Source organism: Stenotrophomonas sp. HITSZ_GD, from assembly GCF_029543105.1.
In the GTDB taxonomy this organism is placed as follows: Bacteria; Pseudomonadota; Gammaproteobacteria; order Xanthomonadales; family Xanthomonadaceae; genus Stenotrophomonas_A.
Genome location: NZ_JARQXB010000008.1, coordinates 1 through 115,343 on the forward strand (window position 1 = coordinate 1; position 115,343 = coordinate 115,343).

Annotated in this window: 91 protein-coding genes and 3 pseudogenes (1 of these 94 running past the window's edge); 66 read left to right on the top strand and 28 right to left on the bottom strand. The window is 68.8% G+C overall.

Going from position 1 to position 115,343, the window contains the following annotated elements; all coding sequences use genetic code 11:
* The 3 genes and pseudogenes from P6166_RS09595 to P6166_RS09605 form a co-directional block, all read right to left on the bottom strand.
* Window positions 1-189 (bottom strand): annotated as a pseudogene (locus P6166_RS09595) (copper resistance protein B); the annotation flags it as partial.
* Window positions 186-1,940, bottom strand: coding sequence for a copper resistance system multicopper oxidase (locus P6166_RS09600; protein WP_277764245.1), 1,755 nt, complete (start codon window positions 1,938-1,940; stop codon window positions 186-188). The gene P6166_RS09600 and the pseudogene P6166_RS09595, both read right to left, overlap by 4 nt.
* A 102-nt stretch (window positions 1,941-2,042) precedes the next feature.
* A complete protein-coding gene (locus P6166_RS09605; protein WP_277764246.1) occupies window positions 2,043-2,435 on the bottom strand; it encodes a CopL family metal-binding regulatory protein in 393 nt (130 codons plus the stop codon).
* A gap of 107 nt (window positions 2,436-2,542) precedes the next feature.
* Here P6166_RS09605 and P6166_RS09610 point away from each other — a divergent pair, with 107 nt between their 5' ends.
* Together P6166_RS09610 and P6166_RS09615 are read left to right on the top strand one after the other, a co-directional pair.
* Window positions 2,543-3,649, top strand: a complete 1,107-nt coding sequence (locus P6166_RS09610) for a PLP-dependent cysteine synthase family protein (RefSeq protein WP_277764247.1) — start codon at window positions 2,543-2,545, stop codon at window positions 3,647-3,649.
* Window positions 3,650-3,695: 46 nt separating this feature from the next.
* A complete protein-coding gene (locus P6166_RS09615) occupies window positions 3,696-5,720 on the top strand; it encodes a M3 family metallopeptidase (RefSeq protein ID WP_277764248.1) in 2,025 nt (674 codons plus the stop codon).
* Between the two features lie 41 nt (window positions 5,721-5,761).
* Here the strand turns inward: P6166_RS09615 and fabB are convergent, their stop codons facing one another.
* Both fabB and fabA read right to left on the bottom strand, forming a co-directional pair.
* The gene (gene fabB, locus P6166_RS09620; protein ID WP_277764249.1) at window positions 5,762-6,973 is read right to left on the bottom strand and encodes a beta-ketoacyl-ACP synthase I; all 1,212 of its coding nucleotides are present in this window, start codon (window positions 6,971-6,973) and stop codon (window positions 5,762-5,764) included.
* 2 nt (window positions 6,974-6,975) lie between these two features.
* Window positions 6,976-7,491 carry a 3-hydroxyacyl-[acyl-carrier-protein] dehydratase FabA gene (fabA, locus tag P6166_RS09625; protein ID WP_277764250.1) on the bottom strand — a complete coding sequence of 172 codons (516 nt, stop codon included), beginning with the start codon at window positions 7,489-7,491 and terminating at the stop codon, window positions 6,976-6,978.
* A gap of 214 nt (window positions 7,492-7,705) precedes the next feature.
* Between fabA and dinB the strand changes: the two genes are divergently transcribed.
* On the top strand, window positions 7,706-8,788 hold the full coding sequence (gene dinB / locus P6166_RS09630) for a DNA polymerase IV (RefSeq protein ID WP_277764251.1): 1,083 nt from the start codon (window positions 7,706-7,708) through the stop codon (window positions 8,786-8,788).
* Between the two features lie 38 nt (window positions 8,789-8,826).
* Complete coding sequence (gene gph, locus P6166_RS09635; protein ID WP_277764252.1) at window positions 8,827-9,489, top strand: phosphoglycolate phosphatase; 663 nt, start codon at window positions 8,827-8,829, stop codon at window positions 9,487-9,489.
* A gap of 6 nt (window positions 9,490-9,495) precedes the next feature.
* Here the strand turns inward: gph and P6166_RS09640 are convergent, their stop codons facing one another.
* Together P6166_RS09640 and P6166_RS09645 are read right to left on the bottom strand one after the other, a co-directional pair.
* Window positions 9,496-9,873, bottom strand: a complete 378-nt coding sequence (locus P6166_RS09640; protein WP_277764253.1) for a TfoX/Sxy family protein — start codon at window positions 9,871-9,873, stop codon at window positions 9,496-9,498.
* Window positions 9,870-10,352 carry a GAF domain-containing protein gene (locus P6166_RS09645; protein WP_277764254.1) on the bottom strand — a complete coding sequence of 161 codons (483 nt, stop codon included), beginning with the start codon at window positions 10,350-10,352 and terminating at the stop codon, window positions 9,870-9,872. Before P6166_RS09645 ends, P6166_RS09640 begins: the two co-directional genes overlap by 4 nt.
* 87 nt (window positions 10,353-10,439) lie before the next feature.
* Here P6166_RS09645 and bioD point away from each other — a divergent pair, with 87 nt between their 5' ends.
* Window positions 10,440-11,117, top strand: coding sequence for a dethiobiotin synthase (gene bioD / locus P6166_RS09650; RefSeq protein ID WP_277764255.1), 678 nt, complete (start codon window positions 10,440-10,442; stop codon window positions 11,115-11,117).
* Between the two features lie 93 nt (window positions 11,118-11,210).
* Here bioD and P6166_RS09655 read toward each other — a convergent pair whose 3' ends face one another.
* Both P6166_RS09655 and queD read right to left on the bottom strand, forming a co-directional pair.
* On the bottom strand, window positions 11,211-11,600 hold the full coding sequence (locus P6166_RS09655) for a phasin family protein (protein WP_277764256.1): 390 nt from the start codon (window positions 11,598-11,600) through the stop codon (window positions 11,211-11,213).
* 157 nt (window positions 11,601-11,757) lie between these two features.
* Window positions 11,758-12,120 (bottom strand): 6-carboxytetrahydropterin synthase QueD, encoded by a 363-nt coding sequence (queD, locus tag P6166_RS09660; RefSeq protein WP_277764257.1) that lies wholly within the window; start codon window positions 12,118-12,120, stop codon window positions 11,758-11,760.
* A 140-nt stretch (window positions 12,121-12,260) separates the two neighbouring features.
* Between queD and P6166_RS09665 the strand changes: the two genes are divergently transcribed.
* The 3 genes from P6166_RS09665 to P6166_RS09675 all read left to right on the top strand — a co-directional run bounded on the left by P6166_RS09665 (window position 12,261) and on the right by P6166_RS09675 (window position 16,121).
* Window positions 12,261-13,055, top strand: a complete 795-nt coding sequence (locus tag P6166_RS09665) for a DUF4198 domain-containing protein (protein WP_277764258.1) — start codon at window positions 12,261-12,263, stop codon at window positions 13,053-13,055.
* A gap of 25 nt (window positions 13,056-13,080) precedes the next feature.
* Window positions 13,081-13,575 (top strand): EF-hand domain-containing protein, encoded by a 495-nt coding sequence (locus P6166_RS09670; protein ID WP_277764259.1) that lies wholly within the window; start codon window positions 13,081-13,083, stop codon window positions 13,573-13,575.
* A 182-nt stretch (window positions 13,576-13,757) separates the two neighbouring features.
* Window positions 13,758-16,121 carry a TonB-dependent hemoglobin/transferrin/lactoferrin family receptor gene (locus P6166_RS09675; RefSeq protein ID WP_277764260.1) on the top strand — a complete coding sequence of 788 codons (2,364 nt, stop codon included), beginning with the start codon at window positions 13,758-13,760 and terminating at the stop codon, window positions 16,119-16,121.
* 171 nt (window positions 16,122-16,292) lie between these two features.
* Here P6166_RS09675 and P6166_RS09680 read toward each other — a convergent pair.
* Window positions 16,293-17,582: pseudogene (locus P6166_RS09680) on the bottom strand (DEAD/DEAH box helicase); the annotation flags it as partial.
* Between the two features lie 365 nt (window positions 17,583-17,947).
* On the opposite strand from P6166_RS09680, the gene P6166_RS09685 reads away from it, so the two are divergent.
* Together P6166_RS09685 and maiA are read left to right on the top strand one after the other, a co-directional pair.
* Window positions 17,948-18,937, top strand: coding sequence for a fumarylacetoacetate hydrolase family protein (locus tag P6166_RS09685; protein WP_277764261.1), 990 nt, complete (start codon window positions 17,948-17,950; stop codon window positions 18,935-18,937).
* 16 nt (window positions 18,938-18,953) lie between these two features.
* Window positions 18,954-19,610 carry a maleylacetoacetate isomerase gene (maiA, locus tag P6166_RS09690; protein WP_277764262.1) on the top strand — a complete coding sequence of 219 codons (657 nt, stop codon included), beginning with the start codon at window positions 18,954-18,956 and terminating at the stop codon, window positions 19,608-19,610.
* Window positions 19,611-19,647: 37 nt separating this feature from the next.
* Here the strand turns inward: maiA and P6166_RS09695 are convergent, their stop codons facing one another.
* On the bottom strand, window positions 19,648-20,781 hold the full coding sequence (locus P6166_RS09695; protein ID WP_277764263.1) for a PilT/PilU family type 4a pilus ATPase: 1,134 nt from the start codon (window positions 20,779-20,781) through the stop codon (window positions 19,648-19,650).
* Between the two features lie 97 nt (window positions 20,782-20,878).
* Between P6166_RS09695 and P6166_RS09700 the strand changes: the two genes are divergently transcribed.
* The 15 genes from P6166_RS09700 to P6166_RS09770 all read left to right on the top strand — a co-directional run bounded on the left by P6166_RS09700 (window position 20,879) and on the right by P6166_RS09770 (window position 39,201).
* A complete protein-coding gene (locus P6166_RS09700) occupies window positions 20,879-21,259 on the top strand; it encodes a DUF4398 domain-containing protein (protein ID WP_277764264.1) in 381 nt (126 codons plus the stop codon).
* Window positions 21,259-22,146 carry a hypothetical protein gene (locus P6166_RS09705; protein WP_277764265.1) on the top strand — a complete coding sequence of 296 codons (888 nt, stop codon included), beginning with the start codon at window positions 21,259-21,261 and terminating at the stop codon, window positions 22,144-22,146. The genes P6166_RS09700 and P6166_RS09705 overlap by 1 nt, the downstream gene beginning before the upstream one ends.
* A gap of 335 nt (window positions 22,147-22,481) precedes the next feature.
* Complete coding sequence (locus P6166_RS09710) at window positions 22,482-22,700, top strand: YdcH family protein (protein ID WP_057646317.1); 219 nt, start codon at window positions 22,482-22,484, stop codon at window positions 22,698-22,700.
* Between the two features lie 183 nt (window positions 22,701-22,883).
* Window positions 22,884-24,254 carry a pyridoxal-phosphate dependent enzyme gene (locus tag P6166_RS09715; RefSeq protein WP_277764266.1) on the top strand — a complete coding sequence of 457 codons (1,371 nt, stop codon included), beginning with the start codon at window positions 22,884-22,886 and terminating at the stop codon, window positions 24,252-24,254.
* An 80-nt stretch (window positions 24,255-24,334) separates the two neighbouring features.
* Window positions 24,335-25,531: a cystathionine gamma-synthase gene (locus tag P6166_RS09720; protein ID WP_277764267.1), complete on the top strand. Its 1,197-nt coding sequence runs from the start codon at window positions 24,335-24,337 to the stop codon at window positions 25,529-25,531.
* Window positions 25,532-25,550: 19 nt separating this feature from the next.
* On the top strand, window positions 25,551-26,882 hold the full coding sequence (locus tag P6166_RS09725; protein WP_277764268.1) for a glycosyltransferase: 1,332 nt from the start codon (window positions 25,551-25,553) through the stop codon (window positions 26,880-26,882).
* Window positions 26,883-26,889: 7 nt separating this feature from the next.
* A complete protein-coding gene (locus P6166_RS09730) occupies window positions 26,890-27,675 on the top strand; it encodes an ABC transporter permease (protein ID WP_277764269.1) in 786 nt (261 codons plus the stop codon).
* The gene (locus P6166_RS09735) at window positions 27,672-28,901 is read left to right on the top strand and encodes an ABC transporter ATP-binding protein (RefSeq protein ID WP_277764270.1); all 1,230 of its coding nucleotides are present in this window, start codon (window positions 27,672-27,674) and stop codon (window positions 28,899-28,901) included. The genes P6166_RS09730 and P6166_RS09735 overlap by 4 nt, the downstream gene beginning before the upstream one ends.
* A 50-nt stretch (window positions 28,902-28,951) precedes the next feature.
* On the top strand, window positions 28,952-30,373 hold the full coding sequence (locus P6166_RS09740) for a class I SAM-dependent methyltransferase (RefSeq protein ID WP_277764271.1): 1,422 nt from the start codon (window positions 28,952-28,954) through the stop codon (window positions 30,371-30,373).
* Complete coding sequence (locus P6166_RS09745) at window positions 30,370-31,281, top strand: GDP-mannose 4,6-dehydratase (protein WP_277764272.1); 912 nt, start codon at window positions 30,370-30,372, stop codon at window positions 31,279-31,281. Before P6166_RS09740 ends, P6166_RS09745 begins: the two co-directional genes overlap by 4 nt.
* Window positions 31,274-32,251, top strand: a complete 978-nt coding sequence (gene gmd / locus P6166_RS09750) for a GDP-mannose 4,6-dehydratase (protein ID WP_277764273.1) — start codon at window positions 31,274-31,276, stop codon at window positions 32,249-32,251. Before P6166_RS09745 ends, gmd begins: the two co-directional genes overlap by 8 nt.
* 28 nt (window positions 32,252-32,279) lie before the next feature.
* Window positions 32,280-34,553, top strand: coding sequence for a glycosyltransferase family 39 protein (locus tag P6166_RS09755; protein ID WP_277764274.1), 2,274 nt, complete (start codon window positions 32,280-32,282; stop codon window positions 34,551-34,553).
* 1 nt (window position 34,554) lies between these two features.
* Window positions 34,555-37,617 carry a glycosyltransferase gene (locus P6166_RS09760; protein WP_277764275.1) on the top strand — a complete coding sequence of 1,021 codons (3,063 nt, stop codon included), beginning with the start codon at window positions 34,555-34,557 and terminating at the stop codon, window positions 37,615-37,617.
* A gap of 20 nt (window positions 37,618-37,637) precedes the next feature.
* The gene (locus P6166_RS09765; protein WP_277764276.1) at window positions 37,638-38,162 is read left to right on the top strand and encodes a hypothetical protein; all 525 of its coding nucleotides are present in this window, start codon (window positions 37,638-37,640) and stop codon (window positions 38,160-38,162) included.
* 40 nt (window positions 38,163-38,202) lie between these two features.
* A complete protein-coding gene (locus P6166_RS09770; RefSeq protein WP_277764373.1) occupies window positions 38,203-39,201 on the top strand; it encodes a glycosyltransferase in 999 nt (332 codons plus the stop codon).
* A gap of 54 nt (window positions 39,202-39,255) precedes the next feature.
* Here P6166_RS09770 and P6166_RS09775 read toward each other — a convergent pair whose 3' ends face one another.
* Both P6166_RS09775 and P6166_RS09780 read right to left on the bottom strand, forming a co-directional pair.
* Window positions 39,256-40,197 carry an electron transfer flavoprotein subunit alpha/FixB family protein gene (locus tag P6166_RS09775; RefSeq protein WP_277764277.1) on the bottom strand — a complete coding sequence of 314 codons (942 nt, stop codon included), beginning with the start codon at window positions 40,195-40,197 and terminating at the stop codon, window positions 39,256-39,258.
* On the bottom strand, window positions 40,197-40,943 hold the full coding sequence (locus P6166_RS09780; RefSeq protein ID WP_277764278.1) for an electron transfer flavoprotein subunit beta/FixA family protein: 747 nt from the start codon (window positions 40,941-40,943) through the stop codon (window positions 40,197-40,199). The genes P6166_RS09775 and P6166_RS09780 overlap by 1 nt, the downstream gene beginning before the upstream one ends.
* A 324-nt stretch (window positions 40,944-41,267) precedes the next feature.
* Between P6166_RS09780 and P6166_RS09785 the strand changes: the two genes are divergently transcribed.
* The 5 genes from P6166_RS09785 (at window position 41,268) to rfbD (ending at window position 45,521) form a co-directional block, all read left to right on the top strand.
* Window positions 41,268-41,996 carry a class I SAM-dependent methyltransferase gene (locus P6166_RS09785; protein WP_277764279.1) on the top strand — a complete coding sequence of 243 codons (729 nt, stop codon included), beginning with the start codon at window positions 41,268-41,270 and terminating at the stop codon, window positions 41,994-41,996.
* 103 nt (window positions 41,997-42,099) lie between these two features.
* Window positions 42,100-43,155 carry a dTDP-glucose 4,6-dehydratase gene (gene rfbB / locus P6166_RS09790; RefSeq protein ID WP_277764280.1) on the top strand — a complete coding sequence of 352 codons (1,056 nt, stop codon included), beginning with the start codon at window positions 42,100-42,102 and terminating at the stop codon, window positions 43,153-43,155.
* 16 nt (window positions 43,156-43,171) lie between these two features.
* Window positions 43,172-44,059 carry a glucose-1-phosphate thymidylyltransferase RfbA gene (gene rfbA, locus P6166_RS09795; RefSeq protein WP_277764281.1) on the top strand — a complete coding sequence of 296 codons (888 nt, stop codon included), beginning with the start codon at window positions 43,172-43,174 and terminating at the stop codon, window positions 44,057-44,059.
* Complete coding sequence (gene rfbC, locus P6166_RS09800) at window positions 44,056-44,613, top strand: dTDP-4-dehydrorhamnose 3,5-epimerase (protein WP_277764282.1); 558 nt, start codon at window positions 44,056-44,058, stop codon at window positions 44,611-44,613. Before rfbA ends, rfbC begins: the two co-directional genes overlap by 4 nt.
* Window positions 44,610-45,521 carry a dTDP-4-dehydrorhamnose reductase gene (rfbD, locus tag P6166_RS09805; protein ID WP_277764283.1) on the top strand — a complete coding sequence of 304 codons (912 nt, stop codon included), beginning with the start codon at window positions 44,610-44,612 and terminating at the stop codon, window positions 45,519-45,521. The genes rfbC and rfbD overlap by 4 nt, the downstream gene beginning before the upstream one ends.
* Window positions 45,522-45,666: 145 nt before the next feature.
* Here rfbD and P6166_RS09810 read toward each other — a convergent pair whose 3' ends face one another.
* Together P6166_RS09810 and P6166_RS09815 are read right to left on the bottom strand one after the other, a co-directional pair.
* The gene (locus P6166_RS09810) at window positions 45,667-47,070 is read right to left on the bottom strand and encodes a mannose-1-phosphate guanylyltransferase/mannose-6-phosphate isomerase (protein ID WP_277764284.1); all 1,404 of its coding nucleotides are present in this window, start codon (window positions 47,068-47,070) and stop codon (window positions 45,667-45,669) included.
* Window positions 47,071-47,090: 20 nt separating this feature from the next.
* Window positions 47,091-48,440: a phosphomannomutase gene (locus P6166_RS09815; protein WP_277764285.1), complete on the bottom strand. Its 1,350-nt coding sequence runs from the start codon at window positions 48,438-48,440 to the stop codon at window positions 47,091-47,093.
* A 146-nt stretch (window positions 48,441-48,586) separates the two neighbouring features.
* Between P6166_RS09815 and P6166_RS09820 the strand changes: the two genes are divergently transcribed.
* Window positions 48,587-49,318 (top strand): CoA transferase subunit A, encoded by a 732-nt coding sequence (locus tag P6166_RS09820; RefSeq protein WP_277764286.1) that lies wholly within the window; start codon window positions 48,587-48,589, stop codon window positions 49,316-49,318.
* Window positions 49,318-49,947: a CoA transferase subunit B gene (locus P6166_RS09825; RefSeq protein WP_277764287.1), complete on the top strand. Its 630-nt coding sequence runs from the start codon at window positions 49,318-49,320 to the stop codon at window positions 49,945-49,947. Before P6166_RS09820 ends, P6166_RS09825 begins: the two co-directional genes overlap by 1 nt.
* Before the next feature lie 23 nt (window positions 49,948-49,970).
* On the opposite strand, the gene P6166_RS09830 is transcribed toward P6166_RS09825, so the two are convergent.
* Together P6166_RS09830 and P6166_RS09835 are read right to left on the bottom strand one after the other, a co-directional pair.
* Window positions 49,971-52,043 carry a glycoside hydrolase family 99-like domain-containing protein gene (locus P6166_RS09830; protein WP_277764288.1) on the bottom strand — a complete coding sequence of 691 codons (2,073 nt, stop codon included), beginning with the start codon at window positions 52,041-52,043 and terminating at the stop codon, window positions 49,971-49,973.
* Entirely contained in the window at window positions 52,043-53,692 is a 1,650-nt protein-coding gene (locus tag P6166_RS09835; protein WP_277764289.1) for an electron transfer flavoprotein-ubiquinone oxidoreductase, read from the bottom strand. Before P6166_RS09835 ends, P6166_RS09830 begins: the two co-directional genes overlap by 1 nt.
* A gap of 114 nt (window positions 53,693-53,806) precedes the next feature.
* On the opposite strand from P6166_RS09835, the gene P6166_RS09840 reads away from it, so the two are divergent.
* On the top strand, window positions 53,807-54,388 hold the full coding sequence (locus P6166_RS09840) for an alpha-ketoglutarate-dependent dioxygenase AlkB (RefSeq protein WP_277764290.1): 582 nt from the start codon (window positions 53,807-53,809) through the stop codon (window positions 54,386-54,388).
* A gap of 121 nt (window positions 54,389-54,509) precedes the next feature.
* Here the strand turns inward: P6166_RS09840 and P6166_RS09845 are convergent, their stop codons facing one another.
* The 4 genes from P6166_RS09845 to P6166_RS09860 are packed head-to-tail and all read right to left on the bottom strand — an operon-like array spanning window position 54,510 to window position 58,018.
* The gene (locus P6166_RS09845; protein ID WP_277764291.1) at window positions 54,510-55,148 is read right to left on the bottom strand and encodes an ABC-type transport auxiliary lipoprotein family protein; all 639 of its coding nucleotides are present in this window, start codon (window positions 55,146-55,148) and stop codon (window positions 54,510-54,512) included.
* Window positions 55,145-56,071 (bottom strand): MlaD family protein, encoded by a 927-nt coding sequence (locus P6166_RS09850; RefSeq protein ID WP_277764292.1) that lies wholly within the window; start codon window positions 56,069-56,071, stop codon window positions 55,145-55,147. Before P6166_RS09850 ends, P6166_RS09845 begins: the two co-directional genes overlap by 4 nt.
* Before the next feature lies 1 nt (window position 56,072).
* The gene (locus P6166_RS09855; protein WP_277764293.1) at window positions 56,073-56,897 is read right to left on the bottom strand and encodes an ABC transporter ATP-binding protein; all 825 of its coding nucleotides are present in this window, start codon (window positions 56,895-56,897) and stop codon (window positions 56,073-56,075) included.
* Window positions 56,897-58,018 carry an MlaE family lipid ABC transporter permease subunit gene (locus P6166_RS09860; RefSeq protein WP_277764374.1) on the bottom strand — a complete coding sequence of 374 codons (1,122 nt, stop codon included), beginning with the start codon at window positions 58,016-58,018 and terminating at the stop codon, window positions 56,897-56,899. The genes P6166_RS09855 and P6166_RS09860 overlap by 1 nt, the downstream gene beginning before the upstream one ends.
* A 159-nt stretch (window positions 58,019-58,177) precedes the next feature.
* Between P6166_RS09860 and P6166_RS09865 the strand changes: the two genes are divergently transcribed.
* Window positions 58,178-59,437, top strand: a complete 1,260-nt coding sequence (locus P6166_RS09865) for a threonine/serine exporter family protein (protein WP_277764294.1) — start codon at window positions 58,178-58,180, stop codon at window positions 59,435-59,437.
* 66 nt (window positions 59,438-59,503) lie between these two features.
* Here the strand turns inward: P6166_RS09865 and P6166_RS09870 are convergent.
* The 3 genes and pseudogenes from P6166_RS09870 to P6166_RS09880 form a co-directional block, all read right to left on the bottom strand.
* Window positions 59,504-59,875 (bottom strand): annotated as a pseudogene (locus tag P6166_RS09870) (H-NS histone family protein); the annotation flags it as partial.
* 174 nt (window positions 59,876-60,049) lie between these two features.
* Window positions 60,050-61,747, bottom strand: a complete 1,698-nt coding sequence (locus P6166_RS09875; protein ID WP_277764295.1) for a proline--tRNA ligase — start codon at window positions 61,745-61,747, stop codon at window positions 60,050-60,052.
* Between the two features lie 99 nt (window positions 61,748-61,846).
* Window positions 61,847-62,227, bottom strand: coding sequence for a DUF4124 domain-containing protein (locus tag P6166_RS09880; RefSeq protein WP_277764296.1), 381 nt, complete (start codon window positions 62,225-62,227; stop codon window positions 61,847-61,849).
* Between the two features lie 156 nt (window positions 62,228-62,383).
* Between P6166_RS09880 and pssA the strand changes: the two genes are divergently transcribed.
* From pssA to rimI, 3 genes are read left to right on the top strand one after another with little or no spacing between them, the layout of a single operon-like run.
* Window positions 62,384-63,160, top strand: a complete 777-nt coding sequence (gene pssA / locus P6166_RS09885; protein WP_277764297.1) for a CDP-diacylglycerol--serine O-phosphatidyltransferase — start codon at window positions 62,384-62,386, stop codon at window positions 63,158-63,160.
* Window positions 63,157-63,597 carry an alanine acetyltransferase gene (locus P6166_RS09890; protein WP_277764298.1) on the top strand — a complete coding sequence of 147 codons (441 nt, stop codon included), beginning with the start codon at window positions 63,157-63,159 and terminating at the stop codon, window positions 63,595-63,597. The genes pssA and P6166_RS09890 overlap by 4 nt, the downstream gene beginning before the upstream one ends.
* Window positions 63,594-64,076 (top strand): ribosomal protein S18-alanine N-acetyltransferase, encoded by a 483-nt coding sequence (rimI, locus tag P6166_RS09895; RefSeq protein ID WP_277764299.1) that lies wholly within the window; start codon window positions 63,594-63,596, stop codon window positions 64,074-64,076. The genes P6166_RS09890 and rimI overlap by 4 nt, the downstream gene beginning before the upstream one ends.
* 61 nt (window positions 64,077-64,137) lie before the next feature.
* Here the strand turns inward: rimI and P6166_RS09900 are convergent, their stop codons facing one another.
* The 3 genes from P6166_RS09900 to P6166_RS09910 all read right to left on the bottom strand — a co-directional run bounded on the left by P6166_RS09900 (window position 64,138) and on the right by P6166_RS09910 (window position 69,003).
* A complete protein-coding gene (locus tag P6166_RS09900; RefSeq protein WP_277764300.1) occupies window positions 64,138-66,963 on the bottom strand; it encodes a valine--tRNA ligase in 2,826 nt (941 codons plus the stop codon).
* A 59-nt stretch (window positions 66,964-67,022) separates the two neighbouring features.
* Window positions 67,023-67,448, bottom strand: coding sequence for a DNA polymerase III subunit chi (locus tag P6166_RS09905; protein ID WP_277764301.1), 426 nt, complete (start codon window positions 67,446-67,448; stop codon window positions 67,023-67,025).
* Window positions 67,449-67,521: 73 nt separating this feature from the next.
* Entirely contained in the window at window positions 67,522-69,003 is a 1,482-nt protein-coding gene (locus tag P6166_RS09910; protein ID WP_277764302.1) for a leucyl aminopeptidase, read from the bottom strand.
* 107 nt (window positions 69,004-69,110) lie between these two features.
* On the opposite strand from P6166_RS09910, the gene lptF reads away from it, so the two are divergent.
* On the top strand, window positions 69,111-70,196 hold the full coding sequence (gene lptF / locus P6166_RS09915; RefSeq protein ID WP_277764303.1) for an LPS export ABC transporter permease LptF: 1,086 nt from the start codon (window positions 69,111-69,113) through the stop codon (window positions 70,194-70,196).
* Entirely contained in the window at window positions 70,193-71,299 is a 1,107-nt protein-coding gene (lptG, locus tag P6166_RS09920; protein WP_277764304.1) for an LPS export ABC transporter permease LptG, read from the top strand. The genes lptF and lptG overlap by 4 nt, the downstream gene beginning before the upstream one ends.
* 25 nt (window positions 71,300-71,324) lie before the next feature.
* Here the strand turns inward: lptG and P6166_RS09925 are convergent, their stop codons facing one another.
* Window positions 71,325-71,816, bottom strand: coding sequence for an RDD family protein (locus tag P6166_RS09925; RefSeq protein WP_277764305.1), 492 nt, complete (start codon window positions 71,814-71,816; stop codon window positions 71,325-71,327).
* Between the two features lie 69 nt (window positions 71,817-71,885).
* Between P6166_RS09925 and xerD the strand changes: the two genes are divergently transcribed.
* The 27 genes from xerD to P6166_RS10060 form a co-directional block, all read left to right on the top strand.
* Window positions 71,886-72,860, top strand: coding sequence for a site-specific tyrosine recombinase XerD (gene xerD / locus P6166_RS09930; RefSeq protein WP_277764306.1), 975 nt, complete (start codon window positions 71,886-71,888; stop codon window positions 72,858-72,860).
* A 70-nt stretch (window positions 72,861-72,930) separates the two neighbouring features.
* Complete coding sequence (locus P6166_RS09935; RefSeq protein WP_277764307.1) at window positions 72,931-73,731, top strand: DsbC family protein; 801 nt, start codon at window positions 72,931-72,933, stop codon at window positions 73,729-73,731.
* 230 nt (window positions 73,732-73,961) lie between these two features.
* Window positions 73,962-77,846, top strand: a complete 3,885-nt coding sequence (gene purL, locus P6166_RS09940) for a phosphoribosylformylglycinamidine synthase (protein ID WP_277764308.1) — start codon at window positions 73,962-73,964, stop codon at window positions 77,844-77,846.
* Window positions 77,847-78,283: 437 nt separating this feature from the next.
* Complete coding sequence (locus P6166_RS09945) at window positions 78,284-84,982, top strand: ESPR-type extended signal peptide-containing protein (RefSeq protein ID WP_277764309.1); 6,699 nt, start codon at window positions 78,284-78,286, stop codon at window positions 84,980-84,982.
* Between the two features lie 154 nt (window positions 84,983-85,136).
* Window positions 85,137-86,978 carry a S8 family peptidase gene (locus tag P6166_RS09950; RefSeq protein ID WP_277764310.1) on the top strand — a complete coding sequence of 614 codons (1,842 nt, stop codon included), beginning with the start codon at window positions 85,137-85,139 and terminating at the stop codon, window positions 86,976-86,978.
* Between the two features lie 187 nt (window positions 86,979-87,165).
* A complete protein-coding gene (locus tag P6166_RS09955; RefSeq protein ID WP_277764311.1) occupies window positions 87,166-88,845 on the top strand; it encodes a YadA-like family protein in 1,680 nt (559 codons plus the stop codon).
* A 47-nt stretch (window positions 88,846-88,892) separates the two neighbouring features.
* A complete protein-coding gene (locus P6166_RS09960) occupies window positions 88,893-90,683 on the top strand; it encodes a S8 family serine peptidase (RefSeq protein ID WP_277764312.1) in 1,791 nt (596 codons plus the stop codon).
* A 111-nt stretch (window positions 90,684-90,794) separates the two neighbouring features.
* Window positions 90,795-92,483, top strand: a complete 1,689-nt coding sequence (gene gspE / locus P6166_RS09965; protein ID WP_277764375.1) for a type II secretion system ATPase GspE — start codon at window positions 90,795-90,797, stop codon at window positions 92,481-92,483.
* 52 nt (window positions 92,484-92,535) lie between these two features.
* On the top strand, window positions 92,536-93,753 hold the full coding sequence (locus P6166_RS09970; RefSeq protein WP_277764313.1) for a type II secretion system F family protein: 1,218 nt from the start codon (window positions 92,536-92,538) through the stop codon (window positions 93,751-93,753).
* Between the two features lie 93 nt (window positions 93,754-93,846).
* Window positions 93,847-94,281, top strand: a complete 435-nt coding sequence (gspG, locus tag P6166_RS09975) for a type II secretion system major pseudopilin GspG (RefSeq protein ID WP_277764314.1) — start codon at window positions 93,847-93,849, stop codon at window positions 94,279-94,281.
* 6 nt (window positions 94,282-94,287) lie between these two features.
* Entirely contained in the window at window positions 94,288-94,764 is a 477-nt protein-coding gene (locus P6166_RS09980) for a GspH/FimT family pseudopilin (protein ID WP_277764315.1), read from the top strand.
* Window positions 94,761-95,180, top strand: coding sequence for a prepilin-type N-terminal cleavage/methylation domain-containing protein (locus P6166_RS09985; RefSeq protein ID WP_277764316.1), 420 nt, complete (start codon window positions 94,761-94,763; stop codon window positions 95,178-95,180). Before P6166_RS09980 ends, P6166_RS09985 begins: the two co-directional genes overlap by 4 nt.
* The gene (locus P6166_RS09990) at window positions 95,177-95,812 is read left to right on the top strand and encodes a type II secretion system protein J (RefSeq protein WP_277764317.1); all 636 of its coding nucleotides are present in this window, start codon (window positions 95,177-95,179) and stop codon (window positions 95,810-95,812) included. Before P6166_RS09985 ends, P6166_RS09990 begins: the two co-directional genes overlap by 4 nt.
* On the top strand, window positions 95,809-96,669 hold the full coding sequence (locus P6166_RS09995) for a type II secretion system protein GspK (RefSeq protein ID WP_277764318.1): 861 nt from the start codon (window positions 95,809-95,811) through the stop codon (window positions 96,667-96,669). The genes P6166_RS09990 and P6166_RS09995 overlap by 4 nt, the downstream gene beginning before the upstream one ends.
* Window positions 96,666-97,790, top strand: a complete 1,125-nt coding sequence (locus P6166_RS10000) for a PilN domain-containing protein (protein ID WP_277764319.1) — start codon at window positions 96,666-96,668, stop codon at window positions 97,788-97,790. The genes P6166_RS09995 and P6166_RS10000 overlap by 4 nt, the downstream gene beginning before the upstream one ends.
* Complete coding sequence (gene gspM / locus P6166_RS10005) at window positions 97,787-98,401, top strand: type II secretion system protein GspM (RefSeq protein WP_277764320.1); 615 nt, start codon at window positions 97,787-97,789, stop codon at window positions 98,399-98,401. The genes P6166_RS10000 and gspM overlap by 4 nt, the downstream gene beginning before the upstream one ends.
* The gene (locus P6166_RS10010; protein WP_277764321.1) at window positions 98,391-99,176 is read left to right on the top strand and encodes a general secretion pathway protein GspN; all 786 of its coding nucleotides are present in this window, start codon (window positions 98,391-98,393) and stop codon (window positions 99,174-99,176) included. Before gspM ends, P6166_RS10010 begins: the two co-directional genes overlap by 11 nt.
* Before the next feature lie 9 nt (window positions 99,177-99,185).
* Window positions 99,186-101,390, top strand: coding sequence for a type II secretion system secretin GspD (gspD, locus tag P6166_RS10015; RefSeq protein ID WP_277764322.1), 2,205 nt, complete (start codon window positions 99,186-99,188; stop codon window positions 101,388-101,390).
* Entirely contained in the window at window positions 101,387-102,244 is an 858-nt protein-coding gene (locus P6166_RS10020) for a glycosyltransferase (RefSeq protein WP_277764323.1), read from the top strand. Before gspD ends, P6166_RS10020 begins: the two co-directional genes overlap by 4 nt.
* Window positions 102,241-103,083: a glycosyltransferase family 2 protein gene (locus tag P6166_RS10025; RefSeq protein WP_277764324.1), complete on the top strand. Its 843-nt coding sequence runs from the start codon at window positions 102,241-102,243 to the stop codon at window positions 103,081-103,083. Before P6166_RS10020 ends, P6166_RS10025 begins: the two co-directional genes overlap by 4 nt.
* Before the next feature lie 51 nt (window positions 103,084-103,134).
* Window positions 103,135-104,319, top strand: a complete 1,185-nt coding sequence (gene pncB / locus P6166_RS10030) for a nicotinate phosphoribosyltransferase (RefSeq protein WP_277764325.1) — start codon at window positions 103,135-103,137, stop codon at window positions 104,317-104,319.
* Between the two features lie 185 nt (window positions 104,320-104,504).
* Entirely contained in the window at window positions 104,505-104,960 is a 456-nt protein-coding gene (locus tag P6166_RS10035) for a hypothetical protein (RefSeq protein WP_277764326.1), read from the top strand.
* Window positions 104,961-104,988: 28 nt separating this feature from the next.
* Complete coding sequence (locus P6166_RS10040; RefSeq protein ID WP_277764327.1) at window positions 104,989-105,405, top strand: hypothetical protein; 417 nt, start codon at window positions 104,989-104,991, stop codon at window positions 105,403-105,405.
* 82 nt (window positions 105,406-105,487) lie between these two features.
* Window positions 105,488-107,632 (top strand): UDP-forming cellulose synthase catalytic subunit, encoded by a 2,145-nt coding sequence (gene bcsA, locus P6166_RS10045; RefSeq protein WP_277764328.1) that lies wholly within the window; start codon window positions 105,488-105,490, stop codon window positions 107,630-107,632.
* Between the two features lie 47 nt (window positions 107,633-107,679).
* Window positions 107,680-110,016, top strand: coding sequence for a cellulose biosynthesis cyclic di-GMP-binding regulatory protein BcsB (gene bcsB / locus P6166_RS10050; RefSeq protein ID WP_277764329.1), 2,337 nt, complete (start codon window positions 107,680-107,682; stop codon window positions 110,014-110,016).
* Complete coding sequence (gene bcsZ, locus P6166_RS10055) at window positions 110,013-111,203, top strand: cellulose synthase complex periplasmic endoglucanase BcsZ (RefSeq protein ID WP_345781870.1); 1,191 nt, start codon at window positions 110,013-110,015, stop codon at window positions 111,201-111,203. The genes bcsB and bcsZ overlap by 4 nt, the downstream gene beginning before the upstream one ends.
* Window positions 111,185-115,343, top strand: partial view of a cellulose synthase subunit BcsC-related outer membrane protein gene (locus P6166_RS10060; RefSeq protein ID WP_277764330.1) — the 5' portion only. Its footprint extends 380 nt past the window's final position; the window shows 4,159 of its 4,539 coding nt (coding positions 1-4,159); the start codon lies at window positions 111,185-111,187; its stop codon lies off the right edge, out of view. The genes bcsZ and P6166_RS10060 overlap by 19 nt, the downstream gene beginning before the upstream one ends.

The following is a 115,343-nucleotide window of genomic DNA, read 5'->3' on the forward strand; positions in this document are numbered from 1 at the left end:
CGAGTGGTCCATCTGCGAGTGGTCCATCTGCGAGTGGTCCATCTGCGAGTGGTCCATCTGCGAGTGGTCCATCTGCGGCGTGTCGTCGGCCTTGGCCGACGACGCCTGCCGCGCGGCGGCAGGATCCTGCGCCGCCGCCAGCGGCGCGGCCAGGGCAAGCCAGCAGGCCAGGGAAAGGCGCGCGCTCATGCGTCCACCCGCACTTCCCGCATCATGCCGGCTTCCATGTGGTACATCAGGTGGCAGTGGTAGGCCCAGCGGCCCAGCGCGTCGGCGCGCACGCGGTAACTTCGGCGCGTGCCGGGCGGCATGTCGATGGTGTGCTTGCGTACCTGGAACTGCCCGCCGGCGTCCTCCAGGTCGCTCCACAGGCCGTGCAGGTGGATGGGGTGCTGCATCATCGTGTCGTTGACCAGCACGATGCGCAGGCGCTCACCGTAGTTCAGCCGCAGCGGTTGGGAAGAGGCAAACGGCACGCCGTCGAACGACCAGGCGAAGCGCTCCATGTGGCCGGTGAGGTGCAACTGGATCTCGCGCCCCGGCTCGCGCCCGTCCGGGTCCTCGAAGGCGCTGTGCAGGTCGGCGTAGCGCAGCACGCGGCGGCCGTTGTCGCGCAGGCCGATGCCCGGGTCGTCCAGGCGCGGGGACGTGGCATCGCTGCGCATGTCCACCAGTGGATTGCCGTGCTCGCTGGCCGGATGCGCATTCGCCGATGGCATCGCGTGGTCATGCGACATCCCCGGCATGTCCATGCCCATCGCCGCGCCGCAGCCGCCCTCCATGCCCTTGTGCGCGCCACCGCCCATGTCGTGGCCCATGTCGGCCATGCTGAGCAGGGGCCGCCGGTCCAGCGCGGGCACGGGTGCTTCCAGGCCGTGCCGCACGGCCAGCGTGGCGCGCGCATGGCCGGTGCGGCCCATGTCCTGGGCGAATACGGTGAAGGCGTCCTGCCCGGTCGGCTCGACGATCACGTCGAAGGTCTCCGCCGGCGCGATGCGGAACTCGTCCACGGTCACCGGGTGCACGTACTGCCCATCGGCGGCCACGACCGTGAGCTTGAGACCCGGGATGCGCACGTCGAAGTAGGTCATCGCCGCGCCGTTGATGAAGCGCAGCAGCACCTTCTCGCCGGTACGGAACAACCCGGTCCAGTTGCCCGCCGGGGCGGTGCCGTTGACCAGGTAGGTGTAGGTATGGGCGTTGATGTCCGACAGGTCGCTCGGCGTCATCCGCATGCGGCCCCACATGCCGCGGTCGGCCAGCGTGGCGGCCAGGCCGTCTTGGCGCGCGTCGCGGAAGAAGTCGCCCACCGTGCGCTGGTAGGTGTTGTCGTGCATCGGCATCTGCTTCATGCGCCGGTACAGCGCCGCCGGATCGAGGTCCGTCCAGTCCGAAAGCAGGATCACGTGCTCGCGGTCGTGCCGGTAAGGCGGCGGTTCCAGCGGGTCGATGACGAGCGCGCCATAGAGCCCGGACTGCTCCTGGAACATCGAATGGCTGTGGTACCAGTAGGTGCCCGACTGGCGCAGCGTGAAGCGGTACTGGTAGGCCTCGCCGGGCGCGATGCCGTCGAAGCTCATGCCGGGCACGCCGTCCATGTTGGCCGGCAGCAGCAAGCCATGCCAGTGGATCGAGGTGGGCGCATCGGCCAGCGTGTTGGCGACGCGGATGTTCACCGTGTCGCCCTCGCGCCAGCGCAGCGTGGGCGCCGGCAGGCTGCCGTTGACGGTGATGGCCGAGCGCGCGCGGCCGGTGAAATCGACCGGGGCGCGGCCGATCGCCAGCTGCAGGTGGTCGCCGCGCAGCTCGGGCATGGCGGGCAGCTGCGCCGCGCGGGCGGGCAGGCGCCACAGGCCGGCACCGACGGCGACGCCGCCCAGTGCCAGGCCTTGGACGAAGCGGCGCCGGCTGAGCGCGCCGCGGAAGGAATCGTGGGTCATGAAGGCTCCAGGCGCGGCCAGGAGAGGCCGCGCGATCTGCGGAATTCGTCGGACGGCCGCGAGCGGCCACGGACAACGGGCGGCCTGGGCCGCCGGAGCGCTTCAGGCGATGGGAGGTCGGACGGGCTGGTAAGGCCGCGGCAGGCCACGGTCCTGCGCGGGCGGGTCGAGCAGGCGGGCCGCGGTGGGCGGCGAGAGCGCCAGCGGGGCGAACAGGCTGATCGACGTGCCGCAGTGCTGCAGGCAGTCGCAGCCGGCCTGCGCGCAGCAGCCGGCATCGTGCCCGCCGTGGCCTTTGGCTTTCGCCATGTCCATGTGACCGGCGTCATGCGGCATGGCCGCCCCGGCATCCATCGCCATGCCGTCATGGCAGCCGGCCGCGGTGGCCTGGGGCACTGCCGCCGGCAGGCCGCCGAGCCTGGGCGCGGCCCACGCACCGCCGGCCGTATTGGCCAGCAGGGTCAGGCACAGCAGCAGGCGGAGCAGCAGCGGCATGGCGTTGCGAAAGCGAAGATGAAGGCCAAGGATAGCACTCCGCCGGCGGCGGCCTTGGCGCGGGAGGCCCGGCGTAGAATTGGATTTTTCCAACGTCTTCGCCAGCCATGTCGCAACGTGCGTGGGTCAATGCGGCCATCCACAAGATCGAGGCGGATTTCAACCGCTCCGCCGATACCCATCTGATCCCGTTGGCGTTGCCCGGCTTCCCGGGCATCGACGTGTACTTCAAGGACGAGTCCAGCCATCCCACCGGCAGCCTGAAGCACCGCCTGGCGCGCTCGCTGTTCCTCTACGCGCTGGCCAACGGCTGGTTGCGCGAGGGGCGGCCGGTGATCGAGGCCTCCAGCGGCTCGACGGCGGTCTCGGAGGCCTATTTCGCGCGCCTGCTGGGCCTGCCGTTCATCGCGGTGATCCCGGCGGCGACCTCGCCGGAGAAGATCGCCGCGATCGAATTCCATGGCGGCCGCTGCCACCTGGTCGAGCGTGCGTGCGATCTCAACGGGGCTTCCGAACAGCTGGCCCGGGGGACCGGCGGCCACTTCATGGACCAGTTCACTTACGCCGAGCGCGCCACCGACTGGCGTGCGAACAACAACATCGCCGAGTCGATCTTCAAGCAGATGGCCGAGGAGCCGCACCCGGTGCCGGCATGGATCGTGTGCAGTCCGGGCACCGGCGGCACCGCCGCCACCCTCGGCCGCTACGTGCGCTACCGGCGGCACGACACCCGCATCCTGTGCGTGGACCCGGAGGTTTCGGTGTTCTTCGACGGCTATTGCGGCGCCCTGGCCGGCGACGCGCAGGCGCGCCACCTGCAGATCACCGGCGGCTCGCGCATCGAGGGGATCGGCCGCCCGCGCGTGGAGGCCAGTTTCATCGCCAGCTGCGTGGACGGCATGGTGAAGGTGCCCGACGACCTCAGCCTGGCGGCGATGCGCTACGTGAGCGCGCGGCTGGGCCGGCGCGTGGGCGGTTCGACCGGCACCAACTTCGTGGGCGTGTTGCGGATCGCCGAGCAGATGCGGCGCGAAGGGCGGGGTGGCTCCATCGTCACCATCCTGTGCGATGCGGGCGAGCGCTACGCGCACAGCTACTACAACCCGGCCTGGTACCCGGAGCGCGGCATCGATGTCGACGCCAGCGATGCGCTGATCGCCGCGGCGGTCGCCGGGCACGGGCTGCCGGATCTGCCTTGCGCCTGGCTCGAATGACCGCCATATCGTCGTAACCCGTGTACGTCTTCCGCCTGGAGTCACCATGAACAATCCGCTGCTCGATTTCTCCGGCCTGCCGCGCTTCGACGCCATCGCGCCCGAGCATGTCGCGCCCGCCATCGACCAGTTGCTAGCCGAGGCCGAAGCGGCGGTGAAGCACGCCGAGCAGGTATCGCCAGTCACGTGGGAAAGCTTTGTCGTGCCACTGGACGACGCCACCGAGCGCCTGTGGCGCGCGTGGGGCCAGGTGGGCCACCTGCAGGCGGTGGTGAATACCCCCGCGCTGCGCGAGGCCTACAACGCGAACCTGCCGAAGGTCTCGCGCTTCGGCAGCGCGCTGGGGCAGAACCTGGCGCTGTATGCGCAGTACAAGCAATTGGCGGTCGCGCCCGAAGCGGCGAGCTACGACGAGGCGCGCCGCAAGGTCATCGACAACGCGCTGCGCGATTTCCGCCTGGGCGGCGCCGAGCTGGACGACGCCGGCAAGCAGCGCTTCTCGGCCATCCAGGAAGCGCTGTCGGCGTTGTCGGCCAAGTTCTCCCAGAACGTGCTGGATGCCACCGACGCGTGGTCGCTCTATGTCGAGGAAGAATCGCGCTTGGCCGGCCTGCCTGCCGAAGTGCGTGCCGCCGCGCGCGCGGCAGCCGAGAAGGACGGGCGCGCCGGTTGGAAGCTGACCCTGCAGATGCCGTGCTACCTGCCGGTGCAGGCTTACGCCGACGATCGTGAGCTGCGCGCCACGCTATACCGCGCCAACGCCGAGCGCGCGTCCGAATTCGGCGATGGCGCGCTGGACAACAGCGCGCACATCGACCGCATCCTCGCCCTACGTGGCGAACTGGCCGCGCTGCTGGGCTTTACCAACTACGCCGAATACTCCATCGCCACCAAGATGGCGCAGGATCCGGCCGAGGTACTCGGTTTCCTGCGTGACCTGGCGGGTCGCGCGCTGCCGCACGCGCGGCGCGATCGCCAGGAACTGGAGGAATTCGCGCGCGACGAACTTGGCCTGGACGCACTGGAGGCGTGGGACCTGGGCTATGCCAGCGAGAAGCTCAAGCAGGCGCGTTACAGCTTCTCCGAGCAGGAAGTGAAGGCCTACTTCACCGAACCCAAGGTGTTGGCCGGCCTGTTCGACCTCATCCAGGCGCTGTACGGCCTGCGCGTGGAACCCGACAGCGCGCCGGTGTGGCACCCGGATGTGCGCTTCTTCCGGCTGGTGGATGCGCAAGGCAGCCTCGTAGGCCAGTTCTATCTGGACTTGTACGCGCGCGAAGGCAAGCGCGGCGGCGCATGGATGGACGACTGCCGCAACCGCCGCGACCGCGCCACGGGTACGCAGACGCCCTTGGTCTACCTGGTGTGCAACTTCGGCCGCGGTACGGACGGCCAGCCGGCCACGTTCCGCCACAACGAGGTCACCACGCTGTTCCACGAAATGGGGCACGGCCTGCACCAGCTGCTGACGCGGGTCGGCGAGCTTGGCGTGGCCGGCATCAATGGCGTGGAATGGGACGCGGTGGAGCTGCCCAGCCAGTTCATGGAGAACTTCTGCTGGGAATGGCCGCGGGTGGAAGCGATGACCGCGCACGTGGAAACCGGCGCGCCCCTGCCGCGCAACCTGTTCGAACGCATGCTGGCCGCGCGCAATTTCCAGAGCGGCATGTTCACCGTGCGTCAGCTGGAGTTCGCGCTGTTCGACATGCAGCTGCACAGCGCCTACGACCCGGCGCAGGACAGCGTGCTGCAATTGCTGGAGCGCGTGCGCGACGAGGTGGCGGTGAACCGCCCGCCGGCCTGGAACCGCTTCCCGCACCAGTTCAGCCATATCTTCGCGGGCGGCTACGCGGCGGGCTATTACAGCTACAAGTGGGCCGAGGTGCTCAGCGCCGATGCCTATGCCGCGTTCGAGGAAGCGCCGGAACAAGTCGCGCTGACCGGCGCGCGTTTCCGCGACGAGGTGCTTTCGCGCGGGGGCAGCCGCAGCGCGGCGGAAAACTTCCGCGCGTTCCGCGGCCGCGCGCCGCAGATCGACGCGCTGCTGCGCCATAGCGGCATGGGCGGCTGATGTGAGGCACGCGGGGCGGCATCACGCTGCCCCGCGTGGGTTCAGGACGGACGCCCGAACACCAGTGCGGCGTTGGTGCCGCCGAAGCCGAAGCTGTTGGACATCACGGTATCCAGCGTGGCCTGGCGCGTCTGGCGCAGGATCGGGAAGCCCTCCACGCGCGGGTCCAGCGCGTCGATGTGCGCCGAACCGGCCATGAAACCGTCGCGCAGCATCAGCAGCGAATAGATCGCCTCGTGCACGCTGGCCGCGCCGAGCGAATGGCCCGACAACGCCTTGGTCGAGGACAGCGGCGGCACCTCCTCTCCGAATACCTCGCGCACGGCGTTCAACTCGGTGACATCGCCCAACGGCGTGGAGGTGCCGTGGGTGTTCAGGTAATCGATGCGGCGATCCAGGCCTTCCATCGCCATGCGCATGCAGCGCACCGCGCCTTCGCCGGACGGGGCGACCATGTCGGCGCCGTCGGAGGTGACGCCATAGCCGAGCAGTTCGGCGTGGATGCGCGCGCCGCGCTTGACCGCGTGGTCGTAGTCTTCCAGCACCAGCATGCCGCCGCCGGAGCCGATGACGAAGCCGTCGCGCTCGGCGTCGTAGGGCCGCGAGGCGACCTGCGGGCGGTCGTTGTAGCCGGTGGACAGCGCGCCCATCGCGTCGAACATCACGCTCATGGTCCAGTGCAGTTCCTCGCCGCCGCCGGCGAAAACGATGTCCTGCGCGCCGTGGCGAATCAGGTCGGCGCCGGCGCCGATGCAATGCGCGGAGGTCGCGCACGCGGCGGAGATCGAATAGCTCAGGCCGCGGATCTTGAACGCGGTGGCCAGCGAGGCCGAGACCGCCGAGCACATCGTGCGCGGCACCATGTACGGGCCGACCTTGCGCACGCCGCGCGCGCGCAGGATGTCGGCCGTCTCCACCTGCCACTGGCTGGAGCCTCCGCCGGACCCGGCGATCAGGCCGGTGCGCAGGTCGCTCACCTGGGCCTCGTCCAGGCCGGCATCGGCGATCGCGTCGCGCATGGCCAGGTAGGCGTAGGCGGAGGCGTCGCCCATGAAGCGCTTGAGCTTGCGGTCGATCAGCGCATCGAGGTCCAGCTCGACCTTGCCGCCCACCTGGCTGCGCAGGCCGGCCTCGGCGTGGTCGGGCAGGTACTGCAGGCCCGAACGGCCTTCGCGCAGCGCGCTCGACACGGTGTCCAGGTCGTTGCCCAGGCAACTGGTGATGCCCATGCCGGTGATGACGACGCGACGCATGCTCAGAAGCCCTCGGTGGAAGTGAACAGGCCCACGCGCAGGTCCTTGGCGGTGTAGATCTCGCGACCGTCAACCAGCATGCGCGCATCGCTTTGCGCCATCACCAGCTTGCGGTTGATCACGCGGGCGATATCGATCTCGTAACGCACGAGCTTGGCGTTGGGCAGTACCTGGCCGGTGAACTTCACCTCGCCCACGCCGAGCGCGCGGCCACGGCCGGGCGCGCCCAGCCAGGTGAGGAAGAAACCGGTGAGCTGCCACATCGCGTCCAGGCCGAGGCAGCCGGGCATCACCGGGTCGCCGATGAAATGGCAGCCGAAGAACCACAGGTCCGGGCGGATATCCAGTTCGGCCACGACCTGGCCCTTGCCGTACGCACCGCCTTCCTCGGCGATGTGGACGATGCGGTCGAACATCAGCATCGGGTCGTTGGGCAGGCGGCCGGCGTTGGCGCCGAACAGTTCGCCACGCGCGCTGGCCAGCAGCTGGTCGCGCGTATAGGCAGATTCGCGGGTCATGCGGAAGCTCTCGAGAAAAACGCGCCCGGCGGCGCGAAAGTGCGCCAGCCTGCACGAGCGCATTGCAGCAAAGCAAACGCTTTTTTCCGTACGCAAGCGTAGTGTTTTGCGGCCATCGCGGGCAAAGCTTTGCGCCGCTTGGCGTGCGACGGATCAGCGCACGGCGGCTGGATTATCATGGCAGGGCAACGTTCGCCGCCGTAGGGTTCCCTGGATGCGCAAGATCATTCACGTCGACATGGATGCGTTCTACGCGTCCGTGGAACAGCGTGACGATCCGTCGCTGCGTGGCCGGCCGGTGGTGGTGGCGTGGAAGGGCGCGCGGTCGGTGGTGTGCGCGGCCTCCTACGAGGCGCGCAAGTTCGGCGTGCGCTCGGCGATGCCGGCGCTGCGGGCCGAGCGGCTCTGCCCGGACGCGGTGTTCGTGCCGCCGGATTTCACCCGCTACAAGGCGGTATCGCGGCAGGTGCGCGAGATTTTCCATCGCCAGACCGACCTGGTCGAGCCGCTTTCGCTGGACGAGGCCTACCTGGACGTCACCGAGGCCAAGAGCGGGATGCGCATCGCCACCGAGATCGCGCGGCAGGTGCGTGCGCAGATCCGCGAGGAGACGCAGCTCACCGCATCGGCCGGCATCGCGCCGAACAAGTTCCTGGCCAAGATCGCCTCGGATTGGCGCAAGCCCGATGGCCAGTTCGTGGTGCCGCCGTCCAAGGTCGAAGCGTTTCTCACGCCGTTGCCGGTGAACCGCATTCCCGGTGTGGGCAAGGTGATGGAGAGCAAGCTCACCGCGCTCGGCATCCACACCGTGGGCGATTTGCGCGTGCGGCCGCTGGAGGAGCTGCAGGCGCATTTCGGCAGCTTCGGGCAGGGCCTGTACAACCGCGCACGGGGGATCGACGAACGCCCGGTGGAGCCCCACCAGGAAGTGCAGCAGGTCTCTTCGGAGGACACCTTCGCCGAGGACCTGCCGCTGGAAGCGCTGGCGCCGGAGATCGCGCGCCTCGCCGAGCGCACCTGGGCGGCGATCGAGCGCACCGGCCGCCTCGGCCGAACGGTGGTGCTGAAGCTCAAGACCTCGCAGTTCCGCATTCTCACCCGCAGCCTCACCCCCGAACGCCCGCCGGCCTCGGCGCAGGAACTGGTGGAGATCGCGCAGGCGCTGGTGCAGCGCGTGCAACTGCCGGACAGCACGCGCTATCGGCTGGTCGGCGTGGGCGTATCCGGTTTCGCCGGGCAGGAGGAGGACGTGGTGCAAGGCGACCTGTTCGCCGGCGAGACGCTGGGCGAGCGCTGAGCCTCGCTTACACTGTGGCGCCCGACATCGCGCGCGCCATGAGCTATCCGTTTCCGCTGGTGATCTTCGATCTCGATGGCACGCTCGTGGACAGCCTGTCCGACATCGCCGAAGCCCTCAACCTCACGCTGGCCGATCTATCGCTGCCGCAGGTCGACGAGGCCACCGTACGCGGCTGGATCGGCGAGGGCGTGCGCAGCCTGGTGGCCAGCGCGCTGCAGGCTGCGCATGCACCGCGGCCGCTGGACGAGGTGATGCCGGGCTTCATGCGCCACTACGGCGAATGCCTGCTGCACCATCCGCGCCTGTTTCCGGGCGTGGCGCCCACGCTGGAAGGCTTGCGCGCGCGCGGCGCGACGCTGGCGATCTGCACCAACAAGCCGTCGCGTTTCGTGGTGCCGCTGCTGGAGCATCTCGGCATTGCCGGGCACTTCGCGGCGGTGCTGGGCGGGGATTCGTTGCCCGAGCGCAAGCCCGATCCCACGCCGCTGCTGCATCTTTGCGCGCAGTTCGGGCAAGCGCCCGCGCAGGCGCTGATGGTGGGCGATTCAGCGGTGGATGCGGCCGCGGCGAATGCCGCGCAGGTGCCGCTGGCCCTGGTGCGCTACGGCTACCTGCGTGGGCTGGACCCGGCGCACTCGGGCGCGCGCTGGGTGATGGACGACATGCGCGAGCTGCTGGACATCGACACGGCCGCCTGAGGCCGATCAGTCTTCTTCCGCCGGCGCGTCGTCGTCGGTCTCGTCGTCCGCGGGCGCTGAAGCCTCGTCATCGCCATAGCGCGTGGTCGAGACCGGCCCGCCCACCGGTGTGCCGCGCTGGGGCGGCAGCTGGGCGCTGGCGTGTTCGAGCTCGCTCAGCAGTTGGTGGCGCCGCGCCTCCGGGATGTCCTGCCAGTGGCTGCCGACCAGCGCACCTTCCAGCGAATAGAGCAGGTTGAGGCTGGGCTTGAATCCGGCCCGGCGAACCTTGAGGAACGCGCCGACCGCGCCGACCGCCTGCAGATCCTCGACGCTGCGCAGCCCGACCTGGCGCAGCCACGCCGCGCTCTTCGGGCCGATGTTGCGCAGCCGTTCGGTGCTCACGCCAGGCTGTCCACGAACACCTGGGCGATGGCTTCCAGGCCGCGCTGGTCTTCCTCGTCGAAGCGCGCCAGTTCGGGGCTGTCGAGGTCCAGCACGCCGATCAGCGTGTCGCCCTTGACCAGCGGCACCACCAGCTCCGAGCGCGAGGCCGAATCGCAGGCGATATGGCCCGGGAAGGCGTCCACGTCCTCGATGCGCTGGGTCTGGCGGGTGCGCGCGGCGGCACCGCACACGCCCTTGTCCAGCGGGATGCGCACGCAGGCCGGCAGGCCCTGGAACGGGCCGACCACCAGTTCCTGGCCGTCATAGAGGTAGAAGCCGGCCCAGTTGAGGCTCGGCAAGGAATTGAAGATCAGCGCCGCCAGGTTGGCGGCGTTGGCGATGCGGTCGCGCTCGCCGTGTACCAGGGCCTGCGCCTGGGCCTTGAGCTGCGCGTACTGTTCCGGCCTGCTGCCGGTGAGCGTGGAGGAGGTGAACATGGCGGCCAGTCTAGCAGCGCCCACCGGGGCCACTGACGCCAGCGCCGGGACGGCTTATCCTGCCGGCCCCCGAGCCGGACCCCGCGCATGTTTCCTTTCCCCGCCTTCTTCGTCACCGGCACCGACACCGGCATCGGCAAGACCGTGGCCAGCAGCAGCCTGTTGCATGCGCTGCGCGGGCAGGGGCTGCGCGCGGTGGGCATGAAACCGCTGGCCAGTGGCTGCGAGGCCACCCCGGACGGCTGGCGCAACGAGGACGCGCTGACGCTGCAGACCGCCAGCGCGCCGCGGCCGGACTACGCACTGGTCAATCCGTACGCCTTGCCGGAACCGCTGGCGCCGGAGATCGCCGCGGCCGAAGCCGGCGTCACCATCGAACTGCCGCCGCTGCAGGCCGCCTACGACCAGCTGCGCGCGATGGCCGACGTGGTGGTGGTCGAAGGTGTGGGCGGCTGGGCCGCGCCGCTCAGCGCCACGCTCGATCAGGCGGACCTCGCGCGCGTATTCGATCTGCCGGTGGTGCTGGTGGTAGGCATGCGCCTGGGTTGCCTCAACCATGCACGGCTGAGCGCGGCAGCCATCGCGGCGGACGGGCTGCGCTGCGTGGGCTGGATCGCCAACGAGGTGGACCCCCAGATGGCGCGCCGAGACGAGAACTTCGCCCTGTTGCAAGCGCGTTTGCCGATGCCGTGCTGGGGCCGCATCCCGTATCGGCCGGATGCCGACCCGGCGGTGCTGGCTTCGCACCTGCGCGTGCCGGGCTGAGCGGGCGCCGGAAAAGAAAAAGGCCCGACAGAGGGAGGGATCTGTCGGGCCTGTTTGCGTGGGGGGAGGGACCCACGCAAATACAGAAAACTTTTACTTGCGGCGTGCGTTGCGCGGGGGCGCGACGTTCGCCTGGAACTGTTCGTTGGCCGACTCGAACTGGCTGCGTGCCAGCTGGCCGATGGCCTCGGAAGCCTTCAGGCTCAGGCCGACCGCTTCCTGATTCGCCGTGGCCAGGCGCTCCAGGTTGTCGCGGGCGATCTGCAGGCCCTTCGGCCACAGCGACTGCACGCTGCCCAGGTCACTCACGTCGGCGAACTGGCCAAGGAAGTCGGCCGTCGCGTTGACGTTCTTCTCCAGCGTCTTCAACTGCAACCCGAACACGCTTTCGGCGTTTTCGAGCGCCAACCGGTTGGCGCGCGATGCGGCGGCGGCGAACTGGTGGGTGTACTGACTGAAGCTGCTGTCGAACTGAGCGGACATCGCGGATTCCAGTGGAGCTGCGGTACCGTGTTGCGATGCAGCATAGCGCGTTTCTGCTGCGATGCAACAACTTTTTTCGAGGCGAGCGAATTTCCCGGGGTGAGCCCGCAAAATCAACGACTTGGGGGTTGGCCGGGCCGGCAAGGCGGCCGGCGGTTCAGGCCTTCGGGCCGCGGTATCGGCAACCGGACGTGCAGGTCTCGTGGATCACGACCTCGCGCAGGGCGGGCAGGGTCGGTTTGAGCTGTTCCCATATCCAGATCGCCAGCCGCTCGCTGGTCGGGTTCTCCAGCCCTTCGATGTCGTTGAGGTAATGGTGATCCAGGCGGTCGTAGATCGGCTGGAAGGCGGCTTTGACGTCGCCGAAGTCCATGATCCAGCCGGTGTCCGCGCCCGGCTCGCCGCCGACATGCAGTTCGATGCGGAACGAATGGCCATGCAGCCGCGCACACTTGTGGCCCGGCGGGACGTTGGGCAGCCGGTGCGCCGCCTCGACCATGAAGACTTTGAAGATTTCCATCCGTGCATTGTGGACGCGCGGCGGCGGCGCGTCATCGGCCAGCCTCTTGATGAGAACCGCTCGCATTCATACAATGCGCCGGTCAGCCAGCAGGAAGCACATCCGGCCAGCGATCCATCCACGTTCCAGGGGATCGCGCCATGAAATGCCCGCTTCTCGCCGCCGTGCTGGCCGTCGTGGCCTGGCCGGCCGCCGCCCATATGCCGTATCTCGCGCCCGCCACTTTCCAGGTGCAGGCGGGCGGCACTGTCACTCTCGATGCCGCTTTCGCCGAAGCCTTCTTCGTGCCGGAGGCAGCCTTCGACGATAGCCATTTCAGCATCCTCGGCCCGGACGGCCGCGAGACGGCGCCTGAGCGCGTCGTGCCGCTGCATACCCGCGTGGTGGTCGAGCATGCCCTGCCGCAGGATGCGAAGGGCACCTATCGTTTCAGTACCGGCGAACGCCTGGGCGCGGTGTTCCGCACCTGGGAGATCGATGGGCGCAAGGTCTCCTCGCGCGACGCGAACGCGCCGGTGCCTGCCGGCGCGAAGGTGACCTCGCACTTCCAGTCGCGCATCCGCGCCGAAACCTACCTGACGGTGGGCGCGCCGGATCGCGGCGCGCTGCGACCCTACGGGCACGGCCTGGAACTGGTGGCGGTGACCCATCCCAGCGATCTCTACGCGAACGAGCCAATCGAATTCGAGCTGCAGTTCGACGGCAAACCGCTGGCCGACACCGCGGTGCAGCTCAGCGAAGCGGTGTGGTCTTCCGACCGCCAGGCACGCGAGGTCGAACTGCGCAGCGATGCACAGGGCCGCGTGCGCTGGGCACATCCCGCCAGCGGTATCTGGCTGGCGCTGGCGCGTCATCGCAGCGCCGCGCCTGCCGGTGCCGCCGCGCCCGAATACAGCAACAGCTACAGCCTCGTCTTCCACGTGCTCAACCCTTGAGCCCGTCCAACCGCTGGAGAATTCCATGAAGAAGCATTCCCTCGTCGTCCTCGGCCTGCTGCTGGCGCCGGCCATGTCGCTGGCCGCCAACACCGAGACCGTGGACCAGAAGGTCCAGGACAAGGTCGGTGGCCACGGCGAAGACCCCGCCGCGTTCGTGGCCGAGCACGACCTCGACGGTGACGGCAAGGTCGATGCTGCCGAGTTCGAGAAGTTTCGCCGCGCGCGCTTCGCAGAGACCGATACCAACGGCGATGGCGTGTTGAGCCGCGACGAATACGTCGGCGAATTCGAGCGCCGCTTGAAGCATGCGCAGGGCCAGACGAACGCGCGTCAGATGAAGCAGGCCGACGTGCGGTTCAACGTCCTGGACAAGGACAAGGACGGCAAGATGACCTGGGACGAGTACGCCGCTTCCGGCGAGCGCCTGTTCAAGCGTGCCGATCGCAATGGCGATGGCGTGGTCGACGCGCGCGACAACCAGGCGCCGGATCCGGAAGGGGCCGCTTCCGGCAAGTAAGGTCTGCCTCGCGGGCGCGGGGAGCGTCCGCCAGGTGCGCCGCGCCGAGCGCGCGGCCTGCGTGCCGGGTTCGTGCCGGTGCGTCCTCCATTCGAGCAACGCGTCCCCAGCGGGACTTCGCAGCCAACCACGCCGCACCCCACGCGGCGCCGTACCTCCTTTACTCACTGCGGAGTTCCGTCATGAACCACCCCCGATGCCAGCTCGCGCTGGCGATTGCCCTATGCCTGCCGATCGGCACGGCCCTGGCTGCCGAGGCCGCCGCGCCAAGCACCACGCTCGATCCGGTCGAAGTGCGCGAAACCCGCGCCAAGTCCGATACGCAGAACGTCACCACCTTGTCGTCCAAGGAACTGCGTGCCCAAGGCGCCCAGGGCATGGAGGACGTGATCCGCTACGTGCCCGGCGTCGAAATGGTCGACCTGGGTCGCGCGGGCTTCAACGGCTTCAACATCCGGGGCCTGGAAGCGGACCGCGTGGCGATGACCCTGGATGGGCTGAGCTTTCCGCAGAGCATGGACCCGGGCAGCTACCAACCCTATGAGTTCTTCCGTTCCGGCCGGGGCAGCGTGGATCTGGAATCGGTGAAGGCGGTGGAGATCATCAAGGGGGCGGACGCCATCACCGCCGGCAGCGGAGCGCTCAGCGGCGCGGTGATGTTTACCACCAAGGATCCAGCCGACCTCCTCAAGGCCCACGGCAACGACAGCTACGGTTCGATCAAGTACGGCTATACCGGCGCCAACGACGAGAACATGGGTTCGTTGACCTTCGCCAACCGGACCGGCAAGTTCGAGTCGCTGCTGGTCTACACCCGCCGCGACGGGCACGAGACCGAATCCTGGTACGACACCACCCTCGTGCAGGACGGGCCGGATCGCCGCACGCCCGATCCGGTGGATCGCGAGAGCGACAACCTGCTGGCGAAGATCAACTTCCTCGCCACCGCGCACCAGACCCTGGGCGTGGTGTACGAACGCGCGCGCGGCACCAACGACGTCGACAACTGGTCGCGCAGCGACGGCGTCGGGGCGTACTACCGGCGCACGGCGCAGGACCGCAACGACCGTGACCGCTATGGCCTGAATTACACCTGGCAGGCGAACGTCGCGATGTTCGACAGCCTGGAGGCCACCGTGGACCACCAGAAGAGCTACATCCAGGGCCAGACGAACATCGACGTCGCCAGCGGCACGACCGGCGGCACCCGTTGCTCGGCGGTCACCCTGTGCGCTCGTCAGGAGCATCGCTGGGATACCCAGAAGCTGGACCGGGCCGCGCTGGATCTCGCCAAGCAGTTCGACATCGGGCGCGTGCACCACGACATGGTCTACGGCGCCGCCTGGCAGGAAGGCGAGATCCACTGGAACTCGGTCGATTCGCGTTGGGACAACAGTGGCCGCCTGGTCAGCCGCGATACCGATCCCTCCCTCTGGCCGGACACCCGGCAGACCGACTGGACCGCGTATGTGCGGGACAAGGTGCGCCTGCTCGATGACCGGCTGACCTTCACCGGCGGCGTGCGCTATGACCGCTACAAGTACGTGCCGCGCACCCGCGCGACCGCCAACGGCGATTCCGGCTACGAGGACGCGGGCGGCAGTGTCGGCATCTCCCGGTTCTCCTCGCCAACCTGGAACCTGGGCAGCGAGTTCAAGTTCACCGACGCGCAATCGGTCTGGGCGCAGGCCGGGCGCGGCTTCCGCGCGCCGAGCGTCAACGACATGTACGGCACGTCCTCGACCACGGAAGTCACCCGCGTCTCCGATGGCGCCACGGTGACCGTGCCCGACGGCAAGAGCAACCCTGACCTGGAGGCCGAGCGCAGCCTCAACCTGGAAATCGGCTGGCGCTACCAGGGCGAGCGCTTGCGGCTGGGCGTGTCGGCATTCCGCGACAAGTACAGCGACTTCATCGATACCGCGACCTTCACCGCGGACGAAGGCGTGCTGTACAGCACCACGGTGCGCGGCGTCACCACGATCACCAACGGCTACAGCTACCTCATGCCGATCAACCGCGGCGAGGTCACGGTGAAAGGCGTGGAGGCCGAGGGCCTGTGGCTGCTGGCCGACGACTGGCTGGCCCGCCTGGCGTACTCGTACAACGAGGGCAAGGACAACGACGGCGAGCCGCTGGGCAGCATCAGCCCTGCCAAGACCGTGGCCGGCGTGAGCTACAACGCGCCGTCGCGACGCTGGAGCGTGACCGCCAACGTCACCCACCAGGCCCGCAAGGACCCGGACGACTACGGCACCAGCGTGACCAATTCCAGCTATGGCGCCGAGGTGGTCCCGGCGTACGCCTACAAGGCGCGCGCGTACACGCTGCTGGACGTGTTCGGCAGTTACGACCTGAGCACGCGCCTGCATCTCACCGCTGGCGTCTACAACGTATTCGACAAGGAGTACTACCTGTGGAACCGCGTGCGGACGGCTGGCGCCGGCACCGCGGTGTTCGCGGGCAACACCAGCCCGGAAGGCATCGGCCGCTGGTCGCAGCCTGGGCGCAACGTGCGCTTCACCCTGAGCTTCGACTTCCTCTGACGCGGCGCTGGGCTTGCGGGTCCTAAAACGAAGACGGCGCGCGGAGGGATCCGCGCGCCGTCTTCTTGTCGCTTTACCGCGTGGGGCTACTCAGCGCGGGGCATTGCCCGGGCCGCGACCACCGCCACCGCCGCCGCCACCGCGACGCCGACGGCCCTGCGGCTTGGCCGCACCCGGCTGCTTGGCGCCGGCATGCGCGTGGCCTTGCGGACGACCGCCATCGCCATGCGGGCGACGCGCGCCCTGGTGCTTGCGCGGCGGGCGCTGGCCGGCCGGTTGCTCGGCCTTGCCCGGGGCGCTGTTGCCCCAGCGGATCGGCACCTGCGGCTCGAAGCCCGGCACGTCGCGGATGTCCATGTCGCGGTTGAGCAGGCGCACGATCTGGCGCAGGTACTTCGCATCTTCCTGCGCGACCAGCGAGATCGCCTCGCCGCTGGCGCCGTTGCGGCCGGTGCGGCCGATGCGGTGCACGTAGTCCTCGGCGACCATCGGCAGGTCGAAGTTGATCACCCGCGGCAGCTGGTCGATGTCGATACCGCGCGCGGCGATGTCGGTGGCCACCAGCACGGTGACGCGGCCGGCCTTGAAGTCGCCCAGCGCGCGCAGGCGCTGGCCCTGGCTCTTGTTGCCGTGGATCGCCGCGGTCTTGATGCCCGACTTCTCCAGGAACGTGGCCAGCTTGTCGCTGCCGTGCTTGGTCTTGGCGAACACCAGCGTCTGCACGCGGCTGTCCTGCGCCAGCAGGCTCAGCAGCAGCTCGCGCTTGCGCGCGGTGTCGACCGGGTGCACGCGGTGGGCGATGGTCTCGGCCACGGTGTTGCGCGGGGTCACCATCACCTCGCGCGGGTGGCGCATGAACTCCATCGCCAGCTGCTTGATCGGCTCGGCGAAGGTGGCCGAGAACAGCAGCGTCTGGCGGTTCTGCCGCGGCAGCTTGGCCAGGATGCGCTTGATCGAGGGCAGGAAGCCCATGTCGAGCATGCGGTCGGCCTCGTCCAGCACCAGCACCTCGATGCCGGAGAGGTCCACGCTGCGGCGCTCCAGGTGGTCGATCAGGCGGCCCGGGCAGGCCACCAGCAGGTCCACGCCGCGGCGCAGCGCGTCGAGCTGGTTGCCCATGCCCACGCCGCCGTAGATCACGGCGCTGGGGATGCGCTGGTACTTGCCGTAGCCGCGCAGGCTGTCGTGCACCTGGGTGGCCAGCTCGCGGGTGGGGGTGAGAATCAGCGCGCGCGGCTTGCGCGGGCCGTTCACCGCCTGCGGGGTGGTGGCCAGGTACTGCAGGACGGGCAGGCCGAACGCGGCGGTCTTGCCGGTACCGGTCTGCGCGCCGGCTAGCAGGTCATGACCTTCGAGCACCAGCGGGATGGCTTCGCGCTGGATGGGGGTGGGGGTCTCGTAGCCTTCTTCGGCGAGCGCGCGCAGCAGGAAGGGCGCAAGGCCCAGGGTTTCAAACGACATGGGATTCTCCGGAAAATACTCGCCCACGTGGCCGGACGGCCAGCAAGGGCTGAGGGGCGACTCGGAGCGTTCCCGTGTAACCGCGCTGCGAGAAGAGGGGACGACCAAGCGCGGGTTGCGCATGACCGGTATGCAAGGCGAACGGCGTCGGATGGGGCGGGCGGACCGGGCGAACCCGATGGCGCCGGCGATCCCTGAGGGAAACGGACGGCCGCTGGCAGACCCGTTCAGTTTACGCGAAATCCGCCCGCCGTCCCAGCCGCAGCCGGATCGCCTGTTCAGGAACCGAACGCGCTAGTCCGTTGCAGATGTAACCAAAGCCTGCCCGGCCTACAATCGGCGTCCCAGCCGTGAGCGGATGCACCATGAAGCTAGGTTCCCTGAAGGAAGGCGGCCGCGACGGCACGCTGATCGTCGTCTCCCGCGACCTGACCCGCGGCGTGCGCGCCACCGGCATCGCGCCAACGCTGCAGCGCGCGCTGGAAGACTGGAGCCACGTCGCGCCGCGCCTGAACGCCCTGTACGAATCGCTGGAAGACGGCAGCGCCGACGGCCAGTTCGACCTGGACACGGCCGCGCTGGCCGCGCCGTTGCCGCGCGCCTACGAATTCGTGGACGGCAGTGCCTACCTGCCGCACGTGGAGCGCGTGCGCCGCGCGCGCAATGCGGAGGTGCCGGAGAGCTTCTACACCGATCCGCTGATGTACCAGGCCACCAGTGCCGGCTTCTACGGCCCGCGCGATGCGGTGAAGGTGGCCAGCGAGGACTACGGCATCGACCTGGAAGCCGAACTGGTGGTGGTCACCGACGACGTGCCGATGGCGGTGGATGCCGCGCAGGCGGCCGACCACATCCAGTTGATCGGCCTGGTCAACGACGTCTCGCTGCGCCATCTCATTCCCAACGAACTCGCCAAGGGTTTCGGCTTCCTGCAATCCAAGCCGCGCTCGGCGCTCTCGCCCGTGTTCGTCACGCCGGACGAACTGGGCCCGGCATGGCGGGACAACAAGGTGCACCTGCCGCTGGTGACCCACATCAACGGCGAATGGTTCGGCGCGCCGGAAGCCGGCGAGGACATGCAGTTCGATTTCGCCCAGCTGGTCGCGCATGCGGCCAAGACCCGCCCCCTGGGCGCGGGGACGATTGTCGGCTCCGGCACCATCGCCAACCAGGACACCTCGCGCGGCGCGTCGTGCTTCGCCGAGCAGCGCGTGGTGGAGACGCTGCGCGACGGCAAGCCCAGCACGCCGTTCATGCAGTTCGGCGACACGGTGCGGATCGAGATGTTCGACCGCCAGGGCAACAGCATCTTCGGCGCGATCGAGCAGCGCATTGAAGCGCAGGCCAAGCCCTGAGCAAGGGAGGACCGGGATGAGTCAGGCCCTGCAGCTGTATACCTACTGGCGTTCCAGCGCGGCTTACCGCGTGCGCATCGGCCTGAATCTCAAAGGCTTGGCGCACGACCTGCTGCCGGTGCACCTGGTGCGCGACGGCGGGCAGCAGCACGCGGCCGAGTACGTCGCGCTCAACCCGCAGCACCTGGTGCCGACGCTGCGCCACGGCGACCAGGTGCTCACGCAGTCCATGGCGATCCTGGAATATCTGGACGAGGTGTTTCCCGATACGCCGTTGCTGCCCGCCCCGGCACTGGCGCGCGCCCGGGTGCGCGCGCTGGCGCAGGTGGTGGGCTGCGACATCCATCCGCTCAACAACCTGCGGGTGATGCAGTATCTGGAGCGGACCGTCGAAGCGGAGGCGGCGCGCCGCGAAGAATGGACGCGCCACTGGATGCGCGAAGGCTTCGCCGCGCTGGAGACCCTGCTGGCCGGCCACCCGGATACCGGCGATTTCTGCCACGGCGACACGCCCGGCCTGGCCGATTGCTGCCTGGTGCCGCAGCTCTACAACGCGCACCGTTTCGGCGTGGACCTTGCCCCGTACCCGACCTTGCGACGAATCGAGCAGGCCTGCCTGGCGCTGCCGGCCTTCGACCGCGCGCGTCCCGAGCGGCAGCCGGACGCCCAATGAATCACGGCGCCGTTGCCGGCGCCGTGCTGGGTTCCTGTCAGGTGAAGCCGTGGCTGATCCTGGGGGAGGACGCCGCCTCGTAATCCGCGTAGGGATCGTGTTCGCCCGAGGCGCCCTCGGACAGGCGGAACTTCAGCGCCAGGCCGTCGCGCGAATCGGCGGCGCGCAGCGCCTCCTCCTGCTCGATCGTGCCGTTCTTGGCCATGCGGAACAGGCACTGGTCGAAGGTCTCCATGCCTTCCTCCAGCGACTCTTCCATCGCCTGCTTGATCTCGTGGACCTGGCCGCGGCGCAGCAGGTCGCGGATCATCGGCGTGTTGAGCAGCACCTCGGTCGCCGGCAGGCGGCGGCCGTCGGCGCCCTTCACCAGGCGCTGGGAGATCACCGCGCGCAGGTTCAGCGCCAGGTTCATCAGCACGTTCTTGTGCGCGCTTTCCGGGAAGAAGTTCAGGATGCGCTCGATGGTCTGGTCGGCGTTGTTGGAGTGCAGCGTCGCCAGGCAAAGGTGGCCGGTCTCGGCGAAGGCGATCGCCGCTTCCATCGTTTCGGCGTCCAGGATCTCGCCGATCAGGATCACGTCCGGCGCCTCGCGCATCGCGTTCTTCAGCGCGTTGTGGAAGGCGTGGGTATCCAGGCCGACCTCGCGCTGGTTCACGATCGACATCTTGTGCTTGTGCAGGTACTCGATCGGGTCCTCGATGGTGAGGATGTGCCCGGTCGTGGTGCTGTTGCGGTGGTCGATCATCGAGGCCAGCGAGGTCGACTTGCCCGAGCCGGTCGAGCCCACCACCAGCACCAGGCCGCGCGGCGTCATGATGACGTCCTTGAGCACCTGCGGCAGGTTGAGCTCCTCGATGCTCGGGATCTTGCTGCGGATGGCGCGGATCACCATGCCCACCTCGCCGCGCTGCTTGAACACGTTGACGCGGAAGCGCCCGGCGTCGGGCAGGGCGATGGCCATGTTCAACTCCAGGTCGCGCTCGAACTGCGGGACCTGCCCCTCATCCATCAGGGAATAGGCGATCTTCTTGACCATGCCGGGCGGCAGGCCGGTGTTGCCGAGTGGATAGAGCTTCCCCTCGATCTTGATGTAGACCGGCGCCCCGGTGGTCAAAAACATGTCCGAGGCGTTTTTTTCGGTCATCAGCTTAAGGAAATAGCCGATATCCATGCGCAATGCTTCCCCAACGATCGGCGGCGTCCCGTTGCAAGCGCGCCGCAGGCTTCCGACAATGGCCGCGCTACGATCCCAACGCAACGGCACCCCAATGACGGCTAGCTTCGCACAAATACGTCGATCGCTGTATGTGATCGCCTTTGCATTCGCGCCTCTTTCCCCGGCCCTGGCCCAGGTGGCACCGGAACTGTCCGAGGCCGAGCAGGCGGTGCAGCGGGCGACCCAGGCCGACGCGGACCAGTACGCCCCGGACCTGATCAGCCTGGCGCGCCAGGAGCTGATGCAAGCCCAGCAGGCCGCCCTGGACCGCGGCCAGCGCAAGCAGTTGCCGGCCCTGGCCAAGCGCGCGGCGGTCGACGCCGACCTGGCCCGCGCCCGCAGCGAGGAGGCCGTGGCCACCGCGCAGCTGGCACAGCGCAAGGCCGAGGTGTCGCAGTTGCAGAACACCCTGGGCACCGGGGAGGGGCGTTGATGAAACTGCGCAACCGAACCTTCGTGCTGGCGCTGTTGCTCGCCGTCACCGGCACCGCCTTGGCCAAGGAAGACCTGCCGCAGGTGGTGGCGCTGCGCCAGCGCCTGGCCGCGCTGCAGGCCGACCCGCAGTCGGCGGACATCGCCCGCTACGAGCGCCTGCAGGCCGAACAGGCCATCAGTGCGGTGGCCGAGGCCAAGCGCAAGGAGCAGGACCAGGCCCTCTACATCGCCGACCGCCGGGTGGAGATTGCCGAGATCAGCGTGCGCACCACCCAGGCCCGGCGCGAGCTGGAGCGGCTGGACGGCACCCGCAACGAGCTGCTGATCGAGGCCAGCCGGCGCGACGCGGCCCGGGCCCGCCAGGAAGCTGAGCAGCTGCGCGTGCAGGCGCAGATTCAGGCCGAGGAGAGCGACCGCCTGCGCCAGGCCGCAGAGCAGGAGACCCTGGCGCGCCAGGACGCCGAGGCCGCCCTGACCAGCGTGGCCGGCAAGCAGACCGCGCGGCTCAACGCTGCCCAGCAGAAGGCCGCCCAACTGGCCCGCGAGGAGGCCGAGCTGATGGCCGGCAGCAAGCTGCCGGCCTCCCGTTTCGAGGCCCGCGGCGAGGTCTTCACGCTGGCCGGCGATGCCTACGGCGGCAAGGCGGACCTGTCCGCCGGCGCGCAGGGCCAGGCCAAGGCCCTGGCGGAGTACCTCAACATCGGCAAGAAGGGGCGGGTGTCGATCATCGCCTACGGGGCCGATGCCGCCTCGGCCAAGCAGCGCGGTGAGGCCCTGCGCCAGGCGCTGGTGGCGGCTGGCGTGAGCGCCAACCGCTTCCAGGTGAGCGCCGGCAAGGGGGCGCCGACCAAGGCCCGCGCGGCCGAGGTGGTGGTCGCGCCCTGAGGCGTATCTGATTGTTTATGAACGAAATTCAGGGCCGCCGCGAGCGGCCCTGATTTTTTCCGTAATGAATGCGCCGGCCCCTTCCGAAACTGTGCGCGCGGCTATTGCCGGGGGCGGGGGACAGGCGTAGGGTCGAATACCCAGGTGGCATGTCGTCGCCTGGATCCGTGGAGGACGATCCGGTGGAACAGCGGCCCGAACCGAGCGTTGGCGTCCCGAAGCCCCAGGGCTCGGTCGTTACCGCCGATCGCGCCGGCTCGCCGTCCGATTCAGCGCCCCGTGCCGGGTCCGGCCGGGGCGTTCTTGTTTTTACGGAAACCGTAGGAGGCCAAGCCATGTTCGAAGGGCAACCGCAGAGCCAAATCGATGCACTGATGAAGGCGGATCCCGAATTCAAGCAGCTCTATCAGCGACACAAGCTGCTGGACAAGAAATGCATGGATGCCGAACTCGGCGTTTTGCCGATCGACGATATGACCCTCGGCCAAATGAAGCGCGAAAAGCTGCTCGCCAAGGAAAAACTCACCCGGATCTATGACCGGATGACGCACTGACCCTCTCCCCGTAACCGGAACCGCTCACCGTCGCGGGCGGTGGCAGCCCTCCTCGTCGGGCTCGCCACCGTCCGCGTCGCCTTTTCTGGCCCCGGGCGACGCAATCTGAACGCCCCACTAAGCATTTCGACGGCCTTCCGTCGATAATGCACGGTCAGCCCACGGGCATAACCAGAAGAAGCGATGGCCATCCACTCCTCGGTCCTGGAACTGATCGGCGAGACCCCGATCGTCAAGGCGCAGCGCCTGGACACCGGCGTCTGCGAGCTCTACCTCAAGCTGGAGAGCGCCAACCCCGGCGGTTCGATCAAGGACCGCATCGGCCTGTCGATGATCGAGGCGGCCGAGAAGCGCGGCGAGCTCAAGCCCGGCGCCACCCTGGTGGAAGGCACCGCCGGCAACACCGGCCTGGGCCTGGCCCTGGTCGCCCAGCAGAAGGGCTACCGCTTGATCCTGGTGGTGCCGGACAAGATGAGCCGGGAAAAGATCTTCAACCTCAAGGCAATGGGCGCCGAAGTGCGGCTGACGCGCTCGGACGTCGCCAAGGGCCACCCCGAGTATTACCAGGACCTGGCGGCGAAGATCGCCGCCGACACCCCGGGCGCGTATTTCATCAACCAGTTCGGCAACCCGGATAACCCGGCCGCGCACGAGTTCGGCACCGGACCGGAGATCCTGCGGCAGATGGACGGCCAGCTGGACGCAGTGGTCTTCGGCTGCGGCAGCTCGGGCACGATGACGGGCCTGTCGCGCGCCTTCGCCCAGCATTCGCCGCAGACCGAGTTGGTGCTGGCCGACCCGGTCGGCTCGATCCTGGCCGAATACATCAACGAGGGCCGGCTCAACGACAAGTCGGGAAGCTGGCTGGTGGAGGGCATCGGCGAGGACTTCCTGCCGTCGATCTCCGATTTCAGCCGGGTCAAGAAGGCGTACGCCATCACCGACGCGGAGAGCTTCCACACCGCCCGCGAACTGCTGGCCAAGGAGGGCGTGCTGGGCGGTTCCTCCACCGGCACGCTGCTGGCGGCGGCGCTGAAGTACTGCAAGGAGCAGACCACGCCGAAGAAGGTGCTGGTGCTGGTGTGCGACACGGGCAACAAGTACCTGTCCAAGATGTACAACGACTACTGGATGCTGGACAACGGCTTCCTGGAGCGTCCGCAGCACGGCGACCTGCGCGACCTGATCCTGCGCCCCTATAGCCAGCGCGACACCGTGGTAGTGGGCCCGCGCGACCTGCTGACCACCGCCTACCAGCGGATGAAGCTGTACGACGTCTCGCAGCTGCCGGTGATCGACGAGGGCGAACTGGTCGGCATCGTCGACGAGAGCGACGTGCTGCTGCATGTCTATGGCGACGAGGCGCGGTTCCGCGACCCGGTGGCCACGGCGATGGTCAGCAAGCTCGACCGGCTGGACGTGAAGTCCCCGATCGAGGCCCTGCTGCCGGTGTTCGACCGCGGGCAGGTGGCCATCGTGATGGACGGCAAACAGTTCCTGGGGCTGATCACGCGGATCGATTTGTTGAATTATTTGCGGCGGCGAGTGCAGTAATGTGATTGGAATCACTAATTCGGCGTATGCGCCGGATTTGTAAAGCTTTTGCTAAACTCCCGCACCCTTTTGGAGTAGTCATGTCGGATCGCACCTCCCGCCAGCCCGATGCCCACGGCACGCTGGCTCTTGCAACCCTCGCCATCCATGGCGGCCAGGCGCCGGATCCGAGCACTGGCGCGGTGATGCCGCCGATCTACGCGACTTCGACCTATGCGCAGTCCAGCCCGGGCGAGCACCAGGGGTTTGAATACTCCCGTACGCACAATCCCACGCGCTTTGCTTATGAGCGCTGCGTGGCTGCACTGGAAGGCGGCACGCGCGGTTTCGCGTTCGCCTCGGGCATGGCGGCGACCTCCACGGTGATCGAGCTGCTGGACAGTGGCGACCACGTGGTGGCGATGGACGACCTGTACGGCGGCAGCTACCGCCTGTTCGAGCGCGTGCGCAAGCGCAGCGCGGGATTGGACTTCAGCTTCGTGGACCTGACCGACGTGACCGCGCTGGAAGCGGCGATCACGCCCAAGACGAAGATGGTGTGGATCGAGACGCCGACCAACCCGATGCTGAAGATCGTCGACATTGCCGCCGTGGCGGCAGTGGCGCGCAAGCACGGGCTGATCGTGGTGGTGGACAACACCTTTGCCTCGCCGATGTTGCAGCGGCCGTTGGCGCTGGGCGCGGACATCGTGGTGCATTCGGCCACTAAGTATCTCAATGGCCATTCGGACATGGTGGGTGGCATGGCGGTCGTCGGCGACAACGATGACCTGGCCGAGCGCATGGCGTTCCTGCAGAACTCCATCGGTGGAGTGCAGGGTCCGTTCGACAGCTTCCTGGCGCTGCGCGGGCTCAAGACACTGCCGCTGCGCATGCGCGCGCATTGTGATAACGCGATGGCCCTGGCGCAGTGGCTGGAACAGCATCCGGCGGTGGAAAAGGTGATTTACCCGGGCTTGCCTTCGCATCCGCAGCACGCATTGGCGAAGCGGCAGATGTCCGGATTCGGCGGCATCGTCTCGATCGTCCTGAAGGGCGGGTTCGAGGCCGCCAAGCGGCTGTGCGAGCGCACCGAGCTGTTCACGCTGGCCGAATCGCTGGGCGGCGTGGAAAGCCTGGTGAACCATCCGGCGGTGATGACGCATGCGTCGATCCCGGTGGAGCGCCGCGCGCAGCTGGGTATCAGCGATTCGCTGGTGCGGTTAAGTGTGGGCGTGGAGGCGGTGGAGGACCTTCAAGCGGATCTGGATCGGGCGCTGCGCAGAGCAGGGCTTTGAAGGCGCCTCACGACAGGCCATGAATCAGCCCCAACACCATGGGCGAACGACTTCCGGCTGGAGCGTTCTGTCCCTCCTTCCTGGCGCATTGCGCCGGTGGCTTTCCCGTTGGCGCTCGCAGCGCTTCAGCCGGAGATTCCGCTTTCAGCAGACGGACGCCTGGAACATGGCGGTACCGGGGCGGTCCTGGCAGGCCAGTGCCGAGCCTTCCGGGCCGGGCCTGAACCTATTTGGCTACCTGCGCGGAGAATTCGGTCTCGCGGAAGCCGCCCGCGCTTATGCGCGGGCAGCACTACAAGGTGGAATTCCTGTCTCGCTGAAAGACGTGGACATCGCCACACCGCATTCCAACCGCGACGAGCGTGCCCTGACGCATCTTGCCTCAGCGCCCTTGCCGCACCTGGTGGATGCGGTATTCGTCAATCCCGACAACTTTTCCCAAGCCATTGCGGAGCCGGTTGAGCGCCTGCATGAGCACGCCTATCGGGTTGGCTTCTGGTTCTGGGAATTGCCGCAGATGCCGCCGGCGTGGAGCCAGACGCTCGCGCAGGTCGATGAGGTATGGGTCGCCAGCCAATATGTGGCCGATGCGTTCCGAGGGCGGACGAACCGGCCGGTGATCCGAATCCCCTATCCGCTCTATTCTCCGCAGGCCAGTGCGCTGGCGCGTGCGGATTTCGGGTTGCCGCAGACGGCCTTCGTGTTCCTGGTGAGCTTCGATTTCAATTCATCGATCGAACGAAAGAACCCCGGTGGTGCCATCCTGGCATTTCGCGAGGCCTTCCCGCCAGAAAGGGACGACGTGCGGATGTTGGTGAAGTCGAGCCACGGCCACCGCAATGCTGCGGGGCTGGCATCGCTCCTCGCGCTGGCGGGAGGGGATGCTCGTATTCTCATCCGCGACGACGTGCTGCCCGCGCCTCATTTGCATGCGCTGCAGGCTTGCTGTGATGCCTACGTCTCCTTGCATCGTGCCGAGGGGCTCGGGCTCGGCATGGCCGAGTGCATGAGCATGGGCAAGCCGGTGGTCGCCACCGGGTGGTCCGGAAACCTCGAATTTATGTCGCGCGAGACCAGCATGCTGGTGGACTACCGCCTCGTCCCCGTGCCTGATGCCGAGTATCCGTTTGCGGAAGGCCAGCATTGGGCCGAACCGGACTTGGCACATGCTGCCCGTCTGATGCGCCGCCTGGCCGATGACCATGCCACTGCATCGGCATTGGGGGCTGCGGCAGCGCGGCATGTGGCCGACGTACTGTCGCCCGGGCTTGCGGCGGCCGCCATGGCCGAACGCTTGCAATACATCATGAGCGAAAACCGGGACGGCAAGTCGTCCCCGCAGGAGCAATAGCGTGAGAATGCTGCAGTCGATCTGGGCATATCGGTATTTCATCTTCACCTCGATCAAGAACGAGCTGAAAGCGCGGTTCTTGCGCAGCAAGCTCGGCGCCGTCTGGATGATCATCCACCCGCTCATGCAGGTACTGATCTATGCGGTGATATTGTCCGAGGTCCTCTCGGCGAAGCTCCAGGGCGTCACCAGCAAGTATGGCTACGCGCTGTACCTGCTGGCGGGGATGCTGTTTTGGACGTTGTTCTCGGAGACGGTCGGCAAATGTGTCACGTTGTTCGTCGACAACGGAAACCTGATGCGCAAGATTGCCTTCCCGCGGATATGCCTGCCGATCATCGCCGCGGGCACGGCGCTGGTGAACAATCTGTTGCTAGCGGCGGCGATTTTCGGCGTGTTCGCAGTGCTTGGCCATTTTCCCGGCGCTCAAGTCGTGTGGCTTCCCATGTTGATGCTCCTGACCCTGCTACTCGCGATGAGTGTGGGCATCTTCCTGGGTGTTCTGAACGTCTTCATGCGTGACATCGGGCAGATCGTGCCAGTGGTGTTGAATGCGTTGTTCTGGCTGACGCCTATCGTCTACAGCCTCAACGCGTTGCCCGAACGGTTTCAGCGCTGGTTCGGGCTCAATCCGCTGTATTCGCTGGTGACCAGTTATCAGTCGGTACTGGTGTACGGCAATCCACCGCTCTGGGCCGACCTGGGTCGGTTGCTGCTGGCGGCCTTGGTGATGTCGGTGATGGCGATGATCGTGTTCCGCCGCTCCAGCGCCGAAATGGTGGACGCACTATGACCACGCGACTGGTAGTCAGGGGAGTAGGAAAGCGCTTCGTCCGCTGGCGCAGCGAACTGCTGCGTGTGCTGGCATGGTTCGGCATTCCCTTTAAGCCCACAGAAGAGCACTGGGTGTTGCGGGATATCAATTTCTCCGTGCGGTCGGGCGAGAGCGTGGGTATCGTCGGCCAGAACGGAGCGGGCAAGAGCACACTCCTGAAGCTCATTACCGGTACCTCGCGTCCGACGGTCGGCAGCATCTCGCAGGTGGGCAGCGTCTCGGCCATTCTCGAGCTTGGGATGGGCTTTAATCCTGACCTAACCGGTCGCCAGAACGTGTTCCATGCCGCAGGCTTGATGGGTCATTCCCAGCAGGCTATCGCCGAGGTCATGGACGACATCGAAGCGTTCGCCGAGATTGGCGACTACTTCGATGCGCCCGTGCGTACGTACTCCAGCGGCATGCAGATGCGCGTGGCTTTCAGTGTCGCTACCGCGTTCCAACCGGATCTGCTGATCGTCGACGAAGCACTCTCGGTAGGCGATGCATACTTCGTGCATAAGTGTTTCGACCGTATCCGTGCGTATCGTGAGGCTGGTACCAGTCTGCTGTTCGTGTCGCACGACCCGGGCGCGGTGCAGGCGCTGTGTGATCGCGCCATCCTGATCGATGGCGGCAGGGTGGTCCTGGATTCGGATCCCAAGCAGGTCATCGATTACTACAACGCGTTGATTGCCAGGAAAGAGAAGGGCGAAATCGCGGTGGAAGAGGGAGCCGACCGCCAATCGAAGGTGGAGTCCGGCACCCAGGAAGCGGTCATCGACGAGATCCACCTGCTCGATGCCGATGGACGGCCCACCGAGTACATCGAAGCGGGCAGGCCGGTTACGCTTCGGGCTAGGGCGAGCATTCGTGCGCCCCTCGAGCGGCTGGTTTTCGGCTATATGTTGCGCGACCGCCTCGGACAGGTGATCTTCGGCACCAACACCTACCATACCGAGCAGGTACTGGAGGGCCTTGACGCAGGGCAGGTCGTGGTCTTCGACGCCAAATTCCTGGCTAATCTGGGACCCGGCACCTACTCGGTGTCGGTTGCCCTGACCGATGCACAGGACCACCTGGGCAGGAACTACCAGTGGAAGGACACCGCGCTGGTGTTCTCCGTGGCCAATGTGGATCATCCGTATTTCATTGGGTGCAATTGGATGGCCCCGACGATCACCGCGTCGGCTACCTCGCACTGATCGCGTCTCGGCGCTGATCCCGTTATCCGTCTTGTCAGGAGTTTTTCCAAATGTCCGATGAAGGTCTACTCTCAGCTTCCGAGGTCATGCGCCGCGTCCGGTTCCGGCTTGGCGTCGATTCCGGCGCGCGCCCGGCGGGCGAGCCGGGCCGTCAACTGCAGCAGGTCGAGCCGAACTCGCTCATCCTGGCTGAGCGACCTTCGCTGAATTTCGAGCAGAAGCGGGAATATGTCCTAGGCGACCTGGTGCGCTTCGACGACGTCGAGTTCATCGACCATGCGTATCGCGCCTTGCTACTGCGCGAGCCCGACGAGCATGCGCGTTCCTACCTGCGCGACCTTCGCCAGGGCAAGATGAGCAAGGTGGAGATCCTGGGCGAAATCCGTTTCTCGGCCGAAGGCATGGCGCGTTCCGTGCACGTGGACGGCCTGCTCATCCCGTACAAGTTGCGCCGCCTGCGCAAGGTGCCGGTCGTGGGCAATGGCCTGGCCTGGCTACTGGGGTCGCTTCGCCAGGCGACGCTGATGGATCGCATGGATTCACACGTGGGCGCATTGGGCGGCTCCGTCTTTTTCCTGCGCAGAGACCTTTCCAAGCTAGCGCGCGAACAGGGTGCGCAGATCGCATCCTTGGAGCGTGCGATGGACGCCCACGCCAGCGTCTCGGACGTGGAGGTGATGCGCGAGTCCATTCGCGAACTTGCTGGCGAAATCGCCGCGCAGCGTGCCTCCATCGAGCGCAAGGAGCGGTCCAAGCCGCGTGCTTCGGCAGTGGCGGCGAGCCTGGATCAGCTTTATTCGGATTTCGAGGCGCAGTTCCGCGGATCGAAAGAGGAGATCGCCGCTCGTCTGCGCCCTTATCTCAAGTTTGTGTCCGACGTGGGCGCAGGCGGATCAAACGCGCCGGTCCTCGATATCGGTTGCGGCCGCGGCGAATGGCTTCAGCTGCTGCGCGAGGAAGGATACAAGGCATCGGGCGTGGACATGAACGCCATCTTCGTCACTGACTGCCGCCAGGCCGGCCTGACGGTGCAGCTCATGGATGGGCTGGAGAAACTCCGTTCGCTTCCCGACGCGAGCCTGGGCATGGTGAGCATGTTCCACGTGGTCGAGCACCTGCCGTTCGACCTGATGATCGAGTTCTTCGACGAAGTGCTGCGCGTCCTGGTGCCGGGCGGTGGTTTCCTGGTGGAAACGCCCAATCCGGAAAATGCACTGGTCGCGCAGTGGTCCTTCTACATGGATCCTACGCACCGCAATCCGCTGCCGCCCGAGATGCTGCGCTGGATGGTGCAGTCGCGTGGTTTCTCGCAGTCCGATATCCATCGTCTTTTCGATGCGCGACCGACGCTGCCGATCGAGGAGGTAGCAGAGGAGATTCCCGGCTCCGGCACGATCAACGCTCTGGTGGCGCCGTGGCGTGCTGCCTTCGATTACGCTGTCATGGCGCGCAAGCCGGTCGTCGCACATTGAAGAGTTCGCTGCTAGTCACCGGACTCGGCGGCTTTGTCGGCAGTCATGTCGCCGACGCCGTCGCTGCCGGCGTTTTTGGTGACACCGAGTTGCTGCGAATGCCCGAAGGGCTGGATCTGCGCGACCCGATCGCGACTGTCCAGGCACTGGGTGGCCGGGTGCCTGACAAGGTCTTGCACCTGGCAGGCCAGAGCTTTGTGCCGCGCGCGATCGAGGCGCCCGCAGAGACCTATGCCGTTAATGTGCTGGGTACCATCAACCTGGTGCAGGCGTTGACGAAGCAGGGGTTCAAGGGGCGCTTGTTGTACGTGAGCTCCGGTGATGTCTACGGTCGCGTAGACGAGCACACCCTGCCGGTACGGCCGGATACCCCTGTCAGCCCCATGAACCCGTATGCCGCGAGCAAGATTGCCGCCGAGGACTACTGCCAGCAGGAATGGCGGCGTGCCGGTCTGCAGGCAATGATCGCCAGGCCGTTCAACCACATCGGGCCACGCCAGGATTCGCGCTTCGTGGTGGCATCCTTCGCACAACAACTCGTACAGATCTCCCGCGGCGAACGCGAGCCTGTGCTGCACGTAGGGGACATCGACACCACGCGAGACTTCACCGACGTGCGGGACGTGGTACGTGCCTACGCCGCACTGCTGGAAGCCGGGCAGCCAGGGCAACGCTATGTGGTGGCATCGGGCGTGGAGCGATCGCCCCGGCAGCTGCTGCAACAGATGATGGCGATCATGAGGCTCGAGGTCCGGATTGAGCAGGACCCGACCCGCATGCGCGCGACGGAACAACGGCGAATGGTGGCCGACGCTAGTGACACGACGCGCGCGTGTGGCTGGCGGCCGCAGATCTCCATCGACACCACCCTTGAAGACATTTTGAGAACGGTAAGTACCCATGACTAGTGCTAAGAGTGCGTTGATCACCGGTGTGACGGGCCAGGACGGCGCCTATCTCGCCAAGCTTCTGCTGGAGAAAGGGTATGCCGTCAGCGGGCTGCTCGCACGTCGGAGTACTGACACGTTGTGGCGCCTTCGCGAGTTGGGAATCGCCGATGACGTTCAATTGGTGGATGGTGACGTAGCCGACCTGGCTTCGTTGATCCGCGCGATCCGTCACTCGAAAGCAGATGAGATTTACAACTTGGCTGCGCAGAGCTTCGTGGGAACGTCTTGGCAGCAGCCGGTGCTCACCGCACAGGTGGATGGCGTGGGCGTGATCAACATCCTGGAAGCGGTGCGGCTGGCAAGCCCGGAGTCGCGCTTCTACCAGGCGTCCACGAGCGAGATGTTTGGCTTGATCCAGGCTGAGAAGCAGGACGAGAAGACCCCTTTCTACCCCCGCAGCCCGTATGGCGTAGCCAAGCTGATGGGGCACTGGGCGACGGTGAACTACCGGGAAAGCTTCGGCATGCATGCTTCCAGCGGGATCCTGTTCAACCACGAGTCGCCGCTGCGAGGCATCGAATTTGTCACCCGCAAGGTCACCGACGGCGTTGCTCGCATCAAGCTGGGCAAGGTCAAGAAGCTTGCGCTTGGGAATATCGATGCAAAGCGCGACTGGGGTTTCGCCGGCGACTACGTCAAGGCAATGTGGCTGATGCTGCAGCAGCCGGAGGGCGATGACTACGTGATCGCCACGGGTGTCACGACCACTGTGCGAGACATGTGCGAGTTGGCCTTCGGCCATGTGGGCCTGGACTACCGCGACCATGTCGAAGTCGATCCGCGCTACATGCGCCCTGCCGAGGTGGATGTGCTGCTCGGCAATGCGGCCAAGGCTAATAACAAGCTTGGCTGGTACCCGGAGACATCGTTGAAGGAATTGATCTCCATGATGGTGGAGGCTGACCTGCGACGCGTTTCAAAGGAATAAGCATGGACGTGCCGGGGGGGGCGAAGCATTGAAGAACGACACGTTGCCAATGAGCCGCAATGAGCCAAAGGCGGGTGCGCAAGCACTCCTCCTGGCCGCGCTGTGGACGATCTTGGCGCTGCTCGCCTATCTAGGCCTGCGGCACCTGAACATGGATCCGCGGCGTGGCGATATCGTGCGCCTGGATAACGTGCAGATGCAGGGCTTCGAGGAGGAAGGCGGCCAGTTGCGCAGCGTAGGTGCCATGCCTGCAGCTTTCCATCTCATCGAGGGCGACGCGGCTTTCACCAGCGAGGACTATTACGTCTTCTCGTTGGAGGCGGATACCGTGCCGGGCGCGCCCGCGCAGCTGGTCGTGGATCTGTATGGGAGCGATTACGACAGTCCTGCGCAGGAACGGCAATTCCTGCTCACCCCGGGGCAGCACGATCTGCGCGTGGCCGGCCGATTCAATACCGGCCGCGCGCCCGCGCGCGCGGCTTTCCGGGTGTTCTATTCCGGTCCGCCGGGACTGGCATTAAGCGACGTGCGCATCGCACACCTGCCGGCGTGGCGCGTCTACCTGGAACGCCTCCTCGGGTTGACGCTGGCGGGCGCTGCGGTCCTGTTGTCGTGGCGCCTCTCGGTATGGCTCCTGGGCAAGGGCGGGGAGGCGGGTGGCGTTCAAGGCAGCAGCCTGTTGCTCGCGGCGGCTGTCGTCGGATGCCTGCGCTTCGTGTTCCAGGCCGGGTTGCCCTACTGGTCTGGCGACGAATATCTGTACAAGTCGATCGCCTCCGGCATCTGGCATGCGGGTCGGTCGGGCATCCCAAGTTCGAGCCAGGTGTTGCACGACACCAATCTACCCAACCTGCTGTACGGGTACTGGATAGCGCCGGCATTCGCCTTTGGAGAGGACTTCTACCTCGCAATCCGTGCAATCAACGCCGCGACGATGGCGCTTGGCGTGATTCCGCTCTATTTCATCGCGCAGCGGTTGATGCCGGCGCGCCGCGCATTGGCGGCGGCGGTGCTAGGGCTCGCGCTGCCTTCGCTGTTCCTCGGCTCTTTCGCCGTTACCGAGGCACTGTACTTCCCGCTGTTCCTGTTCGCCTGCCATGCGCTGTTGCGCATGATGGAGCCGCCCGTCTCGTGGCGCGTACTGGGGCTGTTCGGCCTGTGTGTCGGCGTGCTGCTCAACGTGCGGCTGAATGCCATCATCCTTATTCCTGCCGTTGTCGCCTGCACGCTCATCTCGCAGCGCCGGACATGGCGCGATTGGCTGTTCAGGCCCGCATGGGCGACCTCGCTAGTGGTGGCCGGGGTCAGCTACCTGTTGCTCAAGCACCTTTTGACCAACCCGGACGCGGACGGCTTGGGCTTCTACGAGAATCGCTCCGGCGGTTGGGCTAGCACTGCCATTCGAATGGCCCTGCAAGGACCGCTGGGCACGGTGAAGCTCCTGCTGGGCCATTTCACCTTGCTGGCGCTGCCATTTGCGCCAGCCATCGCGTTCGTGCTGGCGCTTCCGTGGATGCGCATGGAGGATGAGGATGCCGGGCGGCGACGCAACGTGGCCATCGCCCTGCTGCTGGTCGTTGCGTTGTCCGTGGCCATGGCGGTGGCCTTCACGCTGGGCGTTGCACCACAGGACATAGGGGGGCTGGGCCGCTGGCATAGTCGTTACTACTTCGCTGCGCTGCCGCTGCTGGTTGTACTGACTTTCACCGGCGTAGAGGGATGGTCGTGGACGCGTGGTGCCCGCATCGCGTACGTGGGCAATTTCTTTGCCCTGATGCTGTCCGCCGTGCTGTTCGTCGTGGTGTTCAAGCTGGCGGCCGACCCGTGGTTCGGTTCCACCGTCGATAGCATGGAGGCGCATTGGTACAAGGTGGCCGCATGGCTGTTCCCTTGGTTCCTGCTGGCCATGTTTGTAGCGGGCGGGCTGGTACTGGCCGGGCGCCGGGCTCCCGCAATTGCGCTCCTGCTGGGGTGGTTGGCGGTAGCCAACTTGGCCACTTTTCGCGTGCTATCAACCGGGCCAGGGTCGGATGATCCGCAATGCGGCAAGCTTGCTTACCAATTGGTTGCGCGCGCACCGGGGTCGGTCGCGGCGGTGGTCAGCGGCCGGGAAAGCCTGGTTGATAACCTGTTCTGGCTCCCCTACCTGCCGCGCGAAGCGCGATTCGTGGAGGCGGGCAGCCAAATAGATGTGTCCGCCCTGCCGGGCGACGACTACATCCTGTCGGACCCCCAGGTCACTATCACCGGTGCCGAGCTGATCGAGCACACGGGCAACTGCCGAATCTATAGAGCGAACTGAAATGACTGACCTCAAGGAAATGCCGCCGCACTCCTCGCGGGATCGCCAGGTCTCGGTGATCGTGCTGACATGGAACGGTTTGGAATACACCAAGCCTTGCCTGGACAGCGTCTTGGCCCACACCGACACCCAGCTGACCGAGATCGTCGTGGTGGACAACGGCAGCACAGACGGCACCGTTGAATATCTCAAGCAGCTGCCGGGTATCGCGACTGTTTTCAATAATGCCAACCTGGGCTTCGTTAAGGGCAACAACGCGGCGCTAAAGCTCATTGCGCCGGATCGGGACGTGATCCTGCTCAACAACGACACCGAGATAGACGACCCCCTGTGGATCGAGAAGCTGCAGCGAACCGCTTATTCGGGAGATGACGTCGGCGTGGTCGGTTGCCGCATCAAGCGGCTGGACGGCGAAGATTTCCAGCACGCCGGCACGTACATTCCGGACCGCACTTATTGGGGCCAGCAGTTCGGCAGCGGCGAGAAGGACATCAACCAGTATCCCTACGATCGGGACGTGGAAGGCGTGGTGTTCGCCTGCGTATATATCCGCCGCGAGCTCATGGACAAGATCGGCTTCCTGGACGAGGATTTCTTTTCCTACTACGAGGATTCGGATTACTGCCTGAAGGCGCGGCAGGCCGGATACCGCGTGGTCAATTGCGGCTCGCTGACCGTCAGGCACCGCGAGCATGGCTCGACTTCCGCCAACAAGGTGAGTCACAGCGAGATGTTCCTTAAGTCGCAGGAAACATTCCTGCGCAAATGGAAACAGACGCTCGACGCCCGCTATCCGTACAAGCTGCACCTGCATTCCACATTTTTCAACCCGGTCGGCTACGCGATGACCGCGCGGCAAATTGCGCTGGGGTTGGACGCCCACGGTGTGTCGGTCTCCTACGAGTACTTGTACGGCGAAGGCACGGTATATCCTGTTGATGAGCCTCGTGATCGCAGTACCGGGGTCTATGCCTTGGAAGTGATCAAACAGCGTCGCGAACCCGACGCATCGGTGCCGCGTCTCATCTACGGGCAGGCCGATGCCTTCTCCACCGTGAAAACCGATTCCTATCGGATCGGCTACACGATGCTGGAGACCACCGGCGTGCCGAAGGAATGGGTTGATGGATGTAACAAGCTCGACGAGCTTTGGGTGCCTACACCGTTCAACGAATGGACGTTCCGCCGCTCCGGCGTCAAGGTGCCGATCACCATCATGCCGCTGGGGCTGGTGGACACGAATTACTTCAACCCCGAGATAAAGGGCGCGCCCATCCCGGAGGTATTCACGTTCCTGTCGATCTTCGAATGGGGCGAGCGCAAGTCGCCGGAGACGCTGTTGCGCGCTTTCAACCGTGCGTTCCGTGCCACCGACCCGGTCGTGCTGATCTGCAAGTACTCCAATCGTGACCCCGGTGTGAATCCTTCCGCGATCGTGGCCGGTCTGGGGCTGGATCCGGAGGGCGGGCGGATCATCTACTCGGAGAACGAGAGCACGCCCTATTACCAGGTGGCGCAGCTATACCGTTCCGCCGACTGCTTCGTGCTTCCCACGCGGGGCGAAGGGTGGGGCATGCCGATCCTGGAGGCGATGGCCTGCGGGACGCCAGCGATTGCCAGCTACTGGAGTGCGCAGCAGGCTTTCTTGGACGAGGACAACAGTTACCCGCTGCAGGTGTCCCTGACGCCGGCGGAAGCCAAATGCCCGTACTACCTGGGTTTCGAGTGGGCGCTACCAGACGAGCAGCACCTGGTGAACCTATTGCGCCATGTTTACGCGAACCAGGAAGAGGCCGCCGCGAAGGGCAAGCAGGCCGCGCAAGACGTCGCGCAGTATTGGTCACTCGACAAGAGCACAGACCGCATGGCCGCCCGCGTGGCCGAGCTACAGGGCGATACTTCGCGCGTCAAGCGTCGTTCGCGTCCCCGCAAGCGAATCGGCATTGACTGTAGCCGGGCCATCGGCAGTGAAGTCTCTGGCGTGGGCGGCTATGCCGCGACCCTGGTCAAAGGCTTGTCGCAGTGGCAGGCAGAGCACGGCCGAGATTTCGATTTCCTGTTGTTCCCGGGCTTTGGTAGCTTCACCCACCCGGCCTATCGTCCTGAAGGGGGCTCGCCGTTCCAGGTCGCTCGCGGCACCGGCATGACCACGTACCGCGGACCGTTGCCTGCGTTCGGCCATGCCGATACCTACGTGCCCGGGCTGGACTTGGTGTACTGCACCGCCAATGCGTTCCCGCGCACCATCGACGGGCCCAGTCTGATGGTCGTGCATGACACGACGTTCCTCTCGCATCCGCAGTTCCACACCCGCGAAAACATCGATCTGTGCGAAAGCAATTTCAAGCACGCTATCGATGCGGACAGTCATTTCGTCGCGGTATCGGAGAATTCGCGGAACGATCTGATCCGCCACTATGGCGTACAGCCAGATCGCGTGGTCACTATCCACAACGGCATCGACGGTTCAGTGTTCAGGCCCGCCTCGGAAGTTTTCCAGCACAGCGTGCGCCAGCGCTACGAACTGCCGGAAAAGTACTTCCTGTTTGTCGGCTCGCTGGAGCCGCGTAAGAATCTCAAGACGTTGTTGCGTGCCGTGCAGGAGTGGCACGGGGAAGAAGCGTTGGTGGTGGTGGGTGCCTCGGGCTGGCTTAACGACGAGCTGCGGAAGTCGATGGCCTCGGCGGGTAGCCGGGTCAAGGTGCTGGGCTATGTCCCGCGCGCGGACCTGCCATCGCTCTACGCCATGGCCACTGCGTTCGTGTATCCGTCGCTGTACGAGGGCTTCGGCCTGCCCGTAGTCGAGGCGATGGCCTGCGCTACGCCGGTCATCACATCCAACAACAGCTCGCTGGGAGAAATTGCCTCCGACGCCGCCCTCCTGCTGCAAGATCCACTTGACGCCACGGAAATGGGCAACGCGTTGCGCCGCCTTTCGGAGGACGCCGCGCTGCGGAGTTCGCTGCGTGCAGCGGGCCTGGCGCGGGCATCCAGATTCAGCCTCCAGGAACAGGTACGCAAGCATGTCGAGTTGTTTGCCCGACTGGTCGGAGGTGCCCAGTGAAGCGGATTTGCCTGAGTGCCATGCTGGGAGCACTTCTGCTCGGCGGCTGCAGTGATCCGCAGCAGCCACCAAGCATGGGAGGAGCGCCTGCCCCCTCTGAAGCGCGTCGGCTCGCCGAATCGTCTGACGCAGCCATTACCCAGCCGCCGGCGTGGGTGGCAGCGGCGCATCCTTCTGAGCTGCTGGAATGCTACGTCGATGTCGTGGAAGGTGCCGAGCGAACTCCGGGGGGCTGGCAGGTGGCAGCGCATACCGCGCTGCTTTCGGGATGGTCTGTGAAGCTCGACCAGAAGCAGCAGCCGCCAGCCCTCCTTTTGCTGCAAGGACCGAACACATACGTCTTCAAGGCGGTGCGTTCGCAACGTGACGATGTCACGCAGGCCGAACAGTTCCGCGTGATAGCCCCGGCGGATCCGGGCGTGGCCGTCCCATTGTGGCTGGAAGGCGTCGTACCGGGTACGTATCGTATGTCGCTGGTCGTGGGCGAGGCTGCCGAAGCGCTGCGCTGCGACCTGGGCGAGGCCAACCAGTTGCTGGTGCGTTGAGGGCGGGGAAATCGTGCCGGATCATGATGAGGGGAAGGAAATGGGCAATTTAGGCACTGGAGGCGAAAGCCAGGTGATCGCCGTCGTGATCCCGAGCTATCGTGTGGTGCGGCATATCCAGGAGGTATTGGCGGCGGTGGGGCCCGAGGTCGCGCTAATCTACTGTGTGGACGATGCCTGCCCGGAGCACAGCGGCGACTTCATCGAAGCCCACGTCACCGACCCACGCGTGCGCGTGCTGCGCCATGAAAAGAACCAGGGCGTCGGCGGTGCGGTGATGACCGGGTACCGTCAAGCGATCCGTGATGGCGCGGCGGTGGTGGTGAAGATCGACGGCGACGGCCAGATGGATCCCTCGCTGCTCCCTCATTTCGTGGGGCCGATCCTGCGCGGCGAGGCCGATTACACCAAGGGCAACCGTTTCTGGGATCTGCGCAACATCGGTCAGATGCCGCCTCTGCGCAGACTGGGCAATCTCGGCCTGAGCTTCATGGCCAAGGCCTCGACCGGCTATTGGGATATCTTCGACCCTACTAACGGTTATACCGCGATCAGCGCCCCCGTGGCCAGCCACCTGCCGATGTCACAGATCAGCCACCGTTATTTCTTCGAGACGGACATGCTGTTCCGCTTGAATGCGATGCGGGCCGTGGTCGTGGACGTGCCGATGGACGCAAAGTATGGCGACGAAGAGAGCGGACTGAAGATTTCCAGGATCTTCTCGGAATTCTTTACAAAGCATGCCAAGAATCTCGGCAAGCGAATCATCTACAACTACTTCCTTCGCGACCTGTCCATCGCCTCCATCGAGCTGGTGGCGGCGATCGGCCTGCTCGGCATCGGTTTCGTGTTCGGTGCCTGGCACTGGTGGGCTTCACTGCAGCGCAACGTGCTCACCCCCTTGGGCACCATCATGATCGCCACCATCCTGCTTGTGTCCGGCCTGCAGTTCCTGCTGGCTTTCCTGGGGTATGACATTGCGAGCGTACCCAAGCGCGTATTGCATCGCTCGTTGCCAGCGCGGCGCAATCCCAGCTGATAGGCAGGCGCAAAGAAAAAGGGGCGTCATGATGACGCCCCTTGCTGGACGGCGTTAACCCACCGCCTTCTCAAGCTCCGGCAGGAGCGTAAAGAGATCCCCCACCAACCCGATATCGGCGATCTCGAAGATCGGCGCATCCGCATCCTTGTTGATCGCCACGATCGTCCCGGCGTCCTTGATGCCGGTCAGGTGCTGGATCGCGCCGCTGATGCCTACCGCCACATACAGCTCGGGGGCGATGATCTTGCCGGTCTGGCCCACCTGCAGCTCGTTGGGCACGTAGCCGGCGTCCACTGCCGCGCGGGACGCGCCGACGGCTGCGCCCAGCTTGTCGGCCAGCTGGTAGATGACCCGGAAGTTCTCCTCCGAGCCGACGCCGCGGCCGCCGGAGACGACGCGCTTGGCGCTCTGCAGGTCGGGGCGGTCGGATTTGCCGGCGGCCAGGCCCACGAAGCGGGTGTGGGCGGGCAGGGTGGCATCGGCCTGCACGGCCTCGATGGACGCGCTGCCGCCCTTGGCCGCTTCCGGCCAGGACGCCGTGCGCACCGTGGCGACCACGGTCTGGTCGGCCGGCGCTTCCACGGTGATGATCGCGTTGCCGGCGTAGATCGGGCGCTGGAACGTATGCGTGCCTTCGACCGCCATCAGGTCGGAGACCTGGTTGACGCCCAGCAGGGCGGCCACGACGGGCATCAGGTCCTTGCCGAAGGTGGTCGAGGGGCCGAAAACGTGGCTGTAACCGGAGGCCAGCTTCGCGATTTGCGGGGCAAGCACCTGCGCCAGTGCATGCTCGTTGGCCGGATTGGCCACGGTCAGCACCCGTGCCACGCCGGCAATCTGCGCGGCCTGGGCAGCGATGCCGGCCGGGTCGGCGGCCAGCACCACGACGTCGATGGATTCGGCCTGCAGGGCCTGCGCGGCGCTGACGGTCTTGGCGGTGGCGGCATTGAGCTGCCCACCCAGGTGTTCGGCGACGATGAGTACCTGGGCCATTACAGCAACCCCTTCTGCTTGAGTGCGGCCACCAGTTCGGCGGCATCCTTCACCATGACGCCGCGGCTGCGCTTGGCCGGCGGGGCGTAACGGGTGGTCTTCAGGCTGTCGTTGGCTTCCACGCCGAGGTCGCCGAAGGCGATCGTCTCCAGCGGCTTGCTCTTGGCCTTCATGATGTCCGGCAGCTTGATGAAGCGCGGCTCGTTTAGGCGCAGGTCGGTGGTGACGACGGCCGGCAGGTCCACTTCCAGCGTCTCCAGGCCGGCGTCGACTTCGCGGGTCACCGTGGCCTTGCCGTCGGCAACGACCAGCTTGGAAGCAAAGGTCGCCTGCGGGCGGCCCCACAGCGTGGCCAGCATCTGGCCCGTCTGGTTGGCGTCATCGTCGATCGCCTGCTTGCCGAGGATCACCAACTGCGGCTGCTCCTTCTCGACCAGCTTGAGCAGGGCGCGCGCGGCGGTGAGCGGCTGCACGGCGGCATCGGTGACGACGTGGATGGCGCGGTTGGCGCCCATGGCCAGGCCATTGCGCAGGTGCGCGGCGGCGTCGGCCGGGGCGAGCGTTGCGACGACGACTTCGGTCGCAATGCCGGCATCGCGCAGGCGCAGCGCTTCTTCCATGGCGATTTCATCGAACGGGTTGGGCGAAAGCTTGACGCCGTCCGTGACCACGCCGGAGCCGTCCGGCTTGACCTGGATGCGGACGTTGTAGTCCACCACGCGCTTGTAGGCGACGAGGATTTTCATCTTGTACGAGATCCTTCAGCTGGTGCGGGAAGGCCCGGCCGCGGCGGCTGGCGCGGGGCAGTGGGGTCGATTCTAGCCCGCAATGGCTTTCCATGCGATGGCGTATGGAGTGGGTGACGACGTCACCACCAAAATGGGTACTATCGGCTACAGCGCTTGGAATTCGATCAACGGACGAGAGATACCCCCATGGCAGATGTATGCCCGGTGTGTGGCAGTACGCTCCAACCCGCCCTGACTTCTTGGCACTTCGAGTGCGCGGGCTGCAGTTATGAAGGTAGCAATCTGGAGCCCAAGATTCTGGAGCAAGCCGTGGGGGGGGACTTGGACGAGGCCGAGCGCGAAAGTGGGCTATCGGCGTTGCGCAAATCCAATTTCCAGCTGCTGGCCGAGCGTCTGGAGAAGCTGATGGCGGGGCGTCCCGCCGGGCGTCTGCTGGATGTCGGCTCCGCGCACGGCTGGTTCCTCGACGCCACGTCAGGCCGACTGGAAGGCTTGGGACTGGAGCCTGACGTGGCGGTGGCTGACGCGGCGCGTCGGCGTGGCGTGCCTGTCCGCAGCGGGTTTTTCCCGGATGCATTGGCCGCTGACGAGCGTTTCGACGTCATCTCCTTCAACGACGTGCTCGAGCACATCCCGGACATCAACAAGACCCTGGATGCCTGCCGGGAACGGTTACAGCCGGGTGGTTTGCTGGTGATCAACGCGCCAAGCCGGCGTGGCGTGCTCTACCGTATATCGCGGGTCATGCAACGCTTCGGCGTGGCCGGCCCCTTCGAGCGCCTGTGGCAGCGCGGTTTTCCATCGCCCCACGTCCATTACCTGGATACGCGCGTGATCGAAGCGCTTGCCGGGCGCCACGGCTTCCGCCTGGAAGACAGGATGTCCCTGCCTTCCATGAAGGTGCAGGGGCTTTACTCGCGCATCCGTTACGCCAAGGACGTGCCAGTCGCGAAGGCAATGGCCATGACGGCGGCTTTGGGCGTGGCCTATCCGGTGCTCGCCGTACTTCCGCCGGATATCGAGGTTTGGTTCCTGCGCAAGTCCGGGTGAACAAGGCCGCGCCCTGCCCGGGCTAGACGTACCGTGTACGGGGAAATGACGATATTCTGCGCAGTTGATCTGGGCGGCACGGCGCCGCGAGGAGAACTAAAGCGTGGGAACCTGGCTTATAACCGGTGGCGCGGGCTTCATCGGCGGTAACTTCGTCCGCGAAGCGGTGGCCCGTGGCGTGAAGGTGGTCAATCTCGACCTGCTTACCTACGCCGGCAACCTGAACACACTCGCGTCGCTGGAGGGGGATCCGAACCACGTGTTCGTGCGGGGTGATATCGGCGACCGCGACCTGGTGTCGCGCCTGCTGGCCGAGCACCAGCCCGACGCGGTGGTGAACTTCGCCGCCGAGAGCCACGTGGACCGCTCCATCGATGGCCCGGGCGCCTTCGTGCAGACCAACGTGGTGGGGACCCTGGCCCTGCTGGAGGCCAGCCGCGACTACTGGAAAGCCCTGCCGAAAGGCCGGCGCGAGGCGTTCCGCTTCTTGCACGTGTCCACCGACGAGGTGTACGGCACGCTGGGGGAGACCGGCAAGTTCTCCGAGACCACGCCTTATGCGCCGAATTCGCCGTACTCCGCCTCGAAGGCCGCCTCGGACCACCTGGTTCGCGCTTTCCACCACACCTTTGGCCTCCCGGTACTGACCACCAACTGCTCCAACAACTACGGTCCGTACCACTTCCCCGAGAAGCTCATCCCGCTGGTCATCGCCAAGGCATTGGCCGGCGAGCCGCTGCCGGTCTACGGAGACGGCAAGCAGGTGCGCGACTGGCTGTTTGTCAGCGACCACTGCGAGGCCATCCGCACCGTGCTGGCGAAGGGACGTGTGGGCGAGACGTATAACGTCGGCGGCAATGCCGAACGGCAGAACATCGAGGTGGTGCAGGCGATCTGTGCGCTGCTCGACGAGCGCCGTCCGCGTGCCGATGGCCAGCCGCGCGAAAGCCAGATCACCTACGTCGCCGACCGTCCCGGCCACGACCGCCGGTACGCGATCGACGCGTCGAAGCTGAAGAACGAACTGGGCTGGGAGCCGAAGCACACCTTCGAGCAGGGCATCGCATTTACCGTCGACTGGTACCTGGACAACCAGGACTGGGTGCGCGGGGTGCTCGACGGCAGCTACCGCCTCGAACGCATCGGCACGGCCGCCTGATTACGGAGCGATCCACATGAGCAAACGCAAGGGCATTATCCTGGCAGGTGGTTCCGGCACGCGGCTGTATCCGATCACCAAGGGCGTCAGCAAGCAGCTGCTGCCGGTGTACGACAAGCCGATGATCTACTACCCGCTCAGCGTGCTGATGCTGGCGGGCATCCGCGACGTGCTGATCATCAACACGCCGCACGAGCAGGCGCTGTTCCAGAACCTGCTGGGCGATGGTTCGCAGTGGGGCATGAACATTCAGTACGCGGTGCAGCCGAGTCCGGACGGGCTGGCGCAGGCCTATCTGATTGGCCGTGATTTCGTCGACGGCCAGCCGAGCTGCCTGGTGCTGGGGGACAACATTTTTCATGGGCACGGGTTGACTGAGACGCTCAAGCGCGCCGATGCGCGCGAGCACGGTGCCACCGTGTTCGGCTATTACGTCAACGACCCGGAGCGCTATGGCGTGGCCGAGTTCGACAGCTCGGGCAAGGTTATTGGCATCGAGGAGAAACCGGCCGAGCCGCGCTCGCATTACGCGGTGACCGGGCTGTATTTCTACGATGGTCGGGCCGCGGATTACGCGAGGGACCTGAAGCCCTCGCCGCGTAGCGAGCTGGAGATCACGGACCTCAACCGCTGTTATCTCGATGACGGATCATTGCATCTCGAACCCCTGGGTCGCGGCTACGCGTGGCTGGATACGGGCACGCACCAGTCGTTGCATGAAGCCGCCAATTTCATCGAAACCATCCAGGCACGGCAGGGGCTGCAGGTCTGTTGTCCCGAAGAAATCGCCTTTGGCAACGGCTGGATCGATGTCGCGCAATTGGAGCAGCTGGCCGCACCACTATCAAAGAACGCCTACGGCAAATACCTGCATGACCTGGCGCGACGAGGGAAAATATTTTGAAGCTGATTGAGACGAGCTTGCCCGGTTGCGTAGTCGTCGAACCGAAAGTTCATGGTGACGACCGCGGATTCTTCTTCGAGGCCTGGAACGCCGAACGCTATGACCAGGCGGGCCTGGGCATGCGCTTCGTGCAAAGCAACGTCTCCTCGTCGAGCCGGGGCGTGCTGCGTGGCCTGCACTATCAGTGGCCGCGCCCCCAGGGCAAGCTTGTCAGCGTGCTCGAGGGCGAGGTATACGACGTGGCGGTCGACATCCGGCGTGGATCACCCCACTTCGGAAAATGGACCGCCGTCGTGCTTAGCAGCGAGAACCGTCGGCAGTTCTGGATTCCCGAAGGCTTCGCCCACGGTTTCGCTGTCCTGTCGGAGCGTGCGGTGTTCAACTACCTGTGCACCGATGTCTACGTGCACGAGTTTGATGCATCGGTACGGTGGGATGACGCAACCATTGGCGTGGATTGGCCGATCACGGAGCCACTGCTCTCGGCCAAGGACTCGCAGGCGCCTTTCCTGGAACAGATCGACCCGCTGCGGCTGCCGGTCTACACGCCATGACCACCTTGGTGCTGGGCGCCAAGGGGCAGGTTGGCAGGCTGCTTCCCGGCGCCTTGTCCGCGTTGGGTCCCGTGGTCGCCGCCACGCGCGATGGACAGCTTGCCGACGGCAGTGCGTGCGAGGTGGCGGACTTCTCCGATCCGTCGTCGCTGACACGACTGCTGTCACGCCTGCGTCCGCAGCGTGTCGTCAACGCTGCCGCGTACACCGCGGTCGATCGGGCTGAACAGGAGCCGCAGGCGGCTTTCCTGGTCAATGCGAGTGGCCCCGAGGCCATCGCGGCGTGGTGCGCGAAAGCCGAGGTTCCCTTCGTTCACTACTCGACGGACTATGTCTTCGATGGAAACGGGCAGGTGCCATATCGCCCGGAAGACCCCACCGGGCCGCTGGGTGTTTACGGCGAGAGCAAACTTGCCGGTGAACAAGCCATTCGTGCCGCGGGCGGCCCGCACGTCATCCTGCGAACCGCTTGGGTCTTTGCCGCGCAGGGCCACAACTTCCTGCGCACGATGCTTCGACTGGCCGCCGATCGTGACGAACTGCGCGTGGTGGGCGACCAGATCGGTACGCCGACCTCCGCCGACCTGATTGCCGATGTCACCGCGAGGATCCTGGCGCACGAAACCCCGCGCGCGGGCGTTTGGCATCTGACGGCAAGCGGGCAAACCAGCTGGCATGGTTTCGCCGAGATGCTGTTGCACCGTGCCGGCGACATGGGGCTGATTGCGCGGGTGCCTCGGGTGGTGCCGATCACCACTGCGGACTATCCGACGCCTGCGCGGCGTCCCGCCTACTCGTGCCTGGACTGCAGCAGCCTGCGTGCCGACTTTGGCGTCGAGTTGCCACCGTGGCAGCAGGGCGTCGAGCAAGTATTGGCGCAACTCGTGGCCGCCACGGATCAGCCATAACGGCCGGTAGGCTTGTGTAGCCTACGATGCAATCGGCCGAGGTTGCCCCCAGTCGTTACGCTGCATCCAGCAAGCTGCCTGTCCTCCGGCCATTCGCGGTCAGCACACGACCGGGAGATGATCCCGGTCGTGTGCGCAGTGCGGATCAAGCCCGCCCGTACGTATCCTCGAACCGCACAATGTCATCCTCGCCGAGGTAGCTGCCGGACTGCACCTCGATCAGCTCCAGCGGCAGCTTGCCGGGGTTGCGCAGCCGGTGCGTCACGCCCAGCGGGATGTAGGTGCTCTGGTTCTCGGTGAGCAGCAGCACATCCTCGCCGCGGGTCACCTCGGCGGTGCCGCTGACCACGATCCAGTGCTCGGCACGGTGGTGGTGCATCTGCAGGCTCAGCGTGGCACCCGGCTTGACCGTGATGCGCTTGACCTGGAAACGCTGGCCATTGTCGATCGAGTCGTACGCACCCCACGGGCGGTAGACCTTGCGGTGCCAGGTGGCCTCGGAGCGCTTGTCCTGCTTGATGCGCGCCACGACCTCCTTGACCTCCTGCATGCGCTCGCCCCTGCCGACCAGCACGGCGTCGGCGGTTTCCACGACCACGACATCATCCAGCCCCACCAGCGCGATCAGGCGATCACCATAGGCGTAGGTGTTGCGGCAATCGATGGCAATCACATCGCCGTGGTGCGCGTTGCCGTCCGGGTCCTGCTCGGACACGTCGCGCAACGCGGTCCACGAGCCCACGTCGCTCCAACCCGCATCCAGCGGCAGCACGGCCGCGTCCTGGGTCTTTTCCATCACCGCGTAGTCGATCGAATCCGACGGCACGAGCTTGAAGGTCTCCTTGTCGAGACGGACGAAGTCCGAATCGCGCTTGGCACCCTCCCAGGCCTTGCGGGTGGCTTCGAGGATGGCCGGGTTGAGCTTGCCCAGTTCCTCCAGGTAACGCGAAGCCTTGAACAGGAACATGCCACTGTTCCAGAAATACTCGCCGGACGCGACGTAGCCTTGTGCGGTGACCAGGTCGGGCTTCTCGACGAAGCGCTCGACCGGACGGGTGCCGCTCTCCGAAGCGGCCTTGATGTAGCCGTAGCCGGTTTCCGGTGCCGACGGCACGATACCGAAGGTCACCAGCTTGCCTTCGCGCGCCGCCTTGGCAGCTTCCAGCACGGCGTCCTGGAAGGCTTTCTCGTCATTGATGACATGGTCCGAGGGCAACACCAGCAGCAGCGCGTCACCGCCTTCGCGGGTTGCTTCCAGCGCCGCCACGGCAATGGCCGGGGCGGTGTTGCGGCCGATCGGCTCGAGCATGATTGCCTGCGGCGTCGCGCCGACCTGCTGCAGCTGTTCGGCAGCGACGAAACGATGCTCTTCGTTGGCAATGATCAGCGGCGCGCGGCCGGCGATGGGCGCCACGCGATGCCAGGTCGCCTGGAGCATGGTGTACTCGCCGGTGAGCGGCAGGAACTGCTTGGGATAGCTCTCGCGCGAGAGCGGCCACAGCCGCGTGCCGGAGCCGCCGGAAAGGATGACGGGAAGGATATCGTTCATGGCAGGTCCTAGGCGGTAAGTCAGGATTCGAGGAGGCGGGAGATTTCATCGGTGCGGGCCTGCATCAACGCCGCGTCACCCCTGGCTTCCACATTCAGCCGCAGCAGTGGCTCGGTATTTGAGCTGCGCAGGTTGAAGCGCCAGTCGCCGAAATCCGCGCTCACGCCGTCGGTATGCTCCAGCGTCGGCGACAGCGGCGCGAAGTGCGCCAGCACGCGGGCCACCGAGGCCTTGGCATCGGCCACCTTGAAGTTGATCTCGCCGCTGCACGGGAAGGCCGCCATGCGGTCCTCCACCAGCTCGGCCAGCGACTGGCCCGACTGCGAGACCAGGTCGGCGATCAGCAGCCACGGAATCATCCCCGAGTCCGCATAGGCGAACTCGCGGAAGTAATGATGCGCGCTCATCTCGCCGCCGTAGACGGCATTCTCCGAGCGCATCTTCTCCTTGATGAAGGCATGGCCGCTCTTGCACAGCACTGGCACACCACCGGCGGCCTCCACCATTTCCACGGTGTTCCAGGTCAGCCGCGGATCGTGGACGATCTTGCCGCCCGGCTGCTTGCGCAGGATGGCCTGGGCCAGCAGCCCCACCAGGTAGTAGCCCTCGATGAAGCGGCCGTTCTCGTCGAAGAAGAAGCAGCGGTCGAAATCGCCGTCCCACGCAATGCCGAAGTCCGCCCCATGCGTGCGTACCGCTTCGGCGGTGGCGGCGCGGTTCTCCGGCAGCAGCGGGTTGGGAATGCCGTTGGGGAAATTGCCGTCCGGCTCATGGAACACGCGCACGAACTCGAACGGCAGGTGCGGCGCGAGCAGGTCGACGATCGCGCCGGCGCCGCCGTTGCCGGCATTGACCACCAGCTTGAGCGGCTTGAGCGCGTCGCGGTCGATGTAGCTCAGCAGGTGCTGGATGTAGGCGGACTTGTCCGGCTCGCTGCGAACGCCAGCCGTGGCCGGCGACGGGGTGGACGTATCGGCCTCCACCGCGTCGGAGATCGCGAACAGGCCGGTATCGGAACTGATCGGCTTGGCGTTCTCGCGCACCAGCTTCATGCCGTTGTAGTCCATCGGGTTATGGCTGGCGGTGACCATCACGCCACCCGCTGCGCCGCGGTGGTCGGTCTGGAAGTAGACCTCCTCGGTGCCGCACTGGCCAATGTCGATGACCTCGCGGCCGGCGCTACGCAGGCCGGCGGCGACCGCCGCGCTCAGGCCCGGGCTGGTCAGGCGGATGTCGTGGCCCACCACGACCGGGCCGGCACCCGCCAGCTGCTCCGCCAATGCCACGCCGATCCGGCGGGCCATGTCCTCGTTGAGTTCGTCCGGTACACGGCCACGGATGTCGTAGGCCTTGAAGGCGGGTAGCGTCATGGGGGAGGGAACCTCGCTGCGGGGGACTCCAGAGTTTAGCGGGAGGCCTGCGGGTTTGGCTCGTCCTTTGCAAGCCGCACTGCGGCGGGACAGGCCGGAGTCAGTCGCTAGAATGGGCACCCACATCAACACGTGAGGCGCGGTGGATGAGCAGGTCCGGCACGATGGGCACGCAGGGCAAGCGGTACGCGGACGCGGCGGAGGCCCTGCGCGGCGTAGTGGCCGACGGCCAGACCCTGGCGGTGGGCGGGTTCGGCCTGTGCGGCATTCCCGAAGCGCTGATCGCCGCGCTGCGTGACAGTGGCGTGAAGAACCTCACCGTCATTTCCAACAACGCCGGCGTGGATGGTTTCGGCCTGGGCTTGCTGCTGGAGACCCGGCAGATCCGCAAGATGATTTCGTCCTACGTGGGCGAGAACAAGGAGTTCGAGCGGCAGTACCTGTCCGGCGAACTGGAGCTGGAGTTCAACCCGCAGGGCACGCTGGCCGAGCGCCTGCGGGCCGGCGGTGCGGGTATCCCGGCCTTCTATACCGCCACCGGGTACGGCACGGTCGTGGCCGAGGGCAAGGAAACGCGCGCGTTCGACGGCAAGCAATATGTGATGGAGACCGCGCTTCGCGCCGACGTCGCGTTGGTGAAGGCGTGGAAGGCCGATGCCGCGGGCAACCTGGTGTTTCGCAAGACCGCGCGCAACTTCAATCCAGCCTGCGCGATGGCGGGGCAGCTGTGCATCGCCGAGGTCGAGGAACTGGTGGAGGTCGGCCAGATCGACCCGGACCAGGTACACCTGCCGGGCATCTATGTCGACCGCATCGTGGTGAACGCGCATCCGGAGAAGCGCATCGAGCAGCGCACCGTGCGCAAGGAGACCCCCTGATGGCCTGGACCCGCGACGAAATGGCCGCGCGCGCCGCGCGCGAGCTGAGCGATGGCGCCTACGTCAACCTCGGCATCGGCCTGCCCACGCTGGTGGCCAACCACATTCCCGAAGGCGTGGACGTGTGGCTGCAATCGGAGAACGGCCTGCTCGGCATCGGCCCGTTCCCGACCGAGGAAGAGATCGACGCCGACCTGATCAACGCCGGCAAGCAGACCGTGACGGCGCGCCCGGGGGCGAGCTACTTCGGCAGCCACGATTCCTTCGCGATGATCCGCGGCGGGCATATCGACCTGGCCATCCTCGGCGCGATGCAGGTCACCGACAAGGGCGACATCGCCAACTGGATGGTGCCCGGCAAGATGGTCAAGGGCATGGGCGGGGCGATGGACCTGGTGGCCGGGGTCAAGCGCGTGGTCGTGCTGATGGAGCACGTCGCGAAGGACGGCAGCCACAAGATCCTGCCGCAGTGCGACCTGCCGCTGACCGGCGTGGGCGTGGTGGACCGCATCATCACCGACCTGGCGGTGTTCGATGTCACGCCGCAGGGGCTGAAGCTGGTCGAGGCGGCCGAGGGCGTCGGCGACGACGAACTGAAGCAGAAGACCGGCGTGGCGTTTTCGCGTTGAGGCGCCCGCGCGGTTCGGCTTGCTCAGCCGCGCCGCGCATAACGGTAGGTGCCGGCAGCTGGCTCCGGCTGGCCCACGGCGCCTGCCGCGCTCACGACGCGGTAGCCACTGGCGCTCGCACCCAACGAGAACAAACGCTCGATCGCGTGGGCCAGCGTTCCATCGACCTGTCCTGCCTCGGCTTCGAACTCGCTTGCGTACGGATGCAGATCCAGCAAGGGCCGTAGTGCCTCCAGGCGTGCCCAGAACATGCTGCCGCTGGCAAATGTCGCCTGCGCGACATCGGGGACGTCGATGCCGATTCTGGCCGCCAGTGCGCGTACGCGGCGCTCGTTGGCGCCCCAGTAGAACCCGAGGGGTTGGATATGGCCCTCGGGTGCGACCAGGCCCAGCCTCGAGTCATTTGCAAAACCCGACATGATCGCGCTCGCTCGCTCGGGCGCCAGCAAGGCTCCCACCATCTCGCGTCGCCAGTCGTCTCCGTCCTGGCGATGAAGCGATCGCTTGGTGTGCAGTTTTAGGACGAGCGAAACGCCTTCGTTGAGCAGGCGGTCCGCAACGCGCAGGAAAGGCAGTACATCGCGTCCGCGGTTTTCGAACACGCAAACTTCGCCCTGCATCCCGCGCGCCTGCAGGCAGTCGTGCACTGCTTTGGCTTTGTCTTCCGTCGTGGTAATGACCAAGCGGTGCGAGAACGCCGCGGAATGTAGCTGCATCAGCAACTCGTTCAAGACGTCCGGATAAAAGGCATGAATCACTACGCAGGGTGCGGAGCTGCCGCTGACCCGTGCATGCAGTGCATTGCGCGTCGCCTCCAGCCACGCGTATCCCAGGCGCATGTCCGGCTCCAGCACGGCGCCTTCGGCCCACTCGTTCCAGGCGTTGATGAAGACCAGTCGCTGCGCCGGCGGAACCGGCGCCAGACGCTCATGGATCGTGCGTTGCAGCCACTCGCCATAGCCCCGCGGCGAGGCATGCAGCAACACACGTCCCTTGCCGGAACGACGGGGCTCGTTGTCCCAGCCCGGGTTCACTCCAGGGTAAAGCCGGTAGGCCGGCAGCGGCCGCTGCGACGCCTCGCGTGCCAGTTCGCGCCAGTCGAGCACATCGCCGGCGAAATCCGGGTTGATCAACGTCTGCGCCGCGGTTACCGAAGGCGGACTGCTCATGTTCGGCGGGAACTCGACCGCTGCATCGAAGCCAATATCGCGTGGATCCGGCCGTTCGAAGCCCTGCACATAGGCAAGATGGATTTCGCCGATCCCGTTCGCGCTGCACCATTCGCGCCAGCGTTTCGCAGTGGCGGCAGGGTCGGGCATCAGGCTGGGGCGATACACCAGCAGCATCGGCCTTCCGTCCACGCGCAGCGCGCGACGGTCGCGCAGATACGGCGCCACGTGCGCAATGAACGCCAGGTCATCTTCGGCGCTGTGTTGTTGCGCCATCAGCACATCGTGGTCGCGGCCATCCCAGCGTCGGGCCCAGTTCTCGTTGGCCCAGCACAGGCAGAAGGGCAGGTCGATTCCATCGTCGGCCAGCCACTGCTGTAGCGGTTGTTCCAGCAGCGTCTGCCCTGCGAACCAGTAGTAGTAAAAGCAGAACGCGCCGATCCCGTATTCGCGTGCAAGACGTGCCTGTTCGCGCATCACGCCGATATCGCGAAGATCGTAGAAGCCCAGGTCCGCCGGCAGCCGCGGCTGCGCATGGCCCTCGAACTGCGGCAGCGCGCGGGTGACATTACGCCACTCGGTGAAGCCCTTGCCCCACCAGCGGTCGTTCTCGGGAATCGGATGGAACTGCGGCAGGTAGAAGGCGACCAGCGTGGCCGGCAGCGTGGCCGGCAACGCTTCCTGCCGATAGGGCACATGGCCGATGGCAGCCTCGTCGGCGCGCATCAGCGGCCGATGCGCGCCATCGCCTGCCGCAGGCGCCTTGCCCTTCGGCGGAGGCGGCGCCCACGCCGCACCGCGCGAGAGGAAGCGCGCGCGCCAGCGATCGCGCGTGGCGTCATCCAGCGGCAGCGCGCGGAACGCGGTGCGCAGTGCCCGGTACAGCACGTGGCGGAGAGCCTCGCCGGGCGGACGCGCCGGGCTCATCACAGGTTCTGGTAATTCGGGCCCGAACCGCCTTCCGGCGTCACCCAGTTGATGATCTCGTACGGGTCCTTGATGTCGCAGGTCTTGCAGTGCACGCAGTTGGCCGCGTTGATCTGCAGCCGCTTGCCGGTGGCCGTGGTGGCGTCGGCGACGATCTCGTACACGCCGGCCGGGCAGAAGCGCGTGCACGGGTTGTCGTACTCCTGCGCGCAGCGGGTGACGCAGATATTCGGGTCCAGCACGTGCAGGTGCACCGGCTGGTCCTCGTCGTGCTCGGTGGCGGCGAAGTACACGGCTTGCAGGCGGTCGCGCGGCGCCAGCTCGCGTTGCACGTAATCCCGCTTGGGCTCCTCGTGTTCGCCCACCTTGTCCAGCGAACACCAGTCCGGCTTGTTCTTCAGCGTCCACGGCGAATGCCCGCCGGTGAGGGTTTCCCAGGCAGCGTTGGCCAGGCCGAACCACAATCCCTTCTTGAAGCCGGGCTTGATGTTGCGCACCTGCTTGAGCTCGGCCATCGCATCGGAGGCGCGCAGCTTGGCGTCGAAGCCTTCCGGTGCCAGTTGCGAGGCGGCCAGGTGCTCGGCGGCGAGCATGCCGCTGCGGATCGCCTGGTGCGTGCCCTTGATCTTCGGCACGTTGAGCAGGCCGGCGGTGTCGCCGATCAGCAACGCGCCGGGCATTTCCACCTTCGGCAGCGACTGCCAGCCGCCGGTCACGATCGCGCGCGCGCCCGCCGACAGGATGTTGCCGCCTTCCAGCAGCGGCTTCACCGTGGGGTGGTTCTTCCACTGCTGGAACGCCTCCCACGGCTTGTATTCGGGGTCGCGGTAATCCAGCCCGCTCACGTAGCCCAGCGCGATCTGGTTGTTTTCCAGGTGGTACAGGAAGCTGCCGCCATAAGTGTCCGGGTCCGCCGGCCAGCCGAGCGTGTGCACGATCTTGCCCGGCGTCACGCGCCCTTCCGGCACCTGCCACAGCTCCTTGATGCCGATGGAGTAGCTCTGCGGCTCGCTGTCCGCATCCAGGCCGAAGCGCTTGATCAGTCGCTTGGTCAGGTGGCCGCGCGCGCCCTCGGCCAGCACGGTCACCTTGGCGTGGATGTCGATGCCCGGGGTGAAGCCGGGCTTGTGCGAACCGTCCTTGGCCACGCCCATGTCGCCGATGCGCACGCCGACGACCCGGCCGGTCTCGTCGTGCAGCGTCTCGGCGGCGGCGAAGCCGGGATAGATCTCCACGCCCAGCGCTTCGGCCTGCGGCGCCAGCCAGGCGCACATCGCGCCCAGGCTGACGATGAAGTTGCCGTGGTTGCGCATGCCCGGCGGCACGACGGGGAACTTGCGCCCGCCGTCCTTGGTGAGGAACCAGAACTCGTCCTCGCCGGCCGGCACGCAGATCGGGGGCGGGTTGTCGCGCCAGCCCGGCAGCAGGCGGTCGAGCGGTTCGGGCTCGATCACCGCGCCGGAGAGGATCTGCGCGCCGATGGTGCTCGCCTTCTCGATGACGCAGACCGACAGTTCCGGGTTGAGCTGCTTCAGGCGGATGGCAAAGGCCAGCCCCGACGGGCCAGCGCCGACGGCGACGACGTCGTACTCCATCACGTCACGTTCGATTGCTTCGGACGCGACTGCGCCGACTCCGGATTCCGACATCTGCTCCACTCCCGTTTGGCTCGATGGCTGTCCCTATTTTCAGGGTTTGCGCGAAGGCGGGCAAATTCCGGACGGGCGCGTATGGCGGGTGCCTGGCCGTGCTAGCGTGGCCGGATGCGGATCGACCTGCCCGACGCCGATGTCCAGTGGTTCCCCGGTTGGCTGCCCGGGCCCGAGGCCGACGCGCTGCGGCTGGCCCTGCTGGCCGAGGTCACCTGGGACGTGCACCGCATCAAGCTGTTCGGGCGGGAAGTGGATTCGCCCCGCCTGAGCAGCTGGATCGGCGATCCGGCCGCACGTTACCGCTATTCGGGTACGGAGTTCCGGCCCCATCCCTGGCCGGCATCGCTGCTGCCGTTGCGTGACCGGCTGGAGGCCACGTGCGCGGAGGCGTTCAACAGCGTCCTCGTCAACCGATATCGCGACGGCCGCGATGCGATGGGCTGGCACAGCGACGACGAGCCCGAGCTGGGCCCAAGGCCGGTGATTGCTTCACTGAGCCTGGGGGCGCCCAGGCGGTTCGTATGGCGGCACCGGCAGGACACATCGCGCAAGCGCGAGATCGTGCTGGGCCACGGCGACCTGCTGGTGATGGCGGGCGATACCCAGCGCCACTATCACCACGCGCTGCCGCGTACGGCCAAGCCAGTGGGCGAGCGGATCAACCTGACCTTTCGGCGGATCGCGCCGCGGTAGCTGGCACGCGCGGCGCGGTGCGCCGTGGCAGGAGGCTTCATGCCGCTGGCGCCGCATTCGTGCAGTCGTGGCTGAAGCCACTCCTACAGGGGATATCCCGCGCGTGTCGCGGCGCCTGCGTTCAGCGCGGCAGCTGCGCCGCGTCGCGCTGCCCGGTCTGCAGCGTCCAGCCCACCAGCTCGCCGGTCGTCTGCTGCAGCGCCTGCTCGAAGGCCCGCGCCACCGACGCCACGTCGGTGGCATTGGCCGGCCGTGCCACCAGGAAGGTGCGTGAACCCACCACGCGCTGGTCGGTGCTGTGCAGCAGCTTGGCGTTGAGCTCCACCGTCGCCGAAGGCAGCGCCTGCCCGGCGTAATCGGACTCGAAGCGGCGCAGGTCGAGCACCAGCCGGTAGTCGGCGCGGATGCCGTCGCTGGTGCGGCCGACACCCGGCACCTTGCCGCTGTCCTCGAATGCCCGCAGCACCGTGCCCTCGACGATGTCCGTCGCCGGCTGCGCCCAGGTGGCGCCCTGGTAGACCTGCAGCTCGCCGGGCGTGGGGCGCACGTTGATGCGCGGGCTGTCCACCAGGCGCGAGGCCGTCGGCTTGACGATGGCCAACTGCCAGGCCACTTGCGGCCAGCTTGCATCGGACGCCACGCGCACGTCGGGCGAGAAGATCGTCACCGGCTCGCGCGAGCCGGTCGACAGAACGGAGCAGCCGCCCAGCGCGAGCAGCGACAGGCACAGCCAGGCACGGACGGGACGCATCGGCTTCATTTGGGTTCGAACTCCTTCGGGGCGTCGCGACCGAGCAGGTAGCGCGCGGGATTGTTCTCGAGGCGGTCGCTGACGCGGCGCAGGTCGCGGATCAGGCCCCGCAGTTCGTTGAGCGTGGGGCCGAGCTGGCCCAGGCCATCGTTGGCGAAGCTGTTGATCGCCGCGCGGTTGTCGCCCAGGATCCCGTTGGCGTTGTTGGCCGCCGCATCGAGCTTGGTCAGCGTCGAGTCCAGCTTGTCCAGGATCGGCGGCAGCTGCTGCACCAGGTTCTTGTCCAGGTGGTCGATCGCGCCGTTGGTGGTGTTCAAGGTGCGGTCCAGGTTGCGCGCGGCATCGCGCGCACTGACCAGCAGCGCGCCCACGCCTTCGTCGCGGCTGTTGAGCGAGTTGCTGATCTTCTCCAGGTTCTGCAGCGTGGCCGAGATGCTGGCCACGTTGCGGTCGCTCAGCACCTGGTCCAGCCGCTCGACGATGCGGTTGGCGGTATCGGTGATGTTCTGCAGGGCCGAGGGCGTGGTCTGGATGATCGGCGCATCGCTCTTGTCCACCGAGGTGAGCGCGGGCGATTCGGGCGTGCCGCCGCTGAGCTGGATGATCGACGGGCCGGTGAGGCTGGTGATGGCCAGCTTGGCGCGTGTATCCACCTTGATCGGCGTGGTGGAATTGAGGCGGATGCGGGCCACCACCTGGCGCGGGTCGTTCGGCGCCAGTGTCAGTTCGGTGATCGAGCCCACCGCGATGCCGTTGTATTGCACCGGGCTGCCCACGGACAGGCCGGTCACGGCCTCGCGGAACACCACCCGGTAGTACTGCCAGGTGCGGTCGGAGGAATACTTGGCCGCCCACAGGCCGAACAGCAGCAGGGCCAGGCCCGCCACGATGGTGAAGGCGCCGATCAGCACGTAGTTGGCTTTGGTTTCCATCTCAGGCGGTCTCGCTCGATTCGGTCTTGGCGTCCCGCGCGGCGCGCGCGCGGGGGCCGTGGAAATATTCCTGCACCCAGGGGTGGTCGATCTGCTCGATCTCCGCCAGCGGCGCGTTGGCGATCACCTGGCGGTCTGCCAGCACGGCCACGCGGTCGCAGATGGCGTACAGGGTGTCCAGGTCGTGGGTGATCAGGAACACCGTCAGCCCCAGGGCTTCCTGCAGCGTCTTGATGAGCCGGTCGAAGGCGGCCGCGCCGATCGGGTCCAGGCCGGCGGTGGGCTCGTCCAGGAACAGCAGCGGCGGGTCCAGCGCCAGCGCGCGCGCCAGGCCGGCGCGCTTGCGCATGCCGCCGGACAGCTGCGAGGGCAGCTTGTCCAGCGCATCGGCGGGCAGGCCGGCGAGCTTGATCTTCAAAAGCGCCAGCTCGTAGAACCAGCGCTCGGGGAAATCGCGGTGGCGTTCCTTCAGCGGCACCTGCACGTTCTCGCCCACGGTCAGCGAGGAAAACAGGGCGCCGTCCTGGAACAGCACGCCGGTGTTGCGGGTGATGTGGTCGCGGTCCTGGGCCGATTCCGAGTTCGGGTCTGCGCCGAGCACTTCGATCTGCCCGGCGTCGGGCCGGCGCAGGCCCAGGATGCTGCGCATCAGCACCGACTTGCCGGTGCCGGAACCGCCGACCACGCCGAGGATCTCGCCGCGCCGCACGTCCAGGTCGAGGTTCTCGTGCACCACCTGCTGGCCGAAGCGGTTCACCAGCCCGCGCACCGAGATGGCGATCTCGGGCGTGTCGTCGGCGTTTTCGCGGCGCTTCTCGATCGCCATCACCAGCCCACCTTCATGAACCACAGCGCGAACAGCGCATCGAGGATGATCACCAGCGAAATGGTCTGCACCACGCTGGAGGTGGTGCGCTCGCCGACCGACTGCGCGGTGCCGGTGACCTTCAGGCCCTCCAGGCAGCCGATCAGCGCGATCACCAGCGCGAATACCGGCGCCTTGGACATGCCGACGAGGAAGTGGCGCACCTGCATCGTCTCGTGCATGCGCGCTAGGTACATCTGCGGCGGAATGCCCAGGTCGAACGCGCCCACGGTGACACCGCCGGCCAGGCCGGCGATCATCGCGATGAAGGTCAGCAGCGGCAGCATCAGCAGCAGCGCCAGCAGGCGCGGGATCACCAGCAGGTCGATCGGGTCCAGGCCCAGGGTCTGGATCGCGTCGATCTCCTCGCGCGATTTCATCGCGCCGATCTGCGCGGTGAACGCGCTGGCGGTGCGCCCGGCCAGCACGATGGCGGTGAGCAGCACGGCGAATTCGCGCAGGAAGGCGATGCTCACCAGCTCGACCACGTAGATCTCCGCGCCGAAGTCGCGCAGGATCGTCGAGCCGAGGAAGGCGATCACCGCGCCGACGAGGTAGGAGAGCAGCACCACCAGCGGCACCGCATCCAGGCCCACCTGCTCCATGTGGCTGACGGTGGCGGTGAGGCGGAAACGGCGCGGTTCGCGCACCAGGCGCCCGAGCTTGACCAGGTTCTCGCCCAGGAAACTGGCGAGCTGCACGATGTCCCGCCCGGTGTTGTGCACCGCCCGGCCCAGTCGCTCCAGCGCGGCGGCGAAGCCATAGTCGCGGCGCGGTTTCGGGCGGTCGTCCTCCAGCTCCTCGATGGTGCACACCAGCGCGCGGTGGTCGTCGCGGAAGGTGATCGCGTCGTCTTCCAGCCCGGCACGCCGGGCGAAGCGCAGCAATTGCAGCACGCCGGCTGAGTCCAGCTGGGCGATGCCGCTGGCGTCGATCTGGCACGGCTCGGCCGGCAGGTCGCGCAGCAGTTCGGCCGCGTCGATGGCCGTGTCCAGCACCCAGCTGCCGGCCAGGCGGATCCGTCCCGGGTCCGTCTGGTCCCGGTCGAGGGTGGGGGGCTGGGGGGGAATGTGGTCGCGCATCCGTGCGGGAGCATACATGGGCGAGTGTATTTGGCGTATGCGCCCGGCGCATGCGTGCACCGCGTCGCGCCGATGCACTGCCGGCGAGCGGCTGGACATACACTGGCGGGGCCCGCCCGGATCGTCCGGTGGGCGTCCCGCCCGCTCCGACACCGCCGAATGTCCGTCGCCACGCCTGCTCCCGCCACCACCCGTGCCAGTTACGCGCAACGCGTGGCGTTCGTCTCCGAGATCGCCAGCCGCCTGCACAGCTATGGCACCACCGCGCAACGGCTGGAAGCGGCGGTGATCGCGTTGTCCCAGCAGCTCGACCTGGACTGCGAGCCGTGGTCCAACCCGACCGGCGTGATCCTCAGTTTCAGCGACCCCAGCAAGGCGATCGGCTCCAGCGACATCACCCGCGTGATCCGCCTGGCGCCGGGCGAGAACGACCTGTACAAGCTCAGCGTGGCCGACTACATCGCCGACAGCGTCGCCCAGGGCCGCATGAGCATCGCGCAGGGGCACACCGCGCTGCGCCGGCTCGACCGCGAGGTGGACGGCCGCGGCAAGTCGATGCAGGTGTTCGCCTTCGGGCTGGCCGCCGCCGGCGTGGCCGGGCTGTGGAAGCTGCCCTGGCTGGACATCGCCACCGCCGGCGTCATCGGCCTGCTGATCGGCCTGCTCACCCAGTACACCGACCGCCGGCCGGCCACCAAGGAGGCCGGCGACGCGCTGGCCGCGCTGCTGGCCGGCTTCGTCGCCACGGTCGTGGCCTCGCTGGTGGGCTCGCTCAACCTCAACACGGTGATCATCGCCTCGCTGGTGGTGCTGCTGCCCGGCATGGCGCTGACCAACGCGGTCAACGAGCTCGCCAGCCAGCACTGGGTGTCGGGCACGGCGCGGCTGGCCGGCGCGGTGACCACCGTGCTCAAGCTCACCGTGGGCGCGGTGATCGCGGTGACCCTCACGCAGTACCTCGGCCTGGAGCCGCAGGTACGGGCCGCGCGCCCGCAAGCCCATTGGGTGGAATGGGCCTCGTTGCTGGCAGCGGCATACGCGTTCGCGGTGCTGTTCAAGGCGCACCGGCGCGACTACGGCTGGGTGATGGCCGCGGCGATCGCCGGCTACGTGATCGCGCGCTACGCCGGGCAGGAATGGGGCAGCCCCGCCGGCGTGTTCGCCTCGGCGATGCTGCTCACCGCGGGCGGCAACCTGTTCGGCCGCGTCATCCAGAAGCCCGGCGCGCTGATCCGCCTGCCCGGCATCATCATGCTGGTGCCCGGCAGCACGAGCCTGCGGGGGTTCCTCAACCTGGTGCAGCAGCAGAACGTGGACGTGGGCCAGGTCGCGTTCCTGGCGGTGACGAATATCGTCATGGCGCTGGTGGCCGGGCTGCTGTTCGGCAACCTGCTGGTGCCGGCGCGCAAGAACCTGTGATCCCTGAAACGACGAACGCCGGCAATGCCGGCGTTCGTGCGAGGACCTCCTGACTTACTTCTTCTTGATCAGGAAATCTTCGACCTTCTTGCCCTTGGCGATCAGCTCCGCCATCCAGCGCGGATGCTTGCCGCGCCCGGTCCAGGTTTCCTTGGTGTTGGCCGGATTGCGGTACTTCGGCGCCACCTTGCCCAGCTTGCGGCCCGCGCGCGAGGACGGTGCCTTGGCGGCCTTGGCCGCCTTGCCGCGGCCCGCCGGCGCCGGCGCACCGCCGAACAGTTCCTCGATGCTGTAACCCTCGGCCTTGGCCACGCGGGTCAATTGCGCGCGCACCTTGGTGATGGGGGTGCGCTTGGCGACGATGCTCTGCCGCTTCTTGGCGTTCTTGATCAGGGCGTCCAGCTGTTTGGCCGACAGGCCGGTAAGATCGATCGACATCGCGACTCCGAATGCGGTGGGAAGGGGCAGCCTGTCCCTGGCCACGCGGCGATCATAATGTCAGGTTATTGACGTTTACAAACCCGGCACTCGAAAGTGCCGGGGTTTTCCCACTATTTTCTGGGTGTTATTCCCAGCAAAAGCGTTTTCTCGAGGCATGCCGCCCCGCGCCCTTCAGCCGGCCAGGCGCGCCAGCAGCGCCGCCTTGTCGAGGTTTTCCGCCGCGTCGGCGTGGCGCGCGCGATATTCGAAGGTACCGGCAGCCAGGCCGCGTTCGGACACGACGATACGGTGGGGAATGCCGATCAGCTCCATGTCGGCGAACATCGCGCCCGGGCGCAGGCCACGGTCGTCCAGCGCCGCGTCGATGCCGGCGGCGAGCAGTTCGTCCAGCAGCGCTTCAGAGGCGGCCGCCACGCCGGCGTCGTTCTTGGGGTTGATCACGCACACCACCGCCTGCCACGGCGCCATCGGCGCGGGCCAGAGGATGCCGGCCGCGTCGTGGTTCTGCTCGATCGCCGCGGCGACGATGCGCGACACGCCGATGCCGTAGCAGCCCATGCTCGGGATGGCGGCCTTGCCGTTCTCGTCCAGCACCGTGGCCTTGAGCGACTCGGCGTACTTGCGCCCGAGCTGGAACACGTGGCCGACCTCGATGCCACGCGCGATGCGGATTTCCCCGCCATCGGCGGCGCGGTCGCCCGGCACCACGTTGCGGATGTCGGCCACGGTCTGCGGCTCTTCCAGGTCGCGGCCCCAGTTCACGCCGGCCAGGTGGAAGCCCGCCTCGTTGGCGCCCACGACGAAGTCGGCCATCGCGGCGACCTCGCGGTCGGCGACGACGCGGATCGGCTTGCGCGGATTGAGCGGGCCCAGGAAACCCGGCTCGCTGCCGAGGTTCTCGGCGATCTCGGCCTCGTTGGCCAGGCGGTAGCCGGACAGCCCGTCCACCTTGCCCAGCTTGATCTCGTTGACCGCGTGGTCGCCGCGCACCAGGGCCAGCACGAAGCCGCCCTGCTCGTCGACCACGGCCACCGACTTCACCGTGCGCTGCAGGGCGATGCCCATCAGCGCGGCCACGTCCTCGCAGGTCTTCTGCGTGGGCGTTTCCACCTTGCGCAACGTTTCGCTGGCGGCCGGGCGCGGCGCCGGTTCGGCGGCCACGGCCGCCTCGACATTGGCCGCGTAGTCCGAGCCGGTGGAGAAGGCCAGGCTGTCCTCGCCCGAATCGGCGATGACGTGGAATTCCTGCGAAGCATCGCCGCCGATCGCGCCCGAGTCCGCCTGCACCGCGCGGAACTCCAGCCCCAGGCGGGTGAAGATGCGGGTGTAGGCCGCCTTCATGTTCTCGTACTCGCGCACCAGGTCGGCGTCGGTAAGGTGGAACGAATAGGCATCCTTCATGAGGAACTCGCGCGCGCGCATCACGCCGAAGCGCGGGCGGATCTCGTCGCGGAACTTGGTCTGGATCTGGTAGAAGTTCACCGGCAGCTGCTTGTAGCTGCTCAGCTCCTGGCGCGCGTAGTCGGTGATGGCCTCTTCGGCGGTCGGCGAGTAGCAGTAGTCGGCCTGCTTGCGGTCCTTGATCTTCAGCAGCTGCGCGCCGAACTTCTCCCAGCGGCCGCTTTCCTCCCACAGTTCGCGCGGCTGGATGGTCGGCAGCAGCAATTCCACCGCGCCGGCGCGGTTCATTTCCTCGCGCACCACGGCCTCGACCTTGCGCAGCACGCGCAGGCCCAGCGGCGACCAGGTGTACAGGCCGGCGGCCAGCTTGCGGATCATGCCCGCGCGCAGCATCAGCTGGTGGCTGACCAGCTCGGCGTCGGCCGGGGTTTCCTTGGTGGTGTGGAGGTGGAACTTGGACAGGCGCATCGGCGGCTTCGCAGGGGCGGAAAGGCCCTATTTTGCCTTTCCTCGGCGCCGAAAGGGACGGCGGCCGGCGCGCGGGGCGCCGCCGGCCGCATGCTGCGCTCAGCCGCCGGCGGGCGGGCAATAGGCCTTGACCCCGGCATCGGCCAGGTTGCGCTGGGCCTCGCGCTGGCTTTCGTCCAGCTTGGTATCGGGCTTGCCGTCGCCGTCGGTGTCCTGCATGACGGGGCGGCTGTCGCTCAGTGCCTTCAGGTTCTGCCGGGCCTGCGTGCACTGGGGCGATTCATTGGCCGCGGGCGTCTGCTCCTGCGCCACGCCGACCCCGCCGCGTGCATCGATCCGCCGGGCCTCGAACTTCTGGCCGCTGGGCGGGCTTTCGGAATAGTGGGTGACGCCGTTGGCGTCCTTCCACTTGTACAGGTCGGCGGCGCCGGCGGTGCCGGCGAGCAGACACAGGCCGAGCAGGCCGGTCTTCAAGCGCATGTTGGTCTTTCCCCAGGGTGAATCCCCGGCCGATTGCAGCACCGCTGGGCGGGGCTGGCAAGCCGCGCGGCGCAAAACGGCTGCCGGGGCAGGGCGCGGGCGCGCCGCCGCGCACCCCGGTTCGCCCTGGCTGCCGACTGCCTCTAAACTGGCGGGATGGAAGAAACCCGTCCCCCGCCGCGTTCGCGCACCATCTACCTGCTGCCGAACCTGTTCACCACCGCCGGCCTGTTTTCCGGCTTCTACGCCATCGTGGCCGCCGCCAACGGCGATTTCGTGCCGGCCAGCATCGCGGTGTTCGTGGCCGCGATCATGGATGGCCTGGATGGCCGCGTGGCGCGCCTGACCGGCACCAGCAGCGAATTCGGCGTGCAGTACGACTCGCTCGCTGACCTGGTCAGCTTCGGCATGGCCCCGGCGCTGGTGATGTACCACTGGTCGCTGTCGGCGCTGAAGTTCGACGGCGACGTGCTGGGCCGGGTGGGCTGGGCGGCCGCGTTCCTGTATGCCGCCTGCGCCGCGCTGCGGCTGGCCCGCTTCAATACCCAGGTGGGCGTGGTGGACAAACGGTGGTTCATCGGCCTGGCCAGCCCCGCCGCGGCCGGCTTGATGATGTCCTTCGTGTGGGCCTTCGCCGACGGCAAGCTGGGCTGGAGCGGCGACGAGCTGCGCTACGTCGCGCTGGCGGTGACGCTGGTGGCCGCGCTGCTGATGGTCAGCCGCATCCGCTTCTGGAGCTTCAAGGGCGGCGAGAAGGGGCCGCGCGCGGACCGCGTGCGCTTCCTGCAACTGGCGGTGGTGGCGATCGTGCTGGCGGTGGTGTTCATCGACCCGCCGCGCACGCTGCTCACCATCGGCGTGGTCTATGCGCTGTCCGGCCCGGGCCTGTGGCTGTGGCGCCGCATGCGCAAGGCGCCCGAGTCGACCGCATGAGCGAGGCGGCCGGCCTGCCGTGGTCGAGCGAGCAGCTGTCGTGGCTGCAGGCGCTGGGCCATGTGGTGTACCTGGACCGCGACGCCGTGGTCGAAGCGCCCGCGCGCGCCATCGAAGCCGCCGTGCCTCCGGCCGCCGCCGCGCCGGCCGAGCGCGCCGCCCCGCCGCGCCGGCAGGCCCCCGTGGCGCCGGACACCCAGGCGCCGGTCATCGCGCCCGAGCTGGCCAGCAGCGGGCCGCGCCGTGGCCGCAGCGGCCTGCCCGATCGCCTGCAGATCGCGCTGCTGCGCGCCTGCGGCCTGAATCCGAACGACCCGTCTACGCAGACGCTGATGGCCACCTGGCCGCTGGCCGAGCTGCGCGCCAACCCGCGTGCCAAGCGCGCGCTGTGGCCGCAGCTGCGCGCGCTGCGGCGCCAGGGCAGGGCCCGCTCATGAGCGCGGTGAGCGCCCCGGCGCCGGTCGTGTTGCGGCCGATGCGCGAGGAGGACCTCGACGCGGTGATGGAGGTCGAACGCCGCGCCTATCCGTTCCCCTGGACGCGCGGCATCTTCCGCGATTGCCTGCAGGCCGGCTACCCGGGGCGGGTGATGGAGCAGGCCGGGGTGCTGGTGGGCTACGGCATGCTCAGCATCGCCGCCGACGAGGCCCACATCCTCAATGTCTGCGTCGATCCGGCGCAGCAATCGCGCGGCCATGGCCGGGTGCTGCTGCGCGCGCTGGTGCGCGTGGCGCGCGAGCGCGGCGCGCGCCGCGTATTCCTGGAGGTGCGGCCGTCCAACACGCCCGCCATCGCGCTCTACCATTCCGAAGGCTTCAACGAGATCGGCCGCCGGCCGCGCTACTATCCGGCGCACAACGGCCGCGAGGATGCGCTGGTGATGGCGATGGAGCTGGCGTTCGAAGGCATGGGCTGAGTCCGCGCCGCCCGCGCCCGCGCAAACGAAAACGCCGCTGTTCCCAGCGGCGTTTCGCGGTTCAGAGCTTGGCGCGTTGCTCGCGCAAACCGTCGAGCTGGCTGGTCCAGTCCTGCAGGCGCACGCGCTCCTGCTCCACCACCGCCGCCGGCACCTTGTCGGTGAACTTGGCGAGTTTGGCTTCGCTCTTCTCCTTCTCGCTGGCGACGCGGGCGATTTCCTTGTCCAGGCGCGCGCGCTCGGCGTCCAGGTCGACCAGGCCTTCCAGCGGCACCAGCAGCTTCAGCTCGCCGACGATGGCCGCGGCAGCGGCCGGGGCTTCCTGCGTGGCGTCCAGCGCGTCGATCGACGCCAGGCGCAGCAGGAACTTCAGCGGCGCGGCAAAGCGTTCGACACGCGCGTGCTCCTCGGCCTGGCCGCCCTGCAGCAGCAGGCGCACCTGCTTGGAGGGCGGCACGTTCAGTTCGCTGCGCACGCGGCGCAGCGCCGAGACCATCGCCTTGAACCACTCGATGTCGGCCTCGGCGGCGGCGAAATCCTGGCCGGCGAAATCGGCCGGCTGTGGGTAGGCCTGCAGCGAGAGGGTGGCGGCCGCGATCCCCAGGCGCGGGGCGACCTGCTGCCACAGCTCCTCGGTGACGAACGGGATCAGCGGGTGCAGCAAGCGCAGCAGTTGGTCGAGCACGTACAGCAAGGTGTGGCGGGTGCTGGCGGCGGCCGCGGCGTCATCGCCATTGAGCGCCGGCTTGGCCAGCTCCACGAACCAGTCGCAGAACTCGTTCCAGGCGAATTCGTACAGCGCCTGCGAGAGCAGGTCGAAGCGATAGTCGGCGAACTGCGCCTGCGCCTCGGCGGTGACCTTGGCCAGGCGCGAGAGGATCCACTTCTCCGCATCCGTCACCGGCTGCGGCGCGCCATGGTACTGCGCGCCCTCGGTGTTCATCAGCACGAAGCGGCTGGCGTTCCACAGCTTGTTGCAGAAGTTCTTGTAGCCCTCGGCGCGCGACATGTCGAACTTGATGTCGCGGCCATGGGTAGCCAGCGCGGCGATGGTGAAGCGCAGCGCGTCGGCGCCGTGGGCGACGATACCGTCTGGGAATTCCTTGCGCGTGGCCTTCTCGATCTTCTCGGCCATGCGCGGCTGCATCAGGCCCGTGGTGCGCTTGGCGACCAGGTCCTCGATGGAGATGCCGTCGATGATGTCCAGGGGGTCGAGCACGTTGCCCTTGGACTTGGACATCTTCTGGCCCTGCGCATCGCGGATCAGGCCGGTCATGTAGACATCGCGGAACGGGATCTTCCCGGTGAAGCTGTCGGTGGCCATGATCATGCGCGCCACCCAGAAGAAGATGATGTCGAAGCCGGTGACCAGCACCGAGGACGGCAGGTAGCGCTCGAAACCGCGCTCGGCCATCGCCGCCTCGTCCGGCCAGCCCAGCGTGGAGAACGGCCACAGTTGCGAGGAGAACCAGGTCTCCAGCACGTCGCTGTCCTGCGTGAGCACGACATCGTCGCCCAGGCCGGCGTTGGCGCGCGCCTGCGCCTCGTCGCGGCCGACGTAGCACTTGCCTTCGGCATCGAACCACGCCGGGATGCGGTGGCCCCACCACAGCTGGCGGCTGATGCACCAATCCTGGATGTTCTCCATCCAGTGGCGGTAGGTATTGATCCAGTTCGGCGGGACGAACTTCACCGAGCCGTTCTCGACCAGTTCCAGGCCGCGCTTGGCCAGCCCGTCCATCTTCACGAACCACTGGTCGGTGAGGTAGGGCTCGATGACCTGGCCGGTGCGGTCGCCGCGCGGCACCTGCAGCTTGTGCGGCTTGGCTTCCACCAGCAGGCCCTGGTCCTCCAGTTCGGCCAGCACCTGCTTGCGCGCCTCGTAGCGGTCCAGCCCCTGGAAGCGTTCCGGCGCGTTCTCGTTGAGCGCGGCCACCGGGGTGAACAGGTTGATCAGCGGCAGGCTGTGGCGCAGGCCGACCTGGTAGTCGTTGAAGTCATGCGCGGGCGTGACCTTGACCACGCCGGTGCCGAACGCGCGGTCGACGTAGTCGTCGGCGATCACCGGCACGCGGCGGCCGGTCAACGGCAAGGTGACGGTCTTGCCGACCAGGTGTACATAGCGCTCGTCTTCCGGGTGCACCATCACGGCGGTGTCGCCGAGCAGGGTTTCCGGGCGCGTGGTGGCCACGACGAGGTAGCCGCGCGTCTCGCGCAGCGTCTCCTGGCCGTCCTCGTCGCGCTCGACGTGCTCGTAGGTGGCGCCGTCATCGAGCGCATAGCGGATCGACCACAGGAAGCCGTCTTCCTCGACGTTCTCCACTTCCAGGTCGGAGATGGCGGTCTTCAGCACCGGGTCCCAGTTGACCAGGCGCTGGCCGCGGTAGATCAGCCCCTGCTCGTACCAGCGCACGAACGCCTCGGTCACGGCGGCCGAGGGCTGCGGGTCCATGGTGAAGGTGCTGCGCGACCAGTCGGCCGAGGTGCCCAGCCGGCGCATCTGGCGCTCGATCACGTCGCCCGAATGCTGCTTCCACTCCCACACCTTGGCGATGAAGCCCTCGCGGCCGAGCGTGTCGCGGGTTTCGCCCTTGCCTTCCAGCTGCAGGTTGCGGCTGACCACCATCTCGGTCGCGATGCCGGCGTGGTCGGTACCGACCTGCCACAGCGTGTCGTAGCCGCGCATGCGGTGGTAGCGCACCAGCGCATCCATCAGCGTCTGCTGGAAGGCGTGGCCCATGTGCAGCGTGCCGGTGACGTTCGGCGGCGGCAGCAGGATGGTGTACGGCTCGCCCTGGCCGGACGGCTTGAAATGGCCGGCCTTCTCCCACTCGGCGTACAGGCGGGATTCGAAGGACTTGGGATCGTAGCTGGAGGCGAGGGACATAAGACCGGGATCTGGGGGTTCTTGAGCGTGTTCGGGAGGGGCCGCGGCGGGGCGGCGCCTTACATGTCGTACTTGTTCAGTTCCAGGCCGAGGGCCTTGTACTGCTTCCAGCGCTCGCGCAGCGGCTCGCGCGCGGCCGGGTCGGCCGGCACCACTTCCAGGATGCGGTCGCAGGCGCCCAGGTAGGGATCATCGCGCAGGTTCAACACCAGGGCGCGCGCGGCCACGTCGGTGTCCGGCGTGGCGATCAGCACCGGGGCCTCGTCCTCGTCCTCGTCCATGCCGGCGATCTGGTGCGGGATGTAGGCGTCGGGGTCGAAGGACCACAGCAGGTCGTCCAGTTCCTCGGCCTGGGCCCCGTCGCGGGCCAGGATCAGCATCGACAGGTTGGCGTCGTTTGCCTTGCGCGCGAGTTCGCAGACCAGCTTCAGCGGTTCGGTGAGAAAGCGGGGCTTGGCGATCAGGTAGAAGTCGGCGCGGGGCATCGGCGGGATTCGCAGGGGTTCGGGAAGGCGGAAGAAGGCGCCGGCGCGGGCCGCACGCCTTCTTCCGGAGGCATCACGCCGCGGCGGCGACGCGGTCCAGCAGCCACTGCGTCAGCAGGCCCACCGGACGGCCGGTGGCCATGCCGCGCTTGCCTTCGTCGCTGGCCACGCCGGCGATGTCCAGGTGCGCCCAGCGCTGGTTTTCGGTGAAGCGCGACAGGAAGCAGCCGGCGGTGATCGCGCCTGCCCAACGGCCGCCGATGTTGTAGACGTCGGCGAAGGTGGAATCGAGCATGCCCTGGTATTCGTCCCACAGCGGCAGGCGCCAGGCGCGGTCGAACACGTACTCGCCGGCGGCCAGCAGCTCGTTGGCGAGGTCGTCGTGCTTGCTCATCAGGCCGGCGGTCTGGTGGCCCAGGGCGACCATGCACGCGCCGGTGAGCGTGGCCACGTCGATGAGCGCTTCCGGATTGAAGCGCTCGGCATAGGTCAGCGCATCGCACAGGATCAGGCGGCCTTCGGCGTCGGTGTTGCCCACCTCGATGGTCTTGCCGGACATGCTGGTGATGACATCCGACGGGCGGTAGGCGTTGCCGTCGATGGCGTTCTCCACCGCCGGCACCACCACCACCAGGTTGACCGGCAGCTGCGCCTTCACCGTGGCCACGAAGGTGCCGATGACGTTGGCGCCGCCGCACATGTCGTACTTCATTTCCTCGATGCCGCCCTGCGTCTTGAGGTTGACGCCGCCGGTGTCGAAGGTGATGCCCTTGCCGACCAGCACGTAGGGCCGTGCGTCGCCGCCCCCGTTCCACTTCAGCACCACCAGCTTCGGGCGGTTGGCCGAGCCGCGCGCCACGGCCAGCAGCGAGCCCATGCCGAGGGCTTCCATCTGCACTTCGTCCAGCACCTCGGCCTCGGCGCCGTCATGGGCGGCGGCGAAGGCCAGCGAGGTCTCGGCCAGGTAGGCCGGGTTGCACAGGTTCGGCGGCAGGTTGCCCAGCTCGCGGGCGTATTCCACGCCGGCCGCGATGGCCTGGCCCTGGGCCAGGGCCGCGGTGTCCTCGCCACGCACGGCCAGGTGCGCCAGGCCCTTGTCCTCTGCCTTCTTCTTGCCGAGGGTGGCGGTGTAGCGGTAGGCAGCGTGGTCGCCGGCGATGATCGCCTGGCGGATCGCCCAGGCCGCGTCGCGGCCCTTCACCGGCAGCTCGGAAAGGGTGAACAGCGCCTGCGCGACGGGGCCGCTGCGCAGGGCGCGCACGCTGTCGCCGACCGCCTTGAGGTACTGCGGCGCGCCGAACTTGCCCGCATCGCCCAGCCCGACCACCAGCACGCGCGGCGCGGCGACGCCGGGCAGGTCGTGCAGCAGCGCGGTGGCGCCGGTCTTGCCGCTGACATCGCCGCGGGCGAGCAGGGCGGTGATGCGCCCGCCGCTGGCCGCGTCCAGCGCCTGGGCGGACGGGGACAGGGACTGGTCGGCGAAGGCGCCGACGACGAGGCAGTCCACCGCGGCGGAGGCCGGGGCGTCGAGGTTCAGGGTGAATTGCAGGGCCATTGAGCAGATTCCGTTGGCAAGTCCGTACAATCGCGGACTGTTTACGCCGGCCCGGTTAGGCTGGCGGCTCCGCGAACGAATCCAAGAGTTTAGCAAGCCCCCACCTTATGCCGAAGCTCGACCGATATCTGTTGCGCGATTTCACCCAGAGCTTCTTGGCGACGCTGATCGTGCTGCTGGTGGTCAGCGTCGGCGCGGTGCTGGTGGACATCCTGGGCAACATCGCCGATGGCAAGGTCCCGGCCCGGCTGCTGCTGTCCCAGCTGGGGCTGCAGTTCGTGGCCTACCTGCCCCTGATCCTCCCGCTGGCGCTGATGCTGGGCCTGCTGCTGGCCCTGTCCCGGCTGTACCGCGATTCGGAAATGGCGGTGATCACCGCCATCGGCGTGGGGCCGCGCCGCCTGCTGCGCCCGATCATGCTGCTGACCGTGCCGGTGGTGGCGCTGATCGGCGCCTGCTCGCTGTGGCTGGGCCCGCTGGCCACGCGCACCGCCGACAAGATGCTCGAGGACGCCAACCGCTCGGTGGTGATCGCCGGCCTGGAAGCCGGCCGCTTCACGCCGCTGTCCGGCGGTGGGGTGGTCTACCTGTCCAGCGTGTCGCCCAATGGCACCCAGTTCGGCAAGATTTTCATGCAGCGCCAGACCGACGACCGCGTGGACGTGGCTACCGCCAACACCGGCTCGGTGTTCTTCGAAGGCAAGAAGGACCGCTTCCTGCGCATGGAGAACGGTTACCGCGTGGAAGGGCCGGCCCAGGGCGATGGCCTGGATTACCGCCTGCTGCGCTTTGCCCGCAACGAGGTCGCGCTGCCGGACCGGGCGCAGGTGCATGACGAGAACGACCCGGAAGTGATGTCCACCCGTCGACTGATCGGCGACGAGCGGCTGTCGGCGCGCGCGCAGTTGAACTGGCGCATCGCCCCGCCGCTGCTCGCGCTGGCCTTCGCCCTGCTGGCCCTGCCGCTCTCGCGCAGCTCGCCGCGCCAGCAGCGCTACGGCCGCATCATGCTGGCATTCCTGGGCTACCTGGTGGGCACCAACCTGATGATCGTGGGCACGCAGTGGATCTCCGCCGGCAAGACGCCGGCTGCGCTGGGCCTGTGGTGGCTGCTGCTGCCGCTGCTGGTGGTGGCGGTGTGGGCCTACCTGCGCGATGGACGCCTGTCGCGGCCGCGGAGGGCGGCGGCATGAGGATCACCCCGCGCATCCATGACCTGTACATCGGCCGGGCGGTCATCGGCACGGTGCTGTTGACCTGGGCGGTGCTGCTGGGCCTGGATATCGTCAACGCGTTTTCCAGCGAAGCCAAGGACATCGGGCAGGGCAGCTACAGCTTCGGCCACGCCATCGCCTACGTCGCCTATACCGTGCCGCGGCGTGCCTACACCTTGTTCCCGACCGCCGCGGTGATCGGCGCGCTGATGGGCCTGGGCCAACTGGCCGCCACCTCCGAGCTGACCGCCCTGCGCGCGCTGGGCCTGTCGCGGCGCCGGCTCAGCCTCTCGGTGGCCGCCGCCATGGCGCTGCTGACCGCGCTGATGGTCATCAGCGGCGAGACCCTGGGCCCCTGGGCGCAGGGGCAGGCCGACGTGCTCAAGTCGAGCGCGCGCTACGAAAGCAATATGTCCATGGCGCGCTACGCCGGGCTGTGGGCGCGCGAGGGCAACACCTTCCTCAACGCCCAGAGCGGCGAGGAGAAGCTGCTCGAAGGCGGCGGTACCGCGCTGGAGCTGCACGACGTGCGGCTGTATCAGCTCGGCGAAGACGGCCGCCTGCAGACGCTGACCCATGCCGCGGTGGCCGAACACCGCGATTCGGGCTGGACGCTGCGCCAGGTGCAGGAAGACCACTTCGCCGAGCGCTCGGTGACGCGCGAGAAGAAGGCCGAGATGCCGTGGCAGTCCGCGCTGGACCCGGCCGCGCTGGCCGCCGGGCTGGCCAAGCCGCGCAACCTCTCCGCGCACGACCTGCATACGAGCATCGAGTACCGCCGCCGCAACGGGCTGGACGCGCGCGACTACGAGGACCAGTACTGGAGCCGCTGGTTCTATCCGCTCAACGTGCTGGCGCTGTGCCTGGCCGCCATCCCGTTCGCCTTCGGCTCGCTGCGCAGCGGCGGCATGGGCAAGCGGTTGTTCCTGGGCATCCTGTTCGCGCTGGGCTTCTGGCTGCTGCAGCTGTTCTTCGGGCGCATGGCCGGCGCGCTCAAGTTCGATTACCGCATCGCCTACGCGCTGCCGCCCATCGTGATGATGCTGGTCTCCGGCTGGTTGTTCCGGCGGCGCAGCAGCTAGCGAACCGCGCCGCGGGAACGCGGCCCTAGCGCGGGCGCTTTTCCCTGCGCTCCAGGCGCGTGCCGCTGAGGCGGTCGTGCCAGGTGAGCCGCTCGCGGTCGACGAACGCCCACCAGAAGCCCAGGCCGCCCGCCAGCAACGACACCGTGCCGACGGCATAGCGTCGCCACAATGCGGGCCAGGTCGGCACCTCGCCACGGGCGCCCGTCAGGTGCAGGCGCCACGGCCGCATGCCCAGGGTCTGCCCGCCGCGCCGCCAGCTCACGGTGGCGTAGATGCCCGCGACGATCCAGCAGCACAGCCACAGCAGCCATTGCAGCGCGCTGAAAGGCGCGATGTTCTCGCGGCTGCGGTGCCCGGCCAAAAAGAAGCCGACGGTGAACGCGGTGGACACCAGCATCCACAGCGCCACCACCGGCCAGAAGTCGTAGAACAGCGCGAGCAGGCGCCATGGCACCAGGCTGCGCGGGCGGGCGGGGGAGGCGGCGAGGTCGTGCGAGGCGGCAGTGGGCTCCATGCCCGGAGCATAGCCGCCCGCCGCCGGGCGAGGCAGCCGGCACGGGCCGAGTGCGGCTAAGCTGGGCGCATGTCCTCGCATTCCCCGGCAGAACGACGCCAGCGTGTCGGCGAACTCCCGCCACTGCGCGCCGCAGACGAACAGGCGATCCAGCGCTTCCTCGACCGCCTGTGGGCCGAACAGGGCCTGGCGCGGCAAACCCTGGACAGCTACCGCCGCGATCTTTCCGGCCTGGCACGCTGGCGCGACGGGCGGGGGGGCGGATTGGCCGGCATCGACCGCGCCGGCGTCTTCGACTACCTCGCCTGGCGCACGGGCCAGCGCTATTCGCCGCGCAGCAACGCGCGGCTGCTCTCGACCCTGCGCGCCTTCTTCGGCCAGGCGCTGGCGCGCGGCGAGCGCGCCGACGATCCCACCGCGCTGATCGACCCGCCGCGCCTGCCGCGTGCCCTGCCCAAGGCGCTGGCCGAAAGCCAGATCGACGCACTGCTCGCTGCCCCCGCGCTGGACGACCCGGCCGGCCTGCGCGACCGCGCCATGCTCGAATTGATGTACGCCGCCGGGCTGCGCGTGAGCGAGCTGGTCGGCCTGCCGGCCAACGCGGTGAACCTGCGTCAGGGCGTGCTGCGGGTGACCGGCAAGGGCAGCAAGGAGCGGCTGGTGCCGTTGGGCGAGGAATCGCAGCACTGGCTGCAGCGTTATCTCGAAGGCGGGCGGGCGGCCCTGGCGGCGGGCAAGAGCGTACCGGCCGGCGCCGACGGGCAGGTGCCGATGTTCATCGATGCCGCGCGCAAGCCGCTGACGCGCCAGCACTTCTGGCAACTGGTCAAGCGTTACGCCGCGGTGGCCGGTATCGACCCGGCGCAGGTCAGCCCGCATGGCCTGCGCCACAGCTTCGCCACGCACCTGCTCAACCGTGGCGCGGACCTGCGCGCGCTGCAGATGCTGCTGGGCCACAGCTCGCTCTCCACCACGCAGATCTACACCCTGGTGGCGCGCGAGCACCTGCAGCAGTTGCACCAGCGCCACCATCCGCGCGGTTGAGGAGCGCGTCGCGACGGCCTTCAGACCGGCTGTGCGAGAATCCGGCCAAATCCGCTTTCTGGAAGTGCCGATGTTCCGTTACGTCCTCTCCACGCTGCTGTGCGCGGCCAGCCTCTCGGCCTGTGCCCAGCCGGCCTCTCCCGCCAAGACCGCGGCGACCGGCAAGCCGGCCGCCGCCGCGCCGGCCGCCGGCACCGACCAGCGCGTGCGTGCCGCGTTGGCCGCGCTGGACCCGGACTTCAAGCCGGACTACATCGGCCCGGCCCCGTTCGCCGGCTTCCGCGAAGCCATCGTCGGCGGGCAGGTGCTGTACGTCAGCGACGACGGCCGCTACCTGATGCAGGCGCAGCCGTTCGACATCCAGGCGCGCCAGTTCGCCGCCAGCGAGGGCCTGCTGGCCTACCGCCGCGACCAGCTGGCCAAGGTGCCGCGCAGCGAGCGCATCGTCTTCGCGCCGCCGAACCCGAAGTACACCATCAGCGTGTTCACCGACATCGAGTGCGGTTACTGCCGCAAGCTGCACAGCGAGATCGACGAACTCAACCGGCAGGGCATCGCGGTCGAGTACCTGGCCTTCCCGCGCATGGGCCTGGGCAGCCAGGACTACAAGGACATGGTCTCGGTGTGGTGCGCCAGCGACCGCAAGCAGGCGCTGACGGCGGCCAAGTCCGGCAAGGCGGTGGCGGCCAAGACCTGCGCCAGCAGCCCGGTCAACATGGAGTACGACCTGGGCCAGCGCCTGGGCGTGAACGGCACGCCGGCCATCTTCGGCCCGGACGGCATGCAGCTGGGCGGCTACCTGCCGCCGGCGCAGCTGCGTGCCGCGCTGGACAAGCGCGCCGCATCGGCGGCCGCCGGCGGCAGCCGCTGAGGTCGTTCCGGCCGCGACGCGGCCGAACCCCCGGGGTCTTGCGGGGCAGGACCTCGGGACCGGGCTCGCCGGCCGCCCGCCCCGCGCGGCCGGCGGGATAAGGCGCTTCAACCGGCGGCGCCTCGGGGCGCGCGTGCGCCGGGCTGCGTGGGCGCCGGCCCCCGGCATGGGTGCCACGCGGCCGTCAGGGTTACAATAGTGGGCCCCGTTTCCCGTTTACGGTCCCCCGGATGATCGTCCTTGAGGGCGCGCCCGCCCTGTCGCCGTTCCGCCTGGCTCGGCTGCAATCCCGCCTGCAAACCGTCGCTCCCGCGCTGCGCCTCACCGGCGCCTGGCACGTCTACTTCGTCCAGGCCGAGGCCGGGCAATCGCCCGACCTGGCCACCCTGCGCCGCATCCTGCAGGCCGAGGCCACGCCGGCGCCTGCCGAGGCCGGCAGCCTGAGCCGCTTCGTGGTGCCGCGGCTGGGCACGCTCTCGCCGTGGTCGAGCAAGGCCACCGAACTGGTGCGCGGTGCCGGGCAGGCGATCCAGCGCGTGGAGCGCGGCACGCGCATCGACCTGGCCGGCTGGCCGCAGGACGCCGCCACCCAGGCCGCGCTCGCCAAGCTGCTGCACGACCCGATGACCCAGTCGCTGCTCGATTCGGCCGAGGCGGCGCAGGCACTGTTCACCGCGCCGGCGCGCGGCAGTGTCGAACGCATCGCGCTGGCCGACCTGGAAGCGGCCAACGGACGCCTCGGCCTGGCCCTGGCACCGGACGAGATCGACTACCTGCGCGAGCGCTATACCGAGCTGGGCCGCGACCCGGCCGACGTCGAGCTGATGATGTTCGCGCAGGCCAATTCCGAGCACTGCCGGCACAAGATCTTCAATGCCAGCTGGACCATCGACGGCAAGGACCAGGACCGTTCCCTGTTCCGGATGATCAAGCACACCCACCAGCAGACCCCGCAGTACACGCTCAGCGCGTACAGCGACAATGCCGCGGTGGTGGAAGGCCATGTGGCCGCGCGCTACCGCCCCGATCCGGCGACCGGCCGCTACCGCACCGAGACCGCGGTGCCCAGCGCGTTCCAGATCAAGGTCGAGACGCACAACCACCCGACCGCGATCGCCCCGTTCCCCGGTGCGTCCACCGGCGCCGGCGGCGAGATCCGCGACGAAGGCGCCACCGGCCGCGGCGGCAAGCCCAAGGCCGGCCTGACCGGCTTCTCGGTTTCGCACCTGCGCATCCCGACCCTGCCGCAGCCGTGGGAGGCGCCGCGCGCGCTGAACCCGCGCATGGCGCCGGCGCTGGACATCATGCTCGACGGCCCGCTGGGCGGCGCCGCGTTCAACAACGAGTTCGGCCGCCCGAACCTGCTGGGCTATTTCCGCAGCTTCGAGCTGGCCGAAGGCCAGGCGCTGAGCCGCGCCTACGACAAGCCGATCATGCTGGCCGGCGGCCTGGGCGCCATCGACCGCGTGCAGGTGGAAAAGATCCGCCTGCAGCCGGGCGATGCGGTGATCGTGCTCGGTGGCCCGGCGATGCTGATCGGCCTGGGCGGCGGCGCCGCCAGTTCGGTCGCCTCCGGCGACAGCGCCGAGGAACTCGACTTCGCCAGCGTGCAGCGCGACAACCCGGAAATGGAGCGCCGCTGCCAGGAAGTGATCGACCGCTGCGTCGCGCTGGGCCTGGATAACCCGATCCGCTGGTTCCATGACGTCGGCGCGGGCGGCCTGTCCAACGCCATTCCCGAGCTGCTACACGACTCCGGCGTGGGCGGCGTGATCGACCTGGACAAGGTGCCCAGCGACGACCCCTCGCTGTCGCCGATGCAGTTGTGGTGCAACGAATCGCAGGAGCGCTACGTGCTCGGTGTGCCGCAGGCACGCCTGGCCGAGTTCGCCGACATCTGCGCGCGCGAGCGCTGCCCGTTCGCCGCGGTGGGCGTGGCGACCGCCGAGGAAAGGCTGGTCGTCGCCTACGGCGCCACGCCGGGGCACATCCCGGCCGATGCCGCCATCGACCTGCCGATGGACGTGCTGTTCGGCAAGCCGCCGAAGATGCACCGCGATACCGCCCATCCGGCCGCGCCGCAGTGGCCGGCGCTGTCCACCGCCGCGATCGACCTGCGCGAAGCCGGCCTGCGCGTGCTCGCGCACCCGACCGTGGCGGCCAAGAACTTCCTGGTCACCATCGGCGATCGCAGCGTCGGCGGCCTCACCGCGCGCGAACAGATGATCGGCCCCTGGCAGCTGCCGCTGGCCGATTGCGCGATCACCCTGGCCGACTTCGACGGGTTCGCCGGCGAAGCCATGTCCGTGGGCGAGCGCACGCCGCTGGCGCTGCTCGATTCGGCCGCCGCCGCGCGCATGGCCGTGGGCGAGGCGATCACCAACCTGTGCGCCGCGCCGGTCGATGCGCTGGACACCATCAAGCTCTCGGCGAACTGGATGGCCGCGGCCAACCATCCCGGCGAGGACGCCTTGCTGTACGACGCAGTGCGCGCGGTGGGCATGGAGCTGTGCCCGCAGCTGGACATCAGCATCCCGGTCGGCAAGGACTCGCTCTCGATGCAGGCGCAGTGGCACGCCGACGGCGTGGCGCAGAAGTCGGTCTCGCCGGTGTCGCTGGTCATCACCGCCTTCGCCCCGGTGGCCGACGTGCGCCCGCAGCTCACCCCGCTGCTCGCCCGCGAGGAGGACAGCGACCTGTGGCTGATCGGCCTGGGCGGCGGCAAGCAGCGCCTGGGCGGTTCGGTGCTGGCGCAGGTGTATGCCGGCGAGGAAGCGATGCCGGCGTTCGGCGGCGACGTGCCGGACCTGGACGACCCGCAGCGCCTGCGCGCTTTCTTCGAGCTGATCCGCGATGCACGCGAAGCCGGCCTGCTGCTGGCTTATCACGACCGCAGCGACGGCGGTGCCTTCGCCGCGATGTGCGAGATGGCCTTCGCCTCGCGCCAGGGCCTGGACATCCACCTCGACGCCTGGGGCGACGACGCGTTCCACAGCCTGTTCAACGAGGAACTCGGCGCCATCGTGCAGGTGGCCGGCGAGGACCGCGCCGCGTTCGCCGACCTGGTCGAGCGCCACGCGCTCACTGAGTGCGCGCAGCGCATCGCTCGCCCGATCGCCTCGCCCAAGGTGCGCGTCTCGCTGGAAGGCAAGAGCGTGGCGCAGTGGCAGTGGGAAGAGTTGTTCGACGCCTGGTGGTCGGTCACCCACGCCCTGCAGAAGCTGCGCGACAACCCGGACAGCGCCGACGAGGAGCGCGCCGTCGCGCGCGACTTCAACGCCCCGGGCCTGAAGCCGAAGCTGGCGTTCGATCCGGCCGAGGATGTCGCCGCACCGTTCATCGCCACCGGCGCGCGGCCGAAGGTCGCGATCCTGCGCGAGCAGGGCGTCAACGGCCAGATCGAGATGGCCAACATCTTCGAGCGCGCCGGCTTCGATGCGTTCGACGTGCACATGAGCGACCTGATCGCCGGCCGCGTGCAGCTGGGCGATTTCAACGGCCTGGCCGCCTGCGGTGGCTTCAGCTACGGCGACGTGCTCGGCGCGGGCCGGGGCTGGGCGACGTCGATCCTGGAGCGCAGCGCACTGCGCGATGCCTTTGCCGCGTTCTTCGCGCGCGAGGACACCTTCTCGCTCGGCGTGTGCAACGGCTGCCAGATGCTCAGCCAGCTCAAGGACATCATCCCGGGCGCCGAGCACTGGCCGCGTTTCCTGCGCAACCGCAGCGAACAGTTCGAAGGCCGCACCGCGCTGCTGGAAGTGGTGGAATCGCCGTCGGTGCTGCTGCGGGGCATGGCCGGTTCGCGTATTCCGGTGGCGGTGGCGCACGGCGAAGGCCGCGCGGAATTCGCCAGCGCCGTCGATCAGGCGGCCGCGCGCGTAGCGCTGCGTTATGTCGATGGCGACGGCAACCTCGCCACGCAGTACCCGCTCAATCCGAATGGTTCGCCTGACGGCATCACCGGCCTCACCAGCGAGGACGGCCGCGCCACGATCCTGATGCCGCACCCGGAGCGCACCCCGCGCGCGATCAACCTGAGCTGGCATCCAGCCGAGTGGCAAGGCGATTCGCCGTGGTTGCGCATGTTCCGCAACGCGCGCGTATGGTGCGGCTGACGCATAAATTTTCCCGCGTTGATCGTTGCACCCATGAAACCGCCGGCCACCCTGCCGGCGGTTTTCTTTTGCGCGGCGTGTGAAAGCCCTTGCCGGCGTCGACACGATGACGCGGCTATCACCCTGTTTTTCTGGGCAATTCATTTCTTCTTAACAAAATTCGCGTCATTCCGTGACGGATGAAGCAAAACACGATCAGGAATGTCAAAAACTTGACGCTCGATTTCGTCGCTGTTAACACTTGACGCATTCCTCAGTTCGTCGCGATGACTCGCGACCAGGCGACTGGCGTGAGCCGTCTCGCTGCCCGCTTCCGCGGGGCCTGGGAAAGACAACACCTCAGGGGGATCGCGTGGCTGGATGGCCGGGCGATGGGGCTGTTTCGCTGTTTGTTTTTCGCAAAAGCAGAAACCCAGTCCATTCGAGGAGCGAAGTCGATGAATCGGATTTATCGCAAGGTCTGGAACAAGTCGTTGGGTATGTGGACGGTGGCCTCGGAATTGGCCCGCAGCGACAGCCCCGGAATCACACTCGATCGGCGCACCGGCGTCGCATCGCATGCCGTGCTGGCGACCGGCATGCTGCTGCTGTTCGGCGTGGCATCGCCGGCGGCATCGCAATCGGTCGAGGTCGGCGGCAACCAGAACTGCATCGTGCTCGGCGGGAGCATCCTCGACAGCTGCGTGGTGGATGGCAGCGCCACGGCCAGCGGTACCGACGCGGTCGCCATCGGCACGCGCACCGTCGCCAGCGGCAACAACTCGCTCGCCTTGGGCGCAGGCGCGAGGGCCACGGCGACCGGTGCATCGGTCGTCGGCGTGGACGGCAGCGCCAGCGGCGTGAACAGCACCGGTGTCGGCCGCCAGACCAACGTTATCGGCGTAAACGGCGTGGCCGTCGGCTACAACACGTTCGTGCGGCAGAGTGCCGTGAATGGTGTGGCCATCGGCGCCAATGCCGGTGCGACCGGCGCCAATTCGGTGGCGCTCGGCGCCGGCTCGCGCACGTATGAAGCCGACACGGTGTCGGTGGGCAGCGGCAACGGCATCGGTGGCCCCGCCACGCGGCGCATCGTCAATGTCTCCGATGGCGTGGCCGCAAACGATGCGGTCAACAAGGGCCAGCTGGATGAAGTGGCCGCGGTCGCGGAGAACACCGACAAATACTTCAAGGCCAGCGGCAGCGACGACAGTGACGCCGGCGCCTATGTGGAAGGCGACAACGCCGTAGCCGCGGGCGAAGCGAGCAACGCCATCGGCAACGGAACCAGCGCGTATGGCAGTGGTGCCAATGCGCTGGCGGAGAACGCGACGGCGGTGGGGTTCAACGCGCTCGCCGCAGGCGCCAATGCGGCAGCGCTGGGCAACAACGCGCAGGCGCTAGGCGAGAGCAGCATCGCGCTGGGGGATGGTTCGGTGGCCGCGGACACGGCAGCCACTGCGACCGGCGCAGGCGCGCAGGCGACTTCGACCTACAGCACGGCGACCGGCAGCGAAGCGGTGGCCTCCGAGAACCAGGCCACGGCGACGGGCTTCCGCAGCAGTGCGAGCAACATCGGCGCCACTGCGCTCGGTGGTTACAGCGAGGCGAGCGGGTACCTGGGCAGCGCGTTGGGCTACGGCGCCACGGCGTCCGGTGATTACACGACCGCAGTCGGCGTGGCCGCCACCGCTTCCGGCGCCAGCGCGGTGTCGGTCGGCGAGTTCAGCATCGCCAGCGGTGATGAGAGCGTCGCCGTCGGCGGCACCACGTTCTTCGGCTTCATCCCCGCGCAGGCCACCGGCACGGGGGCTTCCGCCTTCGGCGCAGGCGCATGGGCGACTGGCGACTACACCACCGCCATCGGCTGGAATTCGTATGCCGATGGCCTCAACGCCAGCGCGCTGGGCCAGAGCGCTTTTGCGCTGGCCGATAACAGCATTGCGGTCGGTAGCGGCGCGCGTGCCGAGGCGGTCGGCTCCACCTTGGTCGGCGTGGATGGCAGCACCACCGGCGTGAACAGCACCGGCGTGGGCCGCCAGACCAATGTGATCGGCGAAAACGGCGTGGCCGTGGGTTACAACACCTTCGTGCGCGAGAGCGCGGTGAATGGTGTGGCCATCGGCGCCAATGCCGGGGCCACGGGTGCCGACTCCGTCGCGCTGGGCTCCGGCTCGCGCACCTACGAGGACAACACCGTCTCGGTGGGCAGCGGCAATGGCATCGGTGGTCCGGCCACGCGGCGCATCGTCAACGTCTCCGACGGCATCGACGCGAACGATGCGGTCAACAAGGGCCAGCTGGATGAAGTGGCCGCGGTCGCGGAGAACACCGACAAATACTTCAAGGCCAGCGGCAGCGACGACAGCGATGCCGGCGCCTACGTCGAAGGCGACAACGCGGTCGCCGCAGGCGAGGCGAGCAATGCCATCGGCAACGGCGCCAGCGCGTATGGCAGCGGCGCGAACGCGCTGGCCGAAAACGCCACGGCGGTCGGTTTCAACGCGCTCTCGACGGGTACCAACGCGGCCGCCTTCGGCAACAACGCGCAGGCCTTGGGTGAGAGCAGCGTCGCACTGGGCGACGGATCGGTGGCGAGCGACACCGCGGCCACGGCCACCGGTTCCGGCGCGCAAGCGACCTCGACGTACAGCACCGCCACCGGCAGCGAAGCCGTCGCCTCCGAGAACCAGGCCACGGCCACCGGCTTCCGCAGCAATGCGTCGAACATCGGCGCTACGGCCTTGGGTGGCTACAGCGAAGCGAGCGGCTACCTCGGTTCGGCGCTGGGCTACGGCGCAACGGCGTCCGGCGATTACACGACCGCCGTCGGCGTGGCCGCCACCGCTTCCGGCGCCAGCGCGGTGTCGGTCGGTGAGTTCAGCATCGCCAGCGGCGATGAGAGCGTCGCGGTCGGCGGCACCACGTTCTTCGGCTTCATCCCCGCGCAGGCCACCGGCACCGGCGCCTCTGCATTCGGCGCAGGCGCATGGGCGACTGGCGACTACACCACCGCCATCGGCTGGAATTCGTATGCCGATGGCCTCAACGCCAGCGCACTGGGCCAGAGCGCTTTTGCGCTGGCCGATAACAGCATTGCGGTCGGTAGCGGCGCGCGTGCGGAGGCGGTGGGTTCCACCTTGGTCGGTGTGGATGGCAGCACTACCGGCGTGAACAGCACCGGCGTGGGCCGCCAGACCAATGTGATCGGCGAAAACGGTGTGGCCGTGGGTTACAACACCTTCGTGCGCGAGAGCGCGGTGAATGGTGTGGCCATCGGCGCCAATGCCGGGGCCACGGGTGCCGACTCCGTCGCGCTGGGCTCCGGCTCGCGCACCTACGAGGACAACACCGTCTCGGTGGGTAGCGGCAACGGCATCGGTGGCCCGGCCACGCGGCGTATCGTCAACGTCTCCGATGGCATCGACGCGAACGATGCGGTGAACAAGGGCCAGCTCGATGAAGTGGCCGCGGTCGCGGAGAACACCGACAAATACTTCAAGGCCAGCGGCAGCGACGACAGCGATGCCGGCGCCTACGTCGAAGGCGACAACGCGGTCGCCGCAGGCGAGGCGAGCAATGCCATCGGCAACGGCGCCAGCGCGCTGGGCAGCGGTGCCAATGCGCTGGCGCAGAACGCCACGGCCATCGGCACCAACGCCTTGGCCACCGGCCAGAACAGCGCGGCGATCGGCTACAACGCACAGGCCACCGGCCCGGCGGCGGTGGCCGTCGGCGGAGTGGCGGTGGATGAAAACGGCGATGCGCTGATCACCAGCGGCGGCGTGCCGGTCGATACCGGTGCCACCAGCGCCGGCGTCGGCGGCACCGCGCTCGGGGCCAGCGCCAACGCCGGCGGCTTCGCCGCCTCGGCGGTCGGCGTGGGGGCCTATGCCACGGGCGCGCAGTCCTCGGCGTTTGGCGCGGTCGCCAATGCGGTCGGCGATTACAGCACCGCCATCGGCACGCAAAGCGTGGCGGCAGGCACCAGCAGCGTGGCGCTCGGCGGCCCGGTGGACCTGATCCCCGGCCTGGGCTTCTTCGTCGATACGCAGGCCACCGGCGAGGCGTCCACCGCGCTGGGCGCCGGCGCCATCGCCTCCGGCGACTACGCCCTGGCCAGCGGCACGCTGGCCGAAGCCAGCGGCCTGGAGGCCACCGCGCTGGGCTACTTCGCCTACGCGCCCGGCGGCTATGCCACCGCGGTGGGTCCGGAGTCGTGGGCCAGCGGCGAGCTGAGCACGGCCATCGGCTACTACAGCACCGCGTTGGGCGACAACAGCGTGGCGCTGGGTGCCAACTCCGTCGCCAGCCGCGACAACACGGTGTCCGTGGGCGATGTCGGCAAGGAGCGCCAGATCACCCACGTCGCCGCCGGCACCGAGGACACCGACGCGGTGAACAAGGCGCAGCTGGATGAAGTGGCCGATGCCGCCGCCACCACCAGCAAGTACTTCCAGGCCTCGGGCAGCGACGACAGCGATGCCGGCGCCTACATCGAAGGCGATAACGCGCTGGCGGCCGGCGAGGCCAGCAACGCCATCGGCAACGGCGCCAGCGCGCTGGGCAGCGGCGCGAATGCGTTGGCCGAGAACGCCACCGCCGTGGGCTTCAACGCGCTCTCCAGCGGTGCCAACGCGTCCGCGTTCGGCAACAACGCGCAGGCGCTGGGTGAGAGCAGCATCGCGCTGGGCGACGGCTCGGTGGCGGGCGATACCGCCGCCACGGCCACCGGTGCCGGCGCGCAGGCCACGTCCACCTACACCACGGCGACGGGCAGCGAAGCGGTGGCCTCGGAAAACCAGGCCACGGCTACCGGCTTCCGCAGCAGTGCGTCCAACATCGGTGCCACCGCGCTGGGTGGCTACAGCGAGGCCAGCGGCTATCTCGGCAGCGCGCTGGGCTACGGCGCCACGGCGTCTGGCGATTACACGACGGCCGTCGGCGTGGCCGCTACGGCTTCGGGTGCGAGCGCGGTCTCGGTCGGCGAGTTCAGCGTCGCCAGCGGCGATGAAAGCGTCGCCGTCGGCGGCACCACGTTCTTCGGCTTCATCCCGGCGCAGGCCACCGGCACCGGCGCCTCCGCGTTCGGCGCCGGCGCCTGGGCCACCGGCGACTACACCACCGCCATCGGCTGGAATTCGTACGCGGACGGCCTCAACGCCAGCGCCCTCGGCCAGAGCGCCTACGCGCTGGCCGACAACAGCATCGCCATCGGCGGCAATGCACGGGCCGAGGCGATCGGCGCCACCCAGGTCGGCGTAGATGGCAGCACCACTGCCGTCAACGGCACCGGCGTGGGCCGCCAGGCCGAGGTGGCCGGCGAGAACGGCGCGGCGCTGGGCTACAACAGCTTCGTGCGCGAGAGCGCGGCGAACGGCGTGGCGCTGGGTGCCAATGCCGGCGTCACCGGCGCCAACTCGGTGGCGCTGGGCGGCGGTGCGCGCGCCGACGCCGACAACGTGGTGTCGGTGGGCAATGGCACCGGCGAAGGCGGGCCGGCCACGCGCCGGATCGTCAACGTCGGCGATGCCGTGGACGATACCGACGCGGTCAACAAGCGCCAGCTCGATGCCGTGGCCGCCGGCGCGGACGCGGCGAGCGCGGCGATCCAGGCCGACGGCCAGGGCGTGGCCACCGCCAGCGGCGCCGACAGCACCGCCGCCGGCGCGGGCGCCACCGCCAGCGGGGCGCGCAGCACGGCGCTGGGTGCCGGCAGCACCGCCTCGGGCACCGGCGGCAGCGCGGTGGGCGTCAACAGCCTGGCCATCGGCACCAACAGCACCGCGGTGGGCCGGCAGACGAACGTCATCGGCGAGAACGGCGTGGCGCTGGGCTACAACAGCTTCGTGCGGCAGAGCGGCAAGAACGGCGTCGCCCTCGGCGCCAATGCCGGGGCCAGCGGCGCCGACTCGGTGGCGATCGGCTCGGGCTCGCGCAGCTACGCCGCCAACGAGGTGTCCTTCGGCAGCGGCAACGGCGTGGGCGGCCCGGCCACGCGCAAGCTGACCAATGTCAGCGCGGGCAGCCTGGCGGTGGGCAGCACGGAGGCGATCAACGGCGGGCAGTTGTTCCAGGCGCTGAGCAACAGCATCGGCTTCCTGGGCGGCGGCGCGGCGCTCGGCGCGCAGGGCGTGTTCGTCGCGCCCACCTACGTCATCCAGGGAGCGAGTTACCGCACCGTCGGCGATGCGCTCAGCGCGCTGGACAGCAAGGTCAGCGAACTGGATAGCCGCACCGCTGGTGGCAGCGCCACCGTGGCAAGCACCCGTTCGCTGCGCAGCGCCTCGACGCTGGCCGCCACGCAATCCACCGCCGTGGAAGCCGAAACCGCAGCAGTAGCAGATACCGCCACCGTCGCCAGCACGGCCGACGCCACGCCGGCAGCGGCCGAGCCCACCGGCACCGCCGCCGCATCGCCCACCGCGGTGGGCACCGCCGCGCGCGCCAACGACATCACCGGCACGGCCATTGGCGGCAACGCCTACGCGCATGGCCCCAACGACACCGCCATCGGCAGCAACACGCGCGTGGATGCGGATGGGAGCACGGCGATCGGCGCCAACGCGCACGTGGCGGCGGTGGCGACCAACGCGGTGGCGATCGGCGAAGGCGCCACCGTCAGCGCCGCTTCTTCCACGGCGATCGGGCAGGGTGCCAGCGCCACGGCACAGGGCGCGGTGGCGTTGGGCCAGGGCGCGGTGGCCGACCGCGCCAACACCGTCTCGGTGGGCAGCGCGGGGGCGGAGCGGCAGATCGCCAACGTCGCCGCCGGCACGCAGGACACCGACGCGGTCAACAAGGCGCAGCTCGACAACGGCCTCACCCGCGCCAACGCGTACACCGACCAGCGCTACTCGGCGATGGCCGATACGTTCGAGGCCTACCAGGGCGAAGTGGACGACCGCTTCCGCCGGCAGGACAAGCGCATCGACCGGCAGGGCGCGATGAACGCGGCGATGTTGAACATGGCCACCAGCGCGGCGGGCATCCGCACCGACAACCGCGTGGGCGTGGGCGTGGGCTTCCAGAGCGGCGAATCGGCGCTGTCGGTGGGTTACCAGCGGGCGATCAGCGAGCGCGCCACGATCACCGTGGGTGGCGCCTTCAGCAGTGACGACAGCTCGGTAGGCATCGGCGCCGGCTTTGGCTGGTAAGCCGACACGGGAACACGGTGGCGGCGGGTAACCGCCGCCACCGGCAGTACGGACCCGAGGGGGCGGGACGGCGTCGCGGCCAGGCCAGCGGCGACGCGGTTGCACAGGATGGCCGCACACCTTTTGCCGGAACACGAACGAAGAGGATTTCACCGTGATGGACAAGCACGCTTTCCGCCGCAATCCCCTGGCCGCGGTACTGGCCGCCACCCTGGGCCTGGCCGGCGCGCAGGCCGCGCAGGCGGCCGACCCGCTGCCCGTGCGCGGGCCGCTGCACGCCGCCCCGGCCGATGCGCAGGGCGCCGCCGCCCGCATCATCGTCCGCTACAAGGACGGCACCGCCGCCGCCGGCGACCGCAACGCCAAGCTGGCCGCGGCCACCGCCGCGCTCGGGCGCGCAGGGCTGGCCAGTGCCACCGCGCGCGGCGCCGCCGCGCCGCAGGTCGGCTACGTGCGCCGCCTCGGCACCGGGGCGGACCTGCTGCGCGTCAGCGGCAAGCTCACGCCGGCGCAGCTCGAGCGCGTCCGCGCGGAGATCGCCGCCGACCCGGCGGTGAAGTCGGCCAGCATCGACCGGCTCAAGCAGCCGCTGCTGGTGCCCAACGATCCGTATTACGCCGCCTACCAGTGGCACTACAGCAACGCCGCCGGCGGGGTGAACGCGCAGCCGGCCTGGGACAAGGCGCAAGGCGAGGGCGTGGTGGTGGCGATCCTCGACACCGGCATCCTGCCCGGCCACCCGGACATCGCGGTGAACAAGCTGGAAGGCTACGACTTCATCACCGATACGTTCGTCTCGCGCCGGCCCACCGACGCCCGCGTGCCCGGCGCGCTCGACTACGGCGACTGGAACCCGGTGGCCGGCGAGTGTTACGCCGGCTCGCCCGCGCGCGACAGCAGCTGGCACGGCTCGCACGTGTCGGGCACCGTCGCGGAGAACACCAACAACGCGGTCGGCATGGCCGGCCTGGCCTACAAGGCCACGGTGCTCCCGGTGCGCGTGCTCGGCCGCTGCGGCGGCTACACCTCCGACATCGCCGACGCGATCATCTGGGCCTCCGGCGGCCACGTCGACGGCGTACCCGACAACGCCAACCCGGCCGAGGTCATCAACATGAGCCTGGGCGGCGGCGGCAGCTGCGACGATGAAACCCAGGCCGCCATCGACGGCGCGGTGTCGCGCGGCACCACCGTGGTGGTGGCGGCCGGCAACGATGCCGACGATGCCGCCAACTACAGCCCCGCCTCGTGCAACAACGTCATCAGCGTGGGCGCCACGCGCATCAACGGCGGCATCGCTTCGTACTCGAACTACGGCGCGAAGGTGGACCTCTCCGCGCCGGGCGGCGGCGGCAGCGTGGACGGCAACCCGGGCGGTTACGTGTGGCAGCTCGGCTACACCGGCGCGACCACGCCCACCTCGGGCAGCTACAGCTACTACGGCATGGCCGGCACCTCGATGGCCTCGCCGCACGTCGCCGCCACCGTGGCGCTGGTGCAGGGCGCGCTGGCGGCCGCCGGCAGCGCGCCGCTGACCCCGGCCGCGGTGGAAGCCCTGCTCAAGCAGACCGCGCGGCCCTTCCCGGTGGCCCCGCCGGCGAACAAGCCCATCGGCAGTGGCATCGTCGATGCCAACGCCGCCGTGGAGAAGGCGCTGACCCCGCCGTGCGATCCGGGTTCGGGCGATTGCGCGCCGGATGCCACGCCGTTGACCAACAAGGTCGTGATCGGCGGGCAATCCGGCGGCGACCAGCTCTTCAGCTTCCAGGCCAGTGCCGGCCAGGTGCTGTCCGTGCTGACCTACGGCGGCAGCGGCGACGTGTCGCTGTACGTGAGCCTGGGCAAGGAACCGACGACCACCTCGTTCGATGCCAAGTCCACGCGCACCGGCAACAGCGAGACGGTGCGCATCACCGCGCCGAAGGCGGGCATCTACTACATCCGCCTGCTGGGCAACCCGAGCTATACGAATGTGAGCGTGGTCGCACGCCAGTAACGCGACGGTGTAGAGAGAGACCCCGGCATTCGCGGGGTCTCTTTTTTGCGGTCTGCGCTGACGGTGGCGCATCGCCTCGGATTTTTCGCATTCCACGCACGATCGTGCCGCTTCGGCGTTGTGGATGGGCAATGGCTTGAGGACGCTGCATCCAGGTTCGGGTCACCGGACAGGAGGAGCGATCGCCATGCAGCCCCATGCCTTTCCTCGCGCGCAAGACCAGCTGTGCGCCCTCGCGGCACTCGCCGCATGCCTGGTGGCGGGGCGCGCGCACGCGCAGGCCGCGCCAGTGCCCGAGCCGGTGCCGTATTTCGTCGCCAACGCATCGGCCGACAACGCCGCCGGCGCCTACGCGGAAGGCGATGAAGCCCTGGCCGCCGGCGAGGGCGCCAGCGCGGTCGGCGTGGCGGCCTTGGCCCTCGGGGCGGGCGCGGGCGCACTGGCCGAACGCGCCGTGGCGATCGGGCGCAACGCGCTCACGCGCGGCAACCAGAGCCTCTCGCTGGGGTCGGACGCGCGCGCCGGCGGCGACTATGCGCTCGCGATCGGCAGCGGTACCCAGGTGACCGGCTTGCAGGCCATGGCGCTGGGCCTGCGCAGCGAGGGCGCAGGGGTGGCGGCGATCGGCATCGGCGGCTACGCGCGGGCCAGCGGCAGGCTTTCCACGGCGCTGGGCTACGGCGGCCAAAGCGATGCGGAGCAGGCCCTGGCGCTGGGCGCCTTCAGCCGGGCGAGCGCGCGGCGCAGCGTCGCGCTCGGCGCGGGCGCGGTGGCCGAGCGTGCGAACACGGTGTCGGTGGGCAGCGCGGGTGCCGAGCGCCAGGTGGCGAACGTGGCCGCCGGCGAGCAGGCCACCGATGCGGCGAACGTGGCGCAACTGCGCCAGGCCACCGAAGCGTTCCAAGCGCAGGGCGAGGGCGTGGCGCAGGCCGCGGGCGTGGAGGCTACGGCGGCCGGGCGCCGCAGCATGGCCAGCGGCGAACGCAGCATCGCCCTGGGCGTGGACGCGAGGGCGGAAGCGCGCGATGCGGTGGCCATCGGCGCCGGCGCGCGCGCGGCGGACGCCGAGGTCGTGTCCTTCGGCAGCGGCGATGGGATCGGCGGGCCCGCCTTGCGGCGGTTGGTCAACGTGGCGCCGGGCGCGGTGTCAGCCGGCAGCGTGGAGGCGATCAACGGCGGGCAACTATTCGAAGCCGTGACGCAGGCACTCGGCGCGGTCGAGCGACGCCTGTCCGCGGACAGCATGCCGCTGGCGGCGCGCGCGATCGGCGCCGGCGCGTCGGCGGCCTCGCCGGATGCGCTCGCCATCGGTCGCGATGCGCAGGCGCTGGCCGCCGGTGCCACCGCGCTGGGGGCGGGCGCGCGCGTGGAAACGCAGGCCACCGGCGCGGTGGCGCTCGGGCAGGGCGCGGTCGCCGACCGCGCGTACAGCGTATCGGTCGGGCAGCCGGGCGCCGAACGGCAGGTCACGCACGTGGCCGCGGGCACGCAGGCCAGCGATGCGGTGAACAAAGCCCAGCTCGACGACGGCGTGGCGCGCGCCGCCGCCTACACCGAACGGCGCTACGACTCGCTCGTCGAGGCGTTCTCCGGCTATCGCGGCGATATCGACGACCGCTTCCGCCAGCAGGACCGCCGCATCGACCAGCAGGGCGCGATGGGCGCGGCGATGTTGAACATGGCGACCAGCGCGGCCGGCGTGCGCGCCGACCACCGGCTCGGCGTGGGCGTGGGTTTCCAGCGCGGCGCCTCGGCTGTGTCCATTGGCTACCAGCATGCGATCAGCGAGCGGGCGACCTTCACGCTCGGCGGCGCATTCGGCGGTGGCCAGAGCGCGCTGGGTTTGGGCGCCGGCCTGGGGTGGTGAACCGGCGCGGATGCGCCACTGATGCCTAAACGCAGGAGCGTGTGCAGATGAAATCGCGATCCCTCGATGTCGCCTCCTTTTCCAGGCTGGCGTGCGCACTGGCTGCGCTGCTGGCCTTGCCCGCCGCCGCCGCCGCCGCCGCGCCGCCGCAGCGGTTGATCGTGCGCTTCCACGACACGCTGTCGGAAGCGCGCGCGGATGCGCAGGTCCGCCGCACGCTCGCGCCGGCGCTGGCGCGCGCCCAGGGCGCGTCCGCCGCCACCGGCGTGGCGGTGCGCCGGCTGCGGCGGCTGGGCAACGGCGCCGAACTGCTCGGCTTGCCCACGCCGCTGCCACCGCTGGAACTAGAGCGGTTGATCGAGGAGATCGCGGCCGACCCCGCCGTGCGCTACGTCGAGCCAGACCGCCTGCAGCGCATCGCCGCCGCGCCGGTCGCCGTGCCGGACGATCCGGATTACGCGGCCCGCCAGTGGCATCTGCACGAGGCCCTGGGCGGCGCCAACGTACCGGCGGCCTGGCCCGCCTCCCAGGGCGAGGGCGTGGTGGTGGCCGTGCTGGATACCGGCATCCTGCCCGATCATCCGGACTTCGCGCGTGCGCGCCTGTTGGAAGGGTACGACTTCGTCCGCGAGCCTTTCATGTCCCGCCGCGAGCAGGCGGGTACCGCGCCGGGCGCGCTGGATCGTGGCGACTGGAGCGCACTGGCCGGCGAGTGCGGCGCCAGCTCCCGGCCGGAGGAAAGCAGCTGGCACGGCACCCACGTGGCCGGCACCATTGCGCAAACCACGGGCAACGGCCTCGGCGGCGCCAGCGTGGCGCCGCGTGCCACGCTGCTGCCGGTGCGCGTGCTGGGCCGCTGCGGTGGATGGATCTCGGACATCGTCGATGGCCTCACGTGGGCCTCCGGCGGCGAGGTGCGCGACGCCGCGCCCAATCCGCATCCGGCGCAGGTGATCAATCTCAGCCTGGGAGGTCGCGGCGCCTGCGGGCGCGCCTACCAGGAAGCCATCGACGCGGCGGTCTCGCGCGGCAGCGTCGTGGTCGTGGCCGCCGGCAACACGGGGGCCGATGCGCGCGCGTTCTCGCCGGCCAGCTGCCGCAACGTCATCGCGGTGGCCGCCACCGGCGCGGGCGGCGGCATGGCGGGGTATTCGAACTACGGTGCGCCGGTGGCGCTGTCGGCACCCGGCGGCGACTTCCTGGGCGGGATGCGCGGCTTCGTCTGGCAGGCGGGATATACCGGCACGACGACGCCCACCTCGGGCGAATACACCTCCACGCCCATGGGCGGCACGTCGATGGCCGCGCCGCATGTCGCCGGGGTGGCGGCGCTGGTGCAGGGCGCGCGCGTGGCGCGGGGCAAGTTGCCGCTGGCGCCTTCGCGCATGGCCGCGTTGCTGGCCGCCAGCGCGCGGCCCTTCCCCGTCGAGGTGCCCGCCGGCAAACCCATCGGCAGCGGCATCCTCGATGCCGGTACCGCGATGGCCATGGCCCTGGACCGCGATTGCGACATCGCCGTGCGCGATTGCGCGCCCGCGCGCGTGCTCGTCGCGCGGGTGCCGGCCAGCGGCCAATCGGGCGATGCCGTCGGGCGCCGCTACACGTTCACCGCGCGCGCCGGCCAGCCCCTGCGGGTGACCACGTACGGCGGCAGCGGCGAGGTCACGCTGTACGTGCGCCATGGTGCGCCGCCGCAGGCCGACGCCTACGACGCGCGCTCCGCACGCGAGGGCACGCACGAGACGGTACTCATCGCCCGGCCGCAGGCAGCGCAGTACCAAGTCTGGCTGGCCGGCGCGCCTTCTTTCGATGGCGTCACAATCGCGATACGTCAGTAGCGTGGAAAGCCGTTGCGCGTGACCGAACTGCTACAGTTCGGGCTGGCAACGGAGACGGGCGTGAACGCGATCGCTGGCCCATCGGTCGACAACCCGGACGTGGCGCAGGACATGTCCTCGCGCATCGTGCAGGCCCTGCTGGCGAACCGCCGGCTCAAGGAGGCCGACCTGGCGCGCGCGCGGCAACTGGAGGCCGAATCCGGCCTGGGCCTGTTGGCGCTGCTCGGCCGCCTCGGCCTGGTCTCCGAGCGCGACCACGCCGAGGCCTGCGCCGAAGTGATGGGCCTGCCGCTGCTGGAAGGCCGCGCGCTGGCCGATACCGCGCCCGAGTCGCTACCGGAAGTGCGCGCGCTCTCGCCGCGCTTCCTCAAGCAGTTCCACGTCTGCCCGATCGGTGAACAGGGCGGCACGGTGGAGCTGTGGATGGCCGATCCTTTCGACGACTACGCCGCCTCGGCGGTGGCGCTGGCCACCGGCATGCCGGTGCGCGCGCGCGTGGGGCTGCGGTCGGAAATCGACGACGTCATCGAGCGCTGGTTCGGCGAGGGCCGCAGCGCGATGGGCGCCATCGTGGAAACCGCCGACGGGGAGGCCAGCGGCGGGGAGGATATCGAGCACCTGCGCGACCTCGCCTCCGAGGCGCCGGTGATCCGCCTGGTCAACCTGGTGATCCAGCGCGCGGTGGAGCTGCGCGCGTCGGATATCCACATCGAGCCGTTCGAGAACCGGCTCAAGGTGCGCTATCGCGTGGACGGCGTGCTGATCGACGGCGAAAGCCCGCCGGCCAAGCTCACCGCCGCGGTGATCAGCCGCATCAAGATCATGGCGCGGCTGAACATCGCCGAGCGGCGGCTGCCGCAGGACGGGCGCATCCAGCTGCGCGTGCAGGGCAAGGAGCTGGACCTGCGCGTGAGCACGGTGCCCACCGCGCACGGCGAGAGCGTGGTGATGCGCCTGCTGGATCGCGAGACCATCGTGTTCGATTTCCAGCGGCTGGGGTTCACCGACGAATTCCTGCCGCAGTTCCGCCGCGTGCTGGAGCTGCCGCACGGCATCCTGCTGGTCACCGGGCCCACCGGCTCGGGCAAGACCACCACGCTGTACACCGCGTTGAGCCAGCTCAACACGGCGGACGTGAAGATCATCACGGTCGAGGACCCGATCGAATACCAGATCGAGGGCATCAACCAGATCCAGGCCAAGCCGCAGATCGGCCTGGATTTCGCCAACGCGCTGCGCAGCATCGTGCGCCAGGACCCGGACATCATCATGATCGGCGAGATGCGCGACCTGGAAACCGCGCGCATCGCCATCCAGTCCGCGCTTACCGGCCACCTGGTGCTGTCCACGCTGCACACCAACAACGCGGCCGGCGGTATCACCCGCCTGCTGGACATGGGCGTGGAGGACTACCTGCTCACCTCCACCGTCAACGGCATCCTCGCCCAGCGCCTGGTACGCCGGCTGGAGCCCACCCACGCCGAGCGCTATGCCGCCTCGCCGGAGGAGATCGAGCGCTTCGAGCTGCGCCGCTGGCGGCCGCACGGCGAGATTTTCCTGTATCGCCCGCGCCCATCGGCGATCGCGCCGACCGGTTACCTGGGCCGCACCACCATCATGGAGTTCCTGGTCATGGACGACGAACTGCGCCGGGCGGTGATGCGCCGCGCCGGCATGGGCGAAATCGAACAACTGGCGCGCCGCGCCGGCATGCGCACGATGTACGAGGACGGCGTCGCCAAGGCCCTGCGCGGGCAGACCACGCTGGAAGAAGTGCTGCGGGTGACGGAGGAAGGCTGATGGCCGCCTTCGGCATGCCCGGCAGCACGCGCGCGCGCCCAGGGGCCGCGTGATGGCGCTGTTCCGCTACAAGGCGCTCAACGGCGAGGGCGAGCTGCTCGACGGGCAGATGGAAGCGGCCAGCGAGGCCGAAGTCGTCGCGCGCCTGCAGGAGCAGGGTCACCTGCCGGTGGAGACGCGCGTGGCCGGCGCCGACGAGCGCGGCCCGGGCCTGCGCGTACCATGGCGCGCGCGCGTGCTGGCCGGCGCGGCGCTGGTGCAGTTCACCCACCAGCTGGCGAGCCTGCTCGGCGCCGGGCAACCGCTGGACCGCGCGCTGTCGATCCTGATCGAGCTACCGGAAGACGCGCGCGAGCGCCGCACCTTGGCCGCCATCCGCGACGCGGTGCGCGGCGGCGCGCCGCTGTCCACCGCGCTGGAGCGCCAGCATGGCGTGTTCTCGCGCCTGTACGTGAACATGGTGCGCGCCGGCGAAGCCGGCGGCAGCCTGCACGAAACGCTGCAGCGCCTGGCCGACTACCTCGAGCGCAGCCAGGCATTGCGTGGGCGGGTGATCAACGCGCTGGTGTATCCGGCGATCCTGCTGGTGGTGGTCGGCCTGGCGCTGCTGTTCCTGCTCGGCTACGTGGTGCCCCAGTTCGCGCAGATGTACGAGAGCCTGGACGTGGCGTTGCCCTGGTTCACCCGCGGCGTGCTGGCGGTGGGCCTGTTCGTGCGCGATGCGTGGATCGTGTTCGTGGTGCTGCCGGCGGTGGCGCTGCTGTGGCTGGAGCGGCGGCGGCGCGATCCCGCGTTCCGGCTCGCGCTGGATGGCTGGCTGTTGCGCCGTCGCCTGTCCGGCGACCTGCTCGCCCGGCTGGAAACCGCGCGCCTGGCACGCACGCTGGGGACCTTGCTGCGCAATGGCGTGCCGCTGCTGCAGGCGTTGGGCATCGGCCGCGGCGTGCTGGGCAACCGCGTGCTCGCCGCCGAGGTCGAACGCGCCACCGAGGAAGTGCGCAACGGCCACGGCCTGGCGAGCGCGCTGGGGCGCGGCAAGCAGTTCCCGCGGCTGGCGCTGCAGATGATCCAGGTGGGCGAGGAATCCGGCGCGCTGGACACGATGCTGCTGCGCGTGGCCGACACCTTCGAACAGGAAACCGCGCAGGCCATCGACCGCCTGCTGGCGGCGCTGGTGCCGCTGCTCACCCTGTTGCTCGCCGCGGTGGTCGGCGGGGTGATCATCGCCGTGCTGGTGCCCTTGTACGACCTCACCAATGCGATCGGCTGAACGGGCGATGCGCCGTTTTCGCCATCGCCTTTGCCGCGGCTGCCCGCTAACCTCGCAGGCCGCATCCCCTTCTTCATCCACCAGGAAGCCCGCATGATCCACCGACGCCGTTTCGCTCCCGCCGCTGCGCCGCGCGGCCAGTCCGGCATGAGCCTGCTGGAGATCATCATCGTCATCGTGCTGATCGGCGCGGTGCTCACGCTGGTCGGCAGCCGCGTGCTGGGCGGCGCGGACCGCGGCAAGGCCAACCTGGCCCGCTCGCAGATCCAGACGTTGGCCGGCAAGGTCGAGAACTACCAGCTCGATACCGGCAAGCTGCCCACCAAGCTCGACGACCTGGTCAACGCGCCGGCCGGCGCGGCCGGCTGGCTCGGCCCGTATGCCAAGCCGGCCGAGCTCAACGATCCGTGGGGCCACCCCATCGACTACCGCGTGCCGGGCACGGGCCGCCCGTTCGACCTGATCAGCCTGGGCAAGGATGGCCAGCCCGGGGGCAGCAGCTACGACGCGGATATCGTCTACGAGTAAGCCGCCATGGCCCCCGGCCCGCGGATGACGCGCCGCCGCGCGCGCGGCGTCACCCTGCTGGAGATGCTGCTGGTGATCGCGTTGATCGCGGTGGCTGGCGTGCTTGCCGCCGGCGTGCTCGGCGGCGGCATCGAGGGCCTGCGCCTGCGCTCCAACGGCAAGCAGCTGGCCGCCGAGCTGCGGCTGGTGCGTACCCGCGCGATGGCCAGCGGCGTGCCGCAGCAATTCGAGATCGACCCGCGCAACGGCCGTTGGTCCAGTTCGCTGGGCCATCGCGGGCAGGTGCCGGCGCAGTTGCGCGTGGGCTTTACCGGCGCGCGCGAAGTGCAGCCGCGGCAAGGCACCGGCGCGATCCGCTTCTTCGCCGATGGCGCATCCAGCGGCGGGCGCATCGAATTGGCCGCGCGGCAGGCGCGCTGGCGCATCGACGTGGCGTGGATCACCGGCGAAGTGCGCAGCGGCCGGGTCGAGGTGCCGCGATGAAGCACCAGCGCGGCTACACGCTGATCGAGGTGATCGTGGCCTTCGCGCTGCTCGCGCTGGCGCTGGGCCTGCTGATCGGCACGCTCTCCGGCGGCGCGCGGCAGGTGCGCGCCGCCGAGCAGGCCACCCGCGCCACGCTGCACGCGCAATCGCTGCTGGCCGGGCTGGAGATGGACGGCCCGCTGCGCGCGCAGCATCGCGATGGGCGTTGGGAAGAGGGCCGCTACACCTGGCGGCTGGACGTGCAGCCGTGGACGGACCCGCAGCCGCCGGCCACGCCGCAGCCCGTATCGCCCATGGACCCGCAGCTGTTGCAGCTGGACCTCACCGTGCGCTGGGGCGAGGCACCGGAGCAGCAACTGCACTGGCGCAGCCTGCGCCTCGTGCCGCCCGCGCTGGAAGGACGTGCGCCATGAGCCCGCGCCGCGCCGCCGGCTTCACCCTGGTCGAGGTGCTGCTGGCCACGGTGCTGCTGGCGGCCGGCTTGACCCTGGCCTTCGCCACGCTGCGCTCGGCCGGCGCGGTGGGCGGGCGGGGCGAGGCGATCGCCGCGCGCAGCGAGCGCATGCGCACGGTGGAGGGCTTCCTGCGCCAGCGCCTGGCGGCCGCACTGCCGGTGATGATGGCGCGCGATCCCGGCACCCGGCAGCCGCTGCGTTTCATCGGCGAGGCGCAGCGCATGCGCTTCGTCGCCGACGTGCCCGACTACCTCGGGTTCGGCGGCCCCTATTTGCACGATGTCCTCGTCGAAGGTCAGGGCCCGGCGCGGCGCCTGCAGATCCAGCTCACGCAGGTGCAGGCCGGCGAAACCCTCACGCCCGCGCGGCCGGTGCCGCCCGAACCGCTGGCCGACGGGCTGGTGGAGGTGCGCTTCGCCTATCGCGGCTTCGACCCGCGTGAGCGCCGCATCGGCGAATGGCAGGCCCAGTGGCCCGACAGCGACCGCTTGCCGCGCTGGGTGCGCATCGAGTTGCGCGACGCCCAGGGCGATTGGCCGCCGCTGCTGGTGGCGTTGCCACAGGCCCCGCTGGAGCGCACGTCGCTATGAGCCGGCACATGCGCGGCGTGGCGTTGGTGCTGGTGCTGTGGCTGATCGTGCTGCTCACGGCGATGGTGGGCGCCTTCGCGCTCACCGCGCGGGTGGAACACGGGCAGCAGGGCGTGCAGCGCGGCGCCGCGCGCGGGCAGATGGTCGCGCGTGCCGGGCTGGAGTACGCGCTCTGGCGCCTGCGTGGCGCGCCGGCCACGCGCTGGCGGCCGGATGGCCGCGCCTACGCGTGGGCCTTCGACGGCGTCCCGGTGCAGGTGCGCATCGTCGACGAAGGCGGCAAGGTCGACCTCAACAGCGCCCCGCCAGCGCTGCTGGCCGGCCTGGTGCGTGCGCTGGGCGCCGAGCCCGCGCGCGCGCAGGCGGTGGCCGCGGCGATTGTCGATTGGCGCGACGCCGACAGCCTGCAGGCGCCCGGCGGCGCGGAGGATGCCGATTACGCCGCCGCCGGGCTGCCCTACGGGGCCAAGGACGCGCCGTTCGAAAGCCTGGGCGAGCTGCGGCTGGTGCGGGGGGTGGACGCCGAGTTGTACCGGCAGCTGCTGCCGAACGTGACGATCCACGGCCAGCGCGCGCAGCCCCTGGCGGCCTTCGCGCCGGCGCCGGTGCTCTCGGCGCTGGGCATGGACCCGGCGGCCTGGCTGGCGGCGCGGCAGGCGCCGCCCGGTGCCCCGGTCACGCAGGTCGACCCGGCGGCCACGGCGACCGGGACCGGCACTTATAGTATTGAGAGCCGGGCACGCCTGGGCGAAGGACGCGAGGTGGTGCTGCGGGCGGTGGTACGTGCCGGCAGCGCGGGCGCCCGCGATTCGGCATACACCGTGTTGCAGTGGGAAGAGGGAGCGGCAGTGCAATGACCGCGTGGCGGCAAAGTCTCGAGCGCATCGGCCTGCGGATTCCGCCGGGGGCCGGCGGCTTCTGGCGCTGGTGGCAGTCGGCCCTGCTGGCCTGGCTGCCGGCGCGCTGGCAATGGCGGCTGGGCTTTTCGCCGGCGCGCCTGTTGCTGTGGCGCGAGGGCGCCGAGGTGGCGCTGGCCTGGCAACGCGCGCAGGGCGTGGAGCCGCTGGCGCGCCTGCCCGAGGCCGTGCCGCCGGCGGACTGGGATGCCTTGCTGCCGCCGCGCTTGCGCCCGCTGCCGCGGTTTTGGCTGCTGCCGGCCCATGCCGCGCTGCGCCGCCCGTTGCGCCTGCCGGCCGCCGCCGCGGCCCGCCTGCAGGACGTGGCGCGTTTCGAGATCGACCGGCAGACCCCGTTCACTGCCGACCAGGTGTGGTTCGACGTGCGCGCGCTCGGCCACCACGGCGATGCGCAGCTCGACGCCGAACTGGTGGTGGTGCCGCGCCGCGCCATCGAAGGCGAGGCGGGCATCGCGCCGGCGTGGCGCGCCTTGCTGGCCGGGGTGGACGTGCGCGATGGCGAAGGCCAGCCGCTGCGGGTGAACCTGCTGCCCCTCGCCGAGCGCCACGCGCATCGCGACCCGATGGCGCGCTGGAACCTGGCCGTGCTGGCAGTGGGGCTGTTCGCGCTGGCGGTCGGTTCGCAGTGGTTGCTGGACAACCGCGCCGGTGCGGCCGACGCGCTCGAAGCGCAGGTGCGCGAGGAGGCCCAGCGCGCGCGGCAGGTCGCGGTGCAGCGCGAGGAGCTCACCGCGCTGATCGAAGGCGCCGCGTTCTTCGAACAACAGCGCGCCGCCCGCCCGGCGGCGATCGAGGTGTGGAACGAACTCAGCCAGCGCCTGCCCGACGGCACGTACCTGGAGAAATTCTCGCTGGAGGGCGACCAGCTGCAACTGATTGGCCTCAGCGACGAAGCCGCCGCGCTGGTCGAACGCCTCGATGGCGCGCCGACCTGGCGCAAGCCCGCGCTCACCGGCGTGTTGCAGAGCGATGCCGGCAAGGGCCGCGACCGCTTCACCATCACGGCCACACTCGCCGCGCCCGGCGCCGCGCCGCCGCCCGCGGCCGGAGGTGGCCGATGACCGCCGCCCCCGACCTGCGCGAGCGCGCCTGGGCGCTGGGCCTGCTGCTGCTGGTGCTGGCACTGGTCTACGGCGTGCTGGTCCATCCTTTCTTCGTGCAGCCGCTGCTGGCCACCGAGGCGCGCGTGCGCGCGGCCAGCGAGCGCGCGCAGCGCGTGCGCGCCGAGCTGCAGGAAGCCCCGCGCATCGCCGAACAGCTGCAGCGCGCCCGCGCGCAACTGTCCACGCGCCCCGGCTTCCTGCCCGAAGCCTCGGCCGAGCTGGCGGTGGCCGGCCTGGTGCAGCGATTGGAGGCGGTGGTGTCCGAAGCCAGCCCGGGGCACCGCAGCTGTGCGATCAGCAACCGCTCGGCGCTGCCGGTGGACCCGCAGGGCCGTTTTCCCCGCGTCGCGGTGCAGGTACGCCTGCGCTGCGGCACGCCGGAGCTGGCCAACGTGCTGCATGCGCTGGAATCCGGCACGCCGGGCTTGTTCGTGGACAACCTCAACGTGCTGGCGCAGCGCGCGGCGCTCTCGCCCGGCGACACGCCCAATGGCCTGGACGTGAGCTTCGATCTGGCCGGCTACGTGCGCCCCGGCGCGGTCGCCCCGGAGGCCACCCATGCGCCCTGACGCGATCGGCTTGCGCCTGGGATGGCGGGCGGTGTTCGCCGGGTGGGCCGTGCTGGTGGCGGTGCTGGCCGGGTTGGGCATGGGTTCGCGCCTGCCAGCCGAAGATGCGGCGCTGCCCGCGCGCCCGTTGCCGGCGATTCCGACCGCCCCGCCGCGCCGGCTGGGCGAGCTGTCCGCCTACGCGGCGATCGCGCAGCGCCCGGTGTTCGCCGAGGACCGCCGCCCGCATCCGTTCTTCCTGGGCGGCAGCGATGCGCCGCAGGCCACCGGCCTGCGCCTGACCGGCGTGTTGCTGACGCCGCGCTTCCAGATGGCCACGATCACCACCGACCAGGGCCGTTCGCTGCGCCTGCGCTTGCAGGGCGACGCGGTCGATGGCTGGCGCCTGCTCACGCTCGCCCCGCGCAGCGCCACGGTGGAAGGGCCGGGCGGCGTGCGCACGCTGGACATGCAGGTCTTCGACGGGCGCGGCGGCGAGGCGCCCACCGCGCTGCGCGGCGCCGCCCCGGCCAACACGCCGGCCATGCCCGCGCCGCCGCCGAATGTGACGCCCGTGGCTGCCCCGGTGGTCGTCGCCCCGGCGCCGGCCGCCGCGCCCACCTCGCAGGGTGGTGTGCCCGCGGCAGCAGCCGCTGCACCACCCGCGCCGCCGGCACCCAGCGAGGACCAGCTCAAGGCGATCCGCGAACGCATCGAAGCGCGCCGGCGCGCGCTGCAGCAGCAACAACAGAACCCGCAGCGCAACGGCGATGCCGCCGTGCCGCAGAACCCGTAGAGTGCAGACATGACGTCACGCGTTGTCCTGATTTCCCTCCTCTTGGGCCTGCTGGCCGGCTGCGCAAGCACGCCGACCCCGGACGTGCGCCGCGCGCCGACCCAGCCACCGCCGCGCACCGCCCCGGTGGCCACCGACGATGCCGGCACCGACGCCGGCCCACAGCCGGTGATCCGCCGCGGCAGCGGCGAGGTGATCAACCGCGGCGCGGCCGCGCGCCCGGCGCCGGCGCTGTCGGCGGCGAGCACCGGCGAGGCGACGTTCAACTTCGAGGGCGAGTCGCTGCAGGCGGTGGTCAAGGCCATCCTGGGGGACATGCTCGGGCAGAACTACGTCATCGCCCCCGGCGTGCAGGGCACGGTGACGCTGGCCACGCCCAAGCCGGTCTCGCCGGCGCAGGCGCTGAACCTGCTGGAGATGGTGCTGGGCTGGAACAACGCGCGCATGGTCTACAGCGGCGGCCGGTACAACATCGTGCCGGCCGACCAGGCACTGGCGGGCACCGTGGCGCCGAGCACCGCGCCGGCCGCCAGCGCGCGCGGCTTCGAAGTGCGCGTGGTGCCGCTGCGCTACATCTCCGCCAGCGAGATGAAGAAGATCCTGGAGCCTTACGCGCGGCCCAACGCGATCGTGGGCACCGACGGCTCGCGCAACGTCATCACCCTGGGCGGTACGCGCGCTGAGCTGGAGAACTACCTGCGCACGGTGGAGATCTTCGATGTCGACTGGCTGTCGGGCATGTCGGTGGGCGTGTTCCCGATCCAGTCCGGCAAGGCACAGGACGTGGCCGCGGACCTGGAGAAAGTCTTCGGCGAAAAGAGCGGCACGCCCAGCGCGGGCATGTTCCGCTTCATGCCGCTGGAGAACGCCAACGCGGTGCTGGTGATCACCCCGCAGTCGCGCTACCTGGACCAGATCCAGCAATGGCTGGAGCGCATCGACAGCGCCGGCGGCGCGCCGCGCCTGTTCTCCTACGAGCTGAAGTACATCAAGGCGCGCGAGCTGGCCGACCGGCTGGCCGAGGTGTTCGGTGCAAGCAGCCGCGGCAGCGGCGACAACGCCTCGCTGGCGCCGGGCGCCACCTCGATGCAGCTGGGCGACACGCTGGATTCGGCCAGCCTGGGGCGCGACGGCGGCGGCACGCTGGGCTCGAATGCGAGCGGTGGTTTCGGCAGCGCCGGCGGCACGAACGGCAGCGGCACCGGCACCGGCGGCGAGTTCAACCTCTCGCCGCGCCAGAGTGGCAACGGCAGCGTCACGCTGGAAGTGCAGGGCGACCGCGTCGGCGTCTCGGCGGTGGAGGAAACCAATACGCTGCTGGTGCGCGCCTCGCCGCAGGCGTGGCGCTCGATCCGCGAAGTGATCGAGAAGCTGGACACCATGCCGATGCAGGTGCACATCGAGGCGCAGGTGGCCGAGGTGAAGCTGAGCGGCGAACTGAGCTACGGCGTCAACTGGTATTTCGAGAACGCCGTGGATGCACCCGTGGCCGACGGTGGCGCCGGCCTGCCGAGCGCGTTGGGGCGCGGCATCTGGGGCGATATCTCCGGCACCATCGGCAGTGGCGGCCTGGGCTGGACGTTCCTGGGCAAGAATGCCGCGGCGGTGATCTCCGCGCTGGACCAGGTCACCGACGTGCGCCTGCTGCAGACCCCGTCGGTGTTCGTGCGCAACAACGCCGAGGCCACGCTCAACGTGGGCACCAAGGTGCCGATCAACTCGGTCTCGGTGAACACGGCGCTCGGTTCGGACAGCACCTACAGCCAGGTGCAGTACCTGGACACCGGCGTGATCCTCAAGGTGCGCCCGCGCGTGACCCGCGAGGGCACCGTGTTCCTGGATATCGTGCAGGAAGTCAGTTCGGCCGGCGCCACGCCCGCCGGCTGCGATCCCACCAAATCGACCTGCAACCCGCCCATCGACACGCGGCGCATCCACACCGAGGCGGCGGTGCGCAGCGGCGACACCATCATGCTGGCGGGCCTGATCAGCGACCAGGACGAGAACGGGTCGTCCGGCGTGCCCTTCCTCAGCCGCCTGCCGGTGGTGGGTGGCCTGTTCGGCCGGAAGACGCAGAAGGACACCCGCCAGGAAGTCATCGTGCTGATCACGCCGACCATTGTGAAGGACGCCAACGAGGCGGTGCGCTTCAACGACGAGTACGGCCGCAAGTTCAAGACGCTGGAACCGCTGTACACGCCCGCCAAGCAATGAGTGCCGCCGCCCCCATCGTCCTGCTGCCGGTCGGCACCGACGACCGCGCGCTGGACGCCTGCCTCGCCGCGCTCGAGGCGGGCACGCCGCCGGGTACGCCGGTGTGGCTGGCCGACGACGCGCAGGCAGGGCCGCGCGGCGTGGCGGTGGTCGAGGGCTGGCTGGCGCGCACGCGCCTGCAGGCGCACTACACGCGGCGTGAGCGCCCGATCGGCGAGGTCGCGCATCTGGATGAAATGCTGCGCGCCTGCGGCGGCGCCGACGTGGTGGTGCTGTCTTCGCAGGCGCGTCCGCTGCCCGGTTGGTTGCGCCAACTGGAGGCCTGCTTCGCCCGCGATGCCGCCATTGCCAGCGCCACGCCGTGGAGCAATGCCGGCGAGGCGGCGGCGTGGCCGCGGTTGGGCGAGATCAATCCGCTGCCGGATGATGCCGAGCGCCTGGCCGCCGCCTGCGCGGCGATGCCGCCGCTGCACCCGGAGCTGCCCGCCGCCATCTGCCATGCCGTGGCGCTGCGCGGCAGCGCGCGCCAGCGCGCCGGCGGCCTGGATGCCAGCAGCTACGGCGCCTGGTATGCGGCGCTGATCGACCTGAGCCTGCGCATGGCCGGGCTGGGTTGGCGCAACGTGCTGTGCGAGACGACCTTCGTCGCGCGCGCCGAAGAAGGCGTGCCGGCCGATGGCGACATGGATGCGCTGGCCACGCGCTGGCCGGCATGGCATTCGCGCCTGGCCGGGTTCCTGATGGAAGATCCGCTCTCGGCCTTGCGCACGCAACTGCAACAGCTTTACGACGCCACGCCGGTCGCGATGCCGCAGCGCGACCTGTTCGGCGGTACCCAGGGGGAAGAGGAATGAGTGCAGCCATCGCCGCGGTGGTGGTGACCTACCGCAGCGCGGCCACCATCGACGAATGCCTGTCGCGCCTGCGCGCGGCGGCCGAGGTGGCCGAGATCCGCGTGGTCGACAACGATTCGGACGACGACACGCTCGGCGTGGTGCAGCGGCATGCGATCGAGGACGCGCGCGTGCACTTCATCGCCAACCCGGACAACCCCGGCTTCGCCACCGCCTGCAACCAGGGCGCGGCCGATTCGCAGGCGCCGTGGCTGGTGTTCATCAACCCGGACCTGATGGTGGCGCCCGATACGCTGGCGCGGCTGCGCGAGCGTGCCCAGTCGCTGCGCGTGCCCGCGCTGCTCGGCGTGGAGCAGGTGGACGAACACGGCCAGCCCGATGGCGCGGTGCGCCGCCGCGACCCGGACTTCGCCGCGATGCTGCGCGCCCCGCGCCGTGGCGCGCAGCTGGCGGTGCCGGCCGATCCCACGCAGCCGCTGCAGGTTGTGGAAGCCATCTCCGGGGCGCTGATGCTGATGCCGCGCAGCTTGTTCGAGGCGATCGGCGGCTGGGACGCCGGCTACCGCCTGCATGCCGAGGACCTGGACCTGTGCCGGCGCGCGCGCCTGGCCGGCGCGACGGTGGCGGTGGCCAACGACCTGCGCGTGGTGCACCTGCGCGGCGTATCCAGCCGCTCGCGGCCGTTCTTCGTGGAATGGCACAAGCACCGCGGGCTGTGGCGCTATTTCCGCAAGTTCGAGGCGCCGCGCCGCAGCTGGCCGGTGCGTGCCGGCGTCTGGCTGGCGATCTGGGCGCACGCGGCCGCGCAGGTGCCCCGCCTGCTGCGCCCGGCCGGCTAGCGCCGCCGCACGCGCCGCCACCACGCCATCCGCCGGGCCATAATCAACGCCATGATCATCACCTCGCTGCTCGACACCGACCTGTACAAATTCACCATGATGCAGGCGGTGCTGCACCAGCACCCCGGCGCGCAGGTCGAATACCGCTTCAAGTGCCGCACGCCGGGCATCGACCTGGTGCAGTACCTGGACGAAATCTCCACCGAGATCGACCTGCTGTGCGAGCTGCGCTTCCAGCCCGACGAGCTGGCCTACCTGCGCGCGATGCGCTTCGTGAAGCCGGATTTCGTCGATTTCCTCGGCCTGTTCCACCTGGATCGCAAGTACATCACGCTGCGCGCGTCCTCGCAGGTCGCCGGCGAGATCGAGCTGATCATCCGCGGGCCGTGGCTGCACACGATCCTGTTCGAGGTGCCGCTGCTGGCGATCATCAACGAGGTGTGGTTCCGCAACACCAGCCACCCGGATTTCGAGGAGGGCCGGCGGCGCCTGCAAGCCAAGATCGCGCGCCTGGCTTCGCCCGGCTACGAGGATTGCCGCGTGGCCGATTACGGCACGCGCCGGCGCTACTCGCGCCAGTGGCATGGCGAAATGCTGCCGCTGCTGCGCGAAGGCTGGGGCGAGCGCTTCGTCGGCACCAGCAACGTCTACTTCGCGCGGCGCTACGGCATGACCCCGCTGGGCACGATGGCGCACGAATACCTGCAGGCGTTCCAGGCGCTGGGCCCGCGCCTGCGCGATTCGCAGGTGGCGGCGCTGGAGTCGTGGGCGCGCGAGTACCGTGGCGACCTGGGCATCGCGCTGTCGGACGTGGTGGGGCTGGATGCCTTCCTGCGCGATTTCGACCTGTACTTCTGCAAGCTCTTCGACGGCATGCGCCACGACTCGGGCGACCCGTTCGTGTGGGGCGAGCGCATCCTGGACCACCTGCAGCAGCACCGCGTGGACCCGCGCAGCAAGGTGCTGGTCTTCAGCGATGGCCTGAACATCGAGAAGGTGATGCAGCTGTACGACCACTTCAAGGGGCGCTGCCGGCTCTCCTTCGGGGTGGGCACGCACCTGACCAACGACCTGGGCCCCACGCCGTTGCAGATCGTCATCAAGATGGTCCGCTGCAACGGCCAGCCGGTGGCCAAGCTGAGCGATTCCCCCGGCAAGAGCATGTGCGACGACCCCGGCTACCTGCGCTACCTGCGCCAGGTCTTCGAGGTCGAGGACAGCCCCGAGGACAGGTGACGCTCGGCGGCGATTTCTGCCGCGCGAGGGCGGGGCGAGGTGATTTTTCGCACCTGGTTCGGGTAAAGTGCGATCCAATTCTCAATTGTGCGCTGCACAGCGTCGTGTTTGGCACCGCGCTTGCATCTGTTCCACCTGTGCCGGGGCATGATGCCGGTGCAAACCCCACGCAGCACGGTTCAGGCATGACTTCGTTCGATCCTTCAACGCTGTTTCGCGCCCGCGGCTGTTCCCGGCAGTGGCTTGGCTTCGTCCGCGCCCTGGCCGAAGAGTTCGCCGCCGAACTCCCCGATCACGAACTGGCCACCTTGATGGCCCGTATCGGGCGCCGCTTTGCCCACCGCCATCCGATCGGCGAGTGCGTGGCGCTGGGCGAGGTGGAGGCGGCGGCCAACCGGATCTGGGGCGAGGTCGAGTGGGGGCAGTGCCGCATGGAGGAGCAGGCCGGGAGCGTGGAGATCACCCATGCCGCCGCGCCGCTCGCCGTGGCCCTGCCCGGCATGGACTGGAGCGATGGCTTCCTGGCCGGCGTGTACGAGGGGTGGTTCCAACAGCTGGGGATGCTGGCGGGGTTGACGGTCAACGCCGAACGCTCGCCGGCACCGGACCTGCGCCGGCTGCGGCTGGCGCGGGCGGTGTAGGCGCGGCGTTTACATCTTGGGGGCAACAATGAACGACAAGCACAAGCAGACACAGGACGAAGCCTTCGACGACGTCGACCGCCTGTTCGCGCGCCTGGGAAGCAAGGGCGCCGACGAGTACCGCGATTTCGTGCCCGGCCGGCTGCCCGCCCGCGAGGCCGCTGCGCCGGCAACGCCGGCGCCGGCGGTGGAGACGGCCGAAGCGGTGGACGTGCCGGCCGCGGCCGCGGTCGAGCCGCCCGCCTTGCCGGTGCCGCCACCGTCGCCGCCGATCCTGGCGTCGATCCGGCCGCTGCGGGCCGAGGCGGCGGCGTCGCAGGTGCAGGTGCAACCACGTCCGGCGGGGGCGCCGGCGACCGAACTGGACGCGCTGTTCCAGCGTTTGCTGCAGGCCGATGCCGCGCCCGCGGCTGCCGGCCCGCTGCGGCGCATGTTCGGCCGCTGAAGCGGCGGGCCGGGCGAGGGCCCGGTGGAACTGAGAGAGCGGCGCGACCGCGCGCCACGGATGCTGTCATAAGGAACGATTGATGAGTATCGCCACCGCGCCGCGTCCCGGCACGCTGTTGCCCAGGCTCGCGACCTGGACGCTCTGGCTGCTGGGCGCGCTGCTGCTGGTCTTCGTGGTGGCGGTGCCGATGGACGTGGCCCAGCAGATGATCTTCTCGGCCGTGCTGTTCGTGGTGGCGCTGTTCCTGCGCCGCCGCGGCGGGCGCGTGGTCGTGCTGATGATGATGGGCATGTCGCTGGCGGTGTCCTCGCGCTACATGTGGTGGCGCCTGACCGAGACCATGGGCGTGGGCGGGGTGGTTGACCTGGTGCTGGGCCTGGGGCTGGTGGGCGCGGAGCTGTACGCGTTCCTGATCCTGGTGCTGGGCTTCTTCCAGGTGCTGTGGCCGCTGAACCGCAAGCCGGTGCCGCTGCCGGCCGACCAGCGCGACTGGCCCACGGTGGACGTGTTCATCCCGACCTACAACGAGCCGCTGTCGGTGGTGCGTACCACCGTGCTGGCCGCCACGGTGATGGACTGGCCCTCGGACAAGATCAACGTGCACGTACTCGACGACGGCCGCCGGCCGGAGTTCCGCGAGTTCTGCGAGCAGGTCGGCGTGCACTACGTCACCCGCACCAATAACTTCCACGCCAAGGCCGGCAACATCAATGCCGCGCTGAAGAAGGCCAAGGGCGAATACGTCGCCATCTTCGACTGTGACCACATTCCCACGCGCTCCTTCCTGCAGGTGGCGATGGGCTGGTTCCTGCGCGATCCCAAGCTGGCGGTCGTGCAGACCCCGCACTATTTCTTCTCCGCCGACCCGTTCGAGCGCAACCTGGGCACGCATGGCAAGGTGCCCAACGAGGGCGAGCTGTTCTACGGCCTGCTGCAGGACGGCAACGACCAGTGGGACGCCACGTTCTTCTGCGGCTCGTGCACGGTGATCAAGCGCGGCCCGCTGGACGAGATCGGCGGGGTGGCGGTGGAAACGGTGACCGAGGACGCGCACACCGCGTTGAAGCTGCATCGCCGCGGTTACCGCAGCGCGTACCTGGCCATTCCGCAGGCCGCCGGCCTGGCCACCGAAAGCCTTTCGGGCCACGTGGCGCAGCGCATCCGCTGGGCGCGCGGCATGGCGCAGATCGCGCGCCTGGACAACCCGCTGCTCGGCAAGGGCCTGCGCCTCTCGCAACGGCTGTGCTACGCCAACGCGATGCTGCACTTCTTCTACGGGTTGCCGCGCATCATCTACCTGACCGCGCCGCTGGCCTTCCTGTTCTTCGGCGCGCACGTCATCCACGCCTCGGCGCTGATGATCCTGGCCTACGCGCTGCCGCACATCCTGCAGGCCAACCTGACCAACATCCGCGTGCAGGGCAAGTACCGCCACCTGCTGTGGAACGAGGTCTACGAGACCACGCTGGCGTGGTACATCCTGCGCCCGACGCTGGTGTCCTTCATCAATCCCAAGCTGGGCAAGTTCAACGTGACGCCCAAGGGCGGCCTGGTGAAGCGCGGCTACTTCGATTCGCAGATCGCCAAGCCCTACCTGTTCCTGCTGGTGCTGAACCTGGCCGGCATCGCGGCGGGCATCATGCGCTGGAGCTTCGCCAGCGACACCGGCGAGCTGCACACCATCTGGTTCAACCTGGGCTGGACGGTCTATAACATGCTGCTGCTCGGCGCGACCATCGCCACCGCCAGCGAGACCCGCCAGGTGCGCCGCTCGCACCGCGTGCCGCTGGATGCGCCGGTAAGCGTGCGCCTGCCCGACGACACGCTGCTGGAGGGCCGCACGGTCAACTTCTCCACCGGCGGCATGGCGATCCGCCTGAACCAGCCGCAGCCGATCGAGCCCGGCCTGCAGGTGCAGATCGGCCTGCGCCATCGCGGCGTGGAGCAGCCGCTGCCAGCCGTCGTGCGGCACGACCGCGATGGCCAGATCAGCATCGAGTTCACGCAGATGGACCTGGAGCAGGAGCGCTGGCTGGTCGCGTGCACCTTCGCGCGCGCCGACCTGTGGCTGGGCCAGTGGGGCCAGCACGATCGCGATTCGTTCCTGCGCTCGGTCGGCCAGGTGCTCGGGGCGAGCATGCGCGGCTTCCGCAAGCTCGGCGAGCACAGTGTGAACAGCCTGCGCCGCGGCTTCCGCCCGGTTGGCCACGAAGAGGGCGCGTGAGCATGCCCGCCTCCGTCGTTCCTCCTCCTTTGAACAAGATGATCCCGATGCGACTCGTATCCGCCACCGCCGCCTGCCTGTTGACCGTGGCGGCGGGCCTGGCCTGCGCGCAGCCCGCGCCCACGCCCGCGCCCGCCCAGGACCCCGCCGCGCAGAACGCGCAGGCCGCCCCCGCGGTGGCGGGCCTGCCCGATGCGCTGGCCACGCCGCCGGCTTCGGCGAGCACGCGCACGCAAACCCTGCGCGAGCTGGGCATCGATTACGAGATCACCTTGCGCGGCATCCACGGCAACGCCGGCGTGCCCTTCGGCGTGCGCGCCGACGAGCTGGTCAGCGCTGCGCAGCTGCACCTGCGCTACAGCTACTCGCCTTCGCTGCTGCCGGACCTCTCGCACCTGAAGGTGACGGTCAACGGCGTCACCGTGGCCACGCTGCCCACGCCGCCGGCCGATGCCGGCAAGGCGTTGAGCGCCGATATCCCCATCGACCCGCGCGTGGTCTCGGACTACAACCAGATCAACCTGGAGCTGATCGGCCACTACACCCGCGATTGCGAGGACCCGGATCACACCAGCCTGTGGGCGAACGTGGATGCGGCCAACAGCTCGCTGAGCCTGACCACCACGCCGGTGGCGCTGGCCGACAACCTCGCCATGCTGCCGGTGCCGTTCTTCGACGAGCACGACGTGCGCGCGCTGAGCCTGCCGTTCCATTTCGCCCAGCGGCCGGACCTGGCGACGCTGCAGGCCGCCGGCATCGTGTCCTCGTGGTTCGGCGCGTTGGCCGGCTACCGCGGTGCCAGCTTCCCGGTGTCCACCGGCGCGCTGCCGGCCTCGGGCAACGCGGTGGTGTTCGCCACGCCCGATTCGCTGCCCACCCTGCTGGCCGGCGTGCCCGGTTCGCTGCCGGACATCCACGGGCCGACGGTGGCGGTGATCGCCCACCCCGCCGATCCGAACGCCAAGCTGCTGCTGGTGCTGGGCCGCAACGCCAGCGAGCTGGCCAAGGCCGCCACCGCGCTGGCGCTGCGCGCGCCGCTCACCGGGGCGATCGCGCCGATCGGCGATCTGGCCCAGCCCGAGCCGCGCAAGCCCTATGACGCGCCCAAATGGGTGAGCAGCGAGCGTGCGGTGTACTTCCGCGAACTGGTGGACCGCCCCGAGCGCCTGAACGTCACCGGCTACCACCCGGACCTGATCCGCGTCGGCCTGCAGCTGCCGCCCGATCTGTTCGTGTGGCGCAGCGACGGCATCCCCGTCTCGCTGAAGTACCGCTACACCGTGCCGCAGGCCAACGACCAGTCGGCGCTGAACATCAGCATCAATGACAACTTCGTCACCACGCTGCCGTTGAACGGCCATCCGTATGCCGAATCGTTGCCGCTGCGCTGGTGGCGCGGGCTGGGCGAGCGCGGCGCGATGCCGATCCGCCAGGACCTGGAACTGCCGACCGGCACGTTCTCGGCCAACAGCCAGCTGCGCTTCCACTTCTTCTTCGACCGCCCGCAGGCCGAGGCGTGCAAGAACACGTTCCCGGACGTGTCGGCCGCGATCGATGCCGATTCGAGCATCGACCTGAGCGATTTCCCGCACTACATGGCGATGCCCAACCTGGCCGCGTTCGGTAATGCGGGCTTCCCGTTCACCCGCCTGGCCGACCTGTCCGAATCGGCGATCGTGCTGCCGGACAACCCGGGCGAGGCCGATTACGCCAACGTGCTCAACCTGCTGGGCAAGCTGGGCGCGGCCACCGGCTACCCGACCCTGCGCGTGGCGCTGGCCACGCCGGCCGAGGCCAAGCAGCGCGACGCCGACCGCGACCTGATCGTGCTCGGCTCGCCGGCGACCCAGCCGCTGCTGCGCGAATGGGCGCAGCAGTTGCCGGTGAGCCAGGGCAACAACAGCCGCCGCCTTCGCCTGACCGACTGGTTGCTCGACAAGCTGCCGGGCTTCCTGTCCTTCGACGCGCGCCGCACCGACCTGCCGACGACCGCCGAGGTCAGCATCACCCCGCAGCCGGACGACGTGCTGCTGATGGGCCTGCAATCCCCGCTGGACGGCGACCGCAGCGTGGTCGTGCTGCAGGCCGATGACCCCAGCAACCTCGCGCGCTTGTTCCAGGCCTGGGATGACCCGGTACGCCTGGCCAAGTTCCAGGGCAGCGTGGTGCTGCTGCAGCAGGACAAGGTCACCAGCCTGGCGGGCAACCAGACCTACTACATCGGCCACCTGCCGCTGCCGACCTGGCTGCGCTGGTACTTCTCCAACCATCCGATCTGGCTGGCGGTATCGGTGATCGCGCTGTGCCTGTTGCTGGCGCTGGCCGCGCGCGTGCTGCTGCGCCTGCATTCGGCGATCCGCCTGCGCGAGGGGCGCGGCAAGTGATCCAAGGCGCACCGCCGCATGACCCCGCGCGCCGCCGCTGGCTCGCAGGTACGCTCGCCCTGGCCGCCGGCGCTGTCGCTTCGCGCGTCGGGGCGGTGAGCCTGCCGCCGTGCCCGCCGGCCGCGCCGTGGCCGTACTGGCAGGCCTTCGCCGCCAAGCACGTGCAGCCCGATGGCCGCGTGGTGGATTTCGCCACGCCCGACCAGCGCAGCACCTCCGAAGGGCAGTCCTACGGGCTGTTCTTCGCGCTGGTGAACAACGACCAGCCGCTGTTCGAGCGCATCCTCGGCTGGACGCGCCAGAACCTGATGGACGGGCGCCCTTACGAGCGCTTGCCCGCCTGGCTGTGGGGCCGCGCGCCCGACGGGCAGTGGCGCGTGCTCGATGAGAACAACGCCACCGATTCGGACCTGTGGATCTCCTACTGTCTGCTGGAAGCCGGCCGGTTGTGGGGCCGCGCCGGCTACGTGAGCGCCGGGCTGCGCAAGTTGCAACTGGTGCGCGAGCAGGTGCTGGCGCAGGTGCCGGGCCTGGGCCAGATGCTGCTGCCCGGGCGCGCCGGTTTCCATACCGGTTCGCGCTGGACGTTCAATCCCTCCTACGTGCCGCTGCAACTGTTGCGGCGCTTTGCCTCGGCCGACCCCAAGGGGCCGTGGAAGGCACTGGTCGGCGGCAGCGCGCGGATGATCTCCGGCAGCGCGCCGGTGGGCTTTGCGGCCGACTGGATCGGCTGGGACGGCCGCGCATTCGGCGTGGACCCGGCCAAGGGACCGATCGGCGGCTACGACGCCATCCGCGTCTACCTGTGGGCGGGCATGCTCGACGCCGCCGACCCGCTGCGCGCCAACCTGCTGCGCGACCTCTCCGGCCCGGCGCAGATGCTGAAGGCGCAGGGCACGTTCGCCGAGAAGATCGACGTGGCGCGTGGCGTGGGCACCGGCAGCGCGCCGGTCGGCTTCGCCGCCGCGCTGCTGCCGTACCTCAGTGCGCTCGGCGAGGACGCCCTGCTCAAGACCCAGCAAGCGCGCATCCCCGCCGCCGGACAGGCCGCGGCCAACGCGCTGCCCTACTACGAGCGCAACCTGGTGCTGTTCGGCCAGGGCTGGCTCGAAAACCGTTACCGTTTTGCCGCAGACGGGCGCCTGCTGCCTGCCTGGAGACTGAAACCATGCTCCGCCACAACCTGAAGCCGCTCTACCTCGCCGGCATGATCGAACTGTGCCTGCTGGCCACGCCGGCGCACGCGCAGAACGCGACCCAGCAGCTGGTCAACCAAGGCAACTACTGGCACGACCAGGGTCGCGACGACCTCGCCGCCGATACCTGGCGCAAGCTGTTGAACATCGACCCCAACCAGCCCGATGCGTTGCTGGGCCTGGGCCAGATCGAGTTCGCCCAGGGCAAGGGCGCCGATGCACGCAAGCGTCTGCAGCAACTGCAGGCCGCGCATCCGAACGCGCCGCAGACCCAGCGCCTGCGCCTGGTGCTGGGCGGCAACGCGGCCGCGGCGGGCGCCGACCCGCACCTGGCCAATGCGCGCCGCGCGGCCGCGGCGGGGCGGTACGTGGAGGCGGTGCGCGAGTACGAGTCCAGCTTCGGCGGCAAGGCGCCGCCTTCCAACGTCGCGCTGGAGTACTACCAGTCGCTGGCCGGCACGCCACAGGGTTGGGAGAAGGCGCGCGATGGCCTCACCCGCCTGAAGGCCAGCGAGCCGGACAACACGGGGGTGGCGCTGGCGCTGGCCCAGGTGCTGACCTATCGCGAGCCGACCCGGCGCGAGGGCATTGCCCAGTTGCGCGCGCTGAGCACGCGCTCGGACATCGGCGGCCCGGCCCGCAATGGCTGGCGGCAGGCGCTGCTGTGGCTCAACGCCGGCCAGGGCGATGCCGATCTCTACCAGGCCTGGTTGAGCGCGAACCCGAACGACGCCGAGGTGGCCGCCAAGCTGACCCAGCTGCGCGAGCGCCGGACCGCGGCCACCGCGCAAGACGTCGAGGGCGTGGCGCTGGGCGAGGGTTTCAAGGCGCTCAACGCCGGCAATCTCGCCACGGCCGAGCAGCGTTTTACCCAGGTGCTGCGCGCGCGTCCGCGCGACAGCGAAGCGCTGGGCGGCTTGGGCTCGGTGCGGCTGCGCCAGCAGCGTTTCTCCGAGGCGCAGGAACTGCTGCGCCCGGCCGCGGCAGCGAACGCGAAGTGGAACAGCGCCTACAACAGCGCACGCTATTGGCTGCAACTGCAGCAGGCCGATGCGGCCAGCAAGCGGGGCGATATCGCCCAGGCCACCAGCCTGGTGCAGGCGGCGGTGAAGTTGCAGCCGAACGAGCCGGCCGGCTACGCCGTGCTGGGCAACCTGCAGGCCGGCAGCGACACGCAGGCGGCCGAGGCCAGCTTCCGCAAGGCGCTGTCGTTCGCGCCGGACAACGCCGCCGCGCTGCAAGGCCTGGTCGCGCTGTATAGCCGCCAGGGCCGCATGCAGGAAGCCACCGACCTGTTCAACCGCCTGCCGGCCGCGCAACGGCAACAGGCCGGCGGCGAAGCCATGCTGCGCTCCAACGTGCAGCGCGCCAAGGCGCAGCAGGCGCTGGAAGCCGGCGACGCGGTGACCGCGCAGACCGAGCTGGAAGCGGCGATGGTCGAGCGGCCGGGTGATCCGTGGATTCGCCTGGACCTGGCGCGCCTGTACCTGCAGGCCGGCCGCCCGGACCAGGCGCGCAGCGTGATGGACGGCCTGCTGGCCGTGCACGGCGATACCGCCGAAGCGCAGTACGCCAATGCGCTGTACGCGCAGGAAACCAGCGACTGGGCCACCGCTTACGCGAGCCTGGAGCGTATCCCCGCCGCTGCGCGCACGCCGGAGATGACGCGGCTGCGCAATATCGCCTGGGTGGAGCAGCAGGCGCGCGCCGCGCGCGGGCTGCAGCAGCAGGGCCGTGCCGGCGAGGCGCAGGCGCTGCTCTCGCGCACCGAGGCGGCACTGGGCGACCAGTTCGACGACCCGCAACTGCTGGCCGCGCTGGCGGGCGCGTGGGCCGACAGCGGCAATTCCTCGCGCGCGCTCACCCTGGCGCAGCGCCTGGTCACCACCGGTAACCCGGGCACCGAACAACGCCTGCAATACGCCGGCGTGCTGCTGCGCGCGCACCAGGACGCCGAGCTGTCGGCGGTGCTGCGGCAACTGCACGACACCACGATGACGCCGGAGCAACTGCGCCGCTACCAGTCCTTGCGCAGCGGCTACGTGCTGCGTCAGGTGGATGCGCTGCGCGAGCTGGGCAACCTGGAGGGCGCCTACGACGCGCTGGCGCCGATCCTGGCCCAGCAGCCGCAGGATCCCGACGCCTTGTCCGCGCTGGCCCGCCTGTATGCCAGCGCTGGCGACCAGCGCCAGGCGCTGGTGATCTACCAGCAGATCCTGCAGCGCCGTCCGAACGACCTGGATACGCTCGTGGCGGCCGCCAACAGCGCCGCCGCGCAGCAGGACCTGGACAGCGCCGAGGCCTACCTGCAGCGCGCACTGACGCAAGCGCCGCAATCGCCGGACGTGCTCGCCGCCGCCGGCCGCGTGTATCGCGCGGCCGGCAAGAACCGCAAGGCCGAGCAGTACTTCCGCGCCGCGCTCACCGCGCAGCAGCGCGATGCCGGCCAGCTGGACAACGGCCTGCCCGGCGCGCGCGGCCCGGCTGCCTATGCCTCGGCCGCGCGCCCGCTCAATCCCTTCGCGGGCATGACCGGCCCGATGCGCGGCTCGGCGGCGGTGTTGTCCGACACCACGCCTTACCCGGCTACGTTGCCACCGCCGGCCGCTTACCCGGCCGCCCCGGCCGCGACCTACGCCGCGGCGCCGGCCTATGCGGCCGCCGTGCCTGCACCGGCCTATGTGCCGCCCGCACCCGCCGGCTACGCCGGCGGCGGCGACCTGCCACCGCCCGTCAGTGCATCGAGCGCCTCGCTCGCCACGTTGCCGGTGCCGGGGCAGAGCGCACGCGTGCCGGCACCGGCCTATGCCGCCGGCGTCCTGCCGGCCGGCCGCGGAAGCGAGGCGCGTGCGCAAGCCTTGCCGCCGCGCCGCAGCGGCAACACCGTGCTGGACGAACTGCGCGAAGTGCAGGCCGACAACAGCAGCCAGATCGCCGGCGGCGCGGTGTATCGCGCGCGCGATGGCGAATCCGGCCTGGGCCAGCTGGACGACATCGAAATGCCGGTGCAGGCGGATTTCGCCGTGGGCGACGGGAAGCTGGGCGTCAACCTGACGCCGACGCTGATCGATGCCGGCGCGGTGCCGACCGACTACACCATCGCCAGCCGCTTCGGCGGCGGGCCGGCGGCGGCGATCTCCGACGCGCTGGCCACCGATCCCACGCAGATCGACAACCTCGTCGGCACCACGCTGTACCAGGGCCTGCTGACCACCGGCGACAACGCGGCCACGCGCAACTACCTCTACGAAGCAGCCGTCGCCAACGGCGATTTCCAGACGCTGTACAACGAGGCCGAGGGCGACACCGCCGCCGAGCGTCGCCAAGCCGCGCTCGCGGCGCTGTACGCGCAGCCGCTGTCGCAGTACGTGCTGTCCAACAACCTGTCCACGCTGCCCATCGGCACCATCGCCACGCAGCTGCTCAACGATCCTTCGCTGCGCGCCGATTTGGATGCGGCCAGCCAGGCGCAGCTGCTGGCGCTTTCGCAGAGTGCCGCGGCGACGCAGACGCCGGTGCAGTTCCGCGATGCCCTGTACTCGCTGGCCGCCACCGGCACCGCCTCCCGCCGCCTGAGCCAGGACGACAGCGGCGTGGGCGTGTCGGTGAGCTATCGCAACGGCGGTTTCTCAGCCGATATCGGCAGCACGCCCATCGGCTTCCAGCAGCAGAACATCGTGGGTGGCGTGGGCTGGCGTGGCGAGGCGGGCGACAACCTGACCTACTCGGCACAGGCCTCGCGCCGCGCGGTGAACGACAGCGTGCTGTCCTTCGCCGGCACCGAGGACGTGCGCACCGGTCGCGAATGGGGCGGCGTCACCAGCAACGGCCTGGCGCTCTCGGCCACGCTCGACAACGGCCTGCTCGGCGGTTACGCCAACCTGGCCGCGCACCGGCTCACCGGTCGCAATGTCGCCGACAACGACCATCGCCAGGTGGACCTGGGCTTCTACGTGCATGCGCTGGAGACCGACAACCAGTCGCTCACCGCGGGCATCAACCTGACGGCGATGCAGTACGACAAGAACCTCAGTGGCTTCACCTACGGCCAGGGCGGCTACTTCAGCCCGCAGGATTATTTCGACCTCGGCTTCCCGGTGCACTGGACGGGCCGTTCGGCCAGCCAGAAGG

Excerpts from the sequence above, each read along its gene's own strand:
- P6166_RS09765 (WP_277764276.1), top strand. The coding sequence starts at position 37,638 with ATGCTGGGAGCACTTCTGCTCGGCGGCTGCAGTGATCCGCAGCAGCCA.
- P6166_RS09925 (WP_277764305.1), bottom strand. The coding sequence starts at position 71,816 with ATGGAGCCCACTGCCGCCTCGCACGACCTCGCCGCCTCCCCCGCCCGC.
- P6166_RS09675 (WP_277764260.1), top strand. The coding sequence starts at position 13,758 with ATGAACCACCCCCGATGCCAGCTCGCGCTGGCGATTGCCCTATGCCTG.
- bcsB (WP_277764329.1), top strand. The coding sequence starts at position 107,680 with ATGCGACTCGTATCCGCCACCGCCGCCTGCCTGTTGACCGTGGCGGCG.
- P6166_RS09880 (WP_277764296.1), bottom strand. The coding sequence starts at position 62,227 with ATGCGCTTGAAGACCGGCCTGCTCGGCCTGTGTCTGCTCGCCGGCACC.
- P6166_RS09990 (WP_277764317.1), top strand. The coding sequence starts at position 95,177 with ATGAGCCCGCGCCGCGCCGCCGGCTTCACCCTGGTCGAGGTGCTGCTG.
- lptF (WP_277764303.1), top strand. The coding sequence starts at position 69,111 with ATGCCGAAGCTCGACCGATATCTGTTGCGCGATTTCACCCAGAGCTTC.
- P6166_RS09955 (WP_277764311.1), top strand. The coding sequence starts at position 87,166 with ATGCAGCCCCATGCCTTTCCTCGCGCGCAAGACCAGCTGTGCGCCCTC.
- P6166_RS09605 (WP_277764246.1), bottom strand. The coding sequence starts at position 2,435 with ATGCCGCTGCTGCTCCGCCTGCTGCTGTGCCTGACCCTGCTGGCCAAT.
- dinB (WP_277764251.1), top strand. The coding sequence starts at position 7,706 with ATGCGCAAGATCATTCACGTCGACATGGATGCGTTCTACGCGTCCGTG.
- bioD (WP_277764255.1), top strand. The coding sequence starts at position 10,440 with ATGTTTCCTTTCCCCGCCTTCTTCGTCACCGGCACCGACACCGGCATC.
- queD (WP_277764257.1), bottom strand. The coding sequence starts at position 12,120 with ATGGAAATCTTCAAAGTCTTCATGGTCGAGGCGGCGCACCGGCTGCCC.
- P6166_RS09600 (WP_277764245.1), bottom strand. The coding sequence starts at position 1,940 with ATGACCCACGATTCCTTCCGCGGCGCGCTCAGCCGGCGCCGCTTCGTC.
- P6166_RS10010 (WP_277764321.1), top strand. The coding sequence starts at position 98,391 with ATGCGCCCTGACGCGATCGGCTTGCGCCTGGGATGGCGGGCGGTGTTC.
- P6166_RS09860 (WP_277764374.1), bottom strand. The coding sequence starts at position 58,018 with ATGCGCGACCACATTCCCCCCCAGCCCCCCACCCTCGACCGGGACCAG.
- pssA (WP_277764297.1), top strand. The coding sequence starts at position 62,384 with ATGGAAGAAACCCGTCCCCCGCCGCGTTCGCGCACCATCTACCTGCTG.
- gspD (WP_277764322.1), top strand. The coding sequence starts at position 99,186 with ATGACGTCACGCGTTGTCCTGATTTCCCTCCTCTTGGGCCTGCTGGCC.
- P6166_RS09935 (WP_277764307.1), top strand. The coding sequence starts at position 72,931 with ATGTTCCGTTACGTCCTCTCCACGCTGCTGTGCGCGGCCAGCCTCTCG.
- P6166_RS09720 (WP_277764267.1), top strand. The coding sequence starts at position 24,335 with ATGTCGGATCGCACCTCCCGCCAGCCCGATGCCCACGGCACGCTGGCT.
- P6166_RS09840 (WP_277764290.1), top strand. The coding sequence starts at position 53,807 with ATGCGGATCGACCTGCCCGACGCCGATGTCCAGTGGTTCCCCGGTTGG.
- P6166_RS09670 (WP_277764259.1), top strand. The coding sequence starts at position 13,081 with ATGAAGAAGCATTCCCTCGTCGTCCTCGGCCTGCTGCTGGCGCCGGCC.
- P6166_RS10020 (WP_277764323.1), top strand. The coding sequence starts at position 101,387 with ATGAGTGCCGCCGCCCCCATCGTCCTGCTGCCGGTCGGCACCGACGAC.
- P6166_RS10035 (WP_277764326.1), top strand. The coding sequence starts at position 104,505 with ATGACTTCGTTCGATCCTTCAACGCTGTTTCGCGCCCGCGGCTGTTCC.
- fabA (WP_277764250.1), bottom strand. The coding sequence starts at position 7,491 with ATGACCCGCGAATCTGCCTATACGCGCGACCAGCTGCTGGCCAGCGCG.
- xerD (WP_277764306.1), top strand. The coding sequence starts at position 71,886 with ATGTCCTCGCATTCCCCGGCAGAACGACGCCAGCGTGTCGGCGAACTC.
- P6166_RS09730 (WP_277764269.1), top strand. The coding sequence starts at position 26,890 with ATGCTGCAGTCGATCTGGGCATATCGGTATTTCATCTTCACCTCGATC.
- P6166_RS09865 (WP_277764294.1), top strand. The coding sequence starts at position 58,178 with ATGTCCGTCGCCACGCCTGCTCCCGCCACCACCCGTGCCAGTTACGCG.
- P6166_RS09610 (WP_277764247.1), top strand. The coding sequence starts at position 2,543 with ATGTCGCAACGTGCGTGGGTCAATGCGGCCATCCACAAGATCGAGGCG.
- P6166_RS09905 (WP_277764301.1), bottom strand. The coding sequence starts at position 67,448 with ATGCCCCGCGCCGACTTCTACCTGATCGCCAAGCCCCGCTTTCTCACC.
- P6166_RS09845 (WP_277764291.1), bottom strand. The coding sequence starts at position 55,148 with ATGAAGCCGATGCGTCCCGTCCGTGCCTGGCTGTGCCTGTCGCTGCTC.
- P6166_RS09850 (WP_277764292.1), bottom strand. The coding sequence starts at position 56,071 with ATGGAAACCAAAGCCAACTACGTGCTGATCGGCGCCTTCACCATCGTG.
- P6166_RS09695 (WP_277764263.1), bottom strand. The coding sequence starts at position 20,781 with ATGGATATCGGCTATTTCCTTAAGCTGATGACCGAAAAAAACGCCTCG.
- gmd (WP_277764273.1), top strand. The coding sequence starts at position 31,274 with ATGACTAGTGCTAAGAGTGCGTTGATCACCGGTGTGACGGGCCAGGAC.
- P6166_RS10040 (WP_277764327.1), top strand. The coding sequence starts at position 104,989 with ATGAACGACAAGCACAAGCAGACACAGGACGAAGCCTTCGACGACGTC.
- purL (WP_277764308.1), top strand. The coding sequence starts at position 73,962 with ATGATCGTCCTTGAGGGCGCGCCCGCCCTGTCGCCGTTCCGCCTGGCT.
- P6166_RS09770 (WP_277764373.1), top strand. The coding sequence starts at position 38,203 with ATGGGCAATTTAGGCACTGGAGGCGAAAGCCAGGTGATCGCCGTCGTG.
- P6166_RS09945 (WP_277764309.1), top strand. The coding sequence starts at position 78,284 with ATGAATCGGATTTATCGCAAGGTCTGGAACAAGTCGTTGGGTATGTGG.
- P6166_RS09815 (WP_277764285.1), bottom strand. The coding sequence starts at position 48,440 with ATGACGCTACCCGCCTTCAAGGCCTACGACATCCGTGGCCGTGTACCG.
- gspM (WP_277764320.1), top strand. The coding sequence starts at position 97,787 with ATGACCGCCGCCCCCGACCTGCGCGAGCGCGCCTGGGCGCTGGGCCTG.
- gph (WP_277764252.1), top strand. The coding sequence starts at position 8,827 with ATGAGCTATCCGTTTCCGCTGGTGATCTTCGATCTCGATGGCACGCTC.
- rfbA (WP_277764281.1), top strand. The coding sequence starts at position 43,172 with ATGAGCAAACGCAAGGGCATTATCCTGGCAGGTGGTTCCGGCACGCGG.
- P6166_RS09960 (WP_277764312.1), top strand. The coding sequence starts at position 88,893 with ATGAAATCGCGATCCCTCGATGTCGCCTCCTTTTCCAGGCTGGCGTGC.
- P6166_RS09900 (WP_277764300.1), bottom strand. The coding sequence starts at position 66,963 with ATGTCCCTCGCCTCCAGCTACGATCCCAAGTCCTTCGAATCCCGCCTG.
- P6166_RS10000 (WP_277764319.1), top strand. The coding sequence starts at position 96,666 with ATGACCGCGTGGCGGCAAAGTCTCGAGCGCATCGGCCTGCGGATTCCG.
- P6166_RS09835 (WP_277764289.1), bottom strand. The coding sequence starts at position 53,692 with ATGTCGGAATCCGGAGTCGGCGCAGTCGCGTCCGAAGCAATCGAACGT.
- P6166_RS10025 (WP_277764324.1), top strand. The coding sequence starts at position 102,241 with ATGAGTGCAGCCATCGCCGCGGTGGTGGTGACCTACCGCAGCGCGGCC.
- fabB (WP_277764249.1), bottom strand. The coding sequence starts at position 6,973 with ATGCGTCGCGTCGTCATCACCGGCATGGGCATCACCAGTTGCCTGGGC.
- gspG (WP_277764314.1), top strand. The coding sequence starts at position 93,847 with ATGATCCACCGACGCCGTTTCGCTCCCGCCGCTGCGCCGCGCGGCCAG.
- rimI (WP_277764299.1), top strand. The coding sequence starts at position 63,594 with ATGAGCGCGGTGAGCGCCCCGGCGCCGGTCGTGTTGCGGCCGATGCGC.
- pncB (WP_277764325.1), top strand. The coding sequence starts at position 103,135 with ATGATCATCACCTCGCTGCTCGACACCGACCTGTACAAATTCACCATG.
- P6166_RS09890 (WP_277764298.1), top strand. The coding sequence starts at position 63,157 with ATGAGCGAGGCGGCCGGCCTGCCGTGGTCGAGCGAGCAGCTGTCGTGG.
- P6166_RS09820 (WP_277764286.1), top strand. The coding sequence starts at position 48,587 with ATGAGCAGGTCCGGCACGATGGGCACGCAGGGCAAGCGGTACGCGGAC.
- P6166_RS09705 (WP_277764265.1), top strand. The coding sequence starts at position 21,259 with ATGAAACTGCGCAACCGAACCTTCGTGCTGGCGCTGTTGCTCGCCGTC.
- P6166_RS09995 (WP_277764318.1), top strand. The coding sequence starts at position 95,809 with ATGAGCCGGCACATGCGCGGCGTGGCGTTGGTGCTGGTGCTGTGGCTG.
- P6166_RS09685 (WP_277764261.1), top strand. The coding sequence starts at position 17,948 with ATGAAGCTAGGTTCCCTGAAGGAAGGCGGCCGCGACGGCACGCTGATC.
- P6166_RS09715 (WP_277764266.1), top strand. The coding sequence starts at position 22,884 with ATGGCCATCCACTCCTCGGTCCTGGAACTGATCGGCGAGACCCCGATC.
- P6166_RS09775 (WP_277764277.1), bottom strand. The coding sequence starts at position 40,197 with ATGGCCCAGGTACTCATCGTCGCCGAACACCTGGGTGGGCAGCTCAAT.
- P6166_RS09665 (WP_277764258.1), top strand. The coding sequence starts at position 12,261 with ATGAAATGCCCGCTTCTCGCCGCCGTGCTGGCCGTCGTGGCCTGGCCG.
- P6166_RS09700 (WP_277764264.1), top strand. The coding sequence starts at position 20,879 with ATGACGGCTAGCTTCGCACAAATACGTCGATCGCTGTATGTGATCGCC.
- P6166_RS09655 (WP_277764256.1), bottom strand. The coding sequence starts at position 11,600 with ATGTCCGCTCAGTTCGACAGCAGCTTCAGTCAGTACACCCACCAGTTC.
- P6166_RS09875 (WP_277764295.1), bottom strand. The coding sequence starts at position 61,747 with ATGCGCCTGTCCAAGTTCCACCTCCACACCACCAAGGAAACCCCGGCC.
- P6166_RS09725 (WP_277764268.1), top strand. The coding sequence starts at position 25,551 with ATGAATCAGCCCCAACACCATGGGCGAACGACTTCCGGCTGGAGCGTT.
- P6166_RS09645 (WP_277764254.1), bottom strand. The coding sequence starts at position 10,352 with ATGTTCACCTCCTCCACGCTCACCGGCAGCAGGCCGGAACAGTACGCG.
- P6166_RS09710 (WP_057646317.1), top strand. The coding sequence starts at position 22,482 with ATGTTCGAAGGGCAACCGCAGAGCCAAATCGATGCACTGATGAAGGCG.
- P6166_RS09735 (WP_277764270.1), top strand. The coding sequence starts at position 27,672 with ATGACCACGCGACTGGTAGTCAGGGGAGTAGGAAAGCGCTTCGTCCGC.
- P6166_RS09910 (WP_277764302.1), bottom strand. The coding sequence starts at position 69,003 with ATGGCCCTGCAATTCACCCTGAACCTCGACGCCCCGGCCTCCGCCGCG.
- gspE (WP_277764375.1), top strand. The coding sequence starts at position 90,795 with ATGTCCTCGCGCATCGTGCAGGCCCTGCTGGCGAACCGCCGGCTCAAG.
- lptG (WP_277764304.1), top strand. The coding sequence starts at position 70,193 with ATGAGGATCACCCCGCGCATCCATGACCTGTACATCGGCCGGGCGGTC.
- maiA (WP_277764262.1), top strand. The coding sequence starts at position 18,954 with ATGAGTCAGGCCCTGCAGCTGTATACCTACTGGCGTTCCAGCGCGGCT.
- P6166_RS09830 (WP_277764288.1), bottom strand. The coding sequence starts at position 52,043 with ATGAGCCCGGCGCGTCCGCCCGGCGAGGCTCTCCGCCACGTGCTGTAC.
- P6166_RS09760 (WP_277764275.1), top strand. The coding sequence starts at position 34,555 with ATGACTGACCTCAAGGAAATGCCGCCGCACTCCTCGCGGGATCGCCAG.
- P6166_RS09740 (WP_277764271.1), top strand. The coding sequence starts at position 28,952 with ATGTCCGATGAAGGTCTACTCTCAGCTTCCGAGGTCATGCGCCGCGTC.
- P6166_RS09810 (WP_277764284.1), bottom strand. The coding sequence starts at position 47,070 with ATGAACGATATCCTTCCCGTCATCCTTTCCGGCGGCTCCGGCACGCGG.
- bcsA (WP_277764328.1), top strand. The coding sequence starts at position 105,488 with ATGAGTATCGCCACCGCGCCGCGTCCCGGCACGCTGTTGCCCAGGCTC.
- rfbD (WP_277764283.1), top strand. The coding sequence starts at position 44,610 with ATGACCACCTTGGTGCTGGGCGCCAAGGGGCAGGTTGGCAGGCTGCTT.
- P6166_RS09780 (WP_277764278.1), bottom strand. The coding sequence starts at position 40,943 with ATGAAAATCCTCGTCGCCTACAAGCGCGTGGTGGACTACAACGTCCGC.
- P6166_RS09615 (WP_277764248.1), top strand. The coding sequence starts at position 3,696 with ATGAACAATCCGCTGCTCGATTTCTCCGGCCTGCCGCGCTTCGACGCC.
- P6166_RS09825 (WP_277764287.1), top strand. The coding sequence starts at position 49,318 with ATGGCCTGGACCCGCGACGAAATGGCCGCGCGCGCCGCGCGCGAGCTG.
- P6166_RS09970 (WP_277764313.1), top strand. The coding sequence starts at position 92,536 with ATGGCGCTGTTCCGCTACAAGGCGCTCAACGGCGAGGGCGAGCTGCTC.
- P6166_RS09985 (WP_277764316.1), top strand. The coding sequence starts at position 94,761 with ATGAAGCACCAGCGCGGCTACACGCTGATCGAGGTGATCGTGGCCTTC.
- P6166_RS09855 (WP_277764293.1), bottom strand. The coding sequence starts at position 56,897 with ATGGCGATCGAGAAGCGCCGCGAAAACGCCGACGACACGCCCGAGATC.
- P6166_RS09980 (WP_277764315.1), top strand. The coding sequence starts at position 94,288 with ATGGCCCCCGGCCCGCGGATGACGCGCCGCCGCGCGCGCGGCGTCACC.